Origin of the sequence: Bradyrhizobium sp. JYMT SZCCT0180, from assembly GCF_018130165.1 — a bacterium.
Taxonomy (GTDB): Bacteria; Pseudomonadota; Alphaproteobacteria; order Rhizobiales; family Xanthobacteraceae; genus Bradyrhizobium.
In genome coordinates this window covers 57,130-170,284 of the sequence record NZ_JAFCLZ010000016.1, presented here as the reverse complement: position 1 = coordinate 170,284, position 113,155 = coordinate 57,130, and the positions used below count along the sequence as shown (strand labels likewise).

Genomic DNA, 113,155 nt, shown 5'->3' with positions numbered 1-113,155 from the left:
CGGGTGGCGGTGAAGCTGAAAAGCGTATCGGTCCAATGACGGACAGAAAGAACTTTCTCTCTATAGAACGCGCTCATGTGTTTTCGTTTTTCCTGACGTCTTGGTGTAGAACAATTCAGTTTCTTGCCGGGTTTTCGGGTCTCGAAACGACGAAAACCCCCGAAATCATTGGCGATTTGACGTTTCAATTGCGCCAAAGAGAGAGATAGTCAAGATCGATTACCGCACAATTGATAGCTCGGAATGGCAGTCGGTTTATTTTGCAGAAAGGTTCGATTGGTCTTCGTTAACGTAAGACGATACACGCAATTAACTTGCTGAAATCGGCGCTGATCTGGCAATAAATTGCTACGCAATCTTAGAACGCGTCAAAAGAGACCGCATGCGAAGCGTGAGAGAATTTCGACAAGGTAAACCGGGCTTTTATCCGGACCAGTCGATCTATGCCGAATTCGCCTGCGCCGAATTCGGATTAACCTTTCGCGATCTCGACGGCGGCTCGGGACTGATCTTCAGCATCGCTTCAACGGCAAAATCCCTGCATTTCGGCGCGGGTCGCTGCTCTTGGTATCCGCAGAACAACGCCACCGCCTCGACACTGGCTTCCGACAAATACTTCACCGGCAAAGTCCTTGACGAAGCCGGCGTGCGAACGATCGGCGGTGAATATTTCTTCCTGCACGATCGCTATCGTGCCCATCGACCATTGGGCCATGAGCGCGACGACGCGCTGGCATATCTTCGCAAGCTGGGCGGATCCGCCTTCGCCAAGCCGCTGACGGGATCGCGCGGCGACTTCGCACAAAGGATTCATGACGAAGCCGCGCTAAGCCGGTATCTCGACGACGTCGCGAAATATTACGACGCGGTCCTGATCCAGCCGATCGTCGAAGGCGTCGAGTTCCGGATATTCCTGCTCGGCGATGATGCACTGTATTGCGCGCGCAAATATCCGCCCTTCGTGTGCGGCGACGGCGTGCACACGCTGCGCGAATTATTCGCTGCCCATAACGATGCCCTTCGTGCCCGCGGCCTCTCGCCGGCGTCGTCCGGGGATAGCGACCCATCGCTCGACGCCGTGCTGCCGAAGGGCGAACGCCGCGACATTCCGGGCCGGATGAATCTGAGCGCAGGCGGAACGATGGTGCTGGAAGCAGCGCCTTCCGAAGCAGCGGTTATGCTGGCGAAAAAAGCCGCCCGCGCGCTCGGGCTTCGTGTCGCAGCCGTTGATCTGTTCGCCGGCATTGGCAGCGAGCCCGACGCCATGACCGTGATCGAAGTCAATTCCAATCCATCGATCCGGCTGCTGGAAGAATCCGATCGCGGCGATCTGATCCTGAAAATCTGGCATCACACGTTTCACGCGATGGGACTGCTCGGTGTTTGACCTTCCCAAATACGGCGACGGCATCTGCCTGGCGCGCCTGGCCGAATTGCTCGACGCGCTCGGGATCGATCGCGCACGGCTGCAGCGGAGTTCGGTCGTGGTGACTGGCTCGAACGGCAAGGGCAGCACGGCCGCAATGTGCGCCGCGATCGGTCGCGCCTATGGCCTGCGAACCGGCCTCTTCACCTCGCCGCACCTGCTGCGCTTCAATGAACGTATCCGGATCGACGATGCCGAGATCGGCGATGAAGATTTCGCGCGGTGCAAGCAAAGGGTTGAGACTGCCATCGCCGCGATTTCGCAGCAGCGCGGTGAACAATTCGGCGCCTTCGAGGCGCTGTTTGCACTCGCCTGTCTGCATTTCGAGGAGAGCGACTGCGAGTTCGCGGTGTTTGAGGCCGGCATCGGCGGCCGCTACGATCCCGTCCGCCTGGTTGGCGCACTTCAGACCTGCGTAACCTCGGTCGATTACGAGCATGTCGAACTGCTCGGCAACTCGCTGGAGCTGATCGTCTCCGACAAGAGCGATGCCTGCGCCAGTGGCGGCACCATCATCTATGGCGAGAACTGCCGGGGCCTGCGGCGCCATCTGCTCGAATATAATCGCTCTCGCGGGGTCACGTCGCTGTTCGTTCGCGACGAGATCGGCATCGACGGCGAGTCCGCGTCCCCGTCAGGACAGCGGTTCGATTACCAGTTCGGCGATCATGGCTATCGTTGCCTGGAAACGCGGCTGCTCGGCGCGGTCCAGTTCAACAATGCCGCGATATCAGCCACGCTGTTCCTGCTCTGGCTGCAGGCCGCCCAGCCGCGCAAGGCGCCGGAGCGGATCGAGCAAGCCATCCGCGCCGGCCTGCGCGAAACGCAATGGCCCGGCCGCCTCGAAATCATCGCGCAGGATCCATTGACGGTGATCGATGTCGGTCACACTCCCGACGGCATCCGGCAATCGCTCGCAAGTTTGAAAGCGATCCACGGCGACGATGACTGGATTCTCGTCACCGGCGCGTCCGGCGACAAGAAGGCCGGCGAGATCGTAGGCAGCCTGGCGCCGGCGTTCGATACGATCATTTGCACGGCGGCGTACCACAAGGGCGCGAAACCGCAGGACATCGCTGTCGCGGCGCGGCTCGCCAATCCTGCGGCGGATATTCATCTCGCCACCACGATCGAGGATGCGGTGCGGCTGGCCGGTGCGTTGGCAGCGTCTCGAAAGCGCAAACTATATGTCGCGGGCGGACTGTTCCTGGCGATCGAATACGCCACGGCCGCCCGTGGCGGCCGCGCGCAGGATTTGCGGTTCTTCTAAGTGTCTCGTCATGGCCGGGCTTATCCCGGCCATCCACGTCTTTCTTATCGCGGAGACTTGAGACGTGGATGCCCGGGACAAGCCCGGGCACGACGGAGGACAAGCCACGCCCCTAATTGGTTCCCCCGGCCGAGTCGTCGAGCACCTTGAAAGCCTCTTCGAGCTGCGGCGAGATCGCGACGCCGAGCTTCTCGCCGGTCGGCAACCGCCCCACGAACCATTTGTTGTAGAGCGGCACCAGATCGCGGCCCGAACCGAGTTTGCGGAAGGTGCGCTCGACCACCGCTTTCAACTGCGGCTCGCCCTTGCGGAACATGATGCCGTAGGGATCGTAGGACAGATATTCGCCCGTCACCTTGAACTGGGCCTGGGCCTTGTGCCGCGCGATCAGGCCGTAGAGCAGGATGTCGTCGGTGGCAAACGCATCGGCCTTGCCGTCCACCAGCATCTGGTAGGATTGCTCGTGGTCGGGCGAGGTCAGGATCTTGAGGCCGAGCGAGAACTTCTTGTCGACATTATGCATCGCCTGCTCGTTGGTGGTGCCTTTGGTGACCACCACCGTCTTGCCCTTCAGGTCCGTCGGCGCCGAGATCGTCGAGGCTTTGGGCACCATCAGCTTGGTGCCGGCCACGAACATCAGCGGCGAGAACGCCACCAGTCTGGCGCGTTCGGCATTGGCCGTGGTCGACCCGCATTCGAGGTCGATCTTGTTGTCCGTCACCGCCGCAATGCGATCGTCGGAGGTCACCTTGACGTACTCGATCTTGAGGTTCGCATCGTCGACCTCGACCCCGATTTCCTCGACGATCGCCTCGCATAGTTCGAGGCTGTAGCCGATCGGCCGGTTGGAGTGGTCGAGGAACGAAAACGGCGGCGAACTCTCGCGATAGCCGAGCCGCACCACATGCGTCCGCTTGATGTTGGCGAGCGTGGGGCTGAGCCCCTCGCTCACGGTCTGGGCCGCCGCCGGCGTTGCCAGCAGACATGCTGCCAGCAACAGGCCAACTGCCGCTATCGGCCTACGCGCAAGGCCTCTTGCATGTTCTCTTGTAGGTCCTCTTGGGAACTGATGCATGCATCTCTCCCATCAATGCGTGGCCGGGACGGGGTCACCGGGAACGGCATCCGATGGGACCACGTCATCGGGGCCAAGCTCGTGCTCGGGTTTGAGCTCGCCTTCCCATTTCGCGACCACGGCGGTGGCGAGCGAATTGCCGATCACGTTGGTGGCGCTGCGCCCCATGTCGAGGAACGTATCGATACCCATGATCATCAACAGACCCGCCTCGGGAATACCGAACTGGCTGAGCGTCGAGGCGATCACCACCAGGGACGCGCGGGGAACACCTGCGACCCCCTTCGAGGTGATCATCAGCGTTGCCAGCATCGCAAGCTGGGTCCCGAGCGGCATGTCGATGTGATAGGTCTGCGCGATAAACACGCTCGCGAAGGTACAGTACATCATGGTGCCGTCGAGGTTGAACGAGTAGCCCAGCGGCAGCACGAAGCTCGAGATCCGCGACGACGCCCCGAACCGGTTGAGCCCTTCGAGCGTCTTCGGATAGGCAGCCTCCGACGACGCGGTCGAGAACGCGATCATCAGCGGCTCGCGGATCAGCCGCAGCAGGTTCTTGTATCTCGGCCCGATCACGACGAAGCCGACGATGATCAGGATCATCCAGAGGATCGCCAGCGACAGATAGAAGCCGCCCATGAAGACGATCAGCTTCCACAGGACGCCGAGGCCGTTCTTCGCCACCGTCGCCATGATCGCCGCCCATACCGCCAGCGGCGCGAACAGCATCACATAGCCGGTGACCTTGAGCATGATGTGGGCGAGATCGTCGATCAGCGACAGGATCGGCTTCCCGCGTTCTTCCGGCATTGCGCCGAGCGCGACCGCAAAGAACACCGCGAACACCACGATCTGCAGAATTTCATTCTGCGCCATCGCATCCGCGATCGAGGTCGGAATCAAATGCGTCAGGAATTTTTCGAACGAGAACGCCGACACCGGCAATCCGGTCGATTGCGACTTGTCGGGCAGCGTGCCGGGGAAGTTCGCGCCGGGCTCCAGCAGGTTGACCATGATAAGGCCGAGCAGCAACGAGACGAACGAGGCGGTGACGAACCAGCCCATGGTCTTCGCAAAGATCCGGCCGAGCCTCGAGCCGGAACCCATATGGGCGATGCCGCCGACCAGCGTGGCGAACACCAATGGCGCGATGATCATCTTGATCAGGCGCAGGAACAGCATGGCGATCAGGTTTACGTCGGCCGCGATCGCCACCCGGTTGTCGGGCATGTAGTTGAAGACGACGGTCCCCATCACGATACCAAGCGCCATCGCGATCAGGATGTATTGTGTGAACCTGCTCGACATTTTTTTGACCCCCGTTTTCTTCCGGCAACCTTAAGTTTGGCAGATTTGGAGGGGCGTGCAACAAACTTGCGACAATTTACACACTTGCCGAAATGTTCCAGTTGTGGGCCACGCGCGCGGCGACTAGCCTTCGGTGCAGCGCACAACATGTGCAATCGGTCGCCCGATATGCGATCAACTGCATCAAGAACGATCAAGCCGAGGGAGAGAACGCCATGAACGCTACCGTCAATCGCCAGATCCTGCTGGTGGAAAAGCCGACCGGAAAACTCGGGCCCGAGCATTTCAAGATGTCGGAGGGCGCGGTGCCGGAGCCGAAGGACGGCGAGGTGCTGGTGCGGGCGCGCTATATCTCGCTCGACGCCGCCAACCGCGCCTGGATGCACGGCGCCACCTATCGCGCCGCGGTCGAGGCCAACACCGTGATGGCCGGCGGCGGCATCGCCGAAGTTGTATCGTCGAAAGCCCCAGGCCTCAGCCCCGGCGACATCGTGTTCGGCGACACCGGCTGGCAGGATTACGCGGCGGTGCCCGCAAAGCATTTGACAAAAATGCCCCGGATGGAGCCGATGACGCATCTGCTCAGTGTCTACGGCATCGCCGGCCTCACCGCCTATTTCGGCCTGCTCCATGTCGGCAAGCCCAAAGAGGGTGAGACCGTCGTGGTCTCGGCCGCCGCCGGCTCGGTCGGCTCGATCGTCGGCCAGATTGCCAAGATCAAAGGGTGCCACGTCGTCGGCATCGCCGGCGGTAAGGACAAGTGTAACTGGCTCACCAGCGAACTCGGCTTCGACGCCGCGGTCGATTACAAGGACGGCGCGACCTACAAGGCGCTGCGGGCAGCGGCGCCGAAGGGCATCGACGTCTATTTCGACAATGTCGGCGGCGACATTCTGGAGGCCTGCATCGCGCTGATGAACAACCGCGGCCGCATCTCCTGCTGCGGCGCGATCTCGCAATATGACGGCGTGCCGTCGGCGACCGGCCCGCGCGGGGTGCCCGGCCTGATCGTGGTGAAGCGCCTGATCATGCAGGGCTTCATCGTGATGGACTACATGAACGAGCGCGACCAGGCCTTGAAGGACCTGCAGTCCTGGGTCGCTTCCGGCAAATTGAAAGTCCAGGAAGACGTCATCAACGGCCTCGAGAATACGCCGCAGGCGCTGATCGGGTTATTGGCCGGCGAGAACCGCGGCAAGCGGATGGTGAAGGTGTAATTTCGACGCTTGTTGGGAAGATGCGTCGCGTTGTGGGCTGCATACATCGCTAAGCTCCGGTCAGGTGCATGAACTCGTGAGATCACGCTCGCACCTGCCCGGCTTGCATCAGGTGTCGTGATGATTGAGGCGCATGTTCGTCCCGGGTTCATGGAAATCGACCTGACTTCCGAGCAGGGATCGGCGCTTCAACGTGCCGTCTCGGACCGCTATGGGTCGAAGATCGCGCAGTCGGCGCGCCTCGCGCGGCGAATTTTCTTGGTTCGCTCGCCGTGGGCACCCGGCCTTCGCTTTGTCGGCGCCGAGACATGGCCCCAGGCGCCGCACGGAGCTTTATCCGATCCGATCTCATTCAGCCTGAGCGGATCGGGGGAAAGGCTCGAAGAAGCGTTCGTATCCTGTGTGGGCGAGGGAATCGACAGGCTGGCGCAGATCGAGTGTCCAGGGGACGTCACGACCGTCGCTGATTTCCCCGCGGTAACCAGCCAGGTGCCAAGCAGCGTTGCTGCGGCGATCGAGCAGGACATGGCCGATCAGAAGCTGACGAAATCCACGCCGCTCGCATGGGCAAGAGGAAAACTGCTCGATACGGAACAGGCCTTCGATAGCTGCCGTGATGTGCTGATTCCGGCCGACTGGTGCTTTCGGCGTACGGATGCAACACCGTGCCTGAAGCCTCGCACAGCGCTTAGCGTAGGCGTCGCAGCCGGTCCGACGTTTGAGTGGGCAGCTTCGCGAGCGCTCCTTGAATTGATCGAGCGCGATGCGGCGAGCCTCTGGTGGCAGGGCGGGCGCCGCGGCAAGGCGATAGCGCTCGATGATCCGGCGATGGGTGAAATTGTGCGGCTGATGCGCGCTTTGCGGCAACAGACGGACGATCGCACCTCATGGCTGCTCGACATCACCACCGACGTCGGAATTCCAGTCATTGCCGCGTTGTCCTGCGACAAGGATGGCCGGCAGCTGGCTTACGGATTATCCGCCCGGCTTTCGATCGAGGAGGCCGCACGCGGAGCAATTCTGGAGCTTTGTCAAACCGAGCTGGCGATCCTGTTCGCCAGGATCAAGCGGGACGAAGCCGGCGAGCAAATGCTCTCGCCCAGCGATCGCGCTCATGTCGAACGTATCGCGGCTATTCACGCCGAATGTGACCTCCTCCATTCCGTCCATCTGAGGGTGTATAATGATACCCCAGCAACGGGATCCGAGCTTTCGCTTGTCGGGAGAGCGATGGCCACGTCCGGAATTGAGGCAGTTTTGGTCGACATGACCCGGCCGCAATTCGACATTCCCGTCGTACGCGCGATAGCTCCGGCGCTGCAGCCGATGCCATCCAGAATTATGACGGATCGGCTGGTGCGTGCGTGCCGCGACCATGGCGGGGGCAACCGTTACACTGGAGGCCTGACGTTGATGGAATAGCCAAGGGTCAATGGAACCGGCCTCGGTAGTATGATAAGTCGCGGGTGATCAGCGTTGAAAACCGTGACAGACCCATGGGGCTACGAAGCGGAGCGTCAACAGGCGAAAGCGGCGGTGGTGCCAACAGCCCTGCCCTGCACGTTCGTTTGCTTGGCAAATTGTCGTTGCTTGTCAACGACAATGAGATCGAGCTGCTGAGCCGCAAGACCAAAGCTTTGCTGGGATATTTGGCGCTGACCGAAGCCCAGGAGGAAAGCCGTGATCGCCTGATCGGCCTGTTCTGGAGTGAATCGTCGGAGGAGCGCGCGCGCGCATCATTGCGGCAGGCTCTCCACGAAATCCGCAACGCCTTTCTGCCCAGCGGGTTTGAAGGATTTCATACCGACAAACTTGTTGTCGCACTCGATCGTACGCAAATCCGGGTCGATCTGATCGATGTCCTCAAGGATGCGGTCAACGGATCGCCAAATCCCGTACTGCTGAAGCAACAGGACCTGATCGACCATATCCTGGCCGAAGTCGAGAGTAGTGATCCTGCGCTCCAGACGTGGGTGCTGGCAAAGCGGCAGACCATCCGCGATCAGCTCATCCGGCACCTGGAGACCGCACTTCGCGGGCATACCAAGGTCACCGGGATAGGTCGCGATATCGCGGTAGCGATTATCAATCTCGACCAGACCCACGAAGAAGCGTGTCGATATTTGATTCGCGCGCATGTTGCAGACGGCGCGATCGGCAGTGCTCTCAGGGTATACAAGACGTTGTGGGACCTGCTGGAAGCAGACTATGACGTCGAGCCGACCCAGCAGACTCAGGATTTGATCGCCGAGGTAAAAGCAGCGCTGCCGTTCAGTGGAGCCTCCTCAAACGCCGCCGACGTGCCGATCCCGCAACCGGAGGCCCCCGCTGATATCAAGCCGGCAACGGACCCGCCGCGGTCTGCTTCGCCGGCGGGGCTGGATGTCGACCAGCTGTTGGCGGCACGCGAACCCAGGCTCATTCTCTCGGTGGGCCCGTTTGTGCTGTCGAGCCACGACTCCAAGCGAGACTACATGGCTCAGGGCTTCCGCCGCGAGTTGATAGCCTGCTTCGTCCGCTTTCGCGAATGGCACATCCGCGACTGGACCAGCCCGCCGACAGACCACGTACCGGAAGGCCCAAAGGATGAATTCATCCTTGACGCAGGCGGCTTCGAAACCCGGAAGGCGCTGCATTTGGTGCTGACGCTGCGCGACGGCACGACCGGAACCTATCTGTGGAGCGAAAGCCTCACATTGACCCTCGAGAATTGGCACCAGGCCCAACAAAATCTGGTACGTCGCATCGCTTCCGCCTTGAACGTGCATGTTTCGGCGGAACGGATGAACCGGATCACGACCCGGCAAGTCAAGGACCTGAAGGCATACGACATCTGGCTGTTCGGCCAGGCCACATTGCTCGGCTTCGACCCGCAGCGATGGGACAATGCAGCGGATCTGTTTCGACAGGTCGTGCAACAGATGCCGGATTTTGCGCCGGCTCATTCCAGCCTCGCGCAATTGAACAACTCCTATCATATCGTCAAGCCGGGAACTGCGCGCGACGCCAATCGAACCATGCAGGCGCTCGCTTATGCGCAGGAAGCGGTGCGCCTCGATCCGCTCGATTCACGCAGCCAGCTTTGTCTTGGATGGTCGCATGCGATGGCGAAGCATTACGAGCAGGCGATGATCTACATTCCGCTCGCGCACGGACTGAACGACAACGACCCTTGGACGCTGGTTTCGGCAGCCAATTGCTACGCATTCTGCGGCCGCGACAAGGAAGCGGCCGAAATTGTTGACTCAATGTTGCAACGCAAGGCAACGGTCGCGCCAACCGCGCTGCAATGGGCGTATCACACAGCCGTCCGCTTCATGATCGGAGATTACGAAAGCTGCGTAGCGGCGGCTGATTTCGCCGGCGATCTCAACGCAAACGTCCCCGGCCTGAAGGCTGCCGCGCTTTACCACCTCGGCCGCAAGCAAGAAGCCGCGGCCGAGCTCAATCGCTTCTTTAGCATCGTTCAAAGCCGCTGGTCGGCGGAACAGCCGGCTACGCCGGCGGCCATGACGCGCTGGTTTCTGCACCTTTTCCCGATCGCGAAACCAGAGAGTTGGGCACGGTTGCGCGACGGCATCGAGGGTGCCGGTGCGCCCACCGAAGGCCTGTTTCATCACCAATGGTGATGAAACAGCACGCGGCGCTCATCCGCAGTTTCGAATCGAATAATCTCCAATGCGAGCAGCATGCAGGTCGAGCAGACCCGCCTTCCTCATTTCCGGTAACGGGGCGCTGAAGAAATCTTCGTAAAACCGCGGCATCGGGTAAAGCGCGTCCTTCTTGTTCAGGTCGGCCTCGGTGTCCTCGATCATCGATTTTGGCGGCAACTTTATCACCGCGGTTTGCGAACTGTATTGAACGATTTCCAGACCGACCATATCGTCTGGAAACTTGATGATCAGTCCGATATCCGCGGCTTGCGCCAATAGTTCTTCCATGGTCCGCGGTATCGCCGGCGCCGGCCTCTCTGGGGCAATGTAATTTTTTCCGGTCGCCCAGGACTTCACAAGCTTGCCCCAAAGGATGTCATCGTGGATCTCCAGTTTGGTGCCCATCACTATCTCCGATCTATCGATGAATTCAGATCAACGCATGCCGTCAGGCCGGCGCCGTCGACCGAACTGGCCTAGGTGGATGCCGCTCAGCCGCAATTGCGTATCGAATAATCGCCGATCCGCGCCGCATGAAGATCGAAGAGTTGATCTCTGGAAAGCGCGGGAAGCGGGACCTCAAAGAATTCCTCGTAGAATTTGGGCATCGGGTAGACCGCACCGGGCTGCTCCAGCGTGGCCTCGGTGGCTTCCACCATCGCCTTCGGTGGCAGTTTGATCACGGCGGTTTGCGGGCTGTATTGGATCACCGCTAATCCGACCATTCCGTCCGGAAACGTGATGTGCAGGCCGACGTCGCGGGCGGTCTGCAACAGATCCTCCAGCGTTCGAGGGATCGCGATGGCGTCGCGATCCGGATGGATATAATTACGCCCGGTCGCCCATGATTTCACCAGCTTGCCCCACAGGATGTCATTGTCGATCACGAGAGTATCACCCATGTCTTCCTCCATTGTTGACTAGATGTGCGGTTTGGTCATTGAGGCGGATGTTCGTCACTGCGCGGTTCAAGGATTCCGTTTGACTTCATGAACGTCAGGAGATCGTCGAAGGTTACGATCTCCGGTATTATGGAGATCGCCGCCGCCGGAACTCCAAGTCTTTGCAACGGCCCCAGCTGCGCCTTGAGTTCGCGCAAGGGATTGAATTCAGAATCCGCGACCATCAGCGGATATTTCAGCATGGCGCCCACGACCGTCTCCGCAATGATGATCGAGCCGAGTGGTCCGAGACGCAATCCCTGGTGCTTTTTCTTGGCTTCGTACAGAACGAAGAACGGCAGCGGCGGATCCTGCACGATCGCAGCGATGTCGTCGTCAGTGAATTGTTCCGATATGCCTCCCGGATCGGCTGTCTTCTTCAGCCATTCGGTCAAACCGGAAATGTGCTCATCATACATCGGAAGAAAATTGGAAAGCTCGGTACCTTTTTCGGCGCTTCTGAGCCGCAGTTTGTCGATCAATTTGGGAACCGACCAAACCCTGGCAAAGACTGAACTCACGAGATCGCGATTGGGCAGTCCGGCGATGTCGCCGCGCCCATCTCGGTTGGGCATCATGGGCGCAAAATAGAATCCGCTCTTTGCAAGCGACGAGAAATGAGGAAGGAGCCGGCGGCTGTGGTTCACGGGCTCATGGCCGTTGACCTTGAAGAACCGCTCCCAATTGACGATCCAATCCTCGGTCAGCGGGACGAACCCCGGAGAACGCCGCGAGTTGAACTGCATCGCTCGACCGGCGTCGAGCGGCTCGTCCAATGCATCCTTCACGACGTATGTGTCGCGAAACATCGCGTGCCCGCAGCGAAAAGCTCCGTGAGAAAATTCAACGGGAATCTTGCCGAGCTCCGCTGCATCGTCGGACAGAAGATTGCCGGGATTGATCTCGGGCAGAAAATAGTATCGGTAAACGGAAGAATCGAGCAGCTGATAGAGCACGTCCTTGATGATGATCTTTCGGTAAATCAAGGTCAGGACGAAACGCGCGCAAATGAGGTTGCGATAGGCATCCGGCGCGGTCGATGGTGGAAGCACCGAATCGATCTGATCCAGTATGAAATTGTGCATCCGATGAAAGAGAAGGGTCATCTGGGCGATAAGCGCCTGATCCTCATTGCGGGCGTCGGCTATCAGCGCCTCCGTGCGCAGGCAACGCGGAGCGCCACCGGGGTTGGCTAGTCCGTCGTCCCTGACGTCCACCGGCATCGCCCGGCCGACATCCGCAAATGGCGTGTTGGCCGTAGATCCGGAACGGGTTTGCGCACGACCGCAACGCAACTTTGTGCGCGGCATGAATCCACGGGATTGCATGCACACCCGGCTGTATTCGTACGCATGCGGACTGATATCGGGACCCCCGCCGTAAATCGTATCCAGGGTCAGGGGCTGCTGTCTGGTATTTTGAAACCCGAAGCGGCGGCCCTGTGTGGCGGCGAGCGAGATGGACGTGTTCACCATGTCATGGGTAATGAGCTGCAGAAAATAGGTGTACCCGGACGGGATGTTCGGATTGTCCTCGGGCTCCGGATCGTTGACTTTTTCCCGGTTGATGCGAGCGGCCAGCTTGCGCATGAGAATGCGCAGATCGGCCGGGTTCTTGCCTGCCCCGAATACCGAGGAGTCGGACAGCGGAAACAGATTTCGCATGCCGTCAAGATTGCTGTCGGCACCGAGCTCTCGGGGGCCGCCCTCGAGCTCGGGGATCACTGAAAGATTCACGCCGTGCATGGGTTGTGTCCCTCCTGGTTCGAAAGCGATTAGGCCACGGCAGCGTCAATTCAGCGTCAAGAGGCGGTAAAGCAATGAATTTGCTGCTCTTTTATCGGGGGTATTCACCGGCGAACTCGCACTGAAAGACGTGTACCGGCTGGCACATGTTGCGAAACTGCTGCATGCCGGAATCCTGCAGCGGCAATCGGAGGCCCGCCTGCACGCGCTTCGCCACCTCGTCCGTCATCGCGATTCCGCCCGGAGGAGCCACGGCTTGCAGCCTTGCCGCGACGTTGACGTCATGGCCATAGATGTCTTCCGGATCGGCAATGATGTTGCCGCAGCTTAGCCCGATGCGGAAGACGATCTGTCGATCGGCGGACGTGCCCTTGCAGCGCTCAGCCATGCCCTGCTGTATCTGGACGGCGCAACGCACCGCATTCAGCGCGCAGCGGAATTCAGCGAGAACGCCGTCTCCCGTCGACTTCACAAACCTTGCGCGATGTTCGGCAATCTTCGGGTCAAGTAACTCCCGGCGATGCGATTTATAGAGCAGATAGGTACGCTCCTCGTTCAGGCTCGTGAGCCGGGAATATTCGACGACGTCTGCTGCAAGCACCGTTCCCCACCTGCGGTCGGGAAAGTGCGGAACTGGCTCGATTGCGGGCAAACTGGTAACCGCAGTGAAGTGCTCTACACGCATCTTCGACTCCATCTGTTTGCGCTTCCCATTCCGTTCGAAACGTTGCTGCGATGACCCGCAACTCGTCTCATTGTTCGGATTGACGACAATCTGGCAGGCCTGCGTCATCCGAGCGTTAGCTGAAGGGAAGCAGTGCCGATTGGCGGGGAAACGTCGATTTTGACGCCTCCTTTGCGCTCCTGCACCGATTGGAAGCGGCCAAGCGGCCTGGTTCCGCGTCCGGCCAAAACGGCTGCCGGGCCGCGGGACGCAACGAGAGGGTAGCGATCCGCTTTCGCGTCGCGTCCAGCGATTGATGTGATCCGACCTTCAGGTGCAGAGCGAGCCTGTGCGGTCCGCGCAGGCGCGTGTTGGAGGCTCGGCTGTCCGGAGTGCATTCCGGCTCAGCTCGAGCCGTGTCTATTCTACCTCGAAATCAATGCGCAGCACCCGGCGTCTGCGGCGCCGGCTGCCCGCCCGCTTTCTTCCGCTTCCGCTCGCTGAGCCAATTCTCGAACCGCTGCACCACGACAAAGAACGTCGGCACGAACAGCACCGCGAGGCAGGTCGAGGCCAGCATGCCCGAGAACACGGTGATGCCGATCGATTTGCGGGCGTTGGCGCCGGCGCCGGTCGCCAGCACCAGCGGCACCACGCCGAGGATGAAGGCAAACGACGTCATCAGGATCGGCCGGAACCGGGCTCGCGCCGCCTCAACAGCGGATTCCAGCAACGGCTTGCGGTCGCGCACATGCAGTTCGAGCGCGACCTCGACGATCAGAATGGCGTTCTTCGCCGACAGCGCGATCAGCAGGATGATGCCGATCTGGGTATAGAGGTTGTTCTCGATCCGCAGGCCCGTCAGCACGATCATCGGACCGAGCAGCGACAACGGCACCGCCAGTATCACCGAGATCGGCGCGAACCAGCTTTCATATTGTCCGGCCAGCACGAGATAGACCAATAGCAGCGCGAGCCCGAACGCCCAGTAGATCTGGCCGCCGACGACCTTCTCCTGGTACGACATAGCCGTCCATTCAAAGCCGGTGCCCTGCGGCAGGGTCTTGTCGGCGATCTCCTCCATCAGTTTCATCGACTGGCCCGAGCTGTAGCCCGTGGCGGGCAGGCCGATGATGCTTGCGGACGGATAGAGATTGTACAGGCTGATCAGCGAGGGGCCGACCGAGGGCGTGATCTTGGCGACCGTGCCGAGCGGGATCATGTCGCCATTGCTGTTGCGCACCATCATGTTTTGCATGTCGCGCAGGGTGAGGCGGTACTGTGCGTCCGCCTGGGCGTAGACCTGGAAGGTGCGGCCGAACTTGTTGAACTGGTTGACGTAGGTCGAGCCCATGTAGGACGACAGCGTCGAAAAGATCTGGTCGGTCGTGACATGCAGGGTCTGGGTCTTGACCCGGTCGACCTCTACATCGAATTGCGGCACCATCGAGCGGAACGACGAGCTGACGCGCTGCAGCGCGCTTTGCGTCTGCGCGTTGGAGACGATGGCGCCGGCAATGGCCTGCAGCTTGCCGTAGTCGGCATTGCCATCGCGCAACTGAACCTGCATCGCGAAACCGGCGGCGTTGCCGATGCCCTGGATCGGCGGCGGCGGAACCACCAGGATGCGCGCCTCCTCGATGACAGACATCTTCTCGTTCAGGCCGACGAACAGCGACCGCAGGTCCTCGCCCTCGCCGCGCGCGCTCCACTCCTTCAAAATCAGATAGGCGACGCCGGCATTGGCCAGGCTGGAAGAACTATCCAGCGCCGAGATGCCGGAGATGCTGATGACCTGATCGACGCCGGGGTGCTTGCTGGCGATGTCGCTGACGCGGGTGAGCACTTGCTGGGTACGGTCGAGCGAGGCGCCGTCGGGCAGTTGCACGGCGACCAGGAGATAGCCCTGATCTTCAATGGGAATAAACCCGGTCGGCACCCGCGACAGGCCGTAACCGGCGCCGCAGATCAGGACGAGGGCTGCGATCACCGAGATATTGCTGTGCGCTACCAAGCGGCCGATCAGCCGGGCATAGGCGCGTTCAACCCGGTCATAGACCGCGTTGAAGCCGCGGTAGAAGAAATTGCGCTGTTCCGGCGGCGCCGGCCGGCGCAGCCACAGCGCGCATTGGGTCGGCTTCAGCGTCGCGGCATTGATGGCGCTGAGCAGCGCGGTCGCCGCGATCACCAGCGCGAATTGCGAATACATCCGCCCCGTCAATCCCGGCAGGAAGGCCGACGGCAGGAACACCGAGATCAGCACCAGCGTGATGCCGACGATCGGCGCGAACAGCGCGTCCATCGCCGATATCGCGGCGTCATGGCCGGACATGCCCTTCTCGATATTATGCGCCGCGCCCTCGACCACGACGATGGCGTCGTCGACCACGATGCCGATCGCGAGCACGATCGCGAACAGGGTCGAAATGTTGACGGTGAAGCCGAGCGCCGCCATCGCGGCGAAGGCGCCGATGATCGTCACCGGCACGGTCGTCGCCGGAACCAGCATCGCCCGCCAATCCTGCAGGAAGATCAGGATCACGATCAGGACGAGGAAGCCCGCCTCGATCAGCGTCTTGTAGACTTCCTTGATCGATTCGGAGACGAATTTCGTGGTGTCGAACGGGGTGTCGTACTTCACGTCCTGCGGAAACGCCTTGGCAAGCACCGCCATCTTAGCCTCGACGGCCTTCTCGACTTCGAGCGCGTTGGCGCCGGGCGACTGGAACACGCCGATGCCGGTGGCGGGCTTGTTGTTGAGCGAGAACACCTGGCTGTAGGTCTGGGCGCCGAGCTCGACCCAGCCGACGTCGCGGACGCGGGTGACATCGCCATTGCTGCCGGTCTTGACGATGATGTCCTCGAACTGGCTCTTGTCGCTGAGCCGCCCGTTGACGTTCAGCGTGTACTGGAACGCCTGCCCCGCCGGCGCCGGCGGGGCGCCGACCTGGCCCGCGGTGACCTGCTGGCTCTGTTGCTGGATCGAGGTGACGACGTCCTGCGGCATCAGGTTGCGCACCTGCAGCTTGTTCGGATCGAGCCAGACCCGCATCGAATACTGGCCGGCGCCGAACACCGTAACGTTGCCGACGCCGGGCAGACGCGACAGTTCATCCCTGATGTTGATGGTGGCGTAATTGCTCAGGAACAGGCTGTCATAGGTCGCATTCGGCGACGTCAGCGTCACGAACAGGAGAATCGCCGTCGATTTCTTCTGCACGGTGACGCCCTGGTTCTGCACCGATTGCGGCAGCTGCGACAGCGCGCTCGACACCCGGTTTTGCACCAGCACCTGCGCGAAGTTGAGGTCGGTGCCGATCTTGAACGTCACGGTCAGCGAATAGGTGCCGTCGGCGCCGCTGTAGGACTGCATGTACAGCATGTCCTCGACGCCGTTGACCTGCTGCTCGATCGGCAGCGCCACGGTATCGATCACGGTCTTGGCGCTGGCGCCGGGATAGCGCGTCGTCACCTGAACCGTCGGCGGCACCACATCAGGGTATTGCGCCACCGCGAGGCGAAACAGGCACACCCCGCCGATCAGGATCATCAGGATCGCGATGACGTTGGAAAGGACGGGCCGCTCGATGAAAAATTTCGAAATCATGGCCGGTCCTTATTTGGCTGACGCCGGCGACGCTTCGATTTTCTTGACCTGCGGGTCGACCTTCTGACCGGGGATCGCGCGCAACAGGCCGGCTGTGACCACCCGGTCGTCCGGCTTCAGGCCGCTCTCGATGACGCGCAGGTCGCCCTCCAGCGGCCCGGTCTGCACCTTGCGTTGTTCGACCACATTTTCCGCGTTCACGACCAGCACGTAACGGCCAGCCTGGTCGCTGCCGAGCGCCACATCAGGCACCAGCAGTGCATTCGACTGCTCGTCGAAGGGCACGCGGACCCGAACGAAGAAGCCCGGCAGCAACGCCCGATCGGGATTCGGCAATACACCGCGCACCGGGAGCGTGCCGGTCGATTGATTGAGGGTCGGCGAGACGTAGTCGAGGTTGCCCTTGTGCGGAAAGCCGATCTCGGTCTGCAATCCGACCTCGACCGGTAGCTTCCGGAGTTCTTCGACCGAGATGCCCCTTTTCCGGGCTTCTTCCCGGATCCGCAGCACGTCCTGTTCGTTGACGTTGAAATTCACATAGATCGGATCGAGCGCCACGATGTTGGCGAGCTGTGTCGGCGATGATACGCCGACCAGTTCGCCGATGGAGACCAGATGCGCGCTGACGATGCCGTCGAACGGCGCCGTGACATTGGTGTAGCCGTAATTCATCGCCGCGATCTTGGTGTTGACCTGGGCCTGTTGAAGGTTTGCCTGCGCGTTCTCGCGCGCCGCCGTCGAGGTATCGAGCGTTGCCTGCGAGACCGCCTGTCTTTGCACCAGATCCGACTGCCGCTTGAAATCGGCTTCGGCCTGCTTCATCGAAGCTTCCATGCCGGTTTGGGCGGCCTGCGCCTGATCGAGCTTCAGCTTGTAGGTTTCGGGTTCGATCGTGAACAGCGTGGTCCCTGCCTTCACGAAGGTGCCGTCTTTATAATTGATCGTTTGCAGGAAGCCCTGCACGCGCGCGACCAGATCGACGTTCTTGATCGGCGCGGTATTGCCGGTCGCCTCCAGATAGCGCGTGATGCTGCGCTGCACCGGCACGGCGACTTCAACTTTTGGCGGCGGCGGCGGCACAAAAGTATTTTGTTCGCAGGCACTTAAGACGCCGAATGCGGCAATGGCGAAGACCGCGCGACACGCAATGGCGCCTCTCTGTCTGAAGGTGTCATGTGGTTTGCTGCATGCCAGCGAACGCTCAGACTTCATTTGCGTGCCTCAATACGTTTGTTCTTGCAAAGCGCGTTCTATTCAAACTACGGCGTTCGACCATCCCATAAAAATAGCAACAATCCACTTGCAGGGGAACCCGAAACCGAAAATGATGCCGCGCGCGAAATTTTCTTCGCTTTCTCGTTCATGATTTCACTTTTGTTGCGGCGGCTCCAGCGACTACAAAAAGGATTTATTCAAATGATCAACACGTTGACACGTGCGGCAACGCTCGGGGCGTTGATGACGGCAGTGACATTCGCAGTTGCAGTACCGGCATTTGCGCAGGCGCCGAGCCAGGCGCAGCGCGATGCGATCAAGACCCAATGCCGGTCGGATTATATCGCGCATTGCTCCAGTATTCCGCCGGGCGGCGAAGCTTCGCTGCAATGCCTGCAGAAGAATATGTCGAGCCTGTCATCAAGCTGTCAAAGCGCGGTGCGCGCCGTGGCAGCGCCGGCAGCCGCCGCGCCCGCGGCCAAGCCCGAGTCCGCTCCGGCCGCGGCCGGCGCAAAGCCTGCAACCACCACCGCGGCGCCCAAGGCTGATACCAAGCCCGCAGCCGCAGCTGCGGGGCAGCCGTCCAGCGCGCAGATCTCCGCGGTCCGCAGCGCCTGCCGCTCCGACTATCCAAAAGTCTGCGCTGGCGTGCCGACCGGCGGCGCCCCGGCGCTGCAGTGCCTGGACAAGAACAAGGAAAAACTTTCGCCGGCTTGCGAGAAGGCGGTCACGGCCGCCGTCGGCGGTGGCGGCGCGCCAGCGGCGGGCGCCGCTCCCGCGGCGGCGGCAGCTCCGGCAGCGGCAGGCGCTGCTGCTGCACCCACCGTAATAGTATTGCGGCCACTGCGGCCGCGCGAGGAACTATTCGTGCTGCGCTCGGCCTGCGGCGGCGATGTCCGCACGATTTGCGGCGGCGTGGCGCCGGGCGGTGGCCGGATCGTGCAATGCTTGGCAACCAACGCGGCACGGCTCTCTCCCGCATGCCAGGACGTACTGGCCCAGTTCAAGGCGCCTTAGTTACCGGTTGCTACCCGGTCGCGCCGTGAGAACGGCGCGATCGGATCATGCGTGCGCGACGGTACCGACGAACTGTTGCAATTCCGGCGTCCGCGGCGCGGCAAATACCTCTTTCGGAACGCCCTCTTCATGCACCTTGCCGTGGTGCATGAAGACGAGCTTGGTGCCAACGTCGCGGGCGAAACGCATTTCGTGCGTGACCAGAATGAGCGTCATGCCTTCGCGCGCCAGCTGCTCGACCACGCGCAGCACCTCGTTGACCAGTTCCGGGTCGAGCGCCGAGGTGATTTCATCGCACAGCAGTACTTTCGGCCGCATCGCCAGCGAACGTGCGATCGCGACGCGCTGCTGCTGGCCGCCGGAGAGCTGGTTCGGATAGGCGTCCATCTTCTCGGACAGCCCGACCTTCGCCAGCACCTCGGCCGCGGTGGCGCGCGCCTCCTTGGCCGACACCTTGTTGACGACGGTCGGCGCCAGCATCACGTTCTCGGCGGCCGTCAGGTGCGGAAACAGATTGAACTGCTGGAACACCATGCCGACATGGCGGCGCAGCTCGCGCAGATTGGTGGTGGAGCCGCCGACCTCGATGCTGTCGGCGATGATCGCGCCGGACTGATAGGTCTCCAGGCCGTTGATGCAGCGGAGCAGCGTGCTCTTGCCCGATCCGGAGCGGCCGATGATGGCGACCACGTCGCCTTTGGCGACCTCGAGCGAGACGCCCTTCAGCACCTCGTTCGGACCAAAACTCTTTCTGACGTCACGAATGCTAACGAGCGACATTGAGGCGGCTCTCGATTTTTTTCGCCCACCAGGACAGCGGGAAACACAGGCAGAAATAGATCAGCGCGACCAGCGAATAGACCACGAAGGGGCGGAAGGTCGCGTTGTTGAGCATGGTGCCGGCCTTGGTCAGCTCGACGAAGCCGATGATCGAAGCCAGCGCGGTGCCTTTGACCACCTGCACCGAGAAGCCGACGGTCGGCGCAACCGCGATCCGCGAGGCCTGCGGCAGGATGACGTAACGCATCTGCTCGATGTAGCTCATCGCGAGGCTGGAGGAGGCCTCCCACTGGCCCTTCGGGATCGACTCGACACAGCCACGCCAGATCTCGGCGAGAAAGGCGCTGGTCCAGAACGTCAGCGCCAGGGTCGCGGCCATCCACGGACTCACCTCGATGCCGAACAGCGCGATGCCGAAGAAGAACAGGAACAGCTGCATCAGGAGCGGCGTCCCCTGGAACAGCTCGATGTAGATCTTGGTGGACCATTCCAGCACCGGGATCCTGGAGGTCCGCATGAACAGCAGGATCAGCCCGACAACGCCGCCGCAGACAAAGGCGATCAGCGACAGCACGATGGTCCACTGCGTGGCGATCAAGAGGTTCGACAGGATGTCCCAGAGGCTGAACTGCAACATGGCTCACTTCGCCTTGAACAGGATGCGGCCGAGGCCGCGCAGCAGCGAACGCGTCAGCATGGCGAGCAAGAGATAGGCCAAGGCCACCAGCAGATAGACTTCGAAGTTGCGGAAATTGCGCGAGGCGATGAGGTTGGCGGCATAGGTCAGGTCCTGCGCCGAGATCTGCGACACCACGGCTGAGCCCAGCATGACGATGATGATCTGCGACGACAGCGCCGGATAGATCTTCTCGAACGCCTGCTTGAGCACGATGTGGCGCAGCACTTCCCATTTGGTCATGGCAAGGCTGATACCGGCCTCGATATGGCCTTTCGGCACCGCCTCGATGCCGGCGCGGATGATCTCGGTCGAATAGGCGCCGAGATTAATGGTCATGGCGAGGAATGCCGCGGTCGATTCGCTTAGCTTCAACCCGGCGGCCGGCAGGCCGAAGAAGATAAAGAACAACTGCACGATGAACGGCGTGTTGCGGATCACCTCGACATAGCCGGCGACCAGACTGCCGAGCCATTTCGGTCCGAAGGTGCGCGCCGATGCGCCGGCGGTGCCGACGGCGATACCGGCGACGGTCGAGACGACCGTCAGAACGACGGTGAACAGCAGCCCCCACAGCAGCACGTCCCAGTGGGGCAGCAATTCACCGAATTGAAGCTTGTAGTTCATGACGGGCCGGCCCCCGCGACCAGGTCAGAAGCCCGGCGGCAACGGCGCCTTCAGCCACTTCTCGGACAGTTTGGCGATGTCGCCGGACGTCTTGGCCTGCGCGATGATGTCGTTGAGCTTGGCCAGCAGCTTCGGCTCTTCCTTGTTGAGCCCGATAAAGCACGGGCTGTCCTTGATGACGAATTTGAGCGCGGGCGCCCGGGCCGGGACCTTCTCGGCGATGGCGGCGGCGACCGTATTGCCGGTCGCGATCAGGTCGACCTGTCCGGATACGAAGGCGGCAATGGTGGCGTTGTTATCCTCGAAACGCTTGATGGTGGTGTCGGCCGGCGCGAGCTTGGTCAGCTCCTGCTCCTCGATGGCGCCGCGGGTGGCGCCGATCGTCTTGCCCTTGAGCTCGTCGGCCGATGCTACCTTGATTTCCTTGGTACCGAACACGCCGGAGAAGAACGGCGCATAGGCGACGGAAAAGTCGATCACCTTCTCGCGCTCGGCATTCTTGCCGAGGCTGGAAATCACGATGTCGGCCTTCTTGGTCTGCAGATAGGGAATCCGGTTGGCGCTGGTGACGGCGATGATCTCGACCTTCAGCCCGAGCGCCTTGCCGATCAGGTTGGCCATGTCGATGTCGTAGCCCTGCGGCTTGAGATCGAGCCCGGCGGAGCCGAACGGCGCAAAATCCTGCGGCACTGCAACCTTGATGACCTTGGCCGCCATGATCGAGTCCAGCGCGTCGGCATGGGCCGGCGCGGTCAGCGCGGCGGTGGCGACCGCGAAAGCCGCGGCAATCATCGATTTCTTGAGCAACATCCTATGTCCCCTGTGCATCGCGACATCGCCGGTCAGTTCGGCCGATGTCTTCGGATCCCCTTCGCAGTGCGGGACCCTGCCCGATGCTCAATCATCAGGCAATGCCTCGAGCTGCTCCTAATTTTATCATCGCCTGCCCTGGAATTAGGCTGCATGGGTGACAGATTCACGTCCAAATGATACACGTCCTGCCATTCGATGCAGGGTTGTGGCGTGCTGCTCGCCACGAAACGCGAGGATCAATTGAACCAACCTCACGGATCGCGCGACATAACAAATCGTCATCGCGATCTGATACGCGGTGTGCCAATTGACCTTTGCCCTGCCGATACGATCAACGTCCCGATGATCAATTTTCGACGTGCGGAAATATTTCCTTGGAAGCCGGCTCGACATGATCGGCACAGAATGAAAGCCATCCGGCTCTGATCTCCGCCATTGGTTCTCCTGATCTCGCAACAAAAAGGGAGCTTCAATACGGCGAGGTCGAGAAGCAAGCGGGCGGCCTGCCTGACCCTTTGAGAACAACAATCATCAACGAGGAGGAAAAACAGATGTTACGTGCCATCCTGACTGCAGCCACCCTGTTGTGTGCGTCGCAAGCGTTCGCGCAGGAGATGACTGCCGCACAGCGCGACGCCTGCATGGGCGATTACGAGAAGTATTGCAAAAGCGTCACGCCGGGCGGCGGGCGGATCATCGCCTGCCTCGCCAAGGAGAGCGACAAGCTGACACCCGCTTGCAAGAAGGTGCTGCAGGCGGCGGAGAAGAAATAGACGCGCGGCCTGAGACACATCCGCAGCACCTTCCAGAAGAAACCTGAACACCAACCAAGATAAGTCCGGGAGAGAAACATGCGTTCATTTCTGCTCATTGCCGCCGCACTGCTCGCCGTTGGCACCGCCATGACCTTCGAGTCGACCGATGCCAACGCGGCTGTCTGCGCCGACGGCGTCGTTCGCGCCGGCTGCGCGGGACCTCGAGGCGCGGTCGTCGTCAAAAAGCCGAAGCCGGCGGTCGTATGCCGCACCGTGATCGTGAACGGCGTCAAGGTTCGCCGCTGCACCTGATCGAAGCTGGTCCGGCTCAAAACTAAGGGCATCTGCACCCGCCGGCCGCTGCCTGCCATTATTGGCGGCGCAGCGGCCGACTTTTGCCGATTCCTGTTTTGCCGGATCGCAATTGATGTGCCAGCATCGGCGGCTTCGGAGCGTTCGAAAGCCGTGAACCCGGAATGAGTAATTTTCCAGTCGCATTGCCAGTCTGGGCCCGCGTGCTCCTGCTGGCCGGCGTTGCCGGCATCGTCCTCGGTGCCGGCCTCATCGCCTATCGCTTCTACGACAGGCCGACGGTGCTGACCGTCGCGGTGGGGTCGTTCGACGGCGAAGCGGCCAAGGTCGCGTCGGTCATTGCCGCCCGGCTGGAAGCCACCAAATCCGCGGTCCGTTTGAAGATCGTTCCGACCGACGACGTGCTCGCTTCCGCAAAAATCTTTGCCGAGGGAAAGACCGACCTTGCCATCGTGCGCGCCGATGTCGGCGATCTCTCGCTGGCGCGGAGCGTGGCGCTGGTCACCAAATCGGTCCTGATGATCCTGGCACTGCCGGGATCGCAGGTGACCAGCATCGAGAAGATGAAGGGCCACACAGTCGGCGTCGTCGGTGGCGAGATCAACCAGAAGATCGTCGAGGCCCTGAAAAAGGAATATGACCTCGGCGACAAGGTGACCTTCAAGAACATGGCGCCGGCGGATACGCCCGGCGCGATCCAGTCGAAAGCGGCGAGTGCGTTCGTGCTGGTCGTCCCGCTCAGCGAAAAGTACATTTCACTGGTGAGGCGCTTCTTCCGGGGCGGGCATAATTCCTTCCCCGCCCTGATTCCGGTTGAATCGGCCGGCGCCATCGCCGATGTCGAAGGTGCCTATGAGAGCTTCGATATTCCGCAAGGCACGCTGCGCGGCAACCCGCCGGTGCCGGACGCCGACCTGACCACGCTCCGCGTCGCGACTTATCTGGTGGCCAACAAGAAGATCGACCCGGACACGATCACGACGCTGACCCAGGCTCTGGTGACTGCCCGCAACGATCTCGTGCGCGACCAGCCGTTGCTGGCCGGGCTGACGGCGCCCGATACCGATCCCGGCGCCTATATCCCGGTCCATCCGGGGGCCGCGGCCTACTATAACGGGACCCAGCAAAGCTTCATGGATGAATACGGCAACTGGATTTACCTGACGCCGATGGTGCTGGGCGCACTGGCCTCGATCTTCGCCACCGCATGGCGGTTTCTTGGCGGCCGGCAGGAACCGGCCGAAACGACGTTGCGCAGCCTGTTCGCCTTGCCGCGGCGGATCAGGGAAGTGAAGAGCGAGGCCGAACTGACCGAGATCGAAAACCAGGTCGACCAGGCACTGGACGCCGAGATGGCGAGCGCGATCAGAAGCGAGAACGCGCAGGATATCTCGACGCTGGTTTCAATGGCGCATCGGCTGGAAGATTCGATCTATCGCCGCCGGCAAATGCTGGCGGAGCGGCCGACGAAGCAGAACTAGTTCCGGGCGGCCCCACGGAAAGGGTCGACCCGGACCAATTCCGGCAAAATTTTTGGTAGCGCCATTCCCCGGTCCGGTTTAGGGTGGCCCCAACTAGTAAGTATACTGTCAATTAGGGAGGGGTACCGTGCGCATCGCCGTCATCGGCGGAGGCCCCGGCGGTCTCTACTTCGCCTATCTCTGGAAGCGGCGTCATCCGGACGCAGCGATCGACCTGTTCGAGCAGAACCCCGAAGGCGCGACCTGGGGTTTCGGCGTCGTGTTCTCCGAACAGGCGCTGGAATTCTTGCGCGCCGACGACCCCGAGACGGTCGATGCGATCACGCCGCGGATGGAAAGCTGGAAGAACATCACGCTCAATTTGCGGGGCGAGAGCGTCGAGATCGACGGCGTCGGCTTTTCCTCGATCGGCCGGCTCGAATTGTTGACCATTTTGCAGCAGCGCGTGCGCGCCGCCGGCATCACGCCGCGATACGACACCATCATCCAGTCGCTGGACGAGCTCAAAGGTTATGACCTGATCGTCGCCGCCGACGGATTGAACTCGCTGGTGCGCCGCGGCTTCGAGAAGGAATTCGGCGCCTCGGTCTCGCATTCGACCAACAAATTCGCATGGTACGGCACCAGCAAACGTTTCGCCACGCTGTCGCAGACCTTCGTGAAAACCGATCTCGGGTCGTTCAACGCACATCATTATCGTTATGCGCCTGCCATGAGCACCTTCCTGGTCGAATGCGACGCAGCGACCTGGCAGGCTTACGGTTTCGAGCACAAGACCATCGAACAATCGCAGGCGATCTGTGAAGAGATATTTGCCGATACGCTCGACGGCCATTCGCTGGTGTCGAACAAATCGGTGTGGCGGAATTTCCCCTGGATCTGGAACGAGAACTGGTCGCACGGCAACATGGTGCTGATCGGCGACGCCCTGCACTCGGCGCACTTCTCGATCGGCTCGGGAACAAGGCTCGCGATCGAGGACGCCATCGCGCTGACCAAGGCGCTGGAGGCGGAAGCGGACATTCCCGCGGGCCTCGCCCGCTACCAGAGCGAACGCAAGCCAATCGTGAAGAAACTGGTGACGGCGGCGCGCACCAGCGCCGACTGGTACGAACATTTCCCCGAACACATGAAGCTCCACCTGATGGATTTTGCCTACAGCTACATCACCCGCTCCGGGCGGATCGACGATTCGCGCCTGCGCGCGATGTCGCCGGCCTTCATGGCGCGCTTTGAGGCAGCAAAGAACAGCGGGAGCCGTGCATGATCGACGATCAGGTACCCCTCGACAATCCCGGTGCGCGCGAGATCGGATTTGCGATTCCCGAGCGCTACAACGCCAGCCGCATCCTGTTCGACAATCTCGTGCACGGCCGCGGCGAACGCCTCGCGCTGACCGGGCCAGCCGGCACGCGCAGCTATGCCGAATTGTGCCGCGAGGCCTCGCAATGGGGCCACGGCTTCCAGTCGCTGGGGCTGAAGCGCGGCGACCGCATCCTGATGTTCCTCGACGACACGCCGGCTTACCCGGCCGCATTCTTCGGCGCGGTGCGCTCCGGCTTCGTGCCGCTGCTGATTAACACCCTGACGCCGCCGGACCTGCTGCAGTTTTATCTCTCGGACGCCGGCGCCGCCGTCGCGGTCACCGATGCCGAGTTCACTTCCCGATTCGACGCTGTTGCCTGCAAGGACACGCCGCTGCACACGCTGATCGTGGTCAACGGCACCGCCGGCGAGCACGCCGTGCCGAAGACGCTTGCTGCCGACGCCTGGCTGAAGGCCTTCCCGACCGAACTCACGGAGGCCGACACGCATCGCAACGAGATGGCGTTCTGGATGTACTCGTCGGGCTCGACCGGACGCCCCAAGGGCATCGTGCATCTGCAGCACGACATGGCCTACAGCGAAGCTGCGTTTGCGCGCAACGTGCTCAAGCTCGGGCCCGACGACATCTGCTTTTCGGTACCGAAGATTTTCTTCGCCTATGGCTTCGGCAATTCCATCACCTTCCCGTTCTCGGTCGGCGCCGCCACACTGCTGTTGCCGGGCCAGCCGAAGCCCGCCGCGATCTTCGAGGCGATCGGGCGCTACCGCCCGAGCGTGTTTTTTGGATTGCCGACGCTCTACACCTCGCTGACCAAGGCCGACGGCGCAGCGGCCGCGGACTTTTCATCGTTGCGGATGGCGCTGTCCGCCGCCGAGGTGCTGTCGGGTGAAGTGTTCAACGGCTGGAAGACGCTGACCGGCCTCGAGATCATCGAGGGCCTGGGTTCGACCGAGGCACTGCACATCTACCTTTCCAACCGGCCCGATCACAAGAAGCTCGGTGCGGCCGGGCTGCGTGTTCCCGGTTATGAAATCGCGCTCAGGGACAAGGACGGCCGCGACGTCGGCGACGACGAGGAAGGGATCATGTGGGTGCGCGGCGATTCCAACACGCCGCTGTACTGGAACCGGCCGGACAAATCAGCGGAGACGATCCGCGAGGAGGGGTGGATCTACACCGGCGACCGCTTTGTCCGCGATGCCGACGGCTTTCATTTCTTCCGCGGCCGCGCCGACGACCTGATCAAGATTTCCGGCCAATGGGTCTATCCGCTCGAAGTCGAGCTGTGCCTTGCTGAACACCCCGACGTCCGCGAATGCGCCGTCTTCGCCGCCGAACTCCCGGACCGGCGCATGACGCTAAAGGCCGTGGTGGTGATGAACAAAGGCGGCTTCGACGCCGATAACGTGACAAAGAAGCTGCAGGATTTCGTCAAGGCAAAACTGCTGCCTTACAAATATCCGCGCGAGGTGCGGTTCATTGAGGAGCTGCCGAAGACCGGCACAGGCAAGATCGACCGGCAGGCGCTGTTGAGGATGTAGCAAATGCGCATCCAGACATTCACTGTCGTCCCGGCCTTGAGCCGGGACCCATAACCACCGGCGGCAATTGTTTTGCGAGCCGGTCGTTATCTTCCTTTTCTTATCATATTGGCCGCGGCGTATGGGTCCCGGCTCAAGGCCGGGACGACGAAAACGAATTGTCGGGCTCCCTCAACCCGACTTGCCCAAATGTTCGAGCGCATCCTCGGCGCGCAGCGGCACCCGCGAGGCTTCGTTGTTGAGATCGACGAGCTGCGTCATCAGCGCCAGCAACACCTTGCGGTCGGCGGCCTTCAGCGGCTGCAGCATCCGCGCCTGCGCGCGCTCGACCGATGGCATGATCTCGCGCAGCGTGGCCGCGCCCGCCTTGGTCAGATAAAGCAGTTTGACCCTCTTGTCTTCCCGCCCGGGCTTGCGCTCGACCAGGGCTTTGGATTCCAGCCGCTCGATGACGTTGCCGAGCGTCGAGCGGTCGAACGCGATCACCGCCGAGAGCCGCGTCGCGTCTATGCCGGGATGGGTGTGGATCGACACCAGCGCGGCATATTGCACCGGCGTCAGGTCGAAGGCCTTGCATTCCTCGACAAAGATGGCGACTGCGATCTGCTGCATGCGCCGGAACAGATAACCGGGCGCCGCGTAGACGGCGTCCATGGTAATGGGCGTGGGCTTACTCGGCATCGGGCTGCTTGTCCGGTGCGGCGTCGGCGAACGCCTTGATTTCCTTTGCCGCGGCTTCAGCCTTGAGCAGGCGCGGGAAGATCGAGACATCCACCCCGAAGCGCCGCGCGTTGCCGAGTTGCGGCACCAGGCAGAGATCGGCGATCGTCGGCGTTGCGCCGAAACAGAACGGCCCCTTTTCGCCGGTGGCCAGCGCTTCGCAAGCCGTCAGTCCCTCGCGGTTGACCCAGGCCGCCCACTCCGTCACCTTTTCCTCGGGTAAACCGAGTTGCCGCAGCCGGTTCAATACTTTCAGGTTCTGCACCGGGTGGGTGTCACAGGCCAGCGCCATGGCGAAGGCGCGAACTTTTGCGCGACCCAGCGCATCGCCGGGCAACAGCGCCGGTTCGGGATAGGTTTCATCCAGCCATTCAATGATCGCCAGCGATTGCGTGAGTATGGCGCCGGCGTCGTCCTCCAGTGCGGGCACGAGCCCCTGCGGGTTGATGGCGAGATAGGCCGGCGCGCATTGTTCGCCCTTGCGAAGGTGATGCGGCAAATGTTCGGGTCGCAGCCCCTTCAGATTCAAGGCGATCCTGACCCGGTACGCCGCGGCACTGCGGAAATAGCCGTGCAGCTTCATCGGAACCTCCCCGTAAATCTGTCGTTGCGGTCTACGCCGTCATTGACGCTACCCATATTGTAAGTATGCTGTCAATAAATCGACGGACAAGAATAACGGGAGGCTAGCCATGGAAGCCGTGCAGAAGACCCCGGAACGCGAGGCGTTCTACAAGAAGATCGACGGCGAGAACCTCTCCGCACTCTGGAACGTGATGGGCGATCTGATCACGCCGGAACCGCGCAGCGCCTGCCGGCCGCATCTGTGGAAGTTCGACCAGATCCGCGACTACATGACCGAGGCCGGCAAGCTGATCACCGCCAAGGAAGCCGAGCGGCGGGTGCTGGTGCTGGAAAATCCGGGCCTGCGCGGCCAGTCGAAGATCACGACCTCGCTGTTTGCCGGCGTGCAGATGGTGGTCCCCGGCGACGTCGCCCCGGCGCACCGCCACAGCCAGTCGGCATTGCGTTTCGTGCTCGAAGGCAAGGGGGCGGCAACCGCCGTCGACGGCGAGAAGACGCTGATGGAGCCCGGCGATTTCGTCATCACGCCGTCAATGACCTGGCATGATCATTCCAACGAAACCTCCGAGCCGATGTTCTGGCTCGACGGACTCGACATTCCGATGGTGCAGTTCTTCGATGCGTCCTTTGCCGAAGGCTCGAACGAGGACCAGCAGAAGATCACGCGACCTTCCGGCGACAGCTTTGCCCGTTACGGACGCAACCTCCTGCCCGTCGACGAGAAGCGAAAGTCGAAGACCTCGCCGATCTTCAACTATCCCTACAGCTACACCCGCGAGGCGCTGGAACAGGCCAAGATCCGCAACGAGTGGGACGCCTGCCACGGGCTGAAGCTGAAATTCTCCAACCCCGAAACCGGCGAGTTCGCGATGCCGACCATCGGCACCTTCATCCAGATGCTGCCGAAGGGTTTTAAGACCGCGCGCTATCGCTCCACCGACGCGACCGTGTTCGCGGCGATCGAGGGCAAGGGCCGCACGCGAGTCGGCGAGCAGACGTTTGAGTGGGGCGCGCGCGATCTGTTCGTGGTGCCGAGCTGGCAATGGGTCACCCACGAGGCCGACGTCGATTCGGTGCTGTTCAGCTTCTCCGACCGTCCGGTGCAGCAGAAGCTCGACCTGTTCCGCGAAAACCGCGGCAATGCGTGAGGGTGTTGAAATTGTAGGGTGGGCAAAGGAGCGTTAGCGACGTGCCCACCGTCAGGCACTCTGCGCGTAATGGTGGGCACGCTTCGCTTTGCCCACCCTACGATTCCCGCGCGCAGCCCCTCACCGCCAATGCAGCAGCCTTGCCTCCAGCAGATTGATTCCCTTCCCCACCACCAGCCCGAACACCGAGAGTATGACCACGCCGGCCAACAGCTGATCGGTCTGCATCAGATTGCCGGCCTGCAGTACGAAGGCGCCGATACCGTATTGGGCGCCGATCATCTCGGCGCTCACCACCAGCAGCAGCGCGACCGACGCCGTGATGCGAAAACCCGCGAGGATCGAGGGCAGCGCGCCCGGCCAGATCACGCGGCGCACGATCAAATGGAACGGCACATTGAAACTCTGCGCCATCCGGATCAGGTTGCGCGGCACCGCGTCGACGCCGCTATAGACCGAGATCGCGGTGGAGAAGAACACGCCGAGCGCGATGGTTGCGATCTTCGGCTCCTCGCCGATCCCAAGCCACAGGATCAGCAGCGGCAGCAATGCGATCTTCGGAATCGGAAACAGCGCCGAGATGAAGGTGATGCCGATGCCGCGCGCCAGCGTGGATAACCCGATCCCGAAACCGACGATGACGCCGGCAACCGTGCCGAGAATCCAGCCCGATCCGATCCGCATCACCGACCAGGACAGATGCTGCCAGAGCGCGCCCGATAGCGCGAGCTTGTAGATCGCGGCCGCGATCGCCGAGGGCGGCGGCAGGAACAGCGCATTGACCCAGCCGGCGCTGCCGGCGAGCTGCCAGAACGCAATCACCAGCGCGAGCGCAATCCAACCGGAATAACGGCCGGCGCTCGGCGTAAAGCCCGCGCCGCGAAACGCCACCGGCCGCGACCCTGCCTTGTCCTCGTCCTGCGTTCCCTGCGGCGCGCGGTCAAGCATGCTGGACCTCGCGCTCGGCGTCGATCGCCTCCTCACGGATCAGCGACCACAGATCGTTTTGTATCGCGAGCAGTTTTCCGCGCGCATTGATGTCGCCGCGCTCGTCGCGCGTCATCGGGATGGTCACGACCTCGCGGACACGGCCGGGACGGCGCGACAGCACCACGATGCGGTCGGCGAGCCGCACCGCTTCTTCGAGATTGTGCGTCACGTAGACCGCGCCCATCGAACCGTCGGCGAGCAGGCGGATAAAATCCTCCATCAGCAATTCGCGGGTCTGCGAATCCAGCGCCGACAGCGGCTCGTCCATCAGCAGGATCGCCGGTCGCACCGCGAGCGCCCGCGCAATGCCGACACGCTGGCGCATGCCGCCTGACAATTGCTTCGGGTAGGCGCCGCGAAAATCGGTGAGCCCTGTGCGGCGCAGCGCGTCGTCGATCACGGCGCGGCGTTCGCTTATCCCGAGCGCCGTGTGCACCAGCGGAAATTCCACATTGGCTTCCACCGTACACCAGGGCAGCAGCGCAAAATCCTGGAATACGAAGGTCAGCGGGTTGAGGCTGCCCGCCGGCGGCGCGCCGCGCAGCTCGGCCTGGCCCTCGCTCGACCGCAGCAATCCCCCCAATATCGACAGCAGCGTGCTCTTGCCGCAACCGGAGGGTCCGACGATCGCAACCACCTCGCCCGCGCGCACCGTGAACGAGACGTTGTCGAGTACGTCCAGCGTACCGAAGCGGTGGCTGATATGGTCGGCGATCAGGTCCATTGGGCAGGTTTCCGATCCGTCATTCCATCCACCGTCATTGCGAGGAGCGAAGCGACGAAGCAATCCATCGATCCGTTATGCCGCGCCATGGATTGCTTCGCTGCGCTCGCAATGACGCATTCAGGCACCGCAGGCTAATCCGCCTTCACATATTCCTTGGCGATGATCGCATCCACCCCAAATCCCTTGTCGACGAACCCCTGTTCCTGCAGCCAGCTGATCTGGTTGGCGACGTTCTTGACGTCGAGTTTGCCGTCGGGATCGATATAGGCGCAATTGCCGACCACCTGCTCGACCGGCAGAATGGTGTATTTGGCGATGATTTCCAGCAGCGGTTTTGTCTTGTCGTTGATCGCTGCCTTGCCGTCCTTCACCGAGGCCAGGATCACGTCATGATATTCGCGGTCGGCGCGGACCAGGGCGCCCAGCAATTTCGTCACCAGCGCCTGGTTGGTCAGCGCTTTCGGGGAAGCGAACACCGCGCCGAGCTGCCACGGCGTCTCGTCACCGACCCAGCCGAGCAGTTTGGCGCCGTCGGAATCGATCAGCGTGCGCGCGGTGGACACCGGCAGCAGTGCCGCATCGACGGTCTCGCCCTTCAGCGCCGCGGCGGCGTTCGACAGCGATTGCAGCGGCAACACCTTTACGTCCGCGAGCTTGAAGCCGTATTTGTCGGCGAGCAGTCCCAGCGAGTAATGGAAGCTGGAGCCGACCTGCGTCACCGCGATGCGTTTTCCGGCGAGATCTTTCGGCGCCTTCAGCCCGGCAGCATAGGCGTTGTTGCTGGCGAAATAGCCGATCAGGGGGTAGCCGGCCTTCTCGCGGCTCATGCCGCCGATCACCTTCAGCGTGCCCTTGCCGGCGAGGTTATAAAGCCCGGCCGTAAACGCGGTGACGCCGAAATCGACATCGCCCGAGGTGGTCGCCACCGCGATCGGCTGCGCCGCGTCGAAGAATTTCAGCTCGATGTCGAGGCCGGCCTCGCGGAAATAGCCCTTGTCCTGCGCGATGAACACCGGCGCCGACGAGGACAGCCTGAGCACGCCGATCTTGGCCTTCAGCGCATCATCGGCCCGCGCGATGCCACCAGCCGCGATCGCCAGCAGGGCAGCCAAAGCGAGCCGTGCAAATCCCGTCATTCCGTTTCCTCCGTACCTTCTCTTACAGCCCTTCGGGCACCTTCTGGCCGCGGCCAATAAAAGCGCCCCGTTGTTGCAGTGCTTGTTGCAACTTTTCAACGGCAATGTCGCGTGGAATCGTGTTACCTGATAGCGCCAGGTCGGCGGCGATCCCAACCGCCTCGCCCATCGCAAAACAGGCGCCGGAAACCCTCGCCGCCGACTGGCCGTCATGGGTCATCGAGGCGCAGCGCCCGGCCATTAGCAGGTTGTCGATACCCTCGGGCACCAGCATCCGATACGGCAGCTCGTTGAAGCCGCGCGATTCCGGGATCGGCGGGAACTTGAAGACCACATCGCCCGCGACATGGGATTCCATCGGCCAGCCATTGACACCGATGGAGTCCTCGAACGAGGCGCAGCCCAGCACGTCCTCGCCTGACAGCATGTAGCCGCCGACGACGCGGCGGGTCTCGCGGATGCCAAGCTGCGGCGGCAGATCGACGATGTAGGATTTTTCGAAGCCGGGCACGGTGCGCAGGAACTCGAACGCCTTTACCGCCTGGCGGCGGCCCTCGATTTCGCCGCGGGTCATATCGTCAGGCTCGAGGCCGTTCACCGCCGTGCCGTCCTCGCGCGCGAGCTGGGTAAAATTCACGCGCCATTCGACGGCGTGGCGCTGTGGCCGAACGATCGCGGCCTTGCGCGGAAATTTGTGCGTGCCCGCGGCCTCGGCCTTTTCCATCAGCGCCGGAATGGTGCGCCAGGCGTCGCCGGCTCTTTCGGGGTCGATGCCGTTGAGGCGGAACATCATCGACGGGTACATCGTGCTACCAGCGTTGTCGCCGACCTCGAACGGCGCGCCGGCCCAGGCGGCGAGATCGCCGTCGCCGGAGCAATCGATGTAGATGCCGGCGCGCACCGCCTGCCGGCCCGCCCTGGTCTCGACCATCAACGCGTCGATGCGCCTGTCGTCATGCATCACCACGCCGGCGCCGAGCGCGTGAAAGAGAATGTCGACCTTGTGCGCGGCCAGCAGGTCGTCGGCCGCGATCTTGTAGGCCGCGGTGTCATAGGCCTGTGCGAAAATTTTGCCCAGGATCAGATGCGGCGCGTTCAGCCCGCCGAGCCGGTCGATGCGATCAAGGAGATCGGTGGCAATCCCCTGCACCACCCGGTGCATCTCGCCATGGACATTGGCGTGCAGTCCGCAGAAATTCGTGACGCCGGCAGCCGTTCCCATGCCGCCGAGGAAGCCATAGCGTTCGACCAGCAGTGTTCGCCGCCCCGCGCGCGCGGCGGCAACAGCGGCTGCGATGCCGGCAGGCCCGCCGCCCAGCACGGCGACATCATATTCGCCATAGAGCGGAACTTGGCGCGCAGGTTCTTCGATGGTTTTGGAAGGCAATTCAGGGTTCCCGGCTGAGGCCAAGGCATCATGCCTTGGCGAGGGCATTTTGGCTATGTGTCGAACGGTTGAAATCAAGACGGAAGATATTGCTCCGACGGTACAAAATTGAGAAGGTGGCGACGAAAGGATTGACCGTTTTGAGATTACTCGCGCCCCTTGTGCTTGGCCTCCTGTTCGTCATCTCCGCCGTGCAGGCGGAAGTGGAACAGAATTGCCGCTTCGTTCCGGTCAAGACCGAGCGCGAAGCCTGCTATCAACGCCAGGAGGCCGCGCTAGCCGAAAAACGCAAGCAGGCCGTTGCTCGCGACGCCGCGATGACGTCATCATCGCCGGAACAAATGAGTGCGGACGATGCAGCGCTTAGATCTACACTGCGCAGCATCTGCCGCGGCTGCTGACTATTTGCTACCCCAATTCGCCGCCCGCTTTTCGGCGAACGAGGCCAGCCCTTCGGACGCCTCCGATGTCCGCCGCCGGTCCGAATGCATTTTGACCAGCCGCGCATAGGCCTCGTCGTCGACGCTCATGCCGCCGAATGAACTCTCCAGCGCCAGCGCCTTGGTTTCGGCCAGCGCCTCGGGGCCGTTGGCCAGCAATTGCTCCACGACCTTTGCGCCCGACGCTTCAAGCTCCGCCAGCGGCACCACCTCGTGCACCAGTCCAATGCGGCGCGCGTCCTCGGCGCCGAAGCGCTCGCCGGTCAGTGCGTAGCGGCGCACCTGACGGACACCGATGGAATCGCAGAGCTGCGGAATGATGATCGCAGCCGTCAGGCCCCAGCGGACTTCCGTGATCGAGAACAGCGCGTTATCGGCGGCGATCACCACGTCACACGCCGAAATCACGCCGGTGCCGCCGCCGAAGCAGCCACCTTGCACCAGCGCCACCGTCGGGATCGGCAGCGTATTGAGCCGCTGCACCGCCTCGAATGTGGCGCGCGACACCACCTCGTTCTCTTCAGGCGATTTCGGCCGCACGCCATTGATCCATTTCAGGTCAGCGCCGGCCTGGAAGTGCTTGCCGTTGCCCTTCAGCACCACGACGCGCAGGTGAGACTTCTTGCCGAGTTCATCCATCGCCGCCAGCACGCCGTTGATGAGCCCGGCATCGTAGGCGTTGTTCACTTCCGGGCGATTCAGCGTGACCGTCGCGACGCCGCGTTGATCGATATCCCACAAAACCGGATTGGCAGACATTGACGGTCCTTTTTTGGTTGCAGTTGTTTCGTCAGGCAATATGCCGACACACCGGCAATTGATCTATCTCTTTCCGTGATGCCTGCGATGCAAACGGCATCGGCGGTTGCGCTGCGGTGCAAGCTTGTGGAAACTGGCACCTTACGGTTCCCCTCAGCAGGACATCAACTCGATGCGGATATGCGTTTTCGGTGCGGGCGCCGTCGGCAGCCATTTCGCGGTGCGGCTGGCGCTGGCCGGACACGACGTTTCCTGCGTGATGCGCGGCCCGCACCTCGAAGCCGTGAGGGCCAACGGCCTGACGCTGCGTGCCGGGGAAGCCGAGTTCAAAGCCAAAGTGAGCGCCTCCGACAACCCCGCGGATCTCGGCCCGCAGGATGTCGTGATCAGCACGCTGAAGGCGACGGGGGTCAGCGCGCTCGCCGCCGGTCTGCAACCGCTGTTGCGCGATAATACCGCCGTGGTCTTGGCCCAGAACGGAATCCCCTGGTGGTACGATGTCGGGCTTCCTGCAAAACATCCGCCGACGCCCGATCTTGGCTTCCTTGACGCGAGCGGCCGGCTGCGCGCGGCGATACCCAAGGAACGGATTATCGGCGGCGTGATCTATTCATCAAATGAGATCATCGCGCCTGGTGTGGTCGCGAATCTCTCGCCGGATCGGAACCGGCTCGTGATCGGCGAATGCGACGACCGCCACAGCGAGCGGATCGCGCGGCTGCGCACAGCGCTCAAGGAATCTTCCATCGAATCGCCAGATGTCACCGAGGTCAGGGAAGCGATCTGGTCCAAGCTCCTGACCAACATGTCGATGTCGGTGCTGTGTCTGCTCACCGGCCAGACCGCCCGCGGCGTCCGGGACGAACCGGCGCTCGCCGAGGTGATCCCGCGTTTGCTGGATGAAGCCAACAGCATCGCCCAGAGCTGTTACCCCGACGTCAGGCGCGTCACCCGCTCCGGCCCCGCGCCCGCCCACAAGCCGTCGATCCTGCAGGACTTTGAGCTCGGCCGCGCCATGGAGATCGACGTGCTGGTCCGCGCGCCCGCCGCATTCGCGCGGGCGGCCGGGCTTTCGACGCCGATGCTCGATTTGATGGCGGGACTCGCAATTCGCCAGGCGCGCGACAAGGGGCTTTACCAGGGTTGAACACCGCGCGCAGAACACGCCAGTAAAGAAGGAAGCTGCAACATGAACGTCAAAGGCAAGGTCTGTGTCGTCACCGGCGCAGCGAGCGGCATTGGCGAAGCGGTCGCGCGTGCTTATGCCGAGGCCGGCGCGCGCGGCGTTGTCGTCGCCGACCTGAAAACCTCGCGCGACCGGCTGGCGAAAGTCGCCGGTGACATCGACGGATTGGCTGTCACCGCCGACGTCGGCCTTGAAGAAGACGTCAAGGCGCTGATCGCCGCCGCCGAGGACAAGTATGGTCCCGTGGATGTGTTCTTTTCCAACGCCGGCCTGTCGCGCAAAGGACAGGAAAGTGCGTCCGACGCGGACTGGGACGTCAGCTGGCGGGTCCATGTCATGAGCCACGTGTTCGCGGCACGCGTGCTGGTGCCGGGCATGCTCGCGCGCGGCTCGGGCTATCTGCTCAACACCGCATCCGCCGCCGGCCTGTTGGCGTCGCTGAACTCGATGCCCTACGGCGTCACCAAGCATGCCGCGGTGGCGCTCGCCGAGCATCTCGCCATTCAATATGGCGACCGCGGCATCCGCGTGTCGGTGCTTTGCCCGCAGTCGGTACAAACAGGCATGACGACGCCCGGCCCCAGTGCCGCGCGGGTCGATGGCGTGCTGCAGGCGCCCGAAGTCGCCCGCATGGTGATCGAGGCGATGGAAGCCGAACGGTTTTTGATTCTGTCGCACCCGCAGGTCGCCGAATACATGCTGCGCAAGGCGTCCAGCCGGGAGCGCTGGCTGGCCGGCATGCGGCGGCTGCGCGACAAGATTTACGGAGCGCCGCAGTCAGGCTGAATTCTCAATCTATTTCCCGGGCGCAAACGGCGCCAGCAGGCCGGTATAGTCCTTGGCGCCCGGCAGCGCGTAGGAACCGCGCCGCGACGTCTTGAGCCCCAAACCGACCAGCGCTTCGGCCTGCTTCACCGCGGCCGCGACGCCATCGACGACGGGAACGCCGAATTTTTGCGAAAGTTTTGCCGCGAGATCGGCCATCCCGGCGCAACCGAGCACGATGGCCTCCGCGCCCTTGTCCAGCGCCCGCGCAATCTCGGCGTCGAGTTTCTCTTCCGCGCCGGAGCCGGGCTTTTCGAGATCGAGCACCGCGACATTGCACGCGGTAACATGCGCCCGTTCCGCAAAGCCGTAGCGGCGCACCAGTTCTTCCAGCGGCACGATCGAACGCGGCAGCGTGGTCACTATTCCGATGCGTTTTGCCAGTTGCCCCGCTGTTACCAAGGCGGCCTCGCAAATCCCGACCACCGGAAACGGTGCGACCGACCGCGCCGCATCGAGGCCGGTGTCGTCGAAACAGGCGATGATGCCGGCATCGGCATCCCTTACGTTCAAGAGGGCCTGGATCAGGCCGGGAACGGCGAAAGCCTCGTCATAAAACCCTTCGATCGAGACCGGCCCCATCGCCGACGTCACGTCGACGATCTCGGTGCCTGATGCCGCGACCGTGCGCGCCGCCTCGCCGATGGTTTTCGTCATCGACGCGGTCGTATTGGGATTAACGATGAGGATCTTGGCCATAGGGCCTGATTAGCATCCGCTGCGCCGTTCTGCCAACGCTATCCTGCGCCGATCTTGCTGGCCCAGGCCGCGAACGCATCCAGCACCTCGGTCATCACCTCGCGGTCGTTGCGGCCCGAACTCTTCAACACGTGGAAGGAATGATCGGCCGCATCAACCAGGTGCAGCGTCGCCCGTTTGCCCAGCCCTTTGACGACGGGTTCGAGCAGGCTCAATTCCGCCAGCGCGTCACGCGTCCCCTGCAGGAACAGCATGGGAATATCGACTTCAGTGAGATGTTTGGCCCGGTCGCTGGAAGGTTTCCCCGCCGGATGCAGCGGAAAGCCAAAGAAGGCGAGCCCGCGAACGCCCGGCAAGGCATCGATCGCCTGCGCCTGCGACGTCATGCGCCCGCCGAACGATTTGCCGCCCGCGAACAGCGGCAGCCCGACGCTGCGTCGCGACGCTTCCGCCACCGCGGCCCTCACGGCGGCGTGCGCCACAGCAGGCCCATCCGGCCGCTTGCTGCCCTTTTCCATGTAGGGAAACTGATAGCGCAGCGTCGCGATGTCGCGGTCGGCAAGACCTGCGGCAATCGTCTCCATCGAGGCATGGGCCATGCCGGCGCCTGCCCCATGCGCGAACACGTAACACGCGCGCGCCTGCGGCGGATGGATCAGCAACGCGGACACCGACTCCGTAGGGGTGATTTCGATTTTGATCGGTTGCGCGGTGGCGGCTGTCAAATCGGCGATCCCGGGATATGCTCTTCCTTGATTCTACATTCAGGGGCGGCGCGTGCAAACGCGTTCGGCGAACCCATCCGGCGGATTCGAAGCGGTACCTTCCACTGCAGCAAAACGGCACAACGCGCAAAACCGGCTTTATGGACAGCCGGTTTATGCCACTATAAGATGGTACAATATTTGATCGCACGCCAAGGCTGAGTACGTGTTTGGCGATTTTTTAATGAGATAAGAATATTGCGCGCTTGAGCGGTGCAATTGGAACAGGGGCGGATCATGCGTGGCAGGACAAAAATTGTTATCGCAGCATTGATCGCCGCCGCCGGCTACGTCGCCTTCAAGGATGACATCGCAAAGCTCTGGGAAAACCTTCACGTCAGGATCGCGGAGTACCCGCAGCCGAAGAAAACCGTCTGGCTCGACCAGGGCATCAGCAAGGAAAAACTCAGCTGGTTCTACCATGCCGACCAGGGAACGCGGACCTTCGGCATGCCCTTTGAATGGTTCATGGCGCTGGAGCAGCCGACGATTCCGTGGCTCGTCTTCACCGAAGCCGGCCCGTTAAGCGACCCGGCCTATCTCGATCGCTACGGCTTCATTCCTGACACCGTCATATCAGGCAAGAAGGCGCTTCCGATCGGCATTGCGCAGGGCGGTCCGATGCTCGACCCGTCGGGCGCGCCATGGCGCAATCCACGCAGCAAGCAGGACATGACCGGCGTCGGCCTGACCTGCGCGGCCTGCCATACCGGACGGTTCACCTACAAGGACACCGCTGTCATCGTCGACGGCGGACCGGCGCTGACCGACCTGTTCAAGCTGAAGCAGGGAATGGGCGTGGCGCTGCTCTTTACGCGGCTGATACCCACGCGCTTCGATCGGTTCGCCGAACGGATCCTGGGGCCGGACTCGGCGGTCGCCGATCGCGAGATCCTGAAATACCAGATCGACCAGGTCCTCACGCAATTGAAGGCCGTCAAGAATCTCGAGGAAGCCGTCGCTTCCCAGAGCGTCCTCGAAGGCTATGGCCGGCTGGACGCGCTGAACCGGATCGGCAATCAGGTGTTTTCAATCGACCTGAAGAAGCCGGAAAATTACGCGGGCTCCTCGGCGCCGGTGCATTACCCGCGGATCTGGAACACGCCGTGGTTCGATTGGGTGCAGTATAACGGCTCCATCATGCAGCCGATGGTGCGCAATGCCGGCGAAGCGCTGGGCGTATCGGCCGAGCTCAATCTGCTCGACCCGTCGAAAGGCCTGTTCAAATCGAGCGTCGACATCGACCGGCTCAACGAAATGGAGCAAATGATCGCCGGCGATCCGCCGAGCCTGGAAAAAGGCTTCTCGGGCCTGAAGTCTCCGCGCTGGCCGAGCGACATCCTGCCGGCGATCGACGAAAAGCTCGCGGCCCAGGGCGGCGAACTCTACAAGGTGCATTGTCAGGAATGCCACCGACCGCCGGTCTCGACCAAAGCGTTCTTCGATTTCAACAACAAGGATTGGTGGAGCAAAAACGAGGTCGGCCAACCCGTCCTCAAGATCGAAAACATCCCGATCGAGCATATCGGCACCGATCCCGCGCAGGCCGCGGACATGATGAGCCGAACCGTCGCGATCCCCCCGCATCTGGGTATCGACAAGAGCGATTTCGCTGACGCGCTCAGGCTCCTGGTCGCAAAGACCGTCAACGTCATTTACGACCAGCGGAAACTGGACGACAAACAGCGCAACGCCATGAACGGCAACATGCCCAACGAAATCCAGGGCAAGCTTGAATACAAGGTCCGCCCGCTCAACGGGGTTTGGGCGACCCCGCCCTATCTTCACAACGGCTCGGTTCCAAACGTCTACGCGCTGCTGTCCCCGGTCGAGGAAAGGCCGAAGAAATTCTATCTCGGCAACCGCGAGTACGATCCGGTGAATCTCGGCTACAAACACGACAAGCTCACCAACGGCTTCGAATTCGACACCTCGATCCGCGGAAACTGGAACACAGGCCACGAATTCGCCGACAAGCCCCCGAAGACCAAGGGCGTGATCGGCAAGAAACTGGCTCCCGACGAGCGCAAGGCGATCATCGAGTACCTCAAGACGCTCTGAGACATGATGCCGCGCAGGCCGGACCGGCTCCGGCCGCGCTGCACCACGCTTGCGGAAACGAACGGCCGCGACCGCGCGCAACCCGCCCATGCGGTGGCGCGATTGACGATTCCAGCGCTTTAGTCTGAGGTAGGCGCGGCTTTCGTATTCATCGGGAAAAGCGCATGGCTGTGGGCAAGCAAGATCAACAACAACGTCCGGCCGAGGTTGATGCGGTGTTTGACGCCGTCATCGTCGGCGCAGGTTTTGCCGGCATGTACATGCTGCACCGCCTGCGCGGGCTTGGCTTCAGCGCGCGGGTCTTTGAGGCCGGCGGCGGCGTCGGCGGCACCTGGTACTGGAACCGCTATCCCGGCGCGCGCTGCGACGTCGAGAGCATGCAGTATTCGTTTTCGTTCTCGGAAGAACTCGATCAACAATGGGACTGGTCGGAGAAATACGCGCCGCAGCCGGAGATTCTGGCTTACGCCAACCATGTCGCTGATCGCTTCGATCTGCGCCAGCACATCCGGTTCGACACCCGCGTCACGGATGCGAGCTTCGATGAAATTGCAAAAGGCTGGCGCATCGAAACCGACCGCGGCGACAAGGTGTTCGCCAAATTCTGCATCATGGCGATCGGCTGCCTGTCGGCGGCAAACCATCCACCTTTCAAAGGACGCGAGGATTTCAAGGGGCCGGTCTATCACACCGGCGAATGGCCGCATGAAGGGGTCGATTTCACCGGGCTTCGCGTCGGCATCATCGGCACCGGATCGTCGGCGATCCAGTCGATCCCGATCATCGCGCAGCAGGCCTCCGCGCTTACCGTATTCCAGCGTACCGCGACCTATTCCGTGCCGGCCTGGAACGCAAAACTGACGCCGGAGTACCGCCGATCGATCAAGGCCGACTATCCGGCGCTTCGGGCGAAAGCCCGGGCGCGGCCGACCGGCTTCTATTTCCCCTTCAACATGAAGCCGGCGCTGGAGGCCTCGCCGGAGGAACGCGAGCGGCAATATGAAGAAGCCTGGGAACGCGGCGGATTACCGTTCCTCGGCGCCTTCGGCGACCTCTTGTTCGAGAAGGAAGCCAACGACACCATCGCCGAATTCGCGCGCAACAAGATCCGCGGCATCGTCAAGGATCCCGCGACCGCCGAGCTGCTGTGCCCTTCCAACGTGTTCGGCTGCAAGCGTCTGTGCGTCGATACCGGCTATTTCGAAACCTATAATCTGCCGCACGTGAAACTGGTCGACGTGTCCAGGACACCGATCGAACGTTTTACGAGCAAAGGCATCGAGGTCGACGGGTCAGAATATCAGTTCGACGCCATCGTCTCCGCGACCGGCTTTGCGGCGATGACCGGCTCCTTCGACAAGATCCGCATCACCGGCCGCAACGGGCAGACACTCGCCGAGAAATGGCGCGCCGGCCCCCGCGCCTATCTCGGCGTCGCGACCGTCGGCTTTCCCAATTTGTTCACCATCACCGGGCCGGGCAGCCCGTCGGTGCTGGCAAGCATGATCCAGGCAATCGAACAGCATGTCGACTGGATGGCCGATTGCATGGCGCATATCCGCGACATCGGTGCCGCGACCATCGAGCCCATCGAGCAGTATCAGGATGAATGGGTGGAGCACGTCAACGAGGTATCAAAGATCTCGCTGCGGTCGACCTGCAGTTCCTGGTACGTCGGCGCCAACATTCCCGGCCGGCCGCGCGTCTTCATGCCCTATATCGGCGGCTTTCCGATCTACGTGCAGAAATGCAACGAGGTCATGAGCAACGGTTTTGAGGGCTTTGTGATCGACGGCGCCGACCCGCGCAACGAAGCACCGCGCGTGCGGCTGACCGAGCGCTGGCGCGTCCCGCTCGACATCGACGTCATTTCACCCGCGGCGGTCGCCGCCCGGCGCGTGCCCGTGGTTTGAGGCGCTTACTCTGGAGCGCTTACTCTGGAGCGCTTGCTCTGAAGTGCTTATCTGGAGACCACCAGCCGCAATCGCGGCTTGATCGTCTCATCGAGTTCGGCCTTGAGCTCGTGCACGCGCGGATCGTCGGAACGCGCGGCACACACCGAGTATTGATTGACCGAACGCACCAGTGCGCGCCGCTCGTCGGCCCGTTTCGTCACTTGCGGACTGGATAGCCTCAGGACCATTTGCCCGAGTTGCACCAGCACTTCGTCGATCGCACGGTCTATCGCGGCAACTTCCTTCATCGCGCGTCTCCTTCCAGAGGAGCAATGAACGGCGAAGCCAGCCGTTCCTCGCACACAGGCCTGATGGATAATCAGCCGTAAACGAGGAACCAGCCTAGCAAGGCGCGCGCAAATTCTGCTTGATGGAATTCTTCGCAATTTAGCAAACTCGGCGGCATTCCCGTTCGATGTTGCGGCGCCAAAAAAGGGCGGGCACAGCACCTCGCATCCTTGAGCCATGCGGCAAACCTAATAGCGGCAGCTTTGCGCGCGAGCTAAGGTGCGGCCTGTCCAACGCGAGGCATTCTGCATGGTTACGCCGCTCGACCCCGTCATCGCCCAGATCATTCCGCTGTTGCCGCTGCGCGATCCCACGACGATGACGCCGCAGAGCGCGCGCGATGCGCTTCGCGCGCTGGCGGATGCCCGTGCCGCGGTGCCGCCGCCTCCGGTCGCAGCTGCCGAAAACATCAAGGTCAAGGGTGCTGCCGGTTTCCTTGCCGCGCGGGTCTATCGCAACACAGACGAAAAATCGCCGACGGTGGTGTTCTTCCATGGCGGCGGCTGGGTCGCCGGCGATCTCGAAACCCATGACCGGCAAGCCCGCCTGCTTGCGATCGAGACCGGCGCCGTTGTCATTTCAGTCGACTACCGGCGGCCGCCCGAGGTGCGCTTTCCCGGCGCGTTCGAGGACGCATTCTCCGCCATCAGGGACATCGTCGAACGCATCGCCGAGTTCGGCGGCGACATCAAGCGCGTCGGCGTCGCTGGTGACAGCGCCGGCGGCAATCTGGCGGCGGCGACCGCAATCGCCTGCCGCGACGCCGGCATCAAGCTCGCGGCGCAATTGCTGGTCTATCCCGTCACCGATGTTTTCGGTAATTTCGCGGATAGCAAGGAGAACGCGCGCTTTCCCTCCCGCGCTGAAAACGCCGAGGGCTACTTCCTGTCGCGGGCCGTGATGGAATGGTTCTGCGGCCATTATCTCGAGAGCGCCGCTGACGGCGCCGACTGGCGCGTCTCGCCGCTACGTGCAAAGAGCCTCGCCGGGCTGGCGCCGGCGATCGTCACCACGGCGTGGTTCGATCCGCTTCGCGACGAGGGCAAGGCCTATGCGGATGCGCTTACCGCCGCCGGCGTCGCCACCAAATACTATGACGGCCCGGGCCTGATCCACGGCTATTTCGGGCTCGGGGAAGCCTCCGAGGCAGCTAGAGGCGAAGCGCAACGCGCCCGCGCCGATTTCAAGACGCTGCTGGCAGCAGGCGCATAGACACAGCGGGCCTTGTCAGCGCCATCGAGCTAGGCAACTATCCGGCCTGATCGGGCCACCGTCAGGTGCGGCCGGGTCGTTCGGACGTCAAGATCCGACCAGGGAGGATAGAAATGCTCGCATCCATCCGCTTGCGCGGCGTTGCCGTCGCCGCATTGTTGCTCGCATCCATCTCCGGCGCATTCGCCGAAGGCCCCATCACCGCCAAACCTGAGGAGACCGGTTTTTCGAGCGCAGGGCTCGCGCGCATCGATGCCTATCTCAAGAACGAAATTGCCACGGAGAAGATTCCGGGCGCGATCATGATGATCCAGCGCAACGGCAAGACCGCCTATTTCAACAGTTTTGGCGTGCGCGATCCCGGCACCAAGGCGCCGATGACGCCTGACACCATTTTCCGCATCTATTCGATGACGAAGCCGATCACGACGGTGGCGGCGATGATGCTGGTCGAGGAAGGCAAGCTGCAGCTCGACGAGCCCGTGTCCAAATACATCCCGGCTTTCGCTGACGTGAAGGTTGGCGTCGAGAAGAAGGGCGAGGACGGCAAGATCGGACTCGATCTGGTCGCTCCCAGGCGACCGATGACGATTCAGGATTTGATGCGCCACACCTCTGGCCTGACCTACGGGGTCTTCGGCGATGGCGCCGTCAAGAAGCTCTATCGCGAGGCAAACCTGTCCGAGGGCGATCCTGACAACGCCCTGTTTGCCGAACGGCTGGCCAAACTGCCGCTGGTCTATCAGCCCGGCACGACATGGGAATACAGCCAGTCGACCGATATCCTCGGCCGCGTCATTGAGGTGGTCTCCGGAAAATCGCTCCTTCAGTTCATGAAGGAGCGCCTGTTCGATCCGCTCGGCATGACCAATACGAGCTTTTTTGTCACCGACGCGGCTAAACAATCGCTGGTGGCAGAACCGTTTCCGAGCGACCGCAAGATCGGTCCCGGTGCTGACATGGGCGACCCGCGCGTCGTGCGAAAATATGAGTCCGGCGGTGGCGGCCTGGTGTCAACCATCGGCGATTATTCGCGCTTCGCAGCGATGCTGGCCAATGGCGGCGCGCTCGACGGCAAGCGATACCTCAGTCCGAAGACCATTGCCTATATGGGCTCGAACCATATCGGGCCGGGATCAGGCGTGACCCCGGGACCCGTCTATTCGCCGGGGCCCGGCTTTGGATTTGGATTGGGTTTTGCCGTTCGCACCGACGCCGGCATCAGTCCGATCGAGGGATCGGTCGGCGAGATGAACTGGTCAGGCGCCGGCGGTACGACCTTCTGGGTCGATCCGAAGGAGAACATGTTCGTCGTCTTCATGACGCAGACGGTCGTGCACCGCGGAAGGCTTCGCATCGCTCTGAAAAATATCGTCTACGGCGCTTTCGAAAAATAGAGATCAATCGAGCGACCGTTAGGCAAGATGCCGCTTGGGCGCATGTACGCGTGCGCCTTGAGCCTGAACCAGAGCTGCGGTCTGCTTCAAACAGAACCGATCATACCCTACGCCGCTCTTACGCCGGCAAGGAAGCTCGACACTTCGTCCTGCAGCGCCTTCAGCTTGCGGCCGAGCCGGTCGCCGGACTGCAGCACCATCTGCGCCTTCTCGCCGGTTTCCGTCGTCGCCGTGGTGACGTCGGTGATGTTCTGCGAGACCTGGTTGGTGCCGGCCGCGGCCTTCTGGACGCTCGAAGCGATTTCCTGCGTCGCAGCGCCCTGCTGTTCGACGGCGGCCGCAATCGAGGACGAAATCTCGTTCACTTCCATGATCGTCGAGCGAATGCTCTGGATGTTTTCGACCACCTGTTGGGTCTCGGCCTGAATGGCGTTGATCTGCGCGCTGATCTCTTCGGTCGCCTTGGCGGTCTGGCTGGCGAGCGACTTGACCTCGCTGGCGACCACCGCAAAGCCCTTGCCGGCTTCACCGGCGCGGGCCGCCTCGATGGTGGCGTTGAGCGCCAGCAGATTGGTCTGCGAGGCGATGTCGTTGATCAGGCCGATCACTTCGCCGATTTTGTGAGCGGCAATCGCGAGGCCCTGGACGGTCTCGTTGGTGCGCTGGCCGTCGGCGGCGGCCTTGTCGGCGATCTGGGCGGCGTGTCCGACGCGCTGGGTGATTTCGGATATCGAAGCCGACAGTTCTTCAGCGGCCGACGCCACCGTCTGCACGTTCGACGACGCCTCCTGGGAAGCCATCGCCACCGCCTTGGAGCGGTCGCTCGCCTGGCTCGCGGTATGGGACATCCCTTGCGCGGTGCCCTGCATTTCGCTGGCGTCCCTGATGACGTCACCGACGACGGCCTGAACGCTGGCTTCGAACTTGCTGGCGAGATCCATCATCGATTTGCGCTTCTCGGCATCGGCCTCGGTCTTCAGCTGCGCCTGCTCGGCGTGCATCTTGGCCACCGCCTCGGCATTGTCCTTGAAGACGCGCAGCGATTTGGCGAGCGCGCCGACCTCATCCTTGCGCTGCGTATAGGGGACCTCGAAAGCGGTATCGCCGGACGCCAGCCGGTCGGTCAGGTTGGTGATGGTCGTCAGCGGCCGCGTCACGCTGCGGCCAATGAAGAACGAGCTGATCAGCACCAGCGCGAACACGGCCAGACAGACCAGCGCGAACATCTGGGCGGTCTGCTTGAACACCGCATCGACGTCGTCGAGATAGATGCCGGTGCCGATGATCCAGCCCCACGGCGTGAAGCCTTTCACATAGGAAATCTTCGGCACCGGTTGGTCGAAGCCGGGTTTTGGCCAGAGATAGCTGTAGAAGCCGGCGCCCTTCGACTTCACGACGTCGACGAATCCGATGAACAGCCGGTTGCCGTTCGGATCCTTCATCTCGCCGAGTTCCTTGCCGTCAAGCTCGGGCCTGATCGGATGCATGATCATCTTCGGCGACATGTCGTTGATCCAGAAATACTCGACCTTGTCGTAGCGCAGGCTCTTGAGTTCCTGGATCGCGGCCTTTTGAGCGTCTGCCTGCGGCAGCTTTCCGTCGGCTTCCAGCTTCTGGTAGTGGGTCAGGATTCCGTAGCCGATATCGATCATCTGCTGCGTCTTGACCTGACGGTCCGTCATCATCTGCCCGCGCATGGTGTAGAGCGCGATCGGGGCCATCACGATCATGCCGGCGAGACTGAGACCAATCATGACGGCAAGCTTGAAGCTGATGCGGGAAAAGAACATCGGGTCAAATCCTGGGCCTGAGACGGAAAATAACCGCTTCAACATAGCCGGGACTTGTTAGCGAACTTTTAAGCATGCACTGGGTGGAACCGGGGACTCGGTTGTATTGATATTGTTGAGCTTTGTGGTCGACCTGGAACACCTGAGTACCCGGCCGGCGTTACCGTCTCGCGCAGGGCAGCCAGGTATGAGGGCGTGTTTTCGCGCCCGATCGCTCAAATGGAGTGCTTCGGCTTGCGTATACGGGTCGTCTTGATCTGGTCGAGCGCCGCGACAAGCCAGGCAACGCCGGCATCCATCATTGCAACCTTTGGGAGAACCGCATTGATGGCGAAGCGCGGCAGCGCGATCGGCGCCTTGACGGCGACAATTCCAAAGCGTGGACCGTGCATCTCGACGAACCGTCGCGGCAACGCCGAGACCAGATCGGTTTCAGCCAGCACGCCGAGGGCAAAGGTGAAGTTCGGCACCGTCAATGCGACGCGGCGCGACAATCCTTGCCGGGCGAGTTCGACATCGACGAAGCCATAGGCATCCCCGGTATGCGAGACGACGAGATGCTGCATCTCGCAGTAGTTCCGCAAGCGCGGTGCTTTCTGAAACGGGTGGCCCGCGCGCGCGGCGATGACAAACTCTTCCTGATAGAGCGTTTGCTTGTGGAAGCGCACCGGCACATCGTCGAACGGGATCACGGCGATATCCATGTCGCGCGCTTCGAGATCGGCCAGCGCTTCCTTCCAGGCAAGGTCGGGCGTGGGCTGGCCGTGCGTCGGCAGAATCTGGCGGATCCCGATGTCGATTCCCGGCGCGGTCTTCCGTAACGCTTCGAGCAATGGCGGCAGGAACACCGCCGACGTTCCGTCCGGCGCGCCGATGACGAAGCGGCGCGTCGATCGCGCCGGATCGAACGGCGCGCTGCTCGACACCACGCCCCGGATGCGGGTCAGGATTTCGGAAACGGGCGCCGCGAGTTCGCTGGCCCGCGCGGTCGGCACCACGCCCTTGGGCGTCCTGAGAAACAGGGGATCATCAAGCAGTTTGCGCAGGCGTCCGAGGCCATGGCTGACCGCCGATGGCGAAAGGTTCAGCCGCTCGGCGGATCGCCCGGCGTGGCGCTCCTCCATCAGGATTTCGAACAGCACCAGCAGGTTCAGGTCGGCCCTGGAGAGATCAATTTTGTTCAGCATATTGGTGAAATCATATCATTTTATTCATTGCCAATGAAGTGGCAAATGCACCCCGCCGGACGTCATGGATCCGGCCGAAATCAAATCGGGAGTGCTCACATGTTCGGATTCTTGTGCAGGACACGACGGCCATTGGACCAAGGTAAACCTTCTGCTTGCCCGCTCGCCGGCCTATCGAGACGCGCGGCGATGACGGCCGCACTGACGGCGTCCCTGTCGTTCCGGCCGTCGGGATGCCTAGCCAATTCAGCCGCCAGCGCGGGGCCCCCGGTCGCGGAGCTGATCCAGCGCACCGAGGCGCAAGCGGTCGCCTTCATGCGCGGCGACATGGACGAATGGTCTCGCATGATCCGCATCGCCGATGACTTCACGCTGATGCAGCCGTTCGGCGGCCCGACCAGCCGCGGCTTTGATGCCAGCCCCGAACGCCTGGCGCAGCTCGCCAAATACTTCAGAAACGGCGACGCGAAACTCGAACTCGTGCAGAGCTACGCGTCCGACGGTCTGGTGGTTCTCGTGATGATCGAGCGCCAGCATGGCGAGGTCGGCGGCCTGCCCGGTCAGGACTGGTCACTCCGCGTTACCCAGGTCTATCGCAAGCATGGTTCGGAATGGCAGCTGGTCCACCGCCATGCCGATCCGCTGGTCCGTTACGTCGGCCTGGAGACGGCCGCGGCCATCGCCCGCGGCGCGCGGCTCGGCGAAAAGTCCTGAGGCCGTCCCGTCTTTAGGCCGCCCGGACCGAACTCAGGAACTGGCCGACCTCGCGCCTGAGGCGGCTGCTTTCGCCGGACAGCGATTTTGCCGCGGCGAGCACCTGGGAAGAAGCCGATCCGGTCTCGCTGGCGCCCTGCTGGACGTCGGCGATGTTGGAAGAGACCTGCTGCGTGCCGTGCGCGGCCTGCTGCACGTTGCGGGCAATTTCCTGCGTCGCCGCGCCCTGCTGCTCGACCGCGGCTGCGATCGCCGACGCAATTTCGGACATCCGCCCGATGGTATCGCCGATTTCCTTGATGGCGCCGACCGATTCCTGCGTTGCGGCCTGGATGCCGTTGATCTGCTGGCTGATCTCACCGGTCGCCTTGGCCGTTTGTTCGGCCAGCGCCTTCACTTCCGACGCCACGACGGCAAAACCGCGTCCCGCCTCGCCCGCCCGCGCCGCCTCGATGGTGGCGTTCAGCGCCAGCAGATTGGTCTGGCCGGCGATGGTGTTGATCAGCTCCACCACATCGCCGATCCGGGCCGCCGCTTTCGCGAGCTCGCCGACGCGATCGTTGGTTCGCTGTGCCTGCTCCACCGCTTCGGAGGCGATCCGCGCCGAATCCTGCACCTGACGGCTGATCTCGTTGACCGACGATGCCATTTCCTCGGTGGCGGAGGCGACCGACTGCACATTGGTGGAGGCTTCTTCGGAGGCTGCCGCCACCGTGGTGGCCAGTTTCTCCGAACGGTCCGCGTTCGATGTCAGCGTCCCGGCCGATACTTCAAGCTCGCTCGAGGCCGTCGAGACGATCTCGACGATCTCGCCGATCATCGATTCGAAGTCGCGGGTAATCGTGTCGACGCGCTGGCCGCGCTGGATCTTGGCATCGGCCTCTACCGCCGCCGCCTCATCGGCGGCCTTCTTGGCGATCAGGGCTTCCTTGAAGACCTGCAATGAACCTGCCATCGCGCCGATCTCATCGGCGCGCTCGATCGTCGGGATGGTGACGTCATGGCGGCCGGCGGCGAGGTCACCGACGACGTCGGTCAGATTGGCGAGCGGCGTAATCACCCGGCGGCGCAGCATCATTGTGACGCCGGCGAGCACGCCGAGCAGTGCGACAACGGCAAGGCCCGCCAGCGCCAGCATCGTCAGCGCCCCATCGCGCGCGGCACCTGCGCGTTCGGCGGCTTCAGCCAATGCGGCATCGCGCACGACAAAGAAACTCTGCACCGCGGGCACGATCGTGGCGGCGAGCTCTTCGGAATTGATGGCGTACTTGCCGTCGCCGCGCGCGGCCGGCATTTCCTTCTCGAGCCATGGCGCGGCCTTGCCAAAGTAGAGATCGACCGCGTCCTTCATGGCCTTTGCGAGCCGTGGCGGACTGCCGATCTGATCCACACCGGCCTCGATCCGTTCGCGATCGAGATCGACGCGGCCCTGGCCACGGTCCATCATGGATATTTCGACCGCGGTCAGCGGGCGGCGCGTGCTGATCGCAAGCGACATCGTCGCGGCGCGGCCGCCGGCACTGATCCGCAGGTCCTGCGCCGTGCGGGCGACGTTCAGCAGCGCCGTCAGCGACGCGTCGGCGCTCGCCACCTGATTTTCAAGCCGGTTCAAGACCGGTTCGATGATCGCAACGACCTGCCCGATGCCGGGCAGAAAGCCTTTGACCACGGCGGCGTCGCGCCCACTCATGGGGGCCGCGAGCGCGCGGTCCGTCGCGGCGCGAACCTCGTTCAGCTTCGCCGCCGCCTGGTTGAGGCCTGCAATGATGGTGGCGCTATCGCTCAGCGTACCGACGGCCGTACGGGCATTGGCAAACGCCGCGTCCGCCAACTGCGCGGCCTTCGCAATGGCCTCACGCTGGGCCGGCGTCGCGGGCCCCTCCTGAAACAACGGACTGACATACGGCGCGCGATGCGCGGCGACCTGCTGGCCAACCGCCAGCACCGCGCCGTAGGCTTCCACGGCCTTGATCGCTTCGGACTTGTCGGCGAAGGTACGATACTGCGGAACGAGAACCTGCGCACCAAGGACGACCGCCAGGATCGTCACCGAGAGCATTGATACCGCAAAGAGTCGACCGATTCGCATGTTCTGTTTCCATTGCCGTGGGGACGGCAAAATACGCAAACAGGGGCTAAAGCGGGCTTAATGGACGAACGGTATAATTACGGGAGGGCGCCGAGCTGCGAGCGTGAGGGCGCGCAATACTGCGCAACGACATTTGGCTCGGCCAAACGAAAACGACCCGCCGAGGCGGGCCGTTTCTGTCAGTTAGGTATCGGTGTCGCTGGTTTGATCGGGCGCCAGCTTGGGATCTTTGTCACCCTTGCCTGGAGCCTGACTCTGCTGGCCCGGATTCTGACCGCCGCCCTGCTGTTGACCAGGCTTCTGACCCGGCGTTTGATTCTGCTGACCGGGTTGGTTTTGGTTCGTCATGTCGTTTCCTTTCATGGGAACGTCATAACAACGGATCGAAGCCCGCGACGTTCCGATCAAGGAAAATCGGCAGTTCGCGTTGCCGCCACGATGTGACGGCGAGGCGGGCGCATTCGCGTTTGTCGCTTCCGTTCGTTCTGCCGCGTTTTGCGATTGCGCCGGATTGAGCGGCGATTGCCCTTGTGCGACACGGCCGGCATGCACAGCAGTTCCGGAATCATCATACGAACACACAAGCAACGCCCAATGACCAAGCGGGAACTGCTGCTTTGGGGCAACCATTGCCAATGCGAGCCATTGGTTCGCTGTCAAGGAAACAAAGGGACATCAAAAATGTCGAATGGAAACCGGAATCAGAACTCCATGCAGCAAGAGCCTGATAAAGAACGGATCGACGTAGCGACCGCGTCATCCACCACCTTCCCCGCCGGCTTTCAGGCGCTTGCCACGGCGTACGGCGACTACACGAAGAAATCGTTTGAAGACACCAGGTCCTTCGTCGAGAAGCTCTCAGGCGTCAGATCGTTCGAGAAGGCGATTGAAATTCAAACCGAGTACGCGAAGACGGCTTACGAAACATTCGTAACCGAGTCGCAGAAGATTGGCGCGCTGTACGGCGATCTTGCCAAGCAGTCCTACAAGCCATTCGGCGGCTTCGGCGTTGGGACCAATTCGACGAACCGATAGTTCTTGTAATTCGTTAGATTACTGCAAATCGAAAGGTCTTGCCTCGCGATGTCAGAGCAACGTCGCCTGTGCATCGCGAGACCTTTTCCGATGCCCTTCAGTTTGTTCATTTTTCAAGCATCCGAGAAACTGCGCTCGCAGCTGTTACGAGGAGCATCATGACCATATCCAATCGTTCCCGGAATCGCTCGCTCGATCCAGAGGAGGTCTTGGCCGTGAACCAGGCGTACGACCTTGCATGTCAAACGCTTCAGAACATCGGCCAGCTCGAAGTGGATCGTGAAATCATCGCCCGAAAGGTTTTGCAGGCCGCCGAGAGTGGCGAGCGCGACGCCGACAAGATATGCGCGCGTGCGATCCATGGCCTGACCGCGTTCGATTACCGGCAGCGTGGCACCTAGGGCCGCCACCAACGGAAACGAGCGGGATTTAAGCGGCCAGAGGGAGTCCTGCAGGTGATGCAAGACTCCCTCGTGGGCCTGACAAGACACTGGCGGCAGTCTGTCTTGCCCGGTTGCACTTTGGGGCCGTATCAGTGCTATGCAGATGGCGCTTTGGCGGTGTCCACCTCTTCCTCATTGCGCCTACCCGCCGCCAAATCCATCTTCGGTGGTGGAATCTAAACTGTCTGTTCAATTTTGATCATGCGCGCAAATTTCTTGGTCGGCGGTTTGCGATGACCGAAGTCGGTGCCATGGCCTCGGCTTCGAAACGTAACGTCGTTTGCGTTTAATTTATTTCGGAACCTGAGCGATATTGACCAGCGCCCCGAATACAAGGCGAGCATGCTGGTTCCATCACCGCCCGCCTCGGCATCTTCCGGTGACTGAGAGCTTTGCGCTCCCGCCTGACTCAAAGGGTGGATTGCAATGACCGCTTACCCAGCCGCAATTCCGCTGCTCGCCATACAGCACCTCCGCTGCCAAACATGTCAAACGCGCATGAACCTTGCGCAGATATCGCCTGGACCCACCGGGTTTGAGCTTCGCACGTTCGGCTGTTCCAGATGCGGCAACGTCGAGAAAATTGTTATCGCGTCAGATCCAATGAAGTCCGGCGATGTTGGCTGGCTCGTTGGTGAACTGCGGCCACCGACGTAACGTCATGGAACCGACCGACTCGACTGCAACACCCCGATCGAAAACACTTGATCGCGCGCTTTCGCTTGTCGCTGCATTCATTGTCGCCGCAATCATAGCCGTCATCAGATACTGATCCCGCGGGTCGAAACGACCATCGCCGTCAAATTGGGCGGCGTGGGAGGCATGGCCGGATTATCCGTTGGCGCGAGCCCGGCAGCGGATCGGCGCACGGTCGCGGCAGCAGCGACCTTGCCCACCACCGGTATCGTTCCTGGCCGCAACTCCACGATAGAATAGCTCTATAGCTGCTATGTGCAGGCTTCGGTATCCCGATCGGGCGGTGTCGGCTAGGAATGCACGATGGATTGATGCACCCGGTTTCGCCGCGCATCGCCCTCACGCGACCTGTCGATAGCCATGGAGTAAACCCGATGCGCCTGCCAGCGATCATGATCGCCGCTACCCTGATGACCGTCTCTGCAAACGCCAGCGAGCTGACCGGGACGCTGCAGAAGATCAAGGAGACCAACAGGGTCGTCCTCGGCATCCAGGAGGCCTCGGTGCCTTTCAGCTATCTGGACAGCGATCAGAAGGTGATCGGCTACGCGGTCGATATCTGCATGAAGATCGTGGACGCGGTGAAGCAGGAACTCAAGCTTTCCAGCCTCAAGGTCGAGACCAGCCCGGTGACGTCGTCCAACCGCATTCCGCTGATGATGAATGGAACGGTCGATCTGGTCTGCTCGTCCACGACCAACAACGCGGAGCGGCAGCGCCAGGTGGCGTTCACGAACTCGCATTTCCTGTCGGCGACCCGCTTTGCGGCGCGGAAGACCGACAACATCACCACGATCGACGCGCTGAAAGGAAAGCCTGTTGTCGCGATATCAGGCTCGACCAATATGGTGCAGCTCACCCAGGCCAGCAGCACACGAAATCTCGGCGTTGCGGTGCTGGCCGCCAAGGACCAGGCGGAGGCGTTCCTGATGCTGGAGACCGGCCGCGCCGCCGCCTACGTCCTCGACGACGTGCAACTCGCCGTCGCGATCGCGCGATCAAAAGACCCGTCGGCCTACATCATCAGCGAGGAAGCCTTTTCGAAGGCCGAACCTTACGGGATCATGCTGCGCAAGGATGATGCGGCGTTCAAGACCGTGGCGGATCGCGCGACCGCGAACCTGTACCGCAGCCCCGAGATCGAATTGATCTACAAGAAGTGGTTCGAATCGCCGGTGCCGCCGAACGGCCTCAACTTTCGCAATCCGATGCCCAAGGTGTTGCGCAACGCATTCGCAAATCCATCCGACAGCGCGGACCCGGCAAGCTACGAGCGCTGAGGGCGCGAATGGCGGCGGACTGAATTAACTGGCGATCCCGGCATGACTCGAACATGCGACCTACGGTTTAGGAAACCGTCGCTCTATCCGGCTGAGCTACGGGACCGCGAACCCGCTGAATCGGGCGGGTATCGCGATTCCATACCAGAGCGGAAGCCTGATCGCCAGCCTGCGATTGCGCCGTGATTTACAACGCAATCGCAGGATTCTTCGGTGATTTTGCCGCTAGACCGTCGAGATCCCGTCGATCGGACTGATATCGCCCACGAACCGCAGCAAGTCGGCCATGGTGAAATCGCCCGGTGTCTTCGAGGGCAGCGTCGGCTTCCAGTTCTTGCCCTTGAGCCACAGATACGACTGGCGGTCGCCATGCACGAGGCCGACGAAGACTTCGGCGATGATCGTGGCGCCGACCGGTCCGAGTTTTTCGCCGCCGCCGCGTTGCTCGGCCTCTTTCAGGATGTAGTACCAGAGCGGGGTGTGCTCGTGCAGGCCATGCTTCTTGGCCACCGCGCCGTCGGTGCCCTTGGCGATCTCGGCCGAAGTCAGCGGATTCTTGATCCGCATCGCCTTGGCGACATCCTGTCCCGACGGCAATCCGAGCAGCACGCCGCGCTTCAGATTGCGGAACGGCAGGCTGCCGCCGCCGCCCGGCAGCGTATGCAGTTGCGGCACCACGAACGGATCGAGCTTGCGCGAGGGGTTGAGCCTGACGTCAGCGGGATTGGTGGCCAGCACTTCAAAGTAGCGCCGCCAGTCGATGATCCAGTTGCTGGACAGCAGCGGGAGCGGTAGCGGCGGCACCGGCGGATTGGGTGCGAGATCGCCGATGATGCCGCCGGACAGACCGGTGAAGCCGAACAACAGTTCGAGTGAGGCCGGAACGATTCCGCCCGGACCGGGCGTGAAGATACGGTTGTGGCTGTAGACCTCGCGCACCATGCTATGGCCGAGCCGGTAGGCGGCCCCGGAAAACTCGACCGGCATATAGGGTGTCTTCTTGAAGCGGTAGAAGCGGCGCCCCTGTTCGAGGATTTTCGCAACGATGCCCTTCTCGGTGATGCGCTCGACGAAATCGTGCAGCACCATCCATTGATAGTGCCAGGTCACGATCTGGCGGGCCTCCGCGAAGATCTCGCCGACCGGCGTGCCTTTCGCCGCCAGCTGATCGCACACCTTGTTGTGGAATTTCAGCATCGCAAGATGGGTCTGCGCGACCACGAGGTTTTCGTCGTTGCGGTGGTCGCCGATCAGCGCAAAGCCTTCAGGATTGCGCGGCAGATCATTGCGAGGGGTGATGGTTACATTGCCGATCGGCACACTGATGGTCTTTCCGATCAGGAGTTTCGGACCCGGCGTCTTGCCGTCGAGATCGCCGGGATTGCGCGCGTAGAGCTGCCGGCTGCCATCCGGACCGAGACCATAGACATTGTCCAGATCGAGCGCGGGCGTGCGGAAGTTTTCGACCGCGTTGGGATCGGCCTCCTTGTCGCCGAACGACGTCAGGTCGAGCGTGATGTCGTGATCGACGAACTGCCCGAGATAGGTGAAGCCGGCTGGCACCTTGGTGTTATTCCCGGCGGGATCGCCGGGGTTCGGGTCTTTCATCGCGTCGGCGAGTTCCTGCAGCGGCTTGTCATCGACCGCCAGCGGATCGAGGGTCGGAAACATCCGACCGAACATGCCGGGATCGTCGTGCCCGGAAAGCGTATCGAGAAATTGCCTCGTCGGATGACGGCCAGCTTTGCCATGGCCGGGCTGGACATTCACTTCTGTTGCCATCGCTTTCTCCAATCAGGAAGTACTATGAGGAGAGGGGCGCCAGTTGAGTCGTCTCAGTTCCTTAAAATACGATTCGAAATTTCAGCATTGCCCCTCTGGGTGAGTGACAACAGCTATAAACCTATAGATTGCGGCAGATTGTTGCGTGGTTCACACTTCGCCGCTGACTTGACTGCGGCAATAGCGCTCAGGTCAATGGCGCTCAGGCGAGCTCGAACTCTTTGCGGATTTCGGCGTCGGTGTAGAAGCAGATGCCGCCGTCGAGATCGTGGACCAGCCACTCACCGAGATAGACGATCTGCGCGCCGCTCCGCCGCTCGTGTCGAAGCTCGAGCTGTCCGTCGTCGCCGCGTTGAAGCGAGCAGCTCGACTGCACCCAGCTCGGCCATTCGTACAACGGCTGCCCGGTGAACTGCCAGGCGATCAATGCCGTATTGCTGGGACGGGGCTTCAACGTGAGTGTGCTGTTCACAGCGATCTCCGAAAGGGTGACTTCTCTAGTCTGACAACGCGCGGAAACCATAAAGGTTGGACGCGGTTCCCGGAACTTCGCCACGAGTCGGCCGCTTTTCCTATGCGTCTTTGGGATAGTCCGGGATCATACGGGCATGTGGCCGCCGCGGCCGCCCTGCCAGGCGGCCGCCGGATCGCGTCCCGAAAAACCAGGAAGATGAGAACCCGTCCTACGCCTTGATGTTGTTCTCGCGCACGACCTTGCCCCAGGCGCTGACCTGCTTGGCGAAGAACGTGCCGAAATCCTTGGCGTCGGACAGCAGCAGCGTCATTTGCTGCGTCTCGCGCAGCTGCGCCGCGACCGCGGGCTCGCTCAGAATTTCGCGGACCGGCTTCGCCAGGCCATCGATGACATCAGGCGGCGTACCCTTGGGCGCAAAAATGCCCCACCAGGCCAGCGTCTCCGAATCAGGGTAGCCGGCTTCGATCCCCGTTTGCGTCTCAGGGAGCGATGGCATCCGCTCGCGCCCCAGCTGCAGGATGGGACGAAGCGTATTGGTCCCCAACTGCGCCATGATCAACGCCGCCGACCCGGCGATCAGATCGACGTGTCCGCCGAGCACGTCGTTCATGGCCGGTCCGCCGCCACGATACGGCACATGCGTGATTTCCACGCCGGCCTGCTTGGCGAGCATCGTCATCGCCAGATGGCCGAGGGTGCCGATGCCGACGGATGCGTATTTGATCGAGCCGGGCTCCTTTTTCGACGCCGCAACGACATCGGCAAAGGTCTTGAACGGCCGGCTGGCGTTCGCCGCGATCACGTAGGGCGCGGTGCCGACGAGAAACACCGGCATCAGATCCTGCTCGACATCGACCTGCGGCTTTTCAAGAATGGATGGGATCACCGCGTGAGAATCGAAGGTCACGAGAAACGACGAACCGTCAGGCGGGCTCTTGGCCACCTGCGCCGCGCCAAGCGAACCGGCGGCGCCCGACTTGTTCTCCACCAGCACGACACGGCCGAGCTTGGTCTGCAAGTGAGACTGCAGCAGCCGCGCCAGCGCGTCGGTGGATCCTCCCGGCGGAAATGGCACCACCAGCGTCATGTTCTTCGCCGCTTGCCCCAAGGCCAGCGACGGCGCGAAGGTGAATGCGGCCGACGCCGCCAGCATGGCTCGTCGCGTGATCTTCTTCATTTCTCTCCCCCTGATTGTTGCTGCGCTTGTTTTTTGTTTCGCAGATTTATTGATTACCGAAGCCCGATCCCGGCTTTCTGTATTCCGGCCGCGGCGGGCTGAAGATATCGAGCACGCGGGCGCCCTCCGGCCCGGCGCGCATGGTGTGCGGCACGTTTCCCGGCGTGCGCCAGAAATCGCCCTTCTTCACCGTAATCTCCTCATCGCCCTGCACCCGCACGGCCGAACCTTCGAGCAGCACGCCCCATTGCTCCTCGGGGTGGTGATGCAGGGTGCCTTGCGAGTGCGGCGCCAGCGTCACCACCGACAGCATGGCCTGCTCGCCGGCGAAGATGCGCGTGGTGAGACCCGGCGCGAGATCGCGAAACAGCCCGTCATCCGGGTTGTCCAGATTGTGAAACTCGTCCCTCTGACTCATCGTCGCTTCCTCAACCTTAGTTGTCCCAATGTCCGTTGCGTCTCGATCATGATTTGCCGTAGGAGCCCTGATAGCGGCCTTCGCGGATCGCCACCAACGTTTCCTCTTCTCGCCTGGTCTGGGCGCGCACCGCCTCGAGCAACGAAGGTGCGATCGCTGCCGGAAAGGACACCACGCCGTCCTCGTCCCCCACCACGATATCACCCGGCGATATCACCGACCCGCCGATCGAGACCGGCACGTTGATTTCGCCGGGGCCGCTCTTGTAGGGACCTCGATGAATGACCGAACGGGCAAAGCATGGGAAATCGGACGCGGCGAACGCGGCAACGTCGCGGATCGCGCCGTCGATCACATAGCCCGCTGCCCCCCGATACTCGGCAATGTTCTTCATGATCTCGCCGACCAGCGCCCGGCTCTCGTCGCCGCCGCCATCGACGACGATCACGTCGCCCGGTCCAACCAGCTCAAGCGCCTTGTGAATGGCCAGATTGTCGCCCGGCCGGGTGCGGACGGTGAAGGCTGCGCCCACCAGCCTGCCGCTGCGATGGAACGGCCGCAGCCCCACGGCGCCCGGCAGCCGGGCAAGGTTGTCGCTGATGATCGATGTCGACGCGCTCCTGAATGCCTCGATCAAGTCAGACGCCGGCTTTGGTACGCTATCCATGGCAATGGTGACGCTCATGCAGTTGGTTTCCCCTGATGCTTCTTCTTGTGCGCGGACATCTTTGATAGCGCCAAACCCAGGCAATCAAATACCTTTTTACACAGATTGATATGCCCAAATTCTATTCCAACGGGCTGTTTTGCATCGGGATCGCGTGAACTCGCCGGGAAATCCGGCGGCGGATCGAACGGATTTTCATCGGATGTGAGCTCGCCCCTTCATTGGTGCACGATGTTCGGCGAAACCGCACCGGGCCGGCGCTCGGAATAAATGGCAAAGTCCTGCCACAATGCGTCAACAGGGGTGACTGCGACACAAGCCGCCTCCGGCCAGCTTGCGCCCAATGCTCTAAACCTCTTTCGCGTTGAATTTCCAGAACAAATTCCAACGAACCGCCGCTGGGTTCCATCGATCTCAGGAAAGAAATCAGCGCTGGAAAATCGCCGGGTTCCGGGGGTGACAAGGCCTGTCAAAATGGCGACAATCCGTTTAATCCATGACCGCAAATCAACTTTGGAACTCGCGTTGTTGAGGAAACTTCGTCCGTGATTGCGTTATCACCGCTGCCCGCTATCGCAGCCGTCGCCGGCCTCGTGGTGCTGGGCCCGGTGCATGCGCATGCGCAGTGGTGGCGCGGCACGCCGGTCGATTTCGAATCTTGCGCTGACGCCGCCGAGAAGGCGAAGACCAAGGAAGACAGGACGTCAGCGCTTGCCGAATGCAACGCGAAGTTCGCCGGCCGCCGCAAGCCCGGCGGCGGCTACACCTATTACGACTTCATGCAGGACCGGACCTTCGACATCGCGGGGCCCAACCCGACGCCGGAAGAGCAGAAGAAGATCGACCAGCAATATACCGCCTATCTCGAAAGCCAGCGCCGCAGCAGCATCGCCGCGGCCTTGACGGCCAAGCAACAACTGCAGCAGGAGCAGGAATCGCAGCGCGCCGTGCAGCAGGTGGCGTTGCGAACCGAGGTCGAAAAAATCCCGGTGCCGGTGGCAAGCCCGGTCAAGCAGGCGGCGCGCATCAAGGCTTCCAACTGCAAGAAAGATTCCTTCTCCTGCGAATGGCCGCGACTGTCGCAAAGCATCGACGATCTGAAGAAGCTGTTCGGCGCGACGCCGAGCAACCCGACGCCGAGCAAGCCGAAGCGGGGCTGATTTTCTTACCTCGCCCCGCTTGCGGGGAGAGGTCGCCGCGCTCTTGCGCGGCGGGTGAGGGGGTACAGGTCCGTCAACTTGCACCAGCGCTCGTGGATAGAGGCCCCTCACCCCAACCCTCTCCCCGTAAGAACGGGGCGAGGGAGAACTCCCATCAATACACCATCGCGTCGCAGACATCGTCGGCATCAATCAGTTCACCAGGCGCGCTTGCTCCGGCGCGGCGGCTTCGTCACTGGCGCGACCGGTCTATGGGCCCGCGCCGCGGCCGCCCGCTGCTCCTGCAGCCTTGCCTCATAGCCCGGCGACGGCGTGGCAACGGGCGGCACGGCATGCGCGGGAAGCACGGATAGCCAGCCGAGCAAGGCCATCGCCAGAAGCGTTGCGCGTGTTGGTGTCATGCCGCTTCTCCTATTTATTCGCTCTGGCGCACTTCGGTGGCTTCATCCTTCGAGACGGCGCTTTGCGCCTCCTCCAGCGATGAGCTTACGCTCACGCGGGGATGAGGTCTTATAGATGAGATCTTGGACCCTCATGGTGAGGAGCGCGGCAAGGCCGCGCGTCTCGAACCACGAGGCCCCGAATGTGCGGCATTGGTCAGCGCGACACTCCTGCCCCATCATTGCCATTTCAAGGCAACCGACAATTTCAGCTGCGGATCTGATCCGGTGTCAGCCCCGGCGAACCCTGGCCGGCGGCCTCGGCTTTGCGGATCAGTTCGACGACCCGGCGCGACAGCGGCACGTCCAGCCCGCGCCGCTCGGCAATCTCGGTGATGACGCCCTGAAAATAATCGATCTCGGTGCGGCGGCCGCGTTGCAGATCTTCCCACATCGAGGAGCGCGCTTCGGGATCGATCTTCATCGTCCATCCCAGCACGGCTTCGAACATCATATCCGGCAAACGCAGTAAATGCGGCATCCAGCCCGGCGGCAGCGGCGTCGGCGAAACCGGCTTGATGCCCTCTGCGCGCATCGCCGCCAATCCTTCCGTCACCTGGTCGGCAAACAACCGCCGCCAAGGCCGCTGCGCGAGTTGGCGGCGCAGCGGCAGATCGGCCAGCGCATTGAGCGCGTTGTTGAGATTGAGCAGCAGCTTGCCCCATTGCACGCCTTCGATATTGCCGGTTGGGCGCATGTTCAATCCGGGCACTGAAAGCTTTTCGGCGGTACCGGCGGCGTCCTGTTCGATCACGATGTCGCCCGACGTCGCGCGGTGAAACCGCCCCTCGCCTGCCGTGATCACATTGAACGGCACCATGCCGCCGAGCACGCGCCGGCCGGGCAAGCGATTGCGCAGCACCGCGACATTGCCGACGCCGTTCTGCAGGCTGACGACAATGACATCGGACGACGCATTCCTTGCGATGATATCCGCCATCTCGGCGGTATCGGCGCTTTTGACCGTGACCAGCACAACGCCAGCATCCGCGAAGATCGACGGATCATCCGACAATTTCAGCGCCTTCGCTTCGATCGTCCGGTCAAAACCTTCAAAGCTCGTCGACCGCAGGCCTTTGGCCTCGATCTCGGCGATCACGCGCGGGCGTGCCAGCAAGGCGACACGACGGCCGCCGGCCGCCAGCATGCCGCCGACGAAGCATCCGATGCTGCCCGCGCCCGCCACGCCAATCGTTCGGCCTGCGTTCATCTTCAATTGTCTCTATTGCCGGCCCTTCGATAGCAGAACCGGCACCCGGTGCCTATCGAAGGCGCAAACGCTTGTCCGGGCGCGCCTTGTAACCGTCATGGGCCACCGTTATGTTTCGCCCGGGGGCTGACACGCTGCAGGAGACCACCATGGGTTTACTCGACATACTCAACGGCATGCAGAACGGCCCGCGCGGGCCCGGCAACCCGAACGCGCAATCCGACAGCAAGGAGGGCATGTCGCCGATGACCATGGCGATCCTGGCCCTGCTGGCCTGGAAAGCCGTGAAACATTTCGGCGGCAGTCAGCCGGGTGCAGCGCCCTCGGCGCCTTCTGCCCCGCCGAAACTGCCCGGCAACGTAACTGCGGGCCTGCCCGGCGGCCTCGGTAACGCCATGGGCGGAGGGGGTCTCAGCGATCTGATGAAGGGCGGCCTCGGCGGCTTGCTCGCTGGCGGCGCGGCCGGCAGCATTTTGAGCGGCGGTCTCGGCGACCTGCTCAAGCAGTTTCAGGAGAAGGGCCAGGGCGATACGGCGAGTTCATGGGTCAGCAACGGCCCCAACAAAGAGATCGCACCGGGCGATCTTGCCAGTGCGCTCGGCGCCGACCAGATCGAATCGCTGACCTCGCAGACCGGTATGTCGCGCAATGATCTGCTGCAAGGTCTCAGCCAGTATCTGCCTGACGTGATCAATCACCTGACGCCGGACGGAAGGCTGCCGGACGAGAACGAAATCTCAGGCCGGCTTTGATACCGCGGCGCGCTCGCGCGCCGCATTCTCCCTCATAGAACCTTGCAAAGGACCATCGCCATGGGTGGCATTATCTGGGTCATTGTCGTCGGCTTTGTCGCCGGAATTATCGCGCGCCTGCTTTCGCCCGGCCCCAACAACCCGAGCGGCTTCATCCTGACCACGGTGCTCGGCATCGCCGGCGCGTTTCTCGCGACCTTCATCGGCCAGGCGATGGGCTATTACAGCGCCAATCAGGGCGCCGGCTTCGTCACCGCCACCGTCGGCGCGCTGATCGTGCTGTTCATCTGGAACCGGCTGGTCGCCAGCCGCGTGATTTCGGATCCGGGTAATCGATAACAGTTGCCGAAGCGTAGGGTGGGCAAAGGCGCTCTTCGCGCCGTGCCCACCATTCTATCCGCGCTTGAATTTGGTGGGCACGCTTCGCTTTGCCCACCCTACGATTTCCGAATAGCGTTTCGCGCCCTCACAAAACCAAATGCATCCCCGCGTCCATGCGCACGAACTCGCCGGTCATCTGTCCCGACGCCGGCGAGGCGAGGAAGCAGACGAGTTGCGCGATATCCTCAGCCGTTGAGGCCGTCTTCAGCGGCACCTTCGCAATCACCGAATCCCGCACCGCCTTGGCGCCAGCCTCGCCGCGGCCCTTGGTGAACCAGGGCGTATCGATGTAGCCCGGGCATACCGTATTGACGCGGATCAACGGCGCCAATGCGCGGCCCAGCGATTGCGTCATGGTGTTGAGCGCGCCCTTGCTCGCGGCATAGGCGACCGACGAGCCGCCGCCGGAAATGCCGGCTACCGACGACACGTTGACCACGGCGGACGCCCGCCCAGCGGCCTTGGCGCCCGCTTCGAGCTGCGCGCGCGCGGCGCGGATCATCTGGAACGGGCCGATGGTGTTGACGGCATAGATGCGCTGGAAATCTTCCGCCGTCAGATCATCCATATTGTCGTGCGGCACGTGCTTGGTGGTGCCGGCATTGTTGACCAGCACGTCAAGCCGCCCCCAGGATGCGGCAGCCGCGGCAATCTTCTTGCAATCCTCGTCGCGCGAGACGTCGCCCTGCACCACGATGACTTCGGCGCCGGCCGTGCGGCAGAGGTCAGCGGTCGCTTCGGCTTCAGCCTTGCTGTTGGAATAATTGACGACGATACGTCCACCGCCCTTGGCCAGAATGGCCGCGGTCGCAGCCCCAAGGCCGGATGCCGAACCCGTTACGATCGCGTACAAACCATCCTTCGACATCCGCATTTCCTCTTTTTGTTTTGAAACTTTGTTCGAACCGTCCATTTCCGCGTCTACCATATCGCGCGGCAAAGTCCCTGCAAATCGGGGAAATCCGTTGCACGGAATTTATTCTTCGCCTGTCGCGCTGTATGCCGTCGCCGCAGGCGGCCCTGCGGGCAGCGCTTGTCAGGGCTATGGCTTTTCCGCATCATAAAGCGCAAGAAAAGACCGCACTTGAAGCCGGCGGAACAGCCGGGCCCAGTGCCAATAGACTGAGCCAATCAAGATGAGGAACGCTGTGGCGGAGAGTGAGAACATCGTTGCCGAGACCGCGGAGAAGATCTTCGCCGATCTCGCCGACGCCCAAACCATCAATCGCGACAAGAACGGCGCGTGGAAGGCCCCGCTCTGGCAGGCGCTGAGCGAGTCCGGCCTGCCGCTGTCCTGGGTGCCGGAGGATTGCGGCGGTTCGGGCGCGAGCCTTGCCGAAGGCTTTTCCGTTCTCAGCGCCGCCGGGCGCCATGCCGTCGCGGTACCGCTGGTGGAAACGATGCTGGCGGGATGGCTGCTGGCGCAGGCGAAAATCTCCTCGCCCGACGGTGAAATGACGGTCGCGCCCGCAAGCCCGAAAGACCGTGTCACGCTCAACGCCGATGGCAGCCTGTCGGGCAAGGCCCGCGGCGTGCCGTTTGCGAAGGCCGCCAAGCACATCGCGGTGGTCGCCAGCGATGCCAAGGGGCTCTCGATTGCGCTCGTTGAAGCCGCCAAGTGCCGGATCGATTCCGGTCTTGGCCTCGGTGGCGATCACAGCGACACCGTGACCTTCGACAAGGTGCAGCCGGTGACGACCAGGCCGGCGCCGAAGGGTTTTGAGCAGACCCATCTGATGCTGATGGGCGGCGTCGCCCGCTCCCTGCAGATCGCAGGCGCGCTGGAATCGATGCTGGAAATTTCCGTGCGCTATTCCAACGAGCGCGTCGCCTTCGAGAAGAAGATCTCGAAATTCCAGGCGGTGCAGCACAACCTCGCCCGGCTCGCCGGCGAGTCGGCAGCAGCCCTTGCCGCAGCGACTTCGGCCGCAGATGCCATCGCCAATGCCACTTCATTCAACGACGAAGTGTTCCTCGAAGCGGTATCGGCCAAAATCCGCTGTTCGGAAGCAGCCGAAAAGGGTGGCGGCATCGCCCATCAGGTGCATGGCGCGATCGGCTTCACCAGCGAGCACATCCTGCATCGCTACTCGCTGCGGGCGCTCGGATGGCGCGACGATTTCGGCTCCGAAAGCTACTGGGCGGTCGAGCTCGGCAGGCTGGTGGCCAACCGTGGCGCCGATGAATTGTGGCCGCTGGTGGCCTCGCGCTGATTTTCACACCCGTTTGCCTGCATAGAGACGCACCATGACCGCAGCCCTCCGTTTCGATCCGATCCGCCTGCCGCCCGAATGCGAACAGCTTCGCAAGGAAGTGCGCGCCTTCCTCGCCGAGGAGATCGCCGCTGGCACCTTCGATCCGCACCAGCCCAACCGCGAAGACACCGACGCGCCGGAATTCTCCCGCCGGGTCGGCGCCAAGGGCTGGCTCGGCATGACCTGGCCGAAGAAGTATGGCGGCCATGAGCGCTCGTTCCTCGAGCGTTATGTAGTCACCGAAGAGATGCGCGTCGCCAACGCGCCGACGCGGCGCTTCTTCGTCGCCGACCGCCAGAGCGGCCCGGTGCTGCTGAAATACGCACCCGAGAACATCAAGATGGACATCCTGCCGCGCATCTGCCGCGGCGAGGTCTGCTTTGCGATCGGCATGAGCGAGCCGAACTCGGGCTCCGATCTGTTCGCGGCCAAGACCCGCGCCACCAAGACCGACGGCGGCTATCTGATCAACGGCACCAAGATCTGGACCTCCTCGGCTCACATCGCCGACTACATGATCGCGATCTTCCGGACGTCACCGCCCACGAAAGAAAACCGCCGCCACGGCCTGACGCAGTTTCTGGTCAAGATGAAACAGCCGGGCATCGAGGTGAACCCGATCCAGCAGATCACCGGCCAGTACGAATTCAACGAAGTTGTCTTCACCGACTTCTTCGTCCCCGAAGATCACGTGCTCGGCGAAGTCGACGGCGCCTGGAAGCAGGCGACCTCCGAACTTGCCTATGAACGTTCGGGCCCCGAACGTTTTCTGGAAACCTATTACGTGCTGACCGAACTGGTCCGCGCGGTCGGCAAGAACCCGGATACCCGCAGCGCCGAAGGCATCGGCCGCCTGGTGGCGCAGTTGCACACGATGCGGCGCATGTCGGTGTCGGTGGCAGGCATGCTGCAGGCCGGCAAGGAGCCGGTGGTGGAGGCCTCCATCGTGAAAGACATCGGCACGGTGTGGGAGCAGGCGCTGCCCCACCGGGTGCGCGACCTCGCGGCGTTCGTCGAGGAAACCGCCACCAACCGCGAGACGCTGGAGAACCAGCTCTCGTTTGCGATCAAGACCGCACCAAAACTGACGATCCAGGGCGGCACCACCGAAGTGCTGCGCGGCATCATCGCCCGTGGGCTCGGTTTGCGCTAAAGCATGATCCGGAAAAGTGGCCACCGGTTTTCCGAAAAGATCATGCTCAAACAAAGAGCTAGAGTGGGATGACGAATCGAAGAGAAGTCATCGCGCTCTAGCGCGGCCCGGCTTGCGCTCATTCAACGAGGAAACAAAATGACCAAATACACGGATATCGGCGTCGAGAAGCACGGCCATGTCGGCCTGATCGAAATCCAGCGGCCGCCGCTGAACTTCTTCGACATCTCGCTGATCAACCAGATCGCGGATGCGCTGGAGGAATTCGACCAGGATATCGAGATCCGCGCCTCGGTGCTCGCCGCCCAGGGCAAGGCGTTCTGCGCCGGCGCCAATTTCAGCGACCCAAAACGGCAGGAGCAGGAAGCGGCCGAGGCGGCAGCGGCCAAAAAGGGCGATCCCGCCGACAGCCTCGGTTCGATCAACAGTCTCTATCTGCACGCGGTGCGCATCTTCCGCGCCAAGAAGCCGGTCGTCGCAGCCGTACAGGGCGCCGCCATCGGCGGCGGCCTCGGGCTGGCGGTATCGGCGGACTTCCGCGTCACCTGCCCCGAAGCGCGCTTTGCCGCCAACTTCACCAAACTCGGTTTTCATCCAGGCTTCGGGCTGACCACGACGCTTCCCGAACTGGTCGGCAAGAACAACGCCGAGCTGATCTTCTACACCAGCCGCCGCATCACCGGCGAGGAGGCCACCAAGATGGGCCTCGCCAATATCTGCGTGCCGCAGGATCAGGTGCGCACTGAAGCCATGAAGCTCGCAGCTGAAATCGCCGAATGTTCGCCGCTCGGCCTGCTCTCGACCCGCGCCACCATGCGCGCCGGTCTCGCCGACCGCGTGCTGGCCGCGACCAATCACGAACTCGCCGAACAGTCCCGCCTGCGCGCCACCGAAGACTTCAAGGAAGGCGTCAAGGCGACTGCGGAGCGAAGGGTCGCGAATTTCAAGGGGCGGTGAGATCGAAGCTGCAGCTTCAACAACAGTGTCGTCCCGGCCTTGAGCCGGGACCCATACGCCGCGGCTTATCGGTGTGAGCAACGGCGTTAGATACCTACTTGAACAACTACGGCCGCGGAGTATGGGTCCCGGCTCAAGGCCGGGACGACGATGCTGTTAGTTCTTGCGTACGACTAACGCATCGACAACCGTCACGCCCTGCCCCTCCGGATGCACCAGCACCGGATTGATCTCGATCTCCGAAACCTCACCCGCATATTGCGCCGCCAGCACCGACAGCTCTGATATCAACCGCGACAGCGCGGCGACATCAGCCTTCGCCGCGCCACGAAACCCGTTCAGCAGCGGCGCGGCTTTCAGCGCCCCCAGCATCACCGTCGCCTCTTCCGCACTCACCGGCGCCGGCCGGTAGATCACGTCGCGAAACAATTCCGTCGTGATGCCGCCGAGGCCGACCATGATGACCGGCCCGAACACCTTGTCCGTCAGCGTGCCGACGATGATCTCGACGCCCTTTTTGGCCATCGGCCCGACCAGCACGCCCTGGATCGCGGCGTCCGGCCGGTGTTTTCGCGCGTTGTCGAGAAGCGTGCCATAGGTCGTGAACGCCTCGCCCTTGGTCGTGATGTTGACGCGGACGCCGCCGACCTCGCTCTTGTGCGGGATGTCGCGCGACTGAATCTTCATGACCAGCGGAAAGCCCGCGCGGGCGATCGCGGCGTCCAGTTCGGCCCGATCGGTCACCAGCATTTCGTCCGGCAATGCAATGCCGGCGTCACGCAGCAGTGACTTGCTGTCGAACTCCGACAGTGCGGCCGATTTCAGATGCGCGGATAGATCGCGCGGCGGCAATGCCGCCACATCAGCCGGCGGCGCCAATTTGAAATTCGCGAGTTCGACCAGCCGCCGCATCGCGACGCCGACATGGGTCAAGCCCGACAGCACGACGACGCCGGATTTCGCGAGCTCCCGCCGCGCGAAGTCGGACGGCAGCGTGTAGGAGTAAAACACCACCGGCTTGTTCTGGGCCGCGATGACAGGCTTCAGCTCGGCTTCCTTGAACGGCATGCGCGTGTCGCTGGAGAACGACATGATCACGAGCGTCGCATCAACTTCGTCGGAGCTGGCAAACAGTTCGATACTTTTCTGCAAGCCGCCGCTGCTGACGCCCTGCGCGGTAACATCGATCGGATTGCCCGCCGCGCCGTAGGACGGCATCCATTGCTTGATCTGGCTCTGTACCGCCTGCGACAGTTCCGGAACCTTCAGCCCCTGCATCGAGACCGTGTCGGCGCCCCAGATCCCGCCGCCACCGGACACGGTCAGCACCGCGACGCGGTCGCCCTTCGGCAGCGGATTCGTCGTCAGCACCGCCGCGATCGTCACGGCTTCGTCGAGATCGTTGGAGACGATGAAGCCATATTTTGCGAACACCGCGTCATAGGCCGCCGACCATCCCGCCATGCTGGCGGTGTGCGAGGCCGCGGCGCGCTCGCCCGCGCCGGAACGGCCGACTTTTGTCACGATGACGGGCTTGCGCATTTCCGCGGCGCGGCGCGCGGCGGCGAGGAACTTGTCGACGTCGCGGATGCCCTCGATGAACAGCAGGATCACGTCGGTGGAAGGGTCCTGCACCATGTAGTCCAGAAATTCGCCGGCGCCGAGATCGCTTTCATTGCCGGCGCTGACGCAATAGCTGATCGCAACGCCAAGCGCCTTGGCGCGATGCTTGATGGCAAAGCCGATGCCGCCGCTTTGCGCGACAATGGCGACCCGTCTTGTGGTCGCGACAACAGGCACATGACCCGGCTTGACGTCGACCGTCGGGCTGAAGGTGGCCGCGACCTTCTGTACTTCGCTCAGGAAACCTTCGGCATTTGGACCTGAAATCCGCATGCCGGTGCGCTTCGCAATCGCGACGATCTTGTCCTGCATGACAGCGCTGTCGCCGCCTTCCTCCGCAAAGCCCGAGGAAATGATGACGGCATTCCTGACGCCGACCGCGGCACACTCCTCCAGCGCGCCCACCACGGCGCGGGCGGGAATGATGATGATGGCGAGATCGACAGGCGCGCCGACCTCGGCGATGGTCTTGTAGCATTGCAGCCCGTCGATATCGGGATAGTTCGGGTTGATCGGATAAATCCTGCCCGGATATTCGTTCTTCCGCAGCATCGACAGCAGCCGCCCCGGAATCTTCTCATGATCGCGCGAGGCGCCGATCAGCGCGATGCTGTCGGGCGCGAAGAAGCTGTCGAGCGGATGCGGCATGGGGTGGTCCTGTGTCTCCGTCATGGCCGGGCTTGACCCGGCCATCCACGTCTTTCGTGTTTCAGACCTTAAAGACGTGGATGCCCGGGACAAGCCCGGGCATGACGACTGGGTGAACACGCGTCAATCAAGCCGTGAGATTAAACCTCACCCCGCAGAGATCAAACCCGTCCCCGGTCACCTTGCAGCCCTTCGCCCTGGCCGCATCCCGCACCTTGGCGATATCGGCGACCTTGAACGTCAGCCCGCTCATCAAATCGGCTGGCCCCTTGACGAAGTGGAAGCTGGCGTTGGGCAGTTTCAGCTCCGGCTCGCCCTTCGCGTTCTTGCTGACGGCGACGCCGATGATCTTGCCCCAATGCGCGGCCAACACCTCCGGTTCCGGGCTTTCCATCTCGACGTCGGTCAGCGCCAGCGTCACATCCTTGGCGATCGACTTTTGCCAGTCGGGACCGGCCGGCGGATAGGTTCCCAGAATGTCGTCGCTGCCTTCGGTGTGGTTGAACTCGATGAAGGCGGCGCGACAATCGCGCGGGTGCAGTTGCACGCCATGGTAGGGCGCGTGCGTGATCACGTTCGCGGTGCGCACGCCCATCTCGTTGGCGCGCCTGCCGTAGGCGTCGGGGTCATCGCAGCAGAAGATCGCCATATAGCCGCCGCGGCCGCCATTCTTGTCGATGAAGCGGCCCGCCGCCGTGCCCGGCTGGAACGGCGCCACCACTTCGAGCAGGATGGTGTCGACCGGCAGCAGCGCATTCTCCAGGCCGTATTCGGCGACATTGCCGTCGCGGAAGCACTCCTTCAGCCCCATGATCCCTGCAATGTCCGAAATCACGGGCTCCAGCTTCGGCGCCACCAGGCAGATCTGCCGCAGCCTCATATAGCCAGCCATTTCAAGCCCCCTCAATGATTCTGGAAAACGGGCTTGCGCTTCTCGACGAACGCCTTCGCCGCTTCCTTGTGATCGAGGGTCTCGCCTGAACGCGAATGGTGGATCGCCTCGGCGTCAAAACATTCTTCCAGCGACATCGTCTCGGCATTGTTGATGTTGCGCTTGATGTAGCCGAGCGTGATCGACGGACCCTGCGCCAGCGACAGCGCCAGATCATACGCGACCGCCTCGACTTCCGCGTCCGGCACGACCTTGGTCACCATGCCGAGATTGTAGGCTTCCTGCGCACTCAGCACCGGCGAAGTCAGATACAGTTCGCGCGCCTTGGCGCTGCCGAGCATTTGGGTAAGAAAATATGTGCCGCCGTAGTCGCCGGACAGTCCGACTTTTGCAAACGCCGTCGTGATCTTGCAGGACGCGCTGGCGACCCGCAGGTCGCAGGCGAGCGCGATCGAGAGCCCGGCGCCGGCCGCGGCGCCGTCGACCTGCGCCACCACAGGCTTTTGCATCTGGTGCAGGATGCGCGAGACTTCCATGCCGCGGCGGAGATTGACCATCTTGGCTTCGAACGACAGCGGCGCCCGGCCCTCCGCCATCGACTTGACGTCGCCGCCGACGCAGAACGTGCCGCCGGCGCCCTTCAGCAGCACCGCGCGCACCTCGTGATCCTCGGCCGCGCGCCGCGCCGCATCGACCAGCCCGCGCGTCATGTCCGGATTGAGTGCATTGCGCCGGTCGGGGCGGTTCATGATGATGGTGAGCAAGCCCTGGTCGAGCTGCTGAAGGACCATTTCGTTCTGGCTCATGTGCGGGTTCTTTCGTGTTTATTGGATTTCCGTCATTCCGGGATGGTGCGTTAGCACCAGACCCGGAATCTCGAGATCCCGGGTTCGCGCTAATGCGCGCCCCGGGATGACGGCCTTTCGGCCGTCATTTCTTCACCAGCGGGCAGCGCGACAATTCCAGCGACTGGAATGCCTCATTGCCGGGAATCGTCGTCAGCAGCTTGTAATTGTCCCAACGGCCTTTCGATTCCGACGGCTTCTTGACTTCGAACAGGTACATGTCGTGCACCATGCGGCCGTCCTCGCGGATCTTGGCGTTCTTGGCGAACATGTCGTTGATCGGCGTGTCCTTCATGATTTTCATGACGGCCGCCGAATCGGTGGTGCCTGCGGCTTTCACCGCCTTCAGATAATGCGAGACGGAAGAGTAGACCCCGGCCTGCGCCGACGTCGGCACGCGCTTGATGCGTTCCATGAAGCGTTTTGAGAACGCGCGGGTCTCGTCGTTGAGGTCCCAGTAAAAAGCTTCCGCGAGCAGCAGGCCCTGTGCGGTTTCCAGCCCGATACTGTCGATATCGGTGACGAAAGCGAGCAACGGCGCGACCTTCTGGCCGCTCTTCGTAATTCCAAACTCGGCGGCCTGCTTGATGGCGTTGATGGTGTCGCCTCCGGCATTGGCGAGGCCAATCATCTTGGCCTTGGAAGATTGTGCCTGCAGCAGGAACGAGGAAAAGTCGGACGTGTTGAGCGGATGCCGCACGCTGCCGAGCACCTTGCCGCCGGACTTCGTCACGACATTGGCGGTGTCCTTTTCCAGATCATGCCCGAACGCATAGTCCGCGGTCAGGAAGTACCAGCTGTCGAGGCCCTGCTTGACGGAGGCCAGGCCGGTCACATTGGCCTGGCCGTACGTGTCGAACACGTAGTGGACGGTCAGGGGACCGCAGGCTTCGTTGGTGAGCCGGATCGAGCCGGGCCCGTTGAAGATCACGATCTTGTTGCGCGCCTTGGCGATCTCGCCGGCGGCCAGCGCGGTTGCGGACGCCGCCACGTCGTACAGCATCTCGACGCCCTGATTGTCGAACATGTCGCGGGCGATGTTGGCGGAAAGGTCGGCCTTGTTCTGGTGATCGGCCGCGATGATCTCGATCTTGCGGCCGAGCACCTCGCCGCCGAAATCCTCCACCGCCATCTTCGCCGCATATTCGCTGCCGGCGCCTGTAATGTCGGCATACAGGCTCGACATGTCGAGGATGCCGCCGAGCTTGAGCGGCGGCTTGGCCTGCGCCAGTGCCGCCGTGCTCGACATCGCCAGAACAGCGGCGAAAATACCTGTGACAACCCGCTTCATGAAGGCCTCCCTTTTTTGGCTGCCGCTTGCCTGCGGCTTCGAATTTCACGCGGCGCGATCATGCCGCATGGCATTCACAGCGGCAAGGCGCGTGCGGAGCGCGTCTTGTATGCGTTTTTCCGCTAAGCGGAATGGGCTCATATGGCCAAGCTCGTCATGCCCGGCCTAGTGCCGGGCATCCACGTCTTTGCTTCAGCTAGGCGAGAAAACCTGGCCATGACGAAATGAAAATTCTGTTTGGTGCGCGGAAGCTGAGCGCACAAAGCATGCTACGATCAGCGCATGTCAAATCCCACGCAACCAGATACGAAGCCCAAGAAAAGGCGCTTCGTGATTGGCCGCAGCAGCTTTTCCAAGATCTGTGCCGTCGAGGGTATCCAGCTAACGCCAAGCATGAAGAAGCGGGCGGTCGACGCGGAACGCGAAGGATTGTCGGCGGAGGAGTATCGCCAAACCATTATTCGCGCTTACCGTAAGGCCTGAGCGCCTACGGTCGAAACAGAATTCAAAGTGAACTACCGGGAGCGACCACTGGGGCCTCCATGGTTCGAGACGGCGCATGCGCGCCTCCTCACTATGAGGATTGATGATGCGGTATGATGCTATCGCAAGGAGCCGACACCAACGGTATGAGACGCGTGGACCAAAACCGTCACAGTTCGCACATCGCGGTCATGCTGATATGTGGCTTGGCCGTCATGGCCACCACTCCCGCCAACGCCGCCGGCTGCATTTTCGAACCGCAAGGCGAAGGCCGCGTCGCCGCGGTGATCGACGCACGCAGCTTTCGCCTCGATGACGGCCGCGAGGTCCGCCTCGCCGGCATCGTGCCTTCAGCCACGGACAAGGCGAACGGCGCGGCAGCCCTGTCATCGATCGTCACCGGGCGCGATGTGACGCTGCGCGGCGACGACGACGCGCCGGACCGGTATGGCCGCCAGTCCGCCTTCGTATTCCTGCCGGGTTCCGAGACGACAGTACAAAGCGAACTGCTGCGCCGCGGCGAGGCGCTGGTTTCGACCGAAATGGCCGTGAAGGACTGCGCTGCGGAACTGGCGGCCGCCGAGGCCGAGGCGCGGCGCGCCAAAAGGGGAACCTGGGCCGATCCGGCGGCCATAAAAAACGCGGAAAGTCCCGGCGATATTTTGGCCGGGATTGGGCGCTTTTCGGTGGTCGAGGGCAAGGTTTTGTCCGTGCGGCAGGCAGGGGCAACGACCTATCTGAATTTTGGCCGGAACTGGACTCGGGACTTTGCTGTGACTATTTCAAGGCGCATGATGCCGGCGTTCGAGGCGGCCGGGCTCTTGCCTAAGTCCTTCGAAAATCGACGGATTCGTGTCCGCGGCTATGTCGAGGCGCGGGGTGGGCCACGGATCGACGTGCTCCGGGTGGGGCAGATTGAAGTGCTGGGTGGGAATTAGCTCGTTTCAGAAGAGAAGAGTGGGCTGACGTGACGGAGCGTTCAGGACGGCGCGAGGGAAGTACAGGCCGCCGCCTTTTGGCTGCGCCGGCCGTGCTGTGCGCTGCTTTGACGCTGTCGGCCTGCGGCAGCGTCGGCGGCCGGTTGGAGACATCGGCGCCGACGGCCACAGCGCCGGCGAAGCCGAACCGCACCGTGGCGCAGACGCCCGCGAGCGAGCGCGAGCATGAGCGCATCCTCTCCTCCTATGGCGGCACCTATGACGATCCGAAGCTGGAAGCGCTGATCAGCAAGACCGTCGACCGGCTGGTCGCGGCCTCCGACCGTCCCGACCAGGCCTATCGGGTGACGATCCTGAATTCCGGCGCGGTCAACGCTTTCGCATTGCCGACCGGTCAGCTCTATGTGACGCGCGGCCTGATCGCACTCGCCAGCGACACCTCGGAATTGTCTTCGGTGCTGAGCCACGAAATGGCGCATGTGCTGGCCAAGCACGCCTCGATCCGCGACGACAAGGCAAGGCAGGCGGCCGTCGTCACCCGCGTTGTGACAGACATGAGCAACGATCCGGATCTGACCGCGCTGGCGCTTGCGAAAACGAAACTGACGATGGCGAGCTTCTCCCGCGCCCAGGAGTTCGAGGCCGACGGCATCGGCGTCGGAATTTCCGCGCGCGCGCATTTCGATCCCTACGGCGCCTCGCGCTTCCTGAGCGCGATGGAGCGCAACGCGGCGCTGAAGGCCGGCAAGACCTCGCTAGATCCCCGCGCGCAGGACTTTTTATCGTCGCACCCGGCAACCCCGGAGCGCGTGCAGAATGCGCAGAACTCGGCCCGGCAATTCTCGTCGCCGGAAGGCGGCGAGCGCGACCGCGAGACTTATCTCGCCGCGATCGACAACATCGTCTATGGCGAAGACCCCAGTGAAGGTTTTGTGCGCGGGCGGCGCTTCCTGCATCCCAAGCTCGGCTTCTCGTTTGCCGCCCCCGACACCTTCACGCTCGACAACACCGCGCAGGCCGTGATCGGCGTCCGCGAAGGCGGCACGCAGGCGATGCGCTTCGACGTGGTGCGGGTGCCGGCGGAGCAGTCGCTCGGCGACTACCTCAATTCCGGCTGGATGGAAGGCGTCGAGAAGGCCTCGACCGAGGACCTCACCATCAACGGCTTCCCGGCGGCGTCGGCCTCGGCGAGCGGCGACCAGTGGCAATTCAAGGTTTACGCGCTGCGGTTCGGCAGCGACGTCTACCGCTTCATTTTTGCCGCCAAGCAGAAGACCACCGAAAGCGAGCGAAACGCGCGCGAGACCGTCAATTCGTTCCGCCGCCTGACGCTCGAGGAGATTCAGGCGGCACGACCGCTCCGCATAAAAGTCATCACCGTGCAGCCCGGCGACACCGTGGAATCGCTCTCGCACCGCATGGCTGGCGTCGACCGCCCGGCCCAGCGCTTCCGCATCCTCAACGGCCTCGACGCCACCGCGCAGGTCAAGACCCGCGACCGCGTCAAGATCGTGGTGGATTGACGCGCGAAAAGCGCGTCATCCCGGATGCGCAATTGCGCATCTGGGGGCGCGCTTAGCGCGAACCCGGGATCTCGAGATTCCGGGTCTGGTCCCTTCTTAATCGTCGTCCCGGACAAGCGAAGCGCGATCCGGGACCCATAACCACCGATTTGCATTGTTGCACGACGCTGTAGCCACAGCCGATCCACCATGCGCATTCGTGGCTATGGGTCCCCGCCTTCGCGGGGACGACGACTGAATGTATGGCGAGCGCTGCGGTCCACTCGCTCACGACGACAATTTCGCCTCAGTGCTTGCTCGGCTCAAGCACCACGACCAGACCCGTCATTTCCGGTTCATGCGGCCTCAGACTCGTGAGCGTCGCATCGCTCCAGTCGGCGAGACTGACGACTTCGCCGCTTTGAGCCTCGGTCTCCGGCGCCCCGGTAGGTTCGAGAACCTTGAGGCCGCGGGTATCCAGAAAGAAGGTGTGGTTCCCGAACAGATTGTTCAGCTGCGGGACCGCCGGATGATCGTCGGGAAGAACCTCGGCCTGGAACTGGCTCAGGGTTTGTTTAACCTGTGTCGAGCTCAACTTCATGATCTGCTCCATCTAGTGCGCGATTTTGGTCTGTCTCGGTGTGTTCCCCTCCTTCTGCTCCCGCGTGCATCAGACCAGCCCGAGGCAAGGCAAATCCAATTCGTTCCCGGGCGTGCGATCGTGGATGGGGTGCAGCCGAAGCTCTGTTTGTTGCCGGCCACATGCCTCGAATGAATCCGCGCAGGAAACGTTCCCGCCATCACGGCAAATTTCCAGAACGCCCTCGACTCGCGAGCGCGCTCCAGCGCGCACCGCTCAAGCCGCGACAAGCCGCTCGATTTCGGCAACCGGATGCGACGTCAGTTCCTTTGGAATTTCCGCGGTCACGCGCGCGATGACCTCCGCGTGAAGGGCCTTGCGAAGATTGCCCAGCACTTTCGGCGGAGCGATAATCACAAGCTTCTCGAAAAGATTGGCGTGGGCATGACGATAGAGCGCGTCGGCAAGCTCGCCGGCAAACCGCTCCTCGGCAATGTGGTGCCAATCTGTTTCTTCCATGGCGCTCCGGGCCACACCCACACTTGCGTTGGATCGCCCCGGACGATCGGTACCCTGCTCGCGGGTCGGCGGATTGTCGCGCTCGATAATGCGTTCGACAACAAGCTGGACCCGATGCGCCGTGCCTTTGTTGCGCAGGAAGAGCGCCTTTTGACCGTCGCCGACGAGGATAAGCGCGTTGTGGTGAACATAGGTTGCGGGTTCCGTGGCCATTCTTGCTCCAATCGGTTGCGTTGATTGACAACGCCGGAGCCAAGATAGGGTTTCCGCAAGGAGATGCCGGCGTCGATGGCGGCCATCGCGTCAAATGCGCACGCGATAGATCTGCACCGCAGACTGCGTAAGATCTCCGTCGTCCCGGACAAGCGAGCGTAGCGAGCGCGATCCGGGACCCATAACCACCGATGTTGGTTGTCTGCACGACGCTGGAGCTACAGCGGATTCTAACTACGCATATTCGTGGTTATGGGTCCCCGCCTTCGCGGGGACGACGTGGGGTTAGATATCGCCCCATAACAAAAAGCCCGGTCTCTCGACCGGGCTTTTCGCAATTCAAACTGTGAAGCGCAGCTTACGCCGCCTCGTCCGCAACGGCAGCATCGTCACCGTCGGCGTCGGCCTCATCACCTTCACCGTCAGCTTCGCTACCGGCTTCGGTCTTGGCGCCGCGGCGCGGGCTCTTGGCGAGCTGGCTCTCGATTTCCTTGACCGCTTCGGTCTCGGTCGAATGCTGGACGACGGCGATTTCGCGCGACAGGCGATCGAGCGCCGCTTCATAGAGCTGGCGTTCGCTGTAGGACTGTTCGGGCTGCGAGTCCGAGCGATAGAGATCGCGCACCACTTCGGCGATCGCAACGATGTCGCCCGAATTGATCTTTGCTTCGTATTCCTGCGCCCGGCGCGACCACATCGTGCGCTTGACGCGCGCGCGGCCTTTGAGCGTCTCGAGGGCCTTCTTGACCAGCGCCGGATCGGACAGCTTGCGCATGCCGACATTGGCGACCTTGGCGGTCGGCACCCGCAGCGTCATCTTGTCCTTCATGAAATTGATCACGAACAGCTCAAGCTTGGCGCCTGCGATCTCCTGCTCCTCGATCGCCAGGATCTGGCCGACCCCGTGAGCGGGATAGACCACGAATTCATTGGCCTTGAAGCCCTGACGCTGGGTCACGACCTTCTTCGGCTCCTCCACGCGCGGGGCGGCGGCCTTCGGAGCCACAACAGCGGCCTTGGGCGCGGCAACGGCAGCCTTGGGAGCAGCAGCGGCAGCTTTGGGGGCAGTCTTGGCGGCAACCTTCGAGACAGTGGCCTTCGAAGCTGTCGCTTTCGCGGCAGTTTTTGCAGTCTTATCTGGCATTGAGCTTCTTTTGTTTTTCGAGGACTTTGTGGCTGCAGCCTTCTTGGCTTCCTTTACAGACGCCTTGGCACGGCCTTTGGTTGCGCTGCGGCTGGCCGCGGCGGCTTTTTTCGAAGTCTTTGAAACACTCTTTTTACGCGTTTTCTGTGACACAGCCTGCGCGCGGAACTGCCACGCCCCTGTTCGATGTTTTTTACGGAACCACCGGCAGGGCCAAAGTTACGCAAGGCCGGATCCGGCTTGTAATGTGCCCAATATAGCACATTTTCCGCAAAAATCAATGATTTACGCCCTGTTTCGGACCTTCGCAGGGACCTTTCGGTCATAAGTCCGTCAACAAGGTTAAATCGGCAGGCTGTGTATGGGTCAGGTGGCTCCGAATTAGGTTCAAATTAGGTCCGGAGCGGTCTCAACTGGTCTGGAAGGCGGTTCCGCGAATCAGTCCCCGCTACCGGGTTCCTTGGAAAAATATTTCTCGAACTTGCCTTCCACACCCTCGAATTCTTTCGCGTCCGGCGGCTGGTCCTTCTTCTGGGTGATGTTGGGCCAGGCCTTGGCGTATTCGGTGTTGACCTCGAGCCACTTCTCCAGGCCCGGCTCGGTGTCCGGCTTGATGGCGTCGGCGGGACATTCGGGTTCGCAGACGCCGCAGTCGATGCACTCGTCGGGATGGATGACCAGCATGTTCTCGCCCTCGTAGAAGCAGTCCACGGGGCAGACCTCAACGCAGTCGGTATATTTGCATTTGATGCAGGCATCAGTGACGACGTAAGTCATCCATAACTCCGAAAGAATTGGCTCCGAAACGATCAAGTTTTTCCGGGGTTTGCGTAGCGCATGAACTGCGCAGCCGCAAGGGAAGAGCAAGGCAACAACAAGCAGGAAGCAGCGCCGGAGAGCTTGGCTCTTCAAGCGCCCGGCGGGCTCGTTTGCAGATAGTCATTCCCTGCGGTTCTGCAAATCCTCGTAAGTTGCGCGCGCGGCCGCGGCATCGCCCCGCCGCTCGGCAAAGCCTGCGACTTTCAGCACCCGCACCGAATTGTCGAGCCCGATGGTGACGACGTCGCCGAGCTTCACGGCATGTCCCGGAGCCTTCTCGCGCACGCCGTTGATGCGGACGTGGCCGGCCTCGACCAATGCGGCAGCACTCGTGCGGGCCTTCACCACCCGCGCATGCCACAGCCATTTATCGAGACGCTGTCGATCCAATCAACCTGCTCGAGCGTAGCGTTTTCAAGCGAAGTGGGTACCGGTTCGCGTAAAGAAAACGCGTCAAAAAATGATGAATCAGCGATCCTTGTTGCCGGCGAGCTGCTCCTTCAGCGCCGCCAGTTTTGCGAATGGCGAATTGGGATCGATCGGCCGGTCGCGCTCGCGCGGCGCGGCGCTGGTGGCGTATTGCCGATGCGACGGCCCAGAGTCGCGCTTGTCGCGGCCACCCTTGTCACGGCCACCGAAATCGCGGCCGCCTTTATCGCGCCCGCCGCCCTTGTTGCGGTCGCCCTTGTTGCGATCGCCGCCGAACTTCTCCGGACGACCACCGCCCTTGTTGTCGCGGCGGTTGTCATTGTCGCGGCCCTTGCCCTCAAAGCGTTCGCGCGGCGGACGGTTGTCGGCACGCGCCTCCTGCGGCGCGCCCTCGGCCGGCGGCGTGGCGTTGGCGTCAACAGGCGCGCCTTCGCTCGGCTTGCGGAACTCGTTGTGACGGCGGCCGCGGCGATGACGCTGCTCGCGTCCGGGCGCTGCAGCCTCGCCGCCTTCACCAGCGGCGGCCGCGGGCGCAGCGCCGTCGGCGCTCCTGTTCTGCTGATGGCCGTGACGACGCTGGCGGTTGCGGTCGTGGTGCGGACGGCGTTCTTCCGAACGGCCACCGGGCCGCCAGACTTCCACCATTTCGGGCACGACAGGCGCATCGGGCGCAGCGGCAGCTTCTGTTGGTGCAGCGTCCGCCGGGGCGGCGTCGCTGGCGACGGTCTCGGCCGTTGCTTCAGCAGCAGGCGCTTCTTCAGGCGCGGCAGCCGCTTCGGACGCTTCCGCGGCCGGCGCTTCCACGACAGGTGTTTCCACGACCGGTGCTTCCACCGGCGCAGGCTCTGCGGCGGCTTCGACAACGGGTTCAGCTTCCGCCACAGGCTCCTCGGCCGGCGCCGGCGCCAGCGAAACCTCGGGCAGCAAGGCGGCCGATGGCGCGGGGTCGCCGGAAACCGGCTGGGCTGCGGTCTCCTCAGCGGTTTGCGCGGGCGCTTCTGCCGACACTTCAGTTGCAGCTTCCACCGGCGCCTCTGCAGCGGCTTCGGTCGGCGCGGCCGCATCGGCCACAGCATCCGTGCCCTCGACAGGCGCGGCTTCCACCACCACCGGTTCAGTCGCCGCGACCGGCTTCGGCGGCAGCGGCGCACGGCGCTCGGAGCGATAGCCGAGCGCGCGCAGGATCGAGGCGAAATCTTCGCCGGCCGAACCCGTCAGCGAGGTCATCGCCTGCGTCACCACAAAACTGCGGCCATCGAACGCGCCGCCGGGTTTTTCGCCCGGCGAACTTTCACGCCAGGCCAGCGCGGGGCGGATCAGATCGGCAAGACGCTCCAGGATATCGACGCGCACCGCGCGCTCGCCGCACTGGCGATAGCCGAGCACGCGATAGGCGTCGCGCGCCAGCGCCTTGTCGACCGCGAACGAGGTGCGGCCGCTTGACGCCAGATGCTGCGCGCCTGACAGCGCCGACATATCGACATTGTCCTGCTTCTCGGCCCACAGCAGCGACGCCAGCGAGCGCGCGGCAGGCTTCAGCAGGCCCGGGAAATAGATGTGATAGGCGCCGAAGCGCACGCCGTATTTGCGCAGCGTCGCGCGCGAGGGCTGGTCGAGATCCTTCATCTCGGCGGTGATTTTTGAACGCTCGAGCACGCCGAGCGCCTCGATCAACTGGAACGCGATGCCGCGCGCAATGCCGGTGATGTCCTCGGCCTTGGCAAGCCCGAACAGCGGCCCCAGCAATTTCTCGATATGCGTTTTGAGCCACAGATCGAGCCGCGTTTGCACGGCTTCGCGCGCCGCGCCATTGAGGCGATCGTCGGAAATGATGCGCAGGCGCGGATGCAGCGCGTCGTCGGCCGCGACGAGTTTGGCCACCGCATCGCCGGTCCAGCGGATGGTGCCATCTGACGTCAGCACGAAGGCGTCGTCGGGCGCAGCGGCGAGTTTCTCGGCGCGCGTCTCGATCTCGCCGGCCAGCACCTGCTGTGCTGCCGCCTGCAACGCCTTGGCGTCGCTTCCGGCCTCCGCCGCATCTGGTGCAAAGGTGAATCCGTCGAGGCGGCCAATCACATGGCCTTCAACGATCACTTCGCCGGTCTTGCCGATTTCCGTATTCAAAACACTGTTCTCCCGCAGGCGGCGCATCAATACACTGGTACGGCGGTCAACGAAACGCTCCGTTAGCCGATCATGCAGCGCATCGGACAATTTATTTTCGACCTCGCGCGTGATCCCCTGCCAATGATCGGGGTCACCCAGCCAGTCCGGCCGGTTGGCGACGAAGGTCCAGGTGCGGATTTGCGCGATCCGGCCCGACAGCGTGTCGATATCGCCGGTGACGCGGTCGGCCTGGTCGACCTGGGCCGCGAACCATTCGTCGGGAATCCGGCCCTTTTTCATCAGGAAACCGTACAGCGTGGTCACCAATTCTGCATGGGCGGCCGGCGCCAGGCGCCGGTAATCCGGGATCTGGCAGGCGTCCCACAGCCGTTCCACGGCAGCCGGCCCGTGGGCCATTTCCCGCACATCGCCGTCGCGTGCCGCATGATCGAGCACGCGCAAATCCTCCGCAATCGGTGCGCGCGTCAGCACTTCATGCTGCGGCGAGAGCGCCAGCGAGACCTGCAGGCTGCCGAGCGAGGCGAAATCCAGCTTGGAATTGCGCCACTGCAGCATTTTGACGCTGTCGAACGTGTGGTTCTGCAGCGCGTTCACCAGTTCCGGCTCGAACGGCGCGCAGCGGCCGGTGGTGCCGAAGGTCCCGTTGCGCGTGGCGCGCCCCGCGCGGCCCGCGATCTGCGCAAACTCCGAAGGATTCAGGCGGCGGAACTGGTAGCCGTCGTATTTGCGGTCGGAGGCGAACGCGACGTGATCGACGTCGAGGTTGAGGCCCATGCCGACGGCGTCGGTGGCGACGAGATAATCGACGTCGCCGTTCTGGAACATCTCGACCTGCGCATTGCGTGTGCGTGGGCTGAGCGAGCCCAGCACGACAGCCGCACCGCCATGCTGGCGGCGGATCAGTTCGGCGATCGCGTAGACTTCATCGGCCGAGAACGCGACGATCGCAGTGCGCCTGGGCTGGCGCGTGATCTTGCGGTCGCCGGCGAATTCGAGCTGCGACAATCTGGGCCGCGTGACGATCGACGCGCCCGGCAGCAGCCGCTCGATGATGGGCCGCATCGTCGCGGCCCCCAGCAGCAGCGTCTCGTCGCGGCCGCGGCGGTGCAGGATGCGATCGGTGAAGACGTGGCCGCGTTCGAGTTCGGCCGCGATCTGGATTTCATCGACCGCGAGGAACGACACGTCGATGTCGCGCGGCATCGCCTCCACCGTCGACACCCAGTAGCGCGGGTTCTTCGGCTTGATCTTCTCCTCGCCGGTGATCAGCGCGACGCTCTCGACACCTGAGCGAGCCACGATCTTGTTGTAGACCTCACGTGCGAGCAGCCGCAGCGGCAGGCCGATGATCCCGGACGAATGCCCCAGCATCCGCTCGATCGCCAGATGCGTCTTGCCGGTGTTGGTCGGCCCCAGCACCGCGGTAACGCCGGCGCCGGGAGCGCGTTCATGTCCAAACGTGGACGAGTAGGAGAAAGCCATAATTTGCAGGTGTTTCTTTGATTCTCAGCGGCGCCGCGCGGCTTGCTATGTGTGTCACTTTGCGACGGTGATGCGGTCGCGGCTTAAGCTCTGGAACGAGTCTAGAACGAATCGCGAAGGAATCGCTGACTCTTACTTAAACTGGCTTCGTTCACCGCAACATCCAGCGTTAGCGCTCATGATGCGGCACTAGATCAAGTTTGCTGGGGCTCCACAAGGCAGGGTTTTCAGGTGAATTCCTTTAAAATTGAGAGGGCTCGGAGTCGAATCAGAAGCGGTGAAGAGTCAATGGGATTCATGGGCGTTCTCGTCGTCCCGGCGAAGGCCGGGACCCATACGCCGCGGCCGTGCCGTGTGAGCCGGTCGAAGTTGCACCTGCTGCAACAATGAATGCCTGTGGTTATGGGTCCCGGCCTTCGCCGGGACGACAGCGATTACTGCGTCTTCGCCACCCTTGGCGGCGCCGCCGTTGTGACAAAACTCGTGGCTTCCAGCATCGCCGGGCCGAACGGGGTCGGGATCGTCATGCGAAATGGAACCAGGATGCGGGTGCCCGCGATCGGCACGAAGGCGATCTCGATGTTGCGCTGGGCCGCGAGGTGCTTGATCACGGGCCGATCGGGGATATAGCCCGCGATCGGCGTGAAATAGATCGCGCAGACCACGGCCGGCCCATGATAGCCGCGCTCGGCCTTGACCGTTTCCATGCGCTTGTAGTCGAGCTTGAGGTCATAGCGCAGCCGGCCGTCGAAGATGCCGGTGCCGGTGCGGCAGGCCTCCGGCGACAGCGGATCGCCGGTTCCGGGCACGCGGATCATCGCGCCCGTCATCGGATCGAGCACGTTCTTCCGATGCGCTTCGGTCACCACGATGCGGTCGGGATCGACCGGCGGTTCCGGATCGATGGTAAAATCCTTCACGCCGCCGTTCGCGATCACGAGGCGGATGGTCTCGGATTTCTTCGAGCTCGTGGTGGTCGCGGTATAGGCGTTGGCGACCAGCGCGCCACCCACGACGCGGCCTTGCGAGGCGCCGGAACCCTTGCCGCCCGAAAACGCCTGCAGCAGGCCGGTGGAACCGCCCTGCGCGGAGGCGGAAAACGCATCATCGCCGATTTCGATGGTCCAGGTGCCCTTGCCGACGGGGATGCCCGCCAGCGACGCCTCGTAATGGGCATCGAGCCGCCCCTGCGCGGAGGCTTCCAGCGGCGCCAGCCACAGCAGCGCGCAGGCCGCAAGACTGCCCAACAGGCGGAAACGATGCGAAATGGCACGTGTGGTCACGTAACTGACGGTCCTGCTGGCGCGAGCTCTTGTTTATGTAATCAAAAATATCCGGCAATCAACGCGTGGCGGTCCCTCGCGGTGGCTCAATCCGGAGGGAACAGAGATGTCGGCGGGGATTGCGCCCTTTATATGGTCCTAACGCCTTGATATCCTTAAACCCTTGTAATGGCTTCCAAACCGCCAACGCCACCCTCTCGCGGGTGCGCAAAATCTTAAGCGAAACCCCGCAAAACCTTGACGCCTCGGGCCTTCAGCCCTATACGTCCGCGGTTCCTGGAAATGGACATGATTTTGGACCCCCGCGCGGCGCCATGATGCGCTGCCAGGTTGCGGGGATGGAAGAGGATTTTGTGCGATGTCTCGGCGCTGCGAACTGACGGCCAAGGGCCCGCTGGTGGGTAACAAGGTGAGCCACTCGAACATCAAGACCAAGCGGCGCTTCTTGCCGAACCTGGTCAACGTCACCTTCATCTCGGACGCGCTCGGCCGCAACGTGCGCCTGCGCGTCTCGACCAATGCGCTCAAGAGCGTCGACCACAATGGCGGCCTCGACGGCTACCTTCTCAAGGCCAAGGCCGACGTGCTGTCGCCCCGCGCGCTGGATCTCAAGCGCGCGATCCAGAAGAAGGTCGGCAAGCCGGTGTACGAGAAGAAGGCGAGCTAAAGGTTTAGCTCCGCTTCATCAGCGGGCTTTAGAGTTTTGAACGGCTGGGTCGAAAGACCCGGCCGTTTTTGTTTTTGGGGGGGACTAAGCTTACAAGCTACTTGCTCGCATTGCGAGAAGTGAGCATCCTATAGTTGAGCTTTTCGAATGCCGGGCAGGAATGGACGCAACCTCGGAATTCAAAACTAAGATATTGAGCCGCAAGAGAGCGCCGGAGGAATACCGGCTTTATCGAGCAGGCCTAGAATGGGATTTGACGGATCCCATCGTGATTGAGCGGGCGGAAGATCTTAAGTCGACGTATCGGTGGCACGACCGGCTCACACCTTATCTTCATCAAGTAAGCAACCTGATTACTTTTTGCCGGCGCCTGCCCGTAACGCTTCTGGCTGATGATGTCGGCCTCGGCAAAACGATAAGCGCAGGTCTCGTCATTAGCGAGCTTGTTGCCCGATCACGCCTCTCTAAGATTTTAATCGTCTGCCCAAAAATACTCGCGCACCAGTGGAAGGAAGAGCTTGAATCGAAGTTCGATATTCCAGCGTCGGTCGCCTTTGGCAAAGATTTAATCGAGGCGGAGCCCGACGAGGTCGGCGCCGTCATCACAACGTACAATTCGGCTCGTTTGCACCTCGATAAAATTCCCGAAGATCGCTTTCAGATGCTCGTGCTCGATGAAGCCCACAAGCTCAGGAATTTGTATGGCGTTCAAAAACCCCCAGAGGTAGCCAAGCGCTTCCGCAAAGCGCTGAAGGACCGGCGTTTTCCCTTCGTATTAATGCTGACCGCGACGCCAATTCAAAATCGCCTCTGGGACTTGTACTCGTTGGTCGACCTACTCACCGTTGCTCGTGGCCACGACAATCCTTTTGGAAGCCCGGGCATGTTTGCCCGTCGTTTCATAGCGGACAACAGAGAACAGGCGCGCGAACTAAAACTTGAAGCTCGAGATGAATTTCGTTCGATCGTTTATGGCTATATGTCTCGAGTTCGTCGTGGCGACGCCAAACTCTATTTTCCTGAGCGGAAAGTGCTGAGGCACGAGGTTCAGCCCACGGCCGCCGAGCTTCGACTGATTGAGACCATTGCCAAGCCAATTCAAAAACTCAACAAGCTAACGCAAATCTCGATACTGCAAGCGCTGACTAGTAGCCCCGAGGCGCTATCCGCCCAACTCACCAACATGGCCCGAAACGGTACTGTCCCGCCAGATTTAGCAGCATCGGTAAAATCAATTGTCGAGGGCATGCCACTGAGCGCGAAACTCATTGGCCTCAGCAATCTCATCGGAAAACTCAAGGCCGAGAACCCCAACGGCTGGCGGCTTGTTGTCTTCACGATACGGCGAGAGACGCAAACGACGATTCAGAATTACCTGGCCGGCCAAGGATTGAAAGTCGGACTTATCAACGGAGATTCAGGTGAGCGAAATCAAGAGACCATTAGCCTCTTCCGAAAAAACCCTCCCGGGTACAGGGTAATTGTATCAACTGAAGCAGGATCTGAAGGCGTCAACCTTCAGGTTGCCAATGTGCTTGTGAACTACGATCTGCCTTGGAATCCCATGATTGTTGAACAGCGGATCGGTCGCGTTCAAAGACTTGCCTCCGACCACGCCTATGTAAGCATCTACAACGTAACTCTGAAAGGCACATTTGAGGATTACATCGTCGGAAGACTGATGGAAAAGCTACAAATGGCGGCACATGCCATTGGCGATGTGGAAGCCCTGTTGCAGGGGGCTGATGTTGGCGACGGGGATGATGACGCAGGCACCAGTTTTGAGGAGCAGATTCTTAAGCTCGTGATCGCGGCACTTGCCGGCAAAGATATCGACAGAGCAACAAAGCTCGCAGAGAAGAGCATAGAAGAAGCCAAGACGGAACTAGAACGAGAAGAGAAGACCATCAATGACATGTTGGGAGGGGCTGATGGGAGCGAGGACGTTGGGCCTCGCACTCCGACCCTACCCAAGGCCGTTCGATCGATGGAGCCTCGTGATTTTACCCTTGGAGCTCTTGGCCTCCTCGGCAGTAAGATCACTCCGGGATCAAATGGATTGTATTTGGCCGAGGAGAACGGCGGCCGCGAATACATTCGGTTTGACGATCAAGCCGACCCCCACGTAAGAAGCATACTCTACGGTCCTGGCAGCCCGCCATTTCAACGTCTCGTAACCAGAATTGTTGCGTCTGGCATTCATGACGTGGAAGACGTCGACCGCGATCCCGCAAAGAAGTGCGAAGAGACCGCGCATAGCTGGGTGGATGATTTCGGAGCTAGGACGAAGTCGGTAGAAATTGACAGCGTATCTCGTGCCTTCAATGGAGCAGCAGTGGTACGAGTTCGGGCAACGGTCGCACACGACAGTTACGAACGACTGGTGGACATCCCATGCTCAGCTGACGACCACCGCTTGGTAACCGGCCGATCAGGCCTAGATGCTTTGCCTCGGACAATTGAAAAACCTGAAACTATTGGTCTCAAAACTGAAAAACTTAAGAACGCAGCTGCCTACGATGAGGGAATATCGGAATTTTGTCGCTTTTATTTGGAGCGACGAGAGTACGAAACACGACGGACAGAAGACGAGCGTAAACGCAAAAAACTGATGGACGAGTTCACGCCGAATCTTGAAATGACGCTTGTCGGCATGACCGGAGCGGTGCATCGCGAAGTCAAAGTCAAGACTCGATACAGCTTTGACACGGTCGACGAATATGAAAGCTCGCTTTCCATCTCTCCTCATGCCGGGAAGGTTGTCGATGGTCCGGAGCTAGGCCTATGCTCCCAAACCGGCCGCACCGTCCCTAGCTCTTGCCTCTCCAAATGCGAAATCACCGGTGCAGATGCATTGCGGCACCTACTAGTTAAGTCTGAGGTAAGCGGACGTTTTGCACTACCTGAATTCACAGTCTTATGCTCATCAAGCGGCAAGCGCGTGTTTCGCGACGAGACCGAAGTCTCGGATGTCACTGGAAATCTTGTCTCCTCCAAGCTTCTCAAGGTTTCTGCCGTCAGCGGGAAACGGGCAGAGCCTGAGCATTATGAGGTTTGCTCATTTACTCAGGCTGAAGTTCTCAAGGAAGAAATTGCTGTCAGCGAAATATCGGGAAAGAGGTACCGCACTGATCAACAGCTACGATCCGCTGTTTCTGGAAGGACGGGCCATAAACAAGAGTTCGTCATCTGTCACGAAACCCGACAACCTATCATTCAGGACGAAGCCGAACGTTGCGACGTAACTGGCTATTCCGTCAGAATTGGGGTCCTCGAACGATGTGAAGTGAGTGGCAAAAATATCTTACCGATTGGGCTAGATCGTTGTGCCATTTCGGGTAAGCGCGCCCTAAAGCGATTCTTCGTGAGCAGCAGTTTATCAGACACCCGACTCTTGAAGGAGATTGCAGTTCAATCTGCTGGCAATCTCTTCTGTACTCCAGCCGAAACAAAGACATGCGTCTGGAGCGGCCGCAAGTATCATCCGGACGACATTCGAAAATGTGAATTATCTGGGCTTGCTATCCATTTTCAATTCGCAACCTCCTCCAATCCTCACCGGCTTTTGCCACTGCTCGAAATGCTCGATGGCGTTAAACGCAATTCGGACGGAGCTGAGAAGTGGTCCGATGTTGCCGAACGAATCGCAGCGGCAACCAAGCGCGGAAAATACTACGTTGAAGCAGCAATATTGTCGCCAGACGGCCAGCACTTAGCCACCTGCTCCGAGATTAGAACAATGCTTGGGTTACGAGTCTACCAAGTTGGAGCCATCTATGATCTCGCCAGCAACAGTGTTGTCGGCCGGATATGCGTTGGAAAACGCAGAAGAGAGAGTTGGACGGAAGCCACTGGCTAATGGCACCGGGAGGCAATCGGCCCGGATACTATGGCAATCGCTCCCAATCTCCTCGCCACCCCACCGCACGCCCGCTAAACTACAAGCTGTACGAGATCAGGGGCACCCCTCATGACACCCAGAAACATCGTCATCTGCTGCGACGGCACCGGCAACGAGATTTCCGAGAACATCTCCAATGTGCTGAAGCTCTATCGCTGCCTGCGCAAGACTGAAAAAACCGAGCCGCGGCAGCTGGTGTTTTACGATCCCGGGGTCGGCACGCTGGCGCGGCCGAACACGTGGCACCGGCTCAGGCAGAATTTCAACGCCATCCTGGGGCTCGCCACCGGCTATGGGCTCGATGACAACGTGCTGGCGGCCTATTGCTTCCTGGTGCAGAACTGGCGCGAGGGCGACCAGATCTACCTGTTCGGCTTTTCCCGCGGCGCCTACACCGTGCGGGTGCTGGCTGGGCTGATCCACAAGATCGGCCTGATCACGGAAGAGCAGGCCAATCTCGCAGGCAGCGGCCTGATCGCCTACAAGGCGTTCTCCAGCGACGAGGCGCCGAAGCTGCGCGAAAAATACAGGGGGCGCGTCGACGCCGCCGCCGCCGAGGATGCCGAGCCGCCCTCGCCGTTCGACAACGCCGCGCAGTTCGCGCGCATCACCTCGGCGCGCTGGCCCGTCATCCGCTTCGTCGGCGTCTGGGATACGGTGGCGAGCGTGATCGTGCCGCGGCCCGACCGGTTCTATCTCCCGAGCCTGGAAGAGCTGGCCTGGACGCTGCAGAACCCGAGCGTGCAGATTTTCCGCCAGGCGATCTCGATCGACGAGCGGCGCTGCATGTTTCGGCTAAAGAAGTGGGACGCGCCGCAGACCTACAAGCCGGTCCGCTTCAACGACATCAAGAACACGCCGCAGGATATTTTGCAGGTGTGGTTCTCAGGCGTGCATGCCGATATCGGCGGCGGCTATCCGGAAAAGCAATCCGGCCTCTCCAAATATCCGCTGCTCTGGATGATCGACGAGGCCGAAAAAGCCGGCCTCAAGTTCAACCACGCCAATGTCAACCAGCTCGCCTGGGGGATTCCGCGCAAGAACAGCCCGTTCTCCTATGTCGCGCCTGATGTGCGCGGCGAGGTGCACACGTCGCTGACGGGGGCGTGGTGGATTCTCGAATTCTTGCCGAAGAGCGCGAAGTACCGGGAGTGGCCGAAGCGGCAGGTGTATTTTGGGTTTTACATTCCGGACGCGGAGCCACGGGTGATTCCGGAAGGTGCTGTCATTCATGAGTCGGTGGTGAAGCGGATGGCCGAGGTGAAGGATTATCGGCCGGTGAACCTGCCGGAGAAGTACGAGACGTGGCCGATGCCGGTGAAGGCGGAAGCGGTGGAGATGCCGGCGGAGGTGTGACTGTTGTCGTCCCGGCGAAGGCCGGGACCCATAACCACAGGATTGGATTTTGGGCACAATCGTCGAACAGTATTTTTCACAACACTCGCCGCGGCGTATGGGTCCCGGCCTTCGCCGGGACGACGACTCCATAGCAGCCAGTTGCTGACACCATGACCACCCCCCGCACCTACTACGTCTACATCCTCGCCTCCGCCCGCCACGGAACGCTCTACATTGGCGTCTGCAACGATCTCGGCAATCGCCTCGCGCTGCATCGCGCGGGGCGCGGTTCGGAGTTCGTCAAGAAGTATGGCGTTACGCGTCTGGTCTACATGGAGACCTATGCCTCGCCGCAGGAAGCCATCGCGCGCGAGAAGCAATTGAAGAACTGGCATCGCGACTGGAAGATCAGGCTGATCGAGGAAGAGAATCCCGACTGGAGCGACCTCTCGCATTTGCTGTGAAATAGATTTGTTGTCCTGGCTTCTCTTGTCGTCCCGGCGAAGGCCGGGACCCATACGCCGTGTAGTTCATGTTGAGAGATGCTGTTCGACGACTTCCCTAAATCACTCGATCCTGTGGTTATGGGTCCCGGCCTTCGCCGGGACGACATCGGAACTGCGACAAAACGGCACGACGGGCAAATCACTTCCGATTTGCAGAAACCATGTCAAGCCCTAAATTTCCGAAAATCAAAAACATTTCCCTTCCCTTCCACCCCAAATCACCTGCACATCAATAGCCATCCCGTCCCATTCAGAGGGGCGTTGGCCATCGTCACGACGAGGGGCGGGGATGCGGTGGACGCTGAGGTTGCGATTGACGGTCGCGGCTGAGGCGTACGGTGAAAGCGTGTGGTCCTGGCGCCCGTAACGGCGTCAAGCTGCGCAAGGGCTCAAGCCCTGCGCAGTGACGGTGGCAATAGAGGCCGTCTCACCGGGGAGAGCGCGTCATAAGCCGTAAAGCCACTGCGCAGGGAATGTCGGATGTTCTCCGCTGCCCTGTATGCTCATGTGCAGCTTTTTTAGCACAGAACGCACATGAGACCGCGGGTGCAGCGCGCATCCGGCATTCCCTGCGCCCTCTGGATTTTGGGGGCAAACGATTTGAACAACCCGGGCGAAACCTGCCGCGGGAATGCGAAACCGTATCCGCGTCGTCCCGGCGAAGGCCGGGACCCATACGTCGCGGCCCATCGATAGGAACACCGGCGTCAGAGACCTTCTGCAACAATAACCGCCGCGGAGTATGGGTCCCGGCTCAAGGCCGGGACGACAGCGGAGAATGACGCAATCAGCCGTACCCCACCTTCCCCATCAGTGCGTCGCCAAACGCGGCGACCGAAATCTCCGTAGTTTCACTGAGTAGCCCGCCCAATGGATTGCTTTGCTTCGCTCGCAATGACGGTGAGAGGCCCGACCAACACCCCGAATTTTACCGACTGTTCAGCTATTCACCATACCCTTTTCCCCTCTGCCAGAATTGGCTTCGAACGCTCAGGACGAGCGATGCTGGAACAATCCATCGCCGATGAGGTCGAGGCGGCCATCAAGGCCGGCTCGGCGCAAAAGCACCTCGAGACTTTCCGCCGCGTCACGGACCTGTTCCTGACCTCGGCCGACGGCTTCAATGGCGAACAGATCGAGCTGTTCGGCGACGTGCTCGAACGACTGATCAGGACCATCGAGCTGCGCGCCATCGCCGACGTCAGCGCGCGCATCGCGCTCGCCGAAATGAGCAGCCAGCTCGCGTCGGTGAAGCAGGCGCCGCATGCCGTGATCCGGCGCCTCGCCCACAACGAGGATATTTCGGTCGCAGCGCCCGTGCTGACCGAATCCGCGCGGCTGTCGGCGGAGGATCTGGTCGAGCTCGCGCAGAGCAAAAGCGAGGCGCATCTGCTCGCGATATCCGGCCGCTGGTGGCTCGCCGAGATCGTCACCGACGCGCTGCTGGCGCGGCATTATCCGAGCGTCAGCCGCAAGCTCGTCGCCAATCCCGGCGCCAAGGTTTCCACTGGTGGTTTTGCGGTGCTGCTGGCGCAGGCCGAACACGATCCGGAACTTGCGATCGAGACCGGCATCCGCGTCGACCTGCCGGCGCATATCAGGCGGCAATTGCTGCGCGACGCCACCGAAGCCGTGCGCACGCGGCTGCTGTCGCGCGCGCCGCCGCACCTGTTCGAGGAAATCCGCGGCGCCATCGCCGCCGCCGCCGACGGCGCCAGCCGCGAAATGTCCCGCGTGCGCGATTTCGCTTCCGCCAAGCGCTACGTGACGCTGCTCGCCAAGAACGGCCAGCTCAACGAAGGCGCGCTGATGAGTTTTGCCAAACAGCGCAAGTACGAGGAGACCGTGGCGGCGCTCGCCGAACTGTCGCGCTCCGGCATCGACGTCATCCGCCCGCTGATGCAGAGTTTGCGCGATGAAGGCCTGCTGGTTCCCTGCCGCGTCGCAGGATTGAGCTGGGAAACCGTGGCCGCCGTGCTCGACAGCCGTTTTGCGTCAGGCAACATGGGCCCGCACGAACTGGCGCAGGCGAAATCGCAATACGCCAAGCTGACGCTGGACAACGCGCAGCGCATGCTGCGGTTCTGGCAGGTGAAAGCGACCGACGCGCCGCCGGGAATGAACTGACGGATGCGCCAAAAGCGCATCCGTCATCCCGGGATGGTCCGAAGGACCAGACCCGGGATCTCGAGATTCCGGGTTCGCATCTTCGATGCGCCCCGGAATGACAATCGTTACGCGGCGCGGATCAGGCTCGCGTCGAGGTGCTTCAGCCGCGGCATCACTTCCTGCTTCAGGAGGCGCAGCGAATGGTGCCACGCTTCCGGCTTGTGCTTGTAGTCGAAGCCGAACACCAGAAGCGTGCCGAAGCCGCCGACCTCGTGATAGATCTTTTCGATCTTCTCGGCGCAGGTCGATGGCGAGCCGACGATCCAGTTGCGCTTCGCGCAATAGTCGGCGGTGACATCGGAGTCAGGCACGTCGGGCGCGTGCTTGAGGTAGTCCTTGAAACCGAAATGCCCGAGCAGGGGGAGAAAATACTCGGTCATCATCCGGCCCATCATGTCGCCGACGGAGAGCCGCCAGGCTTCCTCGTCGGTGTCGGCGATGAACACCTCGCGCACCAAGCGCCAGTCCTGCCGGTTCGGCTTGCGGCCGGTTTTGGCGGCGCCGATCTCCACCGATTCCCAGTGGCTGGCCACATAGGCCGGGTTGAGGTTGAGGCTCATCGGGATATAGCCGCGCTCGCCCGCGAGCTTGAGCGTATCCGATCCCTTGGAGAGGCCGGCGACGCCGATCGGCGGATGCGGCGCCTGCAACGGCTTGAGGTGGGGCTTGAGGAAGTCGAACATCACGTCGGGCTTGTTCACCGTCCAGAACTTGCCTTGGTACGACCACGGCGCGTCCTCGGTCCACATTTTTAGGATGATCTCCAGCGCCTCGCGGGTCATGTCGCGGTTCTGGCCGGACATGCCGTCGACGTTGAACATCGCCCAGTCGCTGGGCAGGCCCGACGCCGCGACGCCGAAGTTCAAGCGTCCGCCGGAGAGGTGGTCGAGCATGGCGACGCGGTTGGCGAGTTCGGCGGGGTGGTGATAGGGCAGCAGGAAGCCGCCGGGGCCGAGGCGGATATTTTTGGTCTGCAGGAACGCCTGCGCCAGGATCAGGTCGGGCGAAGGGTGCGGCTCCCAGGGCGCGGTGTGGTGTTCGCCGATCCAGGCTTCCTGATAGCCGAGCTCATCGAGCCACCGCAGCGTCTGCAAGTCCCAGTCATGACCCTCCTTCAACCCGCACTCCGGCGGATGGGACGGCATCGTGAAATATCCGATCTCCATGGGGCGTCCTCTCGCTGTTTTTTCAAAACGCGTCTGTCGCGCGCAAGCGAGAGCATAGCACGCGAAGCGTGTGGCCGAGATATGACGAAACCAATGGGCAGAAATTCGCGCGGCGTGCCGCTTCGATACTTACCTTGTCCCGAACGTGGTGGCGCCGAACAGCGCCTTCTGCGTCGAGGGTTGCGAGCGCCAATATTGCGGCGGTGCAAACACTTCGCCGCCGAGTTCGGCGGCGGCGTGCCAGCCCCAGCGCGGGTCGTAGAGCATGCCGCGGGCCAGCGCGACCATGTCGGCCTTGCCGGAGGCCACGATCTCCTCGGCCTGCCTGGCTTCGGTGATCAGGCCGACCGCAATCGTCGTGAGGCCGGTCGCCTGCTTGATGGCTTGCGCGAACGGCACCTGATAGCCGGGGCCGAGCGGGATTTTTTGCAACGGCGAAACGCCGCCCGAGGACGCGTCGATCCAGTCGACGCCGCGCTGCTTCAACGCCTTGGCATATTCGATGGTCTGCGCCAGATCCCAGCCGCCCTCGACCCAGTCGGTCGAGGAAAGCCGCAGGCCCACCGGCTTGTCATGCGGAAACGCCGCGCGCACCGCGTCGAACACTTCGAGCGGAAAGCGCATGCGATTCTCCAGCGACCCGCCATATTGATCGGTGCGCTGATTGGAGATCGGCGACAGGAATTGATGCAGCAGATAGCCGTGGGCGCTGTGCACCTCGATGGCGTCGATGCCGAGCCGCTCGGCGCGCTTCGCCGCAGCCACGAACGCATCGCGCACCCGCGCGAGACCCGCGGCATCGAACGCCTTTGGCGGCGTCTCGCTCGCCTTGTGCGCAATCGCCGACGGCCCTTCCACCTGCCAGCCGCCTTCGGAAACCGGGATCAGCTGGCCGCCGTCCCAGGGCGTGTGGCTCGACGCCTTGCGGCCGGCATGGGCGAGCTGGATCATCACGGCCGCCTTGGAGCGCTTGCGCACCGAGGCCAGGATCGGCTTCAGCGCCGCCTCGTTGGCGTCGTTGTAGAGGCCGAGGCAGCCCGGCGTGATCCGGCCGATCGCCTCGACCGCCGTTGCCTCGATGCAGAAGATCGAGGCGCCCGACAGCGCCAGCGAATTGATGTGCGTGAAGTGCCAGTCATTGGCGTCGCCATCGACGGAAGAATACTGGCACATCGGCGCCACCATGATGCGGTTGGCGAGCTTCAGGCCACGCAGCTGGATCGGGGAAAACAGGGTGCTCATGCAAGGATGTCCGGACCGGGAGGGAAGGATGCTGGCCTGCAACGTAGCGAGCCACCCCCTTCCCCTCAACCCGCCGCCAGCGCAACCCTCCCCTTACTGTTTGATCCCGGCAGCCTTGATCAGCTCAAAATTGGCCGCGATCTCGCGCTTGAGGAGTGCATCCATCTCGCCGGGGGTCATCGGCATCGGCTCGATGGCGAGCTTTTTCAAGCCATCCTGCGTCACCGGATCGGCCAGCACCTTGGTGCCTGCCGCATGCAATTTGTCGACGATCTCGCGCGGCGTCTTCGACGGCACCAATACGCCGAACCAGATCGCGCTGTCGGCATCCTTCAATCCGATGTCGACCGGGCTCGGCACATCGGGCAGCTCAGTCGCGCGCTTGGCCGTCGATACCACGAGCGCGCGCACCTGGCCCTCGCGGATCAGCGGCAGCGCGGTTGCCAGCGGACAGAAATAGAAAGCGATCCGGCCGCCAAGAATATCGGCGATCACCTCGCCGCCGCCGCGATAGGGAATGTGGGTGGCCTCGAAGCCGGCGGCGAGGCGGAATTTCTCGGAACTGATATGGACCGCGCTGCCGATACCGACCGAACCGTAGGAGATCGATCCGGGCTTCGCCTTGGCGTCCGCGATGAAATCCCGAATTGTCTTCCACGGACGCGAATTCGGCACGATCATCACATTGGCGGTGGAGCCGATCATCAGCACCGAGGCGAGGTCGCGCGCGGCATCGAAGGCCAGATTTGGAAAGATCGCCGGTGCGATCGTCAGCGCGTTGGAGTTGGAGAGAATGCTGTAGCCGTCGGGATCAGCCTTGGCCACCAGGCCCGAACCGACCGTGCCACCCGCACCGGCGCGATTCTCGATCACGATCGGCTGGCCGAGTTCGACCGCCAGCCGGTCGAACAGCAACCGCGGCACGACGTCGGCCGCGCTGCCCGCGCCAAACGGAATGGTCGCCTTGATCATGCGGGTGGGCCAGGTTTCGGCCTGGGCGGCAAACCCTGAGAAAACGATCGAAAGGATGAGGAATACGCGAATGGACCTGGTCATCAAATGCTCCGGTTTCACTGCCCGGATCGCTGCAAGAACCGTTCCGCAAACAGGGTTACGCAGTGAACCCCGTCCTGCCTCAATCCACCAGCGTGAACTGCAGCAGCAGATTGCGCTGGATCATCGAGAAATTGTCGTCGGAGATCAGCGTCAGCACCGTATCGCCTTCGTCAGTCACATGGGCGTCGATGCCTTCCAGATTGTCGATTTCACTGCCGAGATCGGCGTTGAAGATCGTGGGACCGTCGATCACGGCACCTAGGGCAATTGAATTTGGCGCGATGCGCCGGATCCGGACGCCGATGCCGCCGAGCATGGAAAACTTGCGCTCCAGCAACAGCAATTGACCCGAGGGCAGCAGCACCGCATCGCTGACGTCGAAATTCTCGGTGCGGCGGATGCCGAACTGGCCGGGCGTCTTGCCGCCGATCAGAAAGCCCATGATGTTGCCGCCGGCATCTAGCCCGCGTTCGGAGATCGCGATCAGCGTCCCCGCTAGGGCAAAGCCCTTCGGCACCATCACCAGCGCCTCGAGCCCCTTGTTGAACGGCAGCTTGCGCGCCGCCGGCGGCAACGGCAGCGGCTCGCCGAGCGAGCGCGTAAAACCCTTGGCGAAATCGAACCGCAATATCTGATTGACCCGTTCGATGCCGACATAGACGTAAGAACCATCGAGCGCGATCGACTCGGTGTCGAACCAGCCGCGGGCGGTGATCGGCTTGCCATCGGGACCGAGTATCGGCGACGCTTCGACATCGTCGAGGCCGGTCATCTCGCGGCCCTTGTAGACGATGCGGCCGGTAAACCAGCCGCCCTTGTCGCTGATGGCGATGAAGCGTTCGCCCTTGGCGTCGAGCCGCAGACCCGACAGGCCGCCAAAGCCGCGAAACCGCGAGGTCAGGATCAAGCCGCTGCGATATTCCAGCGAGCCAAACCGCACGTGGGAGCGGTCGCGGGTATCGAACGACGGCAGCGGCCTCGCATTGACCTCGATCGAGACCGGCGCGGTGACCGAATATTCATCCGGGGGAGCCGGCTTCGGCGGCCGCTGAACTGCGGTCTGCGCATGCGCAATCGCAGGCAGCGCGGCGGCCGAGAGCGCCGCCGCTGCAGTTTTCAGAAAGCGACGGCGGCTAAAAGGTGCGCGCATACTCTCAGGAATGCAGACGGCGTGGCCGGCGCGTTGTCGTGGGCGCGGCGCCGTGGGTCTCGCTGAAGAGCTCGGCAAGCTTTTCGGTGATCGCGCCGCCGAGTTCCTCGGCATCGACGATGGTCACCGCACGGCGATAATACCGCGTGACGTCGTGACCGATGCCGATCGCGATCAGCTCGACCGGCGAACGGGTCTCGATCTCCTCGATGATGTGGCGCAGATGCCGTTCGAGGTAATTGCCCGGGTTGACCGACAGGGTGGAATCGTCGACAGGCGCGCCGTCGGAAATCATCATCAGGATCTTGCGCTGCTCGGGACGCCCAAGCAGGCGCTTGTGCGCCCAATCCAGCGCCTCGCCGTCGATATTTTCCTTTAAAAGTCCCTCGCGCATCATCAGCCCGAGATTTTTCCGCGCGCGGCGCCAGGGGGCGTCGGCGGATTTGTAGATGATGTGACGCAAATCGTTCAGCCGGCCGGGATTGGCCGGCTTGCCCGCGGCGAGCCACGCCTCGCGGGATTGCCCGCCTTTCCAGGCGCGCGTGGTGAAGCCGAGGATCTCGACCTTGACGCCGCAACGCTCCAGCGTCCGCGCCAAAATGTCCGCACAGGTCGCCGCCACCGTGATGGGCCGGCCGCGCATCGAACCGGAATTATCGAGAAGCAGCGTCACCACGGTGTCGCGGAAGGTCGCTTCCTTCTCGTGCATGAACGAGAGCGGGTGATAGGGATCGGTGACCACGCGCGACAGCCGCGCCGGATCAAGGATGCCTTCCTCGAGATCGAACTCCCAGGCGCGGTTCTGCTGTGCCATCAGGCGGCGCTGCAGCCGGTTGGCGAGCCGGGCAACGATGCCCTGCAGATGCGCCAGCTGCTTGTCGAGATAGCTGCGCAGCCGTTCCAGTTCATCATGGTCGCAGAGATCCTCGGCCGCGATCACCTCGTCGAACTTCGGCGCAAAGGCGTGATATTCCGGTCCGCGCGGTTCATTGGCGCCGCGCGAATTCGGCCGCGTCGCCTCGCCTGGCGTTTCGTCGTCGCCGAGTTCGCCATCGTCGAAGGTGTCTGACGTGGAAGCCTGCGCGCTTTCCATCGCGCTCTCCGACATCTCATCGGTCGAGGCCTGGGCCTGATCGGCGCTCATTTCCTGCGCGGCGTCAGAGTCGGGCGAACCTTCGGCGCCGGACTGATCGTTCTCGCCGTCCTGATTCTCCTCGTTGTTCTCGTCGTCGTCGGCATCGGCGTTGCGATCGTCGCCAAGGTCGAGCGCTGACAGCAGATCGTGCACGAGGTCGCCGAACTTGGCCTGGTCTTCGGTCACGCGGCTCAATTGATCGAGCCGCGCGCCGATCTTGTCTTCCAGCACCGGGCGCCAGAGGTCGACCATCTTCTTCGCCGCCGTCGGCGGCGCCATGCCGGTCAGCCGTTCGCGCACCAGCATCGCCAGCGCATCCGACAGCGGCGCGTCGGCGCGGTCGGTGATCTCGTCGAATTTGCCGCGATGGAAATGATCGTCGAGCATCGCGGTGAGGTTTTTCGCGACACCGGCCATCCGCCGCGAGCCGATCGCTTCGACGCGCGCCTGCTCAACCGCCTCGAACACGCCGCGCGCCTGCGGATTGCCCGGCATCAGCTTGCGGTGAACTTTTGGATCATGACAGGCGAGTTTCAACGCGATCGAGTCTGCATGGCCGCGCACAATCGCGGCATCGCGTTTCGTCATCTTGCGCGCAGGTTCGGGCAACCGGGCCTTGCCCGGCGCGAGGCCCGGACGTTCGGCCGCGAACGTCACTTCGAGCTCGGGGGCTCTTGCGATCGCGCGCAGGCACGACGTCACCGCGCGCTTGAACGGCTCGGTCGGCGCTTCCTTGGATCCGGTGCGGAATTTGGAGTTGGATGTGCTCATAGCGCTTTCGTAAACCAATGGCGCGTCACGCCTTCAGGATAACCTTCGATCGAACCGAATTCCTCATAACCGCAGGCGCGGTAGAAACCCGGCGCCTGAAAACTCATCGTATCGAGATAGGACCGCGTGGCCCCAAACCGTCTCGCTTCGTCTTCAATCGCCTTGATCAGCTTCGTTCCAAAATCCTTGCCGCGAAGTTTCTGCTCCATCCAGAACAACTGTATGAACAGCACCGTGGTCCAGACTTCGCCTACAATCCCGCCGACGATCTTGTCGCCTTCGCGCAAGGAGATGGCGAGGCGCTTGTATTTCTGCTTCCCCATCTTCTCGGTGTTGTAGCCGATCAATCCGCCGAGCACCGCCTTCTTGGTCTTTCCAATGGTGCGCTCGACGGAAATTTTCGGCATGGGCTAGCTGAGCGCCACGTTGACCGAACTCTCGGCGAGTTCTTGGTTGAAGCAGCGCTGATAGAATTCAGCCACCAGTGGCCGTTCCAGTTCGTCGCACTTGTTGAGGAAGGTAACGCGGAACGCAAAGCCGATGTCGGAGAAGATATCGGCGTTCTCCGCCCAGGTGATCACCGTACGCGGGCTCATCACCGTCGAGAGGTCGCCATTGGCGAACGCGTTTCGGGTGAGGTCGGCGAGCCGCACCATCTTGTTGACGATGTCCTTGCCTTCCTGCGTGCGATAGTGCTTCGCCTTGGCGAGCACGATTTCGACTTCCTCGTCATGCGCCAGGTAATTCAGCGTGGTGACGATCGACCAGCGGTCCATCTGGCCCTGGTTGATCTGCTGGGTGCCGTGATAGAGGCCCGACGTATCGCCGAGACCGACCGTGTTGGCGGTCGAGAACAGGCGGAACGACGGGTGCGGCTTGATCACCTTGTTCTGGTCGAGCAGCGTCAGGCGGCCGGAGACTTCCAGCACGCGCTGGATCACGAACATCACGTCGGGGCGGCCGGCGTCATATTCGTCGAACACCAGCGCAATGTTGTGCTGCAGCGCCCAGGGCAGAATGCCGTCGCGGAATTCCGTGACCTGCTTGCCGTCGCGCACGACGATGGAATCCTTGCCGACCAGATCGATACGGCTGATATGGCTGTCGAGGTTGACGCGCACGCAAGGCCAGTTCAGCCGCGCCGCAACTTGCTCGATATGGGTCGATTTACCGGTGCCGTGATAGCCGGTGACCATGACGCGGCGGTTGTGCGCGAAGCCGGCAAGAACCGCGAGCGTGGTGGCGCGATCGAAGCGGTAATCCGAATCGACTTCCGGCACGTGCGGGTCGACTTCGGAATAGGCCGGCACTTCAAGATCGGTATCGATCCCGAAAACCTGCCGCACCGATACCTTCATATCGGGGATACCGACGGGCTCTTGAGTTTTGGTCATGGCGGCGGTCGTCATCAATCCTCCGAGGTCCCGGGCATTCCCGAAACCAGATTTGTTGAATGGCTGCGGATGGGTGCTGGTTGCGAACCTAGCAGAGAGCAACGGCCGGAAGAAGCCCGCCGCGCAATGAAAGTTCCGCAGCCTTATCATTGAGATAGGCACTGAACTCGATTTTTGGAGGGCAGCCCTGCGAATCACGCCGTACTTTTGTACCCGGCGGCCGCGCCAGCCGCCGCGGAACCGGTGCCTCGGGACAGCCCTTCCCGCGTCCATGGCGAGTTGTTAGGTCTGGGCCGTCAGGTAAATCGCGCAACCGCAACGGGAATTTTGTGGCCTCCTTCCTCGATCCTCTGATCGCTTTTGTCTCGGCCCATCCGTGGCTTGCTTATCTGACGCTGTTCCTCGCCGCCTTGCTGGAAGCCGTTCCGGTGGTCGGCTCGCTGGTACCGGGATCGACCATCATCCTCGCCTTGAGCGCGCTGGTGCCTGGCGGCGAACTGAAGTTATGGGCGGTGCTGGCGGCGGCGATTGCCGGGGCCGCGCTCGGGGACGGCACCGCGTTCTGGGTTGGCCATCGCTCGCAGCGCGAGATTCTCAGCGTCTGGCCGCTGAAGAACTACCCAGCCATGGTGGCGCGGAGCGAAGCCTTCTTCCAAAGCCGTGGCGCGCTTGCGGTGTTTTTTGCGCGTTTTGTGCCGCCGATCCGCGCCTTCGTGCCGGTGACGGCGGGCGCGCTGGGCATGCCGCCGCTGCGGTTTTACGGCGTGAATGTTCCGGCCATCCTGGTCTGGGCGATGGCCCATGTGCTGCCGGGCGTCTTCGCGGTTTCGACACTGCACGAATATTTCGGACCGCATCATCACGGCACGGCCAAGCATCTCTGGATGCTCGCGGTGCTGGGCGGCGCGCTGGTTGCGGCGCTTGCGATCTGGATCATCCGCCGCCGCCAGGGCGACGGCGGGATCGAGCCGGCCAGGCCGCTCAAGTAGTCCGGGCGCGTCCCGGGGCGGGGCCGACATAGCGCGCACGCGGGCGAATCAGCCGCTCCTGGCGCAATTGTTCGCTCGCATGCGCGATCCATCCGACCGTGCGGGCCATCGAAAACAGCACCAGTTCATGGCCCGGCGGCAGGCCCAGCGTGTGCACGAGCACTGCCAGCGCGTAGTCGATATTGACGAATTCGCCGGTCGCTTCCGCAATGCGTTCCGGGATTTCGTGGGTCAGTTTGCGCTCTGCGCCCGAGCGCGCCAAAGCCTCCAGCAAGGCCTGCGCGCGGGGATCTCCGAATTTGTAGACACCATGGCCGAAGCCCGCGAAACGTTCGCCCAGCGCCACCCGCTCGCGAATCAGGGGCGCGACCTCGCCCTTGGCCAACGTCTTGAGCAACTGCGCCGCCAGCACGCCGGCGCCGCCATGCCTGGGACCTTTCAAGGCAACGAGGCCTGCGATCATCGCGTCATAGAGGTTCAGGCCGGTCGACGCCGCGCAGCGCACGGTGAAGGTCGAAGCGTTCAATTCATGATCCGCCAGCAGCACCAGCGCGCGGCGGATCAGATCGGCGGCGTGCTTGTGATCGGGCGCCCAGGTCCTGGCGATTTGCAGGTGCAGCGGCTGCGGCGATGTCTTCGCGTTCAGCATGGTCGCGACCACCAGACGCAGGATGCGGCCGCCGACCATCGCGCGTCCCTCGGGCGCGCGGGTAAAGGCGCGCGGATCGGCAACGGCCGCGAGCGCCAGCACCGCAATGGCGCGATCGATCGCGTTGGCGCCGCGGGTGGCCTCGGCAACCGCGCGCATTTCATCCGAGATCGACGGGCAATTATCTGATGCAAACGGGTCGACGCCGGTGACGTCCCATAACAGCGTCGCGGCGTGTTCGAGCGTATCGCGCTCGGCGAGATCGACGCAGTTGACGCCGCGATAGATCGGGCCGTCCTCGGTGATGGTCGCAATCGCCGAATCCATGACGGGCAAATCGGCATCGAAACTGCGCATTCCGCGCGGCTCCGGCGCCGGCGCCCGCCGCTCCTTGAGCGTGCGAACGTCCTCGGCCCGGTAGCGATGGCTGCGCGAATCGGCCGACGGCTCGGAGCGGATCAGGCCTCGGCTGACATAGGCGTAGAGCGTCGCCTGCGAGATCGCGAGTTCGGCGGAGGCCTCGCGGGCCGAAAGGTATAGGCCGGCGGATTTTTTCATATTGATTTACATAATCAAGATTGATCAATCTGTCGAGAGGGACGACCTTTGCGGTGCACAAAGGAGATCCGACCATGAACATGCAGCTTTCAAAGACCCCGATCGGCCTCGATGGCGTCCCCGCAGCCGAAACCGTGCTGAGCCATGTCGATGGCGAGCGCGGCGAACTGATCATTGCCGGCGAGCGCGTCGGCGAACTGGCCCGCAAGACCGGGTTCGAGGGCGTGACCGCCCGGCTATGGAGCGGCGGCACCGGTCAGCCGGTCGGCGAGGCCGCGGTGCGTGCCGCACTTGGCGCCGGGCGCGAACGCACCTTCGCCCGGTTGCCGGAGCTGCTCGGAATCACGCGAGGGCTGTCGATCGTCGATGGCTTCCGGGCGGCGATCGCCGGACTGCGCGCGGAAGCGGGACTGACGCACGAGGCCACCATTGTCGGCGCATTTCCTGTCATCGCAGGCGCGCTGGTGCAGCGCGCCAAGGGCCATGATCCCGTGACGCCCGATCCGACCGCGAGCCATGCCGCCGATACGCTGTCGATGATGCTTGGCCGCAAGCCCGACGCGCGCGAAGCGGCAGCGCTCGACGCCTATTTCGTGACCGTGTGCGACCACGGCATGAACGCCTCGACCTTCACGACGCGCGTCATTGCCTCGACCCATGCCGATCTGTTTGCGGCGGTGACGGGCGGCTATTGCGCGCTGACGGGGCCGCTGCATGGCGGCGCGCCGGAGCCGGTGCTCGAAATGCTCGACGCCATCGGCTCGAGCGAGCGCATCAAGCCCTGGGTCGACAGCGCGCTGTCGCGCGGCGAGCGGCTGATGGGCTTTGGCCACCGCGTCTATCGGGTACGCGATCCCCGCGCCGACGTGCTCAAGGGCGCGATCGAACGGCTCGCCGGCGGCGGCATGGATCTGCCGTTCGCGGGCGAGGTCGAGGCCTATATCCGCGACGCCTTGAAGCGGAAAAATCCGGACCGGCCGCTCGACACCAATGTGGAGTTCTTCACCGCAATCCTGCTCGACGCGCTGAAAATCCCGCGCCAGGCGTTCACGCCGATCTTTGCGGTGGCGCGCGCCGCCGGCTGGACCGCGCACGCCCGCGAACAGCAGCGCACGGGGCGGCTGATCCGGCCGAGCTCGGCGTATATCGGGCCGATGCCGGGGTGAGAGGGCAAGAGCGTTTGTTTGGAGGACGACAGCGGAGCCATTATCTTCGCTGTCGTCCCTGCGAACGCAGGGACCCATAACCACAGGGGGGTGTTGTTTAAAGAAGGTATCGGCGAGCGTGCCTAACGCACGGCCGCGGCGTATGGGTCCCTGCGTTCGCAGGGACGACAGCGAGTTACGCGCCGCGCACGACCGTCTTCAGATAATTATACGCCTTGATGATCTCGATCAGGCGATCCTCGGTGGAGCGGTCGCCGCCATTGGCGTCGGGATGGTGCTGCTTCACCAGCAGCTTGTATTTTGCCTTCACCGTTTCCAGCGTCGCATCGGGGCCGAGCCCCATCACCTGCAGCGCCTTGCGCTCGGCGTTCATCACTTTTCGGGTTTCGGGCTTGGTCTCGCCGGCAGCGCCGCCCGGACCAGGCCGCCAACGGCCGCGGCCGTTAAGCTCCGAGAACATGCTGAACGGATCGGAAGCGGCGTCGATATCGGGCTCGGCGCCGGCCTTGCCCTTCTTGCCGCCGTTGGCGCCCATCTTCCAGGTCGGACGATGGCCGGTCAGCGCATCCTTCTGGTAGCGCGCGACCGAGTCGGCGCTCATGCCCTGGAAGAAATTGTAGCCCTGGTTGTATTCGCGGACGTGGTTGAGACAGAAGTGCCAGTACTCTTTCGAGTTCTCGCGGCCCTTGGGCGCGCGGTGCGGGCCCTTGTTCTTGCACTCCGGCCATTCGCACATGGCGGATTCTTCGCGCGCCTGCGCCTGCTGCTTCGCGCTCAGCTTGTTGGGCTTGATGCGAATGGAGTCGAAGAATTTGGATGAATCGATTGGCATGGCTGACTTTGACTACGCAATGCCCAAGGCTTCAAGTCTTGACATTGCGAATACCCCTGTTCCGATCTGGCATTGACGAAAAACGGTCCCGGACGTAATGCCGCCGTCATGAGCACCAAGGACGATATCATAAACAAGTTGCGTGAAGCTTTCGTACCCGAAAGCCTCGACGTAACAGACGAATCACATCTGCATGAGGGCCATGCCGGCCACAGGCCCGGCGGCGAGACGCATTTCCGGGTATATATTGTGTCGCCGGCCTTCGAAGGGAAGAGCCGGATCGAACGTCATCGCATGGTCAATGCGACGCTCGAGGCGGAACTCAAGGGGTCCGTGCACGCGCTGGCGATCAAGGCGCAGGCACCCGGGGAAACTACGGGCCGCTGATTATATCACTCCTGGCAAAGATATAAGAGCCCGATGACCACGCTGAAGCTCATTGTTTTGGCCGGGCTTCCCGGTTCCGGGAAGAGCACGCTGGCGGAAGGGCTTTCCCGGCATTTTTCGCTGCCGCTATTGTCGATTGATCCGATCGAGGCGGCGATGTGGCGTGGCGGCCTCTTGCGGGATCAAACGGGGATCGCGGCCTATGAGGTCGCACAAGCCCTGGCAGCAGAACAATTGCGGCTCAATCATTCCGCCCTGATCGACGCGGTCAATCCGGTCGAGGCCCCGCGCGCGGCGTGGCGAAAGCTTGCGGCAAAATATCGCGCGGATTTGAAGATCATCGAATGCATCTGCGTCGACCAGGCGATCCACCGCCGCCGTATCGACGCCCGCATCCGCAATATCGACGGGATGGCCGAGATCGACTGGGCCAGGGTCGAACAACGGCGCGCCGAATATGAGGCGTGGACCGATGCAAGGCTGACGCTCGATACTTCGGCGGCGCCGCCGGAACGGTTGCTCGCCGAAGCGATCCGCTATCTCGCCTGAGCGCACGCCATGTCGATGCGAAGATCGACGCAGGACGGTGGCAGCGCTTTCATCTTTGTGAGACAATCAGTCGCGCGGTGGTGCGGTTTCCATGCGAACGCGGGGTCGGACTGACCCCGATGCCATCGCCATGTGATGGGGTCGTCCGATGCGCTATTGGGCACATCAGGGGTTGGCCGTTGCGGCGTTGATGGCCACGTGTTCCATCAAGGCCTTCGCGCTCGACATGCCCGGTCCCGCCGCTCAGGAGGTGCTGGTGAAAAGCATCCTGGTGACGCTGAACGACGCGGTCGCCGCTGACAATTTCACCATCCTCCACGCCAAGATCTCAAAACCGTTTCGCGAGCAGTTCCCGCCGGAAAAGCTGCGGGCGGTGTTCAAGGACCTGGTCGAGAAGCACGCCGTGTTCGACGCCGTGGTCGCGCAGAAAATGATTTTCGACGAGGACGCCAGGATCGACGAGAAGGGCGTGCTGAATCTGAAAGGCCATTTCCAGACGGCGCCTAAACAGCTGCGGTACCAGCTTGGCTTCATCGAATCCGAAGGAACGTGGAAACTCAGCGGCGTCGCGATCGATATTGAGTAATCCCGCTCAGAACGCCGTACCCGCCCGCCTCGGCTTCTGTTCTTCGGCCTCGCGCGGCACCGGCACGATCCGCAAGGCGGTGATGCGGTTGCGCTCGCGGCGCAGCACGCGGAAGCGGAAGCCGTGAAAGGTAAAACTCTGGCCGCGCTCGGGGATCGAACGCGCCTCGTGAATGACGAGACCGGCGATCGTGGTCGCCTCCTCGTCGGGCAGATGCCAGTTCATGGCGCGGTTGAGATCGCGGATCGGCACCGAACCATCGACCACCACCGAGCCGTCGGGCTGGGCCCGGACGCCGGCCACCACCACGTCGTGCTCATCGGAAATGTCGCCGACGATTTCCTCCAGAATGTCTTCCAGCGTCACCATGCCTTCGACTTCGCCATACTCGTCGACGACGAGCGCGAAGTGGGTCTTGCGGCGACGGAACGCCTTGAGCTGTTCGGACAGAGGCCGCATCTCCGGCACGAACCAGGGCGGCAGCATGATGGCCGCAACGTTGATACGCGAGGTGTCGCCTTCGGAAGCGCGGATCGCGCGCAGCAGATCCTTGGCGTGCAGCACGCCGATGATGTTTTCAGGTTTCTCGCGCCACAGCGGGATGCGGGTGTATTCGGTCGCCAGTACCTCGCGCACCAGTTCGTCCGGCGGCAGATCGGCATTGATCATCACCATGGCGGTGCGGTGGACCATGACGTCAGACACGGCAAGGTCGCCAAAGCGGAAAACATTGTGGATGTATTCGGCCTCGCCGCTTTCGATGCCGCCGTGCACGGCCGATTCCTCCACCAGCCCCTCGATCTCGGAGTCGGTTAGGATTTCATGCTGTGAGGATTCCTCCACGCCGAGCATCCGCAAAATTCCGCGTGACGCGGTGTTGAGGAGCCAGTTCAGCGGCCAGAAAACCAGATAGGACAAATAGAGCGGATACGCGATCCATTGCGAAACCGGCATCGGCTGCCGGATCGCCAGCGTCTTCGGCACCTGTTCGCCGATCACGATATGCAGCGAGGAGAACACCAGGAAGCCGGCGAGGAACGACACGAAGTGCAACGTGGCTTGCGACATTCCGAGCGGGATCAGCAACGGCTCGAGCAGCGCCGCAACGGTGGGCTCGCCAACCCAGCCGAGGCCGAGCGAGGCCATGGTAATTCCGAGCTGGCAGCACGCCAGATAGGCCTCGATGTTGCCCATCATGCTGTGCAGCAGGCGCGCGCCGAAGCGGTCCTGCTCGACCATCGCCCTGATGCGAAACCCGCGGCTCTTCACCAGCGCAAACTCGGCCGCCACGTAGAACGCGTTGGCGGCGAGCAGCAGGAAAGCGAGCAGCAGATTGAACGCGGTCGAACTCATGCCTGCCTCGCGACGGCACCAGGCCCGCGCGACGGCTCCATGATGCGCCCTGACAGTCCCGTTCTCATTCCGACAGCTTCTGTTGCAGGAAGGCGTGAACCGATGCCGGTTCGACGTCGTTTGCGATCACCGCGCGCCCCACAACCTCCAGCAGGATGAAGGTGAGCTTGCCGCGCTTGACCTTCTTGTCCTGCGCCATCAGCGCCATCAGCGTATCGGCATCCGCCAGCCCTTCCTGGGCGAAGCCGGCGATGTCCTGCAACCGGGTCGGCAAGCCAACCGAAGCCAGATGACGCTCGACGCGCGCGGCGTCGGCTGGCGAGATCATGCCGAGGCTTGCGGAAAACTCCGCCGCCAGCACCGTGCCGATGGCAACGCCCTCGCCATGGAACAGGCGATCGGAAAACCCGGTTGCGGCCTCCAGCGCGTGACCAAAGGTGTGGCCGAGATTGAGCAGCGCGCGTTCGCCGGTTTCGCGCTCGTCGCGCGACACGATCGCGGCCTTGGCGCGGCACGAGGTGGCGATCGCATGCTCGCGCGCCGCGCTGCCGGAGAAGATGCCGGAGTGATTGGTCTCGAGCCAGGCGAAGAAGGCTTCATCACCGAGCACGCCATATTTGGCGACTTCGGCATAACCGGAGCGGAACTGGCGCGGCGACAGCGAGTCCAGGACGGAGGTGTCGGCGATCACAAGCACCGGCTGATGGAACGCGCCGAGCAGATTTTTTCCCTGCGGCGAGTTGATGCCGGTCTTGCCGCCGACGGAGGAATCCACCTGCGCCAGCAGCGAGGTCGGCACCTGCACGAAATCGACCCCGCGGCGCAGGATCGCCGCCGCGAAGCCGGCGAGATCGCCGACCACGCCGCCGCCGAGCGCGATCACGAGGTCATTGCGCTCGATTTTGGCGGCGATCAGCGCCTCGGAGACCTTCTCCAGTCCGGCGTAGGTTTTCGACCCCTCGCCTTCCTCGACAATGACATGCGACGTCGGGATGCCGGCCGCAGCCAGCGACGCTTGCGCTGGTTCGAGCCAATGCTTGGCGACGGTGCGGTCGGTGACGATGGCGGTGCGCACGCCCGGCCGCAGCGCGGCGATGCGCGCGCCAAGAGTTTGCAGTACGTCGCGGCCGATGACGATGTCATAGGCGCGGTCGCCGAGCGCGACGTCGACGGTGATGGGATCGGAGTGTTTCAGTGGTGCCGTCATGAGGTAGCGCTTATCCCGTCCGTTGTAGCTGTTACTGTCGTCGTCGACTCTTTAGTCGATGACTCCTGGGCCGGCGGCGCGACGGCGCCGCACAGCCTGGCGCGCAAGGCGTCCAGGCATTCATCGACAATCCGGTCATGCGGCACGTCGCGCGACAGGATCGTGAGGTCAGCCCCCTGATAGACCGGTTCGCGGGCTTCGAGCAGGCGGGCGACCGTCGCAACCGGATCCTCGGTCTGCAGCAGCGGCCGGTCGGCGCGACGCTTGACGCGCTTCATGATCACGTCGATGTCTGCCTTGAGCCAGACCGACACCGCTTTGTCGGCGATCCGCTTGCGGGTTTCCTCGCGCATGAAGGCACCACCGCCGGTGGCAAGCACCGCCGGGCCACCATCGAGCAGCCGGGCGATCACGCGGGCCTCGCCGTCACGAAAGTAAGGCTCGCCATATTTCGAAAAGATTTCGGGAATCGTCACCCCGTCATGGGCAATCTCGATCTCGATATCGGCGTCGAAAAACGGCAACCGCAGCCGCGCCGCCAGCCTGCGGCCAATGGTGGATTTGCCGACGCCCATCATGCCGACAAGCACGACCGAACGCCGCCCCAGTGCCGCCGCGATCTCGGCCTCCTGGGGGGTGCTTGCTGGTGCCGGTATGGCGGTCTCGGGCATCCCAAACTCTGTCTCAGCGGATTTTCCGCGTTTCTGCGCCACCTATACTACCCCCGCCGATACCCATGCCAGAGACTCTTGCAACGGAGATTGGAACATGTAGGTAGTCAGGCGCGTCCAACCCCGATGATTTCAATGGTTAATTCGCGGCCTAAAGTCACTTTCAAGCCCGCCCTCAAGGCGCCCTGATGCCCAGTCTGTTCCGCTTTTTGACGGTCGTCGGCATTATCGCCGGCATCGGCTATGGCGTGGTCTTCGCGCTGGCGAATTTCGTCAATCCGAAGCCGCGGGAAATGACCGTGACCATCCCTCCGGATAGGTTCCTCAAGAGATAGCGGCGCGCAGCAACCGCATAAAAAGCTGCATCGCCGCTTCGACTTTTGCGCCGTCGCCCGGCGCGTGCTTGATCCCGTCCATGGCTGCGACGATCACGTTGGCGATATCGACCGGCTTAGAATTCAGTCGGTCCAAAGCGACGACGCGCGCGGCTTCCGCATCGGCCAAAGCCTGCGCCAGCAGCTCCACCAGCGTGGCACGCGCAGCCAGCGTGATGTCCTTGGCCAGGGCCATGTTGATCTCGAACAGTTCGACTGCGTCCGAACTGGAAGCGAATGGCGCGATCAAGCCGCGATGGAAGGCGGCGATGGCGCTTTCGATCCGGCTGAAAACATCGCCGCCGTCAGCCAGCGCTCCCTCGACTTGCTGCATGGTTCGTGCGTGGGCCCGCGTCGATCCTGCCCGGAACAACTCCTCCTTGCTGCCGAAGCACAGATAGAGCGACGCCCGGGAAATATTCGCCGCCCGTGCGATGTCCGCCATCGAAGCCTTGCGAAAGCCGTGACGAACGAACACCGGCAGTGCCGCATCAAGGATGTGGTTGGATTTGGCATCAAGTTCCATCGTCTGGACAGATTGACAGTTCTTGTCCGATACGTCAAAAGACAGATAGACGATTAGTGTCTAATCGTCTATCAACGCATCCGCCGTGGAGGCATGCGAGAAAAGGACTGAACATGGGTTCGCAATTAGAAAATGGCGATGTCACCATTCTCGTGACTGGAATCGGCGGCTTTCTCGGCGGGCATATCGCCCGGCAGTTACTGGCCCAGGGGTACTGTGTTCGCGGCAGCGTTCGCCACATGGGGCATTGCGACAAGATCAAGGACCAGGTCTGCCCTGACATGGCGGCCGACCTTCACCGCATCAGCTTCATCGAAGCCGATCTTCGCGCCGATCCCGGATGGGATGCTGCGGTCGCCGGATGCCAATATGTGATCCACTCCGCCTCCCCGTTTCCGTCAGACCTGCCGAAGGATGAGGATGAGCTGATCCGGCCGGCACGGGAGGGCGCCTTGCGGGTGCTGCGGGCAGCGCAGCGTGCTGGCGTGCTGCGCGTCGTGATGACTTCCTCGATCGCGGCAACCAACCACGGCAACGGTCAAGCGCCCTATACGGAGGACGATTGGACCGATCCGACGAGCCTTCGGGCAACGCCTTACTACAAGTCGAAGACGCTGGCCGAACGAGCCGCATGGGCCTTTGCCGACGAAACCGGACTTGATCTTGTCGTCATCAATCCCGGCATCATCTTCGGACCATTGCTCGGTCCGGACTATGGAACATCGGTGGGACTGATCCAGCAGATGATGAGCGGCAAGCTCAAACGAGTGCCGAGGTTCGGCGTTGCCGTCGTCGACGTACGCGATGCAGCCGATGCCCATATCCGGGCGATGACACATCCGGAAGCGTCAGGTGAGCGCTTCATCGCTGCCGGAAAGTTCTTCTGGATGCGGGACATGGCCGCCGCGCTATCCAACTCCTTTCCGGACTATGCCTCCCGATTGCCCTCCGGCGAAGCGCCGAACTGGATGGTCCGCATGATGGCGCCGTTCAGCGCGCGTTCGCGCATGATCGTCCATGAACTCGACCGTGATCTGAGCGTCTGCGCCGCCAAGGCGACGCGGGTGTTGGGCTGGCAACCACGCCCTGAAAAGGAAGCGATCTGCGCCAGCGCGCAAAGCCTGATCGACCACGGCCTGATCGCCGCCTCCTGAACCTTCATAACCATCAACAACGGAACCAGCCATGACCTCATCCATCGCCCATTCGAGCGACCGCCTTGACGCGGAGCAAATTCGGGACATTGAGCGCGCACGACTTCGCGCCCTCGTCAACGCCGATATGATTGCGGCAGAACCACTGCACGCGCCGGACTTCCAACTGATCACGCCGATCGGCGCGACGCTGTCGAAGGCCGACTATCTCGGCGCGGTGGCCAGCGGACAGATCAAGTATCTGTCGTGGGAGCCGGGTGACATCGCTGTCCGCCTGTACGCAGCCAGCACGCTGATTCGCTATCGCGCCCGGCTCGAAGTCGTGTTCGGAGGCCACAAGGTGCCGCCGGGCGATTACTGGCACACCGACGCCTATGAATGTCGCGACCGGCAATGGATGGTGGTGTGGTCGCAAGCGACCGTGATCAGCGCGCTCGCCTGACAAAAACAACTGCCGCCGCCTGGATCATCGGATATGATTCGGTATGGTCACCAACAATACCTCCGACGCGAAGCTCGTCAGCCTGTTCCTCGACATGCTGGCGGCAGAACAGGGCGCCGGCGATAACACCCTGGATGCCTATCGCCGCGATCTCGAGGATTTTTCGGAGTTCGCCGGCCGGGCGAAATCCGGCTTCATCGCTGCCAACACCCAGTTGCTGCGCGATTACCTTGAAGATCTCGATTCCCGCGGCTTCAAGTCCACGACCGTTGCGCGGCGTCTCTCCGCGCTGCGCCATCTGTTCCGGTTTCTGCTCAACGAACGGATGCGAACCGACGATCCCGCGGCGATCCTGTCCGGTCCGAAGCGCGGCCGCGGCCTGCCCAAGGTGCTGTCGATCGCAGACGTCGACCGCATGCTGACGCGGTCCAAGGAGCTCACCGAAACCGACGCCTCGCCCCAGCAGCGGCTTCGCGCGCTGCGGCTGCATTGCCTGCTCGAAGTGCTCTACGCCACCGGCCTGCGCGTTTCCGAACTGGTGGCGCTGCCGCTGTCGGCGGCGCGCCGCGACGCCCGCATGATCGTGGTGCGCGGCAAGGGCAACAAGGA

107 protein-coding genes and 1 tRNA gene (2 of these 108 running past the window's edge) are annotated in these 113,155 nt (G+C 62.4%); 49 read left to right on the top strand and 59 right to left on the bottom strand.

What is annotated here, in order from left to right:
- A protein-coding gene (locus JQ641_RS23830; protein ID WP_192739262.1) for a ferredoxin--NADP reductase crosses the window boundary here: on the bottom strand, positions 1-77 show its 5' portion. The gene continues 697 nt to the left of window position 1, outside the view; 77 of the gene's 774 nt are visible here — the first part of the coding sequence; it begins with the start codon at positions 75-77; its stop codon lies off the left edge, out of view.
- 305 nt (positions 78-382) lie between these two features.
- On the opposite strand from JQ641_RS23830, the gene JQ641_RS23825 reads away from it, so the two are divergent.
- Together JQ641_RS23825 and JQ641_RS23820 are read left to right on the top strand one after the other, a co-directional pair.
- Entirely contained in the window at positions 383-1,387 is a 1,005-nt protein-coding gene (locus JQ641_RS23825) for an ATP-grasp domain-containing protein (protein ID WP_211998332.1), read from the top strand.
- A complete protein-coding gene (locus JQ641_RS23820) occupies positions 1,380-2,696 on the top strand; it encodes a bifunctional folylpolyglutamate synthase/dihydrofolate synthase (protein WP_211998331.1) in 1,317 nt (438 codons plus the stop codon). Before JQ641_RS23825 ends, JQ641_RS23820 begins: the two co-directional genes overlap by 8 nt.
- Before the next feature lie 112 nt (positions 2,697-2,808).
- Here JQ641_RS23820 and JQ641_RS23815 read toward each other — a convergent pair whose 3' ends face one another.
- Positions 2,809-3,771 (bottom strand): amino acid ABC transporter substrate-binding protein, encoded by a 963-nt coding sequence (locus JQ641_RS23815; protein WP_211998330.1) that lies wholly within the window; start codon positions 3,769-3,771, stop codon positions 2,809-2,811.
- Positions 3,772-3,783: 12 nt separating this feature from the next.
- On the bottom strand, positions 3,784-5,079 hold the full coding sequence (locus tag JQ641_RS23810; RefSeq protein WP_211998329.1) for a dicarboxylate/amino acid:cation symporter: 1,296 nt from the start codon (positions 5,077-5,079) through the stop codon (positions 3,784-3,786).
- Between the two features lie 215 nt (positions 5,080-5,294).
- Between JQ641_RS23810 and JQ641_RS23805 the strand changes: the two genes are divergently transcribed.
- The 3 genes from JQ641_RS23805 to JQ641_RS23795 all read left to right on the top strand — a co-directional run bounded on the left by JQ641_RS23805 (position 5,295) and on the right by JQ641_RS23795 (position 9,925).
- On the top strand, positions 5,295-6,296 hold the full coding sequence (locus JQ641_RS23805; protein WP_211998328.1) for an NADP-dependent oxidoreductase: 1,002 nt from the start codon (positions 5,295-5,297) through the stop codon (positions 6,294-6,296).
- A gap of 120 nt (positions 6,297-6,416) precedes the next feature.
- Positions 6,417-7,718 carry a YcaO-like family protein gene (locus tag JQ641_RS23800; RefSeq protein WP_211998327.1) on the top strand — a complete coding sequence of 434 codons (1,302 nt, stop codon included), beginning with the start codon at positions 6,417-6,419 and terminating at the stop codon, positions 7,716-7,718.
- Between the two features lie 44 nt (positions 7,719-7,762).
- A complete protein-coding gene (locus tag JQ641_RS23795; RefSeq protein ID WP_211998326.1) occupies positions 7,763-9,925 on the top strand; it encodes an AfsR/SARP family transcriptional regulator in 2,163 nt (720 codons plus the stop codon).
- Between the two features lie 18 nt (positions 9,926-9,943).
- Here the strand turns inward: JQ641_RS23795 and JQ641_RS23790 are convergent, their stop codons facing one another.
- The 6 genes from JQ641_RS23790 to JQ641_RS23765 form a co-directional block, all read right to left on the bottom strand.
- Positions 9,944-10,354, bottom strand: coding sequence for a hypothetical protein (locus JQ641_RS23790; protein WP_211998325.1), 411 nt, complete (start codon positions 10,352-10,354; stop codon positions 9,944-9,946).
- A gap of 86 nt (positions 10,355-10,440) precedes the next feature.
- The gene (locus JQ641_RS23785) at positions 10,441-10,851 is read right to left on the bottom strand and encodes a hypothetical protein (RefSeq protein WP_211998324.1); all 411 of its coding nucleotides are present in this window, start codon (positions 10,849-10,851) and stop codon (positions 10,441-10,443) included.
- A gap of 35 nt (positions 10,852-10,886) precedes the next feature.
- On the bottom strand, positions 10,887-12,635 hold the full coding sequence (locus tag JQ641_RS23780) for a peroxidase family protein (protein WP_211998323.1): 1,749 nt from the start codon (positions 12,633-12,635) through the stop codon (positions 10,887-10,889).
- Between the two features lie 91 nt (positions 12,636-12,726).
- Positions 12,727-13,332: an adenylate/guanylate cyclase domain-containing protein gene (locus tag JQ641_RS23775; RefSeq protein WP_211998322.1), complete on the bottom strand. Its 606-nt coding sequence runs from the start codon at positions 13,330-13,332 to the stop codon at positions 12,727-12,729.
- 403 nt (positions 13,333-13,735) lie between these two features.
- Entirely contained in the window at positions 13,736-16,906 is a 3,171-nt protein-coding gene (locus tag JQ641_RS23770; protein WP_211998321.1) for an efflux RND transporter permease subunit, read from the bottom strand.
- A gap of 9 nt (positions 16,907-16,915) precedes the next feature.
- A complete protein-coding gene (locus JQ641_RS23765) occupies positions 16,916-18,031 on the bottom strand; it encodes an efflux RND transporter periplasmic adaptor subunit (RefSeq protein ID WP_349628610.1) in 1,116 nt (371 codons plus the stop codon).
- Between JQ641_RS23765 and JQ641_RS38750 the strand changes: the two genes are divergently transcribed.
- Positions 17,934-18,272 (top strand): hypothetical protein, encoded by a 339-nt coding sequence (locus tag JQ641_RS38750; protein ID WP_349628611.1) that lies wholly within the window; start codon positions 17,934-17,936, stop codon positions 18,270-18,272. The genes JQ641_RS23765 and JQ641_RS38750 overlap by 98 nt on opposite strands.
- A 50-nt stretch (positions 18,273-18,322) precedes the next feature.
- A complete protein-coding gene (locus JQ641_RS23760) occupies positions 18,323-19,138 on the top strand; it encodes a hypothetical protein (protein WP_211998319.1) in 816 nt (271 codons plus the stop codon).
- A 45-nt stretch (positions 19,139-19,183) separates the two neighbouring features.
- On the opposite strand, the gene JQ641_RS23755 is transcribed toward JQ641_RS23760, so the two are convergent.
- From JQ641_RS23755 to JQ641_RS23740, 4 genes are read right to left on the bottom strand one after another with little or no spacing between them, the layout of a single operon-like run.
- Entirely contained in the window at positions 19,184-19,918 is a 735-nt protein-coding gene (locus tag JQ641_RS23755) for an amino acid ABC transporter ATP-binding protein (protein WP_211998318.1), read from the bottom strand.
- Positions 19,905-20,555 (bottom strand): amino acid ABC transporter permease, encoded by a 651-nt coding sequence (locus tag JQ641_RS23750; protein ID WP_211998317.1) that lies wholly within the window; start codon positions 20,553-20,555, stop codon positions 19,905-19,907. Before JQ641_RS23750 ends, JQ641_RS23755 begins: the two co-directional genes overlap by 14 nt.
- A 3-nt stretch (positions 20,556-20,558) precedes the next feature.
- A complete protein-coding gene (locus tag JQ641_RS23745; protein ID WP_211998316.1) occupies positions 20,559-21,221 on the bottom strand; it encodes an amino acid ABC transporter permease in 663 nt (220 codons plus the stop codon).
- 24 nt (positions 21,222-21,245) lie between these two features.
- On the bottom strand, positions 21,246-22,031 hold the full coding sequence (locus JQ641_RS23740; protein ID WP_211998315.1) for a transporter substrate-binding domain-containing protein: 786 nt from the start codon (positions 22,029-22,031) through the stop codon (positions 21,246-21,248).
- Positions 22,032-22,585: 554 nt separating this feature from the next.
- Here JQ641_RS23740 and JQ641_RS23735 point away from each other — a divergent pair.
- From JQ641_RS23735 to JQ641_RS23715, 5 genes are all read left to right on the top strand, one after another.
- Entirely contained in the window at positions 22,586-22,807 is a 222-nt protein-coding gene (locus tag JQ641_RS23735) for a cysteine rich repeat-containing protein (protein WP_192739307.1), read from the top strand.
- Between the two features lie 78 nt (positions 22,808-22,885).
- Complete coding sequence (locus JQ641_RS23730; RefSeq protein ID WP_211998314.1) at positions 22,886-23,101, top strand: hypothetical protein; 216 nt, start codon at positions 22,886-22,888, stop codon at positions 23,099-23,101.
- Between the two features lie 164 nt (positions 23,102-23,265).
- Complete coding sequence (locus JQ641_RS23725) at positions 23,266-24,582, top strand: TAXI family TRAP transporter solute-binding subunit (protein ID WP_211998313.1); 1,317 nt, start codon at positions 23,266-23,268, stop codon at positions 24,580-24,582.
- Positions 24,583-24,709: 127 nt separating this feature from the next.
- On the top strand, positions 24,710-25,849 hold the full coding sequence (locus tag JQ641_RS23720) for an FAD-dependent monooxygenase (RefSeq protein WP_211998312.1): 1,140 nt from the start codon (positions 24,710-24,712) through the stop codon (positions 25,847-25,849).
- Positions 25,846-27,450, top strand: coding sequence for a benzoate-CoA ligase family protein (locus JQ641_RS23715; protein WP_211998311.1), 1,605 nt, complete (start codon positions 25,846-25,848; stop codon positions 27,448-27,450). Before JQ641_RS23720 ends, JQ641_RS23715 begins: the two co-directional genes overlap by 4 nt.
- Before the next feature lie 171 nt (positions 27,451-27,621).
- Here the strand turns inward: JQ641_RS23715 and JQ641_RS23710 are convergent, their stop codons facing one another.
- Both JQ641_RS23710 and maiA read right to left on the bottom strand, forming a co-directional pair.
- Positions 27,622-28,131: a MarR family winged helix-turn-helix transcriptional regulator gene (locus JQ641_RS23710; protein ID WP_211998310.1), complete on the bottom strand. Its 510-nt coding sequence runs from the start codon at positions 28,129-28,131 to the stop codon at positions 27,622-27,624.
- Positions 28,121-28,753 carry a maleylacetoacetate isomerase gene (maiA, locus tag JQ641_RS23705; RefSeq protein WP_211998309.1) on the bottom strand — a complete coding sequence of 211 codons (633 nt, stop codon included), beginning with the start codon at positions 28,751-28,753 and terminating at the stop codon, positions 28,121-28,123. The genes JQ641_RS23710 and maiA overlap by 11 nt, the downstream gene beginning before the upstream one ends.
- A 109-nt stretch (positions 28,754-28,862) precedes the next feature.
- Here maiA and gtdA point away from each other — a divergent pair, with 109 nt between their 5' ends.
- Positions 28,863-29,903, top strand: coding sequence for a gentisate 1,2-dioxygenase (gene gtdA / locus JQ641_RS23700; protein ID WP_211998308.1), 1,041 nt, complete (start codon positions 28,863-28,865; stop codon positions 29,901-29,903).
- Between the two features lie 120 nt (positions 29,904-30,023).
- Here the strand turns inward: gtdA and JQ641_RS23695 are convergent, their stop codons facing one another.
- The 4 genes from JQ641_RS23695 to JQ641_RS23680 form a co-directional block, all read right to left on the bottom strand.
- Positions 30,024-30,851 (bottom strand): ABC transporter permease, encoded by an 828-nt coding sequence (locus JQ641_RS23695; protein ID WP_211998307.1) that lies wholly within the window; start codon positions 30,849-30,851, stop codon positions 30,024-30,026.
- Entirely contained in the window at positions 30,844-31,617 is a 774-nt protein-coding gene (locus tag JQ641_RS23690) for an ABC transporter ATP-binding protein (protein ID WP_211998306.1), read from the bottom strand. Before JQ641_RS23690 ends, JQ641_RS23695 begins: the two co-directional genes overlap by 8 nt.
- A gap of 134 nt (positions 31,618-31,751) precedes the next feature.
- The gene (locus JQ641_RS23685; protein ID WP_211998305.1) at positions 31,752-32,756 is read right to left on the bottom strand and encodes an ABC transporter substrate-binding protein; all 1,005 of its coding nucleotides are present in this window, start codon (positions 32,754-32,756) and stop codon (positions 31,752-31,754) included.
- A gap of 22 nt (positions 32,757-32,778) precedes the next feature.
- Entirely contained in the window at positions 32,779-34,143 is a 1,365-nt protein-coding gene (locus JQ641_RS23680) for an FAD-dependent oxidoreductase (RefSeq protein ID WP_211998304.1), read from the bottom strand.
- Positions 34,144-34,259: 116 nt separating this feature from the next.
- Here JQ641_RS23680 and JQ641_RS23675 point away from each other — a divergent pair, with 116 nt between their 5' ends.
- Entirely contained in the window at positions 34,260-34,544 is a 285-nt protein-coding gene (locus JQ641_RS23675; protein ID WP_349628608.1) for a hypothetical protein, read from the top strand.
- Here the strand turns inward: JQ641_RS23675 and JQ641_RS23670 are convergent, their stop codons facing one another.
- Positions 34,545-35,342, bottom strand: coding sequence for an enoyl-CoA hydratase-related protein (locus tag JQ641_RS23670; RefSeq protein WP_211998303.1), 798 nt, complete (start codon positions 35,340-35,342; stop codon positions 34,545-34,547). It abuts the gene before it with no gap.
- 172 nt (positions 35,343-35,514) lie between these two features.
- Between JQ641_RS23670 and JQ641_RS23665 the strand changes: the two genes are divergently transcribed.
- Together JQ641_RS23665 and JQ641_RS23660 are read left to right on the top strand one after the other, a co-directional pair.
- Positions 35,515-36,489: a 2-dehydropantoate 2-reductase gene (locus tag JQ641_RS23665; RefSeq protein ID WP_211998302.1), complete on the top strand. Its 975-nt coding sequence runs from the start codon at positions 35,515-35,517 to the stop codon at positions 36,487-36,489.
- 42 nt (positions 36,490-36,531) lie between these two features.
- Positions 36,532-37,314 carry an SDR family oxidoreductase gene (locus JQ641_RS23660; protein WP_211998301.1) on the top strand — a complete coding sequence of 261 codons (783 nt, stop codon included), beginning with the start codon at positions 36,532-36,534 and terminating at the stop codon, positions 37,312-37,314.
- A 9-nt stretch (positions 37,315-37,323) separates the two neighbouring features.
- On the opposite strand, the gene JQ641_RS23655 is transcribed toward JQ641_RS23660, so the two are convergent.
- Positions 37,324-38,052: an aspartate/glutamate racemase family protein gene (locus JQ641_RS23655; protein ID WP_211998300.1), complete on the bottom strand. Its 729-nt coding sequence runs from the start codon at positions 38,050-38,052 to the stop codon at positions 37,324-37,326.
- A gap of 38 nt (positions 38,053-38,090) precedes the next feature.
- On the bottom strand, positions 38,091-38,777 hold the full coding sequence (locus JQ641_RS23650) for an alpha/beta hydrolase family protein (RefSeq protein ID WP_211998299.1): 687 nt from the start codon (positions 38,775-38,777) through the stop codon (positions 38,091-38,093).
- A 276-nt stretch (positions 38,778-39,053) separates the two neighbouring features.
- Here JQ641_RS23650 and JQ641_RS23645 point away from each other — a divergent pair, with 276 nt between their 5' ends.
- Both JQ641_RS23645 and JQ641_RS23640 read left to right on the top strand, forming a co-directional pair.
- Positions 39,054-40,877 carry a di-heme-cytochrome C peroxidase gene (locus tag JQ641_RS23645; RefSeq protein ID WP_211998298.1) on the top strand — a complete coding sequence of 608 codons (1,824 nt, stop codon included), beginning with the start codon at positions 39,054-39,056 and terminating at the stop codon, positions 40,875-40,877.
- Positions 40,878-41,041: 164 nt separating this feature from the next.
- The gene (locus tag JQ641_RS23640; protein ID WP_211998297.1) at positions 41,042-42,790 is read left to right on the top strand and encodes a flavin-containing monooxygenase; all 1,749 of its coding nucleotides are present in this window, start codon (positions 41,042-41,044) and stop codon (positions 42,788-42,790) included.
- Positions 42,791-42,837: 47 nt separating this feature from the next.
- Here JQ641_RS23640 and JQ641_RS23635 read toward each other — a convergent pair whose 3' ends face one another.
- The gene (locus tag JQ641_RS23635) at positions 42,838-43,080 is read right to left on the bottom strand and encodes a hypothetical protein (RefSeq protein ID WP_211998296.1); all 243 of its coding nucleotides are present in this window, start codon (positions 43,078-43,080) and stop codon (positions 42,838-42,840) included.
- A gap of 289 nt (positions 43,081-43,369) precedes the next feature.
- On the opposite strand from JQ641_RS23635, the gene JQ641_RS23630 reads away from it, so the two are divergent.
- Both JQ641_RS23630 and JQ641_RS23625 read left to right on the top strand, forming a co-directional pair.
- The gene (locus JQ641_RS23630; protein WP_211998295.1) at positions 43,370-44,332 is read left to right on the top strand and encodes an alpha/beta hydrolase; all 963 of its coding nucleotides are present in this window, start codon (positions 43,370-43,372) and stop codon (positions 44,330-44,332) included.
- Between the two features lie 113 nt (positions 44,333-44,445).
- Complete coding sequence (locus JQ641_RS23625) at positions 44,446-45,729, top strand: serine hydrolase domain-containing protein (RefSeq protein ID WP_211998294.1); 1,284 nt, start codon at positions 44,446-44,448, stop codon at positions 45,727-45,729.
- Between the two features lie 107 nt (positions 45,730-45,836).
- Here JQ641_RS23625 and JQ641_RS23620 read toward each other — a convergent pair whose 3' ends face one another.
- Both JQ641_RS23620 and JQ641_RS23615 read right to left on the bottom strand, forming a co-directional pair.
- Positions 45,837-47,519, bottom strand: a complete 1,683-nt coding sequence (locus JQ641_RS23620) for a methyl-accepting chemotaxis protein (RefSeq protein ID WP_211998293.1) — start codon at positions 47,517-47,519, stop codon at positions 45,837-45,839.
- A gap of 215 nt (positions 47,520-47,734) precedes the next feature.
- Positions 47,735-48,706: a LysR family transcriptional regulator gene (locus tag JQ641_RS23615; protein WP_211998292.1), complete on the bottom strand. Its 972-nt coding sequence runs from the start codon at positions 48,704-48,706 to the stop codon at positions 47,735-47,737.
- 189 nt (positions 48,707-48,895) lie between these two features.
- Between JQ641_RS23615 and JQ641_RS23610 the strand changes: the two genes are divergently transcribed.
- Entirely contained in the window at positions 48,896-49,420 is a 525-nt protein-coding gene (locus JQ641_RS23610) for a YybH family protein (RefSeq protein WP_211998291.1), read from the top strand.
- Positions 49,421-49,433: 13 nt separating this feature from the next.
- Here JQ641_RS23610 and JQ641_RS23605 read toward each other — a convergent pair whose 3' ends face one another.
- Entirely contained in the window at positions 49,434-51,509 is a 2,076-nt protein-coding gene (locus JQ641_RS23605; protein WP_211998290.1) for a methyl-accepting chemotaxis protein, read from the bottom strand.
- Positions 51,510-51,569: 60 nt separating this feature from the next.
- On the opposite strand from JQ641_RS23605, the gene JQ641_RS23600 reads away from it, so the two are divergent.
- From JQ641_RS23600 to JQ641_RS23585, 4 genes are all read left to right on the top strand, one after another.
- Positions 51,570-51,953, top strand: coding sequence for a hypothetical protein (locus JQ641_RS23600; protein WP_211998289.1), 384 nt, complete (start codon positions 51,570-51,572; stop codon positions 51,951-51,953).
- A gap of 237 nt (positions 51,954-52,190) precedes the next feature.
- Positions 52,191-52,544 (top strand): phasin family protein, encoded by a 354-nt coding sequence (locus tag JQ641_RS23595; RefSeq protein WP_211998374.1) that lies wholly within the window; start codon positions 52,191-52,193, stop codon positions 52,542-52,544.
- A 158-nt stretch (positions 52,545-52,702) separates the two neighbouring features.
- On the top strand, positions 52,703-52,945 hold the full coding sequence (locus JQ641_RS23590; protein WP_211998288.1) for a hypothetical protein: 243 nt from the start codon (positions 52,703-52,705) through the stop codon (positions 52,943-52,945).
- A 1,112-nt stretch (positions 52,946-54,057) separates the two neighbouring features.
- Positions 54,058-54,963, top strand: a complete 906-nt coding sequence (locus JQ641_RS23585; protein ID WP_211998287.1) for an amino acid ABC transporter substrate-binding protein — start codon at positions 54,058-54,060, stop codon at positions 54,961-54,963.
- Positions 54,964-54,992: 29 nt separating this feature from the next.
- On the opposite strand, the gene JQ641_RS23580 is transcribed toward JQ641_RS23585, so the two are convergent.
- The 6 genes from JQ641_RS23580 to JQ641_RS23555 all read right to left on the bottom strand — a co-directional run bounded on the left by JQ641_RS23580 (position 54,993) and on the right by JQ641_RS23555 (position 59,500).
- Positions 54,993-55,069, bottom strand: a tRNA-Arg gene (locus JQ641_RS23580).
- Positions 55,070-55,188: 119 nt separating this feature from the next.
- Positions 55,189-56,745, bottom strand: coding sequence for a peroxidase family protein (locus tag JQ641_RS23575; RefSeq protein WP_211998286.1), 1,557 nt, complete (start codon positions 56,743-56,745; stop codon positions 55,189-55,191).
- 202 nt (positions 56,746-56,947) lie between these two features.
- Positions 56,948-57,217 carry a hypothetical protein gene (locus tag JQ641_RS23570; protein WP_211998285.1) on the bottom strand — a complete coding sequence of 90 codons (270 nt, stop codon included), beginning with the start codon at positions 57,215-57,217 and terminating at the stop codon, positions 56,948-56,950.
- 211 nt (positions 57,218-57,428) lie between these two features.
- Positions 57,429-58,397, bottom strand: coding sequence for a tripartite tricarboxylate transporter substrate binding protein (locus JQ641_RS23565; protein WP_211998284.1), 969 nt, complete (start codon positions 58,395-58,397; stop codon positions 57,429-57,431).
- Positions 58,398-58,443: 46 nt separating this feature from the next.
- Positions 58,444-58,815, bottom strand: a complete 372-nt coding sequence (locus JQ641_RS23560; protein WP_211998283.1) for a cupin domain-containing protein — start codon at positions 58,813-58,815, stop codon at positions 58,444-58,446.
- Positions 58,816-58,861: 46 nt separating this feature from the next.
- Positions 58,862-59,500 (bottom strand): RraA family protein, encoded by a 639-nt coding sequence (locus JQ641_RS23555; protein ID WP_211998282.1) that lies wholly within the window; start codon positions 59,498-59,500, stop codon positions 58,862-58,864.
- A gap of 252 nt (positions 59,501-59,752) precedes the next feature.
- Here JQ641_RS23555 and JQ641_RS23550 point away from each other — a divergent pair, with 252 nt between their 5' ends.
- Both JQ641_RS23550 and JQ641_RS23545 read left to right on the top strand, forming a co-directional pair.
- Complete coding sequence (locus JQ641_RS23550; protein ID WP_211998281.1) at positions 59,753-60,031, top strand: hypothetical protein; 279 nt, start codon at positions 59,753-59,755, stop codon at positions 60,029-60,031.
- A complete protein-coding gene (locus JQ641_RS23545; RefSeq protein WP_211998280.1) occupies positions 60,028-60,642 on the top strand; it encodes a hypothetical protein in 615 nt (204 codons plus the stop codon). Before JQ641_RS23550 ends, JQ641_RS23545 begins: the two co-directional genes overlap by 4 nt.
- Before the next feature lie 197 nt (positions 60,643-60,839).
- Here JQ641_RS23545 and JQ641_RS23540 read toward each other — a convergent pair whose 3' ends face one another.
- On the bottom strand, positions 60,840-61,043 hold the full coding sequence (locus JQ641_RS23540) for a protein-tyrosine phosphatase family protein (RefSeq protein ID WP_211998279.1): 204 nt from the start codon (positions 61,041-61,043) through the stop codon (positions 60,840-60,842).
- A gap of 247 nt (positions 61,044-61,290) precedes the next feature.
- Positions 61,291-62,292, bottom strand: a complete 1,002-nt coding sequence (locus tag JQ641_RS23535; protein ID WP_211998278.1) for a 2-dehydropantoate 2-reductase — start codon at positions 62,290-62,292, stop codon at positions 61,291-61,293.
- A gap of 149 nt (positions 62,293-62,441) precedes the next feature.
- Between JQ641_RS23535 and JQ641_RS23530 the strand changes: the two genes are divergently transcribed.
- Positions 62,442-63,044: a YidB family protein gene (locus JQ641_RS23530; RefSeq protein ID WP_211998277.1), complete on the top strand. Its 603-nt coding sequence runs from the start codon at positions 62,442-62,444 to the stop codon at positions 63,042-63,044.
- A gap of 60 nt (positions 63,045-63,104) precedes the next feature.
- Positions 63,105-63,383, top strand: a complete 279-nt coding sequence (locus tag JQ641_RS23525) for a GlsB/YeaQ/YmgE family stress response membrane protein (protein ID WP_211998276.1) — start codon at positions 63,105-63,107, stop codon at positions 63,381-63,383.
- A gap of 127 nt (positions 63,384-63,510) precedes the next feature.
- Here JQ641_RS23525 and JQ641_RS23520 read toward each other — a convergent pair whose 3' ends face one another.
- Positions 63,511-64,293 (bottom strand): SDR family NAD(P)-dependent oxidoreductase, encoded by a 783-nt coding sequence (locus JQ641_RS23520; protein WP_211998275.1) that lies wholly within the window; start codon positions 64,291-64,293, stop codon positions 63,511-63,513.
- A gap of 280 nt (positions 64,294-64,573) precedes the next feature.
- Here JQ641_RS23520 and JQ641_RS23515 point away from each other — a divergent pair, with 280 nt between their 5' ends.
- The 3 genes from JQ641_RS23515 to JQ641_RS23505 all read left to right on the top strand — a co-directional run bounded on the left by JQ641_RS23515 (position 64,574) and on the right by JQ641_RS23505 (position 67,790).
- Entirely contained in the window at positions 64,574-65,638 is a 1,065-nt protein-coding gene (locus tag JQ641_RS23515; protein ID WP_211998373.1) for an acyl-CoA dehydrogenase family protein, read from the top strand.
- 34 nt (positions 65,639-65,672) lie between these two features.
- Positions 65,673-66,833, top strand: coding sequence for an acyl-CoA dehydrogenase family protein (locus JQ641_RS23510; RefSeq protein ID WP_192736508.1), 1,161 nt, complete (start codon positions 65,673-65,675; stop codon positions 66,831-66,833).
- 138 nt (positions 66,834-66,971) lie between these two features.
- On the top strand, positions 66,972-67,790 hold the full coding sequence (locus JQ641_RS23505; protein ID WP_211998274.1) for an enoyl-CoA hydratase/isomerase family protein: 819 nt from the start codon (positions 66,972-66,974) through the stop codon (positions 67,788-67,790).
- A 156-nt stretch (positions 67,791-67,946) separates the two neighbouring features.
- On the opposite strand, the gene JQ641_RS23500 is transcribed toward JQ641_RS23505, so the two are convergent.
- The 4 genes from JQ641_RS23500 to JQ641_RS23485 all read right to left on the bottom strand — a co-directional run bounded on the left by JQ641_RS23500 (position 67,947) and on the right by JQ641_RS23485 (position 73,089).
- A complete protein-coding gene (locus tag JQ641_RS23500) occupies positions 67,947-70,061 on the bottom strand; it encodes an acetate--CoA ligase family protein (RefSeq protein WP_211998372.1) in 2,115 nt (704 codons plus the stop codon).
- Positions 70,062-70,188: 127 nt separating this feature from the next.
- Complete coding sequence (locus JQ641_RS23495) at positions 70,189-70,953, bottom strand: VOC family protein (RefSeq protein ID WP_211998273.1); 765 nt, start codon at positions 70,951-70,953, stop codon at positions 70,189-70,191.
- An 11-nt stretch (positions 70,954-70,964) separates the two neighbouring features.
- The gene (locus JQ641_RS23490) at positions 70,965-71,759 is read right to left on the bottom strand and encodes an enoyl-CoA hydratase (RefSeq protein WP_211998272.1); all 795 of its coding nucleotides are present in this window, start codon (positions 71,757-71,759) and stop codon (positions 70,965-70,967) included.
- Between the two features lie 124 nt (positions 71,760-71,883).
- Positions 71,884-73,089: an ABC transporter substrate-binding protein gene (locus JQ641_RS23485; RefSeq protein ID WP_211998271.1), complete on the bottom strand. Its 1,206-nt coding sequence runs from the start codon at positions 73,087-73,089 to the stop codon at positions 71,884-71,886.
- Positions 73,090-73,371: 282 nt separating this feature from the next.
- Between JQ641_RS23485 and JQ641_RS23480 the strand changes: the two genes are divergently transcribed.
- The 3 genes from JQ641_RS23480 (at position 73,372) to JQ641_RS23470 (ending at position 76,033) form a co-directional block, all read left to right on the top strand.
- Entirely contained in the window at positions 73,372-73,572 is a 201-nt protein-coding gene (locus JQ641_RS23480) for a hypothetical protein (protein ID WP_211998270.1), read from the top strand.
- Between the two features lie 191 nt (positions 73,573-73,763).
- Complete coding sequence (locus tag JQ641_RS23475; RefSeq protein WP_249150636.1) at positions 73,764-74,510, top strand: thermonuclease family protein; 747 nt, start codon at positions 73,764-73,766, stop codon at positions 74,508-74,510.
- Between the two features lie 29 nt (positions 74,511-74,539).
- Complete coding sequence (locus JQ641_RS23470; protein WP_211998269.1) at positions 74,540-76,033, top strand: M48 family metalloprotease; 1,494 nt, start codon at positions 74,540-74,542, stop codon at positions 76,031-76,033.
- Positions 76,034-76,319: 286 nt separating this feature from the next.
- Here JQ641_RS23470 and JQ641_RS23465 read toward each other — a convergent pair whose 3' ends face one another.
- From JQ641_RS23465 to JQ641_RS23435, 7 genes are all read right to left on the bottom strand, one after another.
- The gene (locus JQ641_RS23465; RefSeq protein WP_211998370.1) at positions 76,320-76,613 is read right to left on the bottom strand and encodes a hypothetical protein; all 294 of its coding nucleotides are present in this window, start codon (positions 76,611-76,613) and stop codon (positions 76,320-76,322) included.
- 255 nt (positions 76,614-76,868) lie between these two features.
- Entirely contained in the window at positions 76,869-77,324 is a 456-nt protein-coding gene (locus tag JQ641_RS23460) for a host attachment family protein (protein ID WP_211998268.1), read from the bottom strand.
- 358 nt (positions 77,325-77,682) lie between these two features.
- On the bottom strand, positions 77,683-78,468 hold the full coding sequence (locus JQ641_RS23455; RefSeq protein WP_192736498.1) for a CarD family transcriptional regulator: 786 nt from the start codon (positions 78,466-78,468) through the stop codon (positions 77,683-77,685).
- Positions 78,469-78,906: 438 nt separating this feature from the next.
- A complete protein-coding gene (fdxA, locus tag JQ641_RS23450; RefSeq protein WP_192736497.1) occupies positions 78,907-79,245 on the bottom strand; it encodes a ferredoxin FdxA in 339 nt (112 codons plus the stop codon).
- A 162-nt stretch (positions 79,246-79,407) separates the two neighbouring features.
- Positions 79,408-79,677 (bottom strand): RNA-binding S4 domain-containing protein, encoded by a 270-nt coding sequence (locus JQ641_RS23445; RefSeq protein WP_211998267.1) that lies wholly within the window; start codon positions 79,675-79,677, stop codon positions 79,408-79,410.
- 78 nt (positions 79,678-79,755) lie between these two features.
- Complete coding sequence (locus JQ641_RS23440; protein ID WP_211998266.1) at positions 79,756-83,325, bottom strand: helicase-related protein; 3,570 nt, start codon at positions 83,323-83,325, stop codon at positions 79,756-79,758.
- A gap of 434 nt (positions 83,326-83,759) precedes the next feature.
- The gene (locus tag JQ641_RS23435) at positions 83,760-84,575 is read right to left on the bottom strand and encodes a DUF3108 domain-containing protein (protein WP_249150634.1); all 816 of its coding nucleotides are present in this window, start codon (positions 84,573-84,575) and stop codon (positions 83,760-83,762) included.
- Positions 84,576-84,966: 391 nt separating this feature from the next.
- Between JQ641_RS23435 and rpmB the strand changes: the two genes are divergently transcribed.
- From rpmB to JQ641_RS23410, 5 genes are all read left to right on the top strand, one after another.
- Positions 84,967-85,275 carry a 50S ribosomal protein L28 gene (gene rpmB / locus JQ641_RS23430; RefSeq protein WP_211998265.1) on the top strand — a complete coding sequence of 103 codons (309 nt, stop codon included), beginning with the start codon at positions 84,967-84,969 and terminating at the stop codon, positions 85,273-85,275.
- 160 nt (positions 85,276-85,435) lie between these two features.
- Positions 85,436-89,134 (top strand): DEAD/DEAH box helicase, encoded by a 3,699-nt coding sequence (locus tag JQ641_RS23425; RefSeq protein WP_211998264.1) that lies wholly within the window; start codon positions 85,436-85,438, stop codon positions 89,132-89,134.
- 111 nt (positions 89,135-89,245) lie between these two features.
- Positions 89,246-90,532 (top strand): T6SS phospholipase effector Tle1-like catalytic domain-containing protein, encoded by a 1,287-nt coding sequence (locus JQ641_RS23420; protein ID WP_211998263.1) that lies wholly within the window; start codon positions 89,246-89,248, stop codon positions 90,530-90,532.
- Between the two features lie 152 nt (positions 90,533-90,684).
- Positions 90,685-90,978 (top strand): GIY-YIG nuclease family protein, encoded by a 294-nt coding sequence (locus tag JQ641_RS23415; protein ID WP_211998262.1) that lies wholly within the window; start codon positions 90,685-90,687, stop codon positions 90,976-90,978.
- A gap of 1,044 nt (positions 90,979-92,022) precedes the next feature.
- A complete protein-coding gene (locus tag JQ641_RS23410; protein WP_211998261.1) occupies positions 92,023-93,147 on the top strand; it encodes a DUF2336 domain-containing protein in 1,125 nt (374 codons plus the stop codon).
- 107 nt (positions 93,148-93,254) lie between these two features.
- Here JQ641_RS23410 and JQ641_RS23405 read toward each other — a convergent pair whose 3' ends face one another.
- The 7 genes from JQ641_RS23405 to cobS form a co-directional block, all read right to left on the bottom strand.
- A complete protein-coding gene (locus JQ641_RS23405) occupies positions 93,255-94,355 on the bottom strand; it encodes an LLM class flavin-dependent oxidoreductase (protein ID WP_211998260.1) in 1,101 nt (366 codons plus the stop codon).
- Between the two features lie 129 nt (positions 94,356-94,484).
- Entirely contained in the window at positions 94,485-95,597 is a 1,113-nt protein-coding gene (locus JQ641_RS23400) for an NADH:flavin oxidoreductase/NADH oxidase (protein WP_211998259.1), read from the bottom strand.
- 93 nt (positions 95,598-95,690) lie between these two features.
- Entirely contained in the window at positions 95,691-96,653 is a 963-nt protein-coding gene (locus tag JQ641_RS23395) for a Bug family tripartite tricarboxylate transporter substrate binding protein (RefSeq protein ID WP_211998258.1), read from the bottom strand.
- A gap of 79 nt (positions 96,654-96,732) precedes the next feature.
- A complete protein-coding gene (locus tag JQ641_RS23390) occupies positions 96,733-97,803 on the bottom strand; it encodes an esterase-like activity of phytase family protein (RefSeq protein WP_211998257.1) in 1,071 nt (356 codons plus the stop codon).
- 4 nt (positions 97,804-97,807) lie between these two features.
- Positions 97,808-99,709: a cobaltochelatase subunit CobT gene (gene cobT / locus JQ641_RS23385; protein WP_192736486.1), complete on the bottom strand. Its 1,902-nt coding sequence runs from the start codon at positions 99,707-99,709 to the stop codon at positions 97,808-97,810.
- A complete protein-coding gene (locus JQ641_RS23380; protein WP_211998256.1) occupies positions 99,706-100,116 on the bottom strand; it encodes a GNAT family N-acetyltransferase in 411 nt (136 codons plus the stop codon). The genes cobT and JQ641_RS23380 overlap by 4 nt, the downstream gene beginning before the upstream one ends.
- 3 nt (positions 100,117-100,119) lie before the next feature.
- Positions 100,120-101,118, bottom strand: coding sequence for a cobaltochelatase subunit CobS (cobS, locus tag JQ641_RS23375; RefSeq protein WP_211998255.1), 999 nt, complete (start codon positions 101,116-101,118; stop codon positions 100,120-100,122).
- 314 nt (positions 101,119-101,432) lie between these two features.
- On the opposite strand from cobS, the gene JQ641_RS23370 reads away from it, so the two are divergent.
- A complete protein-coding gene (locus tag JQ641_RS23370; RefSeq protein WP_211998254.1) occupies positions 101,433-102,092 on the top strand; it encodes a DedA family protein in 660 nt (219 codons plus the stop codon).
- Here JQ641_RS23370 and JQ641_RS23365 read toward each other — a convergent pair.
- Entirely contained in the window at positions 102,085-103,299 is a 1,215-nt protein-coding gene (locus JQ641_RS23365; protein ID WP_211998253.1) for a citrate synthase family protein, read from the bottom strand. The genes JQ641_RS23370 and JQ641_RS23365 overlap by 8 nt on opposite strands.
- A gap of 74 nt (positions 103,300-103,373) precedes the next feature.
- On the opposite strand from JQ641_RS23365, the gene JQ641_RS23360 reads away from it, so the two are divergent.
- Positions 103,374-104,465: a citrate synthase/methylcitrate synthase gene (locus JQ641_RS23360; protein WP_211998252.1), complete on the top strand. Its 1,092-nt coding sequence runs from the start codon at positions 103,374-103,376 to the stop codon at positions 104,463-104,465.
- A gap of 175 nt (positions 104,466-104,640) precedes the next feature.
- Here the strand turns inward: JQ641_RS23360 and JQ641_RS23355 are convergent, their stop codons facing one another.
- Entirely contained in the window at positions 104,641-105,297 is a 657-nt protein-coding gene (locus JQ641_RS23355) for a J domain-containing protein (RefSeq protein ID WP_192736480.1), read from the bottom strand.
- A gap of 108 nt (positions 105,298-105,405) precedes the next feature.
- Here JQ641_RS23355 and JQ641_RS23350 point away from each other — a divergent pair, with 108 nt between their 5' ends.
- The 3 genes from JQ641_RS23350 (at position 105,406) to JQ641_RS23340 (ending at position 106,819) form a co-directional block, all read left to right on the top strand.
- Positions 105,406-105,684, top strand: coding sequence for a BolA family protein (locus JQ641_RS23350; RefSeq protein ID WP_192736479.1), 279 nt, complete (start codon positions 105,406-105,408; stop codon positions 105,682-105,684).
- Positions 105,685-105,717: 33 nt separating this feature from the next.
- Positions 105,718-106,233 carry a P-loop nucleotide/nucleoside kinase family protein gene (locus JQ641_RS23345; protein WP_211998251.1) on the top strand — a complete coding sequence of 172 codons (516 nt, stop codon included), beginning with the start codon at positions 105,718-105,720 and terminating at the stop codon, positions 106,231-106,233.
- A gap of 190 nt (positions 106,234-106,423) precedes the next feature.
- Entirely contained in the window at positions 106,424-106,819 is a 396-nt protein-coding gene (locus tag JQ641_RS23340; protein ID WP_249150628.1) for a hypothetical protein, read from the top strand.
- 6 nt (positions 106,820-106,825) lie between these two features.
- Here JQ641_RS23340 and JQ641_RS23335 read toward each other — a convergent pair whose 3' ends face one another.
- The 3 genes from JQ641_RS23335 to JQ641_RS23325 form a co-directional block, all read right to left on the bottom strand.
- On the bottom strand, positions 106,826-108,172 hold the full coding sequence (locus tag JQ641_RS23335) for a hemolysin family protein (protein WP_211998250.1): 1,347 nt from the start codon (positions 108,170-108,172) through the stop codon (positions 106,826-106,828).
- Between the two features lie 64 nt (positions 108,173-108,236).
- Complete coding sequence (gene aroB / locus JQ641_RS23330; RefSeq protein ID WP_211998249.1) at positions 108,237-109,379, bottom strand: 3-dehydroquinate synthase; 1,143 nt, start codon at positions 109,377-109,379, stop codon at positions 108,237-108,239.
- Entirely contained in the window at positions 109,376-110,050 is a 675-nt protein-coding gene (locus JQ641_RS23325; protein ID WP_211998248.1) for a shikimate kinase, read from the bottom strand. The genes aroB and JQ641_RS23325 overlap by 4 nt, the downstream gene beginning before the upstream one ends.
- A 188-nt stretch (positions 110,051-110,238) precedes the next feature.
- Between JQ641_RS23325 and JQ641_RS23320 the strand changes: the two genes are divergently transcribed.
- A complete protein-coding gene (locus tag JQ641_RS23320) occupies positions 110,239-110,385 on the top strand; it encodes a histidine kinase (protein ID WP_211998247.1) in 147 nt (48 codons plus the stop codon).
- Here JQ641_RS23320 and JQ641_RS23315 read toward each other — a convergent pair.
- The gene (locus JQ641_RS23315) at positions 110,375-110,950 is read right to left on the bottom strand and encodes a TetR/AcrR family transcriptional regulator (RefSeq protein ID WP_211998246.1); all 576 of its coding nucleotides are present in this window, start codon (positions 110,948-110,950) and stop codon (positions 110,375-110,377) included. The two genes, JQ641_RS23320 and JQ641_RS23315, sit on opposite strands and share 11 nt — an antisense overlap.
- Before the next feature lie 113 nt (positions 110,951-111,063).
- On the opposite strand from JQ641_RS23315, the gene JQ641_RS23310 reads away from it, so the two are divergent.
- The 3 genes in view from JQ641_RS23310 to xerD are tightly spaced (at most 43 nt apart) and all read left to right on the top strand, a layout consistent with a single transcriptional unit that may run on beyond the window.
- Complete coding sequence (locus tag JQ641_RS23310) at positions 111,064-112,104, top strand: SDR family oxidoreductase (RefSeq protein ID WP_249150627.1); 1,041 nt, start codon at positions 111,064-111,066, stop codon at positions 112,102-112,104.
- Between the two features lie 31 nt (positions 112,105-112,135).
- Positions 112,136-112,546 carry a nuclear transport factor 2 family protein gene (locus JQ641_RS23305; protein WP_211998245.1) on the top strand — a complete coding sequence of 137 codons (411 nt, stop codon included), beginning with the start codon at positions 112,136-112,138 and terminating at the stop codon, positions 112,544-112,546.
- Between the two features lie 43 nt (positions 112,547-112,589).
- Positions 112,590-113,155 carry the 5' portion of a site-specific tyrosine recombinase XerD gene (xerD, locus tag JQ641_RS23300; RefSeq protein ID WP_211998244.1) on the top strand. The gene runs 391 nt beyond the window's last position, so only the first 566 of its 957 coding nucleotides appear in the window; the start codon lies at positions 112,590-112,592; its stop codon lies off the right edge, out of view.

What these genes read in the sequence shown, in the direction of transcription:
- JQ641_RS23825 (WP_211998332.1), top strand. Translation starts at nt 383, where the DNA reads ATGCGAAGCGTGAGAGAATTTCGACAAGGTAAACCGGGCTTTTATCCG.
- JQ641_RS23815 (WP_211998330.1), bottom strand. Translation starts at nt 3,771, where the DNA reads ATGCATCAGTTCCCAAGAGGACCTACAAGAGAACATGCAAGAGGCCTT.
- JQ641_RS23810 (WP_211998329.1), bottom strand. Translation starts at nt 5,079, where the DNA reads ATGTCGAGCAGGTTCACACAATACATCCTGATCGCGATGGCGCTTGGT.
- JQ641_RS23805 (WP_211998328.1), top strand. Translation starts at nt 5,295, where the DNA reads ATGAACGCTACCGTCAATCGCCAGATCCTGCTGGTGGAAAAGCCGACC.
- JQ641_RS23800 (WP_211998327.1), top strand. Translation starts at nt 6,417, where the DNA reads ATGATTGAGGCGCATGTTCGTCCCGGGTTCATGGAAATCGACCTGACT.
- JQ641_RS23790 (WP_211998325.1), bottom strand. Translation starts at nt 10,354, where the DNA reads ATGGGCACCAAACTGGAGATCCACGATGACATCCTTTGGGGCAAGCTT.
- JQ641_RS23785 (WP_211998324.1), bottom strand. Translation starts at nt 10,851, where the DNA reads ATGGGTGATACTCTCGTGATCGACAATGACATCCTGTGGGGCAAGCTG.
- JQ641_RS23780 (WP_211998323.1), bottom strand. Translation starts at nt 12,635, where the DNA reads ATGCACGGCGTGAATCTTTCAGTGATCCCCGAGCTCGAGGGCGGCCCC.
- JQ641_RS23775 (WP_211998322.1), bottom strand. Translation starts at nt 13,332, where the DNA reads ATGGAGTCGAAGATGCGTGTAGAGCACTTCACTGCGGTTACCAGTTTG.
- JQ641_RS23770 (WP_211998321.1), bottom strand. Translation starts at nt 16,906, where the DNA reads ATGATTTCGAAATTTTTCATCGAGCGGCCCGTCCTTTCCAACGTCATC.
- JQ641_RS38750 (WP_349628611.1), top strand. Translation starts at nt 17,934, where the DNA reads ATGCTGCGCTGCACCGGCACGGCGACTTCAACTTTTGGCGGCGGCGGC.
- JQ641_RS23760 (WP_211998319.1), top strand. Translation starts at nt 18,323, where the DNA reads ATGATCAACACGTTGACACGTGCGGCAACGCTCGGGGCGTTGATGACG.
- JQ641_RS23755 (WP_211998318.1), bottom strand. Translation starts at nt 19,918, where the DNA reads ATGTCGCTCGTTAGCATTCGTGACGTCAGAAAGAGTTTTGGTCCGAAC.
- JQ641_RS23750 (WP_211998317.1), bottom strand. Translation starts at nt 20,555, where the DNA reads ATGTTGCAGTTCAGCCTCTGGGACATCCTGTCGAACCTCTTGATCGCC.
- JQ641_RS23745 (WP_211998316.1), bottom strand. Translation starts at nt 21,221, where the DNA reads ATGAACTACAAGCTTCAATTCGGTGAATTGCTGCCCCACTGGGACGTG.
- JQ641_RS23740 (WP_211998315.1), bottom strand. Translation starts at nt 22,031, where the DNA reads ATGTTGCTCAAGAAATCGATGATTGCCGCGGCTTTCGCGGTCGCCACC.
- JQ641_RS23735 (WP_192739307.1), top strand. Translation starts at nt 22,586, where the DNA reads ATGTTACGTGCCATCCTGACTGCAGCCACCCTGTTGTGTGCGTCGCAA.
- JQ641_RS23730 (WP_211998314.1), top strand. Translation starts at nt 22,886, where the DNA reads ATGCGTTCATTTCTGCTCATTGCCGCCGCACTGCTCGCCGTTGGCACC.
- JQ641_RS23725 (WP_211998313.1), top strand. Translation starts at nt 23,266, where the DNA reads ATGAGTAATTTTCCAGTCGCATTGCCAGTCTGGGCCCGCGTGCTCCTG.
- JQ641_RS23715 (WP_211998311.1), top strand. Translation starts at nt 25,846, where the DNA reads ATGATCGACGATCAGGTACCCCTCGACAATCCCGGTGCGCGCGAGATC.
- JQ641_RS23710 (WP_211998310.1), bottom strand. Translation starts at nt 28,131, where the DNA reads ATGCCGAGTAAGCCCACGCCCATTACCATGGACGCCGTCTACGCGGCG.
- maiA (WP_211998309.1), bottom strand. Translation starts at nt 28,753, where the DNA reads ATGAAGCTGCACGGCTATTTCCGCAGTGCCGCGGCGTACCGGGTCAGG.
- gtdA (WP_211998308.1), top strand. Translation starts at nt 28,863, where the DNA reads ATGGAAGCCGTGCAGAAGACCCCGGAACGCGAGGCGTTCTACAAGAAG.
- JQ641_RS23695 (WP_211998307.1), bottom strand. Translation starts at nt 30,851, where the DNA reads ATGCTTGACCGCGCGCCGCAGGGAACGCAGGACGAGGACAAGGCAGGG.
- JQ641_RS23690 (WP_211998306.1), bottom strand. Translation starts at nt 31,617, where the DNA reads ATGGACCTGATCGCCGACCATATCAGCCACCGCTTCGGTACGCTGGAC.
- JQ641_RS23685 (WP_211998305.1), bottom strand. Translation starts at nt 32,756, where the DNA reads ATGACGGGATTTGCACGGCTCGCTTTGGCTGCCCTGCTGGCGATCGCG.
- JQ641_RS23670 (WP_211998303.1), bottom strand. Translation starts at nt 35,342, where the DNA reads ATGTCTGCCAATCCGGTTTTGTGGGATATCGATCAACGCGGCGTCGCG.
- JQ641_RS23665 (WP_211998302.1), top strand. Translation starts at nt 35,515, where the DNA reads ATGCGGATATGCGTTTTCGGTGCGGGCGCCGTCGGCAGCCATTTCGCG.
- JQ641_RS23660 (WP_211998301.1), top strand. Translation starts at nt 36,532, where the DNA reads ATGAACGTCAAAGGCAAGGTCTGTGTCGTCACCGGCGCAGCGAGCGGC.
- JQ641_RS23655 (WP_211998300.1), bottom strand. Translation starts at nt 38,052, where the DNA reads ATGGCCAAGATCCTCATCGTTAATCCCAATACGACCGCGTCGATGACG.
- JQ641_RS23645 (WP_211998298.1), top strand. Translation starts at nt 39,054, where the DNA reads ATGCGTGGCAGGACAAAAATTGTTATCGCAGCATTGATCGCCGCCGCC.
- JQ641_RS23640 (WP_211998297.1), top strand. Translation starts at nt 41,042, where the DNA reads ATGGCTGTGGGCAAGCAAGATCAACAACAACGTCCGGCCGAGGTTGAT.
- JQ641_RS23635 (WP_211998296.1), bottom strand. Translation starts at nt 43,080, where the DNA reads ATGAAGGAAGTTGCCGCGATAGACCGTGCGATCGACGAAGTGCTGGTG.
- JQ641_RS23630 (WP_211998295.1), top strand. Translation starts at nt 43,370, where the DNA reads ATGGTTACGCCGCTCGACCCCGTCATCGCCCAGATCATTCCGCTGTTG.
- JQ641_RS23625 (WP_211998294.1), top strand. Translation starts at nt 44,446, where the DNA reads ATGCTCGCATCCATCCGCTTGCGCGGCGTTGCCGTCGCCGCATTGTTG.
- JQ641_RS23620 (WP_211998293.1), bottom strand. Translation starts at nt 47,519, where the DNA reads ATGTTCTTTTCCCGCATCAGCTTCAAGCTTGCCGTCATGATTGGTCTC.
- JQ641_RS23615 (WP_211998292.1), bottom strand. Translation starts at nt 48,706, where the DNA reads ATGCTGAACAAAATTGATCTCTCCAGGGCCGACCTGAACCTGCTGGTG.
- JQ641_RS23610 (WP_211998291.1), top strand. Translation starts at nt 48,896, where the DNA reads ATGACGGCCGCACTGACGGCGTCCCTGTCGTTCCGGCCGTCGGGATGC.
- JQ641_RS23605 (WP_211998290.1), bottom strand. Translation starts at nt 51,509, where the DNA reads ATGCGAATCGGTCGACTCTTTGCGGTATCAATGCTCTCGGTGACGATC.
- JQ641_RS23600 (WP_211998289.1), top strand. Translation starts at nt 51,570, where the DNA reads ATGGACGAACGGTATAATTACGGGAGGGCGCCGAGCTGCGAGCGTGAG.
- JQ641_RS23595 (WP_211998374.1), top strand. Translation starts at nt 52,191, where the DNA reads ATGTCGAATGGAAACCGGAATCAGAACTCCATGCAGCAAGAGCCTGAT.
- JQ641_RS23590 (WP_211998288.1), top strand. Translation starts at nt 52,703, where the DNA reads ATGACCATATCCAATCGTTCCCGGAATCGCTCGCTCGATCCAGAGGAG.
- JQ641_RS23585 (WP_211998287.1), top strand. Translation starts at nt 54,058, where the DNA reads ATGCGCCTGCCAGCGATCATGATCGCCGCTACCCTGATGACCGTCTCT.
- JQ641_RS23575 (WP_211998286.1), bottom strand. Translation starts at nt 56,745, where the DNA reads ATGGCAACAGAAGTGAATGTCCAGCCCGGCCATGGCAAAGCTGGCCGT.
- JQ641_RS23565 (WP_211998284.1), bottom strand. Translation starts at nt 58,397, where the DNA reads ATGAAGAAGATCACGCGACGAGCCATGCTGGCGGCGTCGGCCGCATTC.
- JQ641_RS23560 (WP_211998283.1), bottom strand. Translation starts at nt 58,815, where the DNA reads ATGAGTCAGAGGGACGAGTTTCACAATCTGGACAACCCGGATGACGGG.
- JQ641_RS23555 (WP_211998282.1), bottom strand. Translation starts at nt 59,500, where the DNA reads ATGAGCGTCACCATTGCCATGGATAGCGTACCAAAGCCGGCGTCTGAC.
- JQ641_RS23550 (WP_211998281.1), top strand. Translation starts at nt 59,753, where the DNA reads ATGGCAAAGTCCTGCCACAATGCGTCAACAGGGGTGACTGCGACACAA.
- JQ641_RS23540 (WP_211998279.1), bottom strand. Translation starts at nt 61,043, where the DNA reads ATGACACCAACACGCGCAACGCTTCTGGCGATGGCCTTGCTCGGCTGG.
- JQ641_RS23535 (WP_211998278.1), bottom strand. Translation starts at nt 62,292, where the DNA reads ATGAACGCAGGCCGAACGATTGGCGTGGCGGGCGCGGGCAGCATCGGA.
- JQ641_RS23530 (WP_211998277.1), top strand. Translation starts at nt 62,442, where the DNA reads ATGGGTTTACTCGACATACTCAACGGCATGCAGAACGGCCCGCGCGGG.
- JQ641_RS23525 (WP_211998276.1), top strand. Translation starts at nt 63,105, where the DNA reads ATGGGTGGCATTATCTGGGTCATTGTCGTCGGCTTTGTCGCCGGAATT.
- JQ641_RS23520 (WP_211998275.1), bottom strand. Translation starts at nt 64,293, where the DNA reads ATGTCGAAGGATGGTTTGTACGCGATCGTAACGGGTTCGGCATCCGGC.
- JQ641_RS23510 (WP_192736508.1), top strand. Translation starts at nt 65,673, where the DNA reads ATGACCGCAGCCCTCCGTTTCGATCCGATCCGCCTGCCGCCCGAATGC.
- JQ641_RS23505 (WP_211998274.1), top strand. Translation starts at nt 66,972, where the DNA reads ATGACCAAATACACGGATATCGGCGTCGAGAAGCACGGCCATGTCGGC.
- JQ641_RS23500 (WP_211998372.1), bottom strand. Translation starts at nt 70,061, where the DNA reads ATGCCGCATCCGCTCGACAGCTTCTTCGCGCCCGACAGCATCGCGCTG.
- JQ641_RS23495 (WP_211998273.1), bottom strand. Translation starts at nt 70,953, where the DNA reads ATGGCTGGCTATATGAGGCTGCGGCAGATCTGCCTGGTGGCGCCGAAG.
- JQ641_RS23490 (WP_211998272.1), bottom strand. Translation starts at nt 71,759, where the DNA reads ATGAGCCAGAACGAAATGGTCCTTCAGCAGCTCGACCAGGGCTTGCTC.
- JQ641_RS23485 (WP_211998271.1), bottom strand. Translation starts at nt 73,089, where the DNA reads ATGAAGCGGGTTGTCACAGGTATTTTCGCCGCTGTTCTGGCGATGTCG.
- JQ641_RS23480 (WP_211998270.1), top strand. Translation starts at nt 73,372, where the DNA reads ATGTCAAATCCCACGCAACCAGATACGAAGCCCAAGAAAAGGCGCTTC.
- JQ641_RS23475 (WP_249150636.1), top strand. Translation starts at nt 73,764, where the DNA reads ATGCTGATATGTGGCTTGGCCGTCATGGCCACCACTCCCGCCAACGCC.
- JQ641_RS23465 (WP_211998370.1), bottom strand. Translation starts at nt 76,613, where the DNA reads ATGAAGTTGAGCTCGACACAGGTTAAACAAACCCTGAGCCAGTTCCAG.
- JQ641_RS23460 (WP_211998268.1), bottom strand. Translation starts at nt 77,324, where the DNA reads ATGGCCACGGAACCCGCAACCTATGTTCACCACAACGCGCTTATCCTC.
- JQ641_RS23455 (WP_192736498.1), bottom strand. Translation starts at nt 78,468, where the DNA reads ATGCCAGATAAGACTGCAAAAACTGCCGCGAAAGCGACAGCTTCGAAG.
- fdxA (WP_192736497.1), bottom strand. Translation starts at nt 79,245, where the DNA reads ATGACTTACGTCGTCACTGATGCCTGCATCAAATGCAAATATACCGAC.
- JQ641_RS23440 (WP_211998266.1), bottom strand. Translation starts at nt 83,325, where the DNA reads ATGGCTTTCTCCTACTCGTCCACGTTTGGACATGAACGCGCTCCCGGC.
- rpmB (WP_211998265.1), top strand. Translation starts at nt 84,967, where the DNA reads ATGTCTCGGCGCTGCGAACTGACGGCCAAGGGCCCGCTGGTGGGTAAC.
- JQ641_RS23425 (WP_211998264.1), top strand. Translation starts at nt 85,436, where the DNA reads ATGGACGCAACCTCGGAATTCAAAACTAAGATATTGAGCCGCAAGAGA.
- JQ641_RS23420 (WP_211998263.1), top strand. Translation starts at nt 89,246, where the DNA reads ATGACACCCAGAAACATCGTCATCTGCTGCGACGGCACCGGCAACGAG.
- JQ641_RS23415 (WP_211998262.1), top strand. Translation starts at nt 90,685, where the DNA reads ATGACCACCCCCCGCACCTACTACGTCTACATCCTCGCCTCCGCCCGC.
- JQ641_RS23410 (WP_211998261.1), top strand. Translation starts at nt 92,023, where the DNA reads ATGCTGGAACAATCCATCGCCGATGAGGTCGAGGCGGCCATCAAGGCC.
- JQ641_RS23405 (WP_211998260.1), bottom strand. Translation starts at nt 94,355, where the DNA reads ATGGAGATCGGATATTTCACGATGCCGTCCCATCCGCCGGAGTGCGGG.
- JQ641_RS23400 (WP_211998259.1), bottom strand. Translation starts at nt 95,597, where the DNA reads ATGAGCACCCTGTTTTCCCCGATCCAGCTGCGTGGCCTGAAGCTCGCC.
- JQ641_RS23395 (WP_211998258.1), bottom strand. Translation starts at nt 96,653, where the DNA reads ATGACCAGGTCCATTCGCGTATTCCTCATCCTTTCGATCGTTTTCTCA.
- JQ641_RS23390 (WP_211998257.1), bottom strand. Translation starts at nt 97,803, where the DNA reads ATGCGCGCACCTTTTAGCCGCCGTCGCTTTCTGAAAACTGCAGCGGCG.
- cobT (WP_192736486.1), bottom strand. Translation starts at nt 99,709, where the DNA reads ATGAGCACATCCAACTCCAAATTCCGCACCGGATCCAAGGAAGCGCCG.
- JQ641_RS23380 (WP_211998256.1), bottom strand. Translation starts at nt 100,116, where the DNA reads ATGCCGAAAATTTCCGTCGAGCGCACCATTGGAAAGACCAAGAAGGCG.
- cobS (WP_211998255.1), bottom strand. Translation starts at nt 101,118, where the DNA reads ATGACGACCGCCGCCATGACCAAAACTCAAGAGCCCGTCGGTATCCCC.
- JQ641_RS23365 (WP_211998253.1), bottom strand. Translation starts at nt 103,299, where the DNA reads ATGAAAAAATCCGCCGGCCTATACCTTTCGGCCCGCGAGGCCTCCGCC.
- JQ641_RS23360 (WP_211998252.1), top strand. Translation starts at nt 103,374, where the DNA reads ATGAACATGCAGCTTTCAAAGACCCCGATCGGCCTCGATGGCGTCCCC.
- JQ641_RS23355 (WP_192736480.1), bottom strand. Translation starts at nt 105,297, where the DNA reads ATGCCAATCGATTCATCCAAATTCTTCGACTCCATTCGCATCAAGCCC.
- JQ641_RS23350 (WP_192736479.1), top strand. Translation starts at nt 105,406, where the DNA reads ATGAGCACCAAGGACGATATCATAAACAAGTTGCGTGAAGCTTTCGTA.
- JQ641_RS23345 (WP_211998251.1), top strand. Translation starts at nt 105,718, where the DNA reads ATGACCACGCTGAAGCTCATTGTTTTGGCCGGGCTTCCCGGTTCCGGG.
- JQ641_RS23340 (WP_249150628.1), top strand. Translation starts at nt 106,424, where the DNA reads ATGGCCACGTGTTCCATCAAGGCCTTCGCGCTCGACATGCCCGGTCCC.
- JQ641_RS23335 (WP_211998250.1), bottom strand. Translation starts at nt 108,172, where the DNA reads ATGAGTTCGACCGCGTTCAATCTGCTGCTCGCTTTCCTGCTGCTCGCC.
- aroB (WP_211998249.1), bottom strand. Translation starts at nt 109,379, where the DNA reads ATGACGGCACCACTGAAACACTCCGATCCCATCACCGTCGACGTCGCG.
- JQ641_RS23325 (WP_211998248.1), bottom strand. Translation starts at nt 110,050, where the DNA reads ATGCCCGAGACCGCCATACCGGCACCAGCAAGCACCCCCCAGGAGGCC.
- JQ641_RS23320 (WP_211998247.1), top strand. Translation starts at nt 110,239, where the DNA reads ATGCCCAGTCTGTTCCGCTTTTTGACGGTCGTCGGCATTATCGCCGGC.
- JQ641_RS23315 (WP_211998246.1), bottom strand. Translation starts at nt 110,950, where the DNA reads ATGGAACTTGATGCCAAATCCAACCACATCCTTGATGCGGCACTGCCG.
- JQ641_RS23310 (WP_249150627.1), top strand. Translation starts at nt 111,064, where the DNA reads ATGGGTTCGCAATTAGAAAATGGCGATGTCACCATTCTCGTGACTGGA.
- JQ641_RS23305 (WP_211998245.1), top strand. Translation starts at nt 112,136, where the DNA reads ATGACCTCATCCATCGCCCATTCGAGCGACCGCCTTGACGCGGAGCAA.